Genomic DNA, 84,903 nt, shown 5'->3' with positions numbered 1-84,903 from the left:
TGAGGCTGCCGTCGGAGGCGGTATAGCCGAACGTCACCGATGTGTCGTCATTGGCGGCCGGCGTATAGGTCCAGGTGCCGTCGCCATTGTCGGCGAGCGAGCCGTTGCCGGACTGGATGGAGACGCCGGTGATGGTTGCCGCGGGTCCGTCGACGTCGGAGACGCCGGCCAAGAGTTCGGCCGACGTGATCACACGACTGCCGTCCTCGGCGATGGCGCCGAGATCGACGGGTGCCGCTGTCGGCGCGTCGTTGACCGGGGTGATGTTGATGGTGGCCGTGTCGCTGCCGGTCAGAGCTACACCGCCGGTGCTTCCATTGTCATTGACGTGCAGCGTCAGCGTGGTCGAGGCGGCCGGCGTGTCCGAATTGTTGAGGTAGGTCGCGGTCGCGCCGCCAGTACCGGCGAGGAGGTTGTTGATCTGCGTGAGCGTGCCGGTGATGGTGACGGACGACGTGCCTGAATTGGAGACGGATGCGCCGGTGGTGCCTGCGGTGAGGTTGAGGGCGCCCGCGCCCACGGACAGCGTCACGGTCATGGAGCCCGTGCCGGCGTCGGCATCGCTGATGGAAAGACCGGTTCCATGCAGGGTGAGCGAGGTTTGCTCGGTCGCGGCATAGGTTGTCGGTGTGATTACGGCCGCCGGTGCGTCATTGACCGGCGTGATGTTGATCGTGGCCGTGTCGCTGGCGGTCAAGGTTCCGCCGCTTCCGGTGTTGCCGTTGTCGCTGACCAGCAGGGTCAGAACGGTGCTGGCAGCGGGCGCATCCGAGCTGTTGATGTAGGTTGCGGTCGCGCCGCCCGTGCCGGCGAGCAAGTTGTTGATCTGCGTGAGCGTGCCGGTGATGGTGACCGACGAGGAGCCCGAATTGGAGACCGATGCGCCAGTGGTGCCTGCGGTCACATTGAGGGTGCCGGTCCCCACGGACAAGGTAACCGTCATGGAACTGCTGCCGGCGTCGGCGTCGGCAATGGAAAGGCCGGTCCCGTGCAGGGTGAGGCTGGTCTGCTCGGTCGCCGCATAGGTCGTCGGCGTGATCGCGGCGGTCGGCGCGTCGTTCACAGCCGTAATGTTGATCGTGGCGGTATCGTTTGCGGTCAAGGTGCCGCCGCTTCCGCTATTGCCGTTGTCGCTGACCTGCAGGGTCAGCGTGGTCGAGGCGGCTGGCGTGTCCGAATTGTTGAGGTAGGTCGCGGTCGCGCCTCCGGTTCCGGCGAGCAAATTGTTGATCTGCGTGAGCGTGCCGGTGATGGTGACGGTAGACGTGCCCGAATTGGAGACGGATGCACCGGTGGTACCAGCGGTGACGGTGAGCGCGCCCGCGCCGACTGACAGCGTCACGGTCATCGACCCCGTGCCGGCATCGGCGTCGCTGATGGAAAGACCGGTCCCGTGCAGGGTGAGGCTGGTCTGTTCTGTCGCCGCGTAGCTTGTCGGCGTGATCGCGGCGGTCGGCGCGTCATTGACCGCGGAGACGGTGATGTTGTGCGTGTCCGTGCCGGTGTTACCGGTGCCGCTGTTGGTAGCAACGACCGAGACGCTTCCAGGCGAGGCAGGCGAGTTGCTTGTGTCGTTGTAGGTCACGCCCTGCAGGATGCTCTGCCAGGTTGTGGTGGCTTTGTTGGTGCCCGATAGGGTCAGCACCCCCGTGCTCGAATTGTACGAAACCGTTATTCCGGCCCCTGTTGCCGCCGTCGTTGCCGCGCTGTTCAACGACAGGCTTTGTGTGGCGGTTACGGTTCCGCCAAGGCTGATGGTAATGATGTCGATGGTGTTTCCGCTGTCGGAATTGGCTGTCGCCACCGTCGCGGTCGAAAACAGAACGACCGGCGTCTGTTCGGTGAAGGCGGTCGAGCCGATGCCACCCGTGTTATTCAGATTCAAAGTGACAGACATGATATCCTCACAGAAGTGATTTGTTGCCGGGCGTGCGGGCCGGGGCAGGGTTAATCGAGCGGCGCGATCCGGAAGCTCCGGTCCGTGCAGCCGGCAGGGTCGTGCCCGTCGATGCTGCGCCGTCGGAAACGGCGAAAATGGCGAGGGCTGGCGCGGCCAAGCGCACAACGTCCGCGAGCAAAGGTCCCGCCGCCGTGCCGGCAATGCCGCCAGCCGCGGGATTCGTCCGGCCCCTGATGGCCACGGACCCGCCCGGAACAAGAACCGGCATCAGGCTTATCCCTGCAGACACGTACATGACTCCTCCGCCGCGCCCGATGAAATCGGCGCGTCAATTGTCTTTCGACGGTTACGGTGAGCTTACTGAAGTATGGTCATGATGTTGCGGCGCCGCTGTCAAAGACAGAACACGCTGAACATGGCTGCGCACTCAATCTATATTTGAATGCCGCTGCTCCCCTCATCAGCACGTGACCCAAGCTCGATTTGTGGATTTAATTTTGGCGGAGACCTACTTTGCGGTCAATTGAGCCTTCCTAGACCCGCCCTAGTCCCTATGGATTAGCCTGTTCTACCTACGCTCCAGAGCTTTGGGGTGAAATCCGGGTACGCGCGCTCATCCGATTGCAAGCGCTGGACTTGAGTCCTGCTGCCAACATGCGGATATGGCGCGCGCTTTTTTTGGCCAGGCCCGGTAGCCGGCGTGAAAATCCGTTTTTTCAGTCTCCTGCGGGAGGGTGGATGCCGGCGCGTGCATCCTGCGCGTCGGCTTCACTGCGACAGCAGCGCCGCGTCTTCGGGGCGAACAAGGTCCGGCGGACAGGCTGGCGCGACCGCGATCGCGCGGATCTTCAACTCAGGCGCCTGAAACCCTGCGTAGCGGACCAGCCGCCGCCGATACTTCTCGAGCTGTGTCCTGAATGCGGGCTGCTCCGCGAAGAATGCGCCGGCGAAGGCATAGGTCAGATTTTCACCCGCCGTTTGCTCCGCGATGATCGTGCGTGACCATCCCTCCGGCGCGACGTCGGTGACACGCATCCGGCAGTCGCCTCGAGTTCCGACGATCCACAAGGGAGCGCTGGCCAGGTCCAAGGGTTGCACGGCAAGCCCGCGTGCCTCGAGATACGCCGTGATCGCAGCGCTGTCGTCGGCATCGATCTCGCCGTCGCGTGCAAAATTGATGCTCTTGCCGGCAAGGCTGACGACGAGAAGCAAGAGGAGGGCGAGACTAAGCCGCATCTCGGCCAATTTTGTGATAGCCGATGCCGAAGACGACCGCGAGAACCAGCCAGTTCGTTATGCTGGCGCCGACCGGGCCATGGATCAGCTCGTATTGCGCGGGATAGATGCCGATAAGGCCGATCCGCACGACGTTGATTACGACGACGGCGATAGCGCTTGACGCGGTCCAGGCCAGTGCCGCGGGCGACCAGCGGCCTCCCCGCAAATTCAAGAAGACCGTGGCGCTCAGAATGGCGAGCGAAAGATTCGCAACCGATGAACAGCCGGGAGCGATGAACATCGACCCCGCGCCATTGGCGAGCGGCACGACATTGCCTTGCGGGGTGGTGCCGATCAGCCAACCGGCCAGTTTTGCGTCTATGCCAAGGACGGTGTCGCTGAAGGCAACGAAGAGCAGACGCGCCCAGAACAAGGGAAGGGTCATCGCAAACACGATCGCCGCAACCCGGCGCATGATCGCCTCCGACGCCGTCGAATGGAGATAGAGCGCGATCAGACAAAGGCCCAGCCAGCTCAGGGCAGGCACCGGCGCCAGGAACGAAAGGCCGGCGAGCCCGCCCACAAGCATATCGTTTCGTCGAACTTGGTCCGACGCCGCGCGGGCAAACGTTGCGAACGCCGCGAAACACGAACCCCAAACTATTAGGCTGATATCGAAAGTATTGAACAAGGCGTCCAGCAACCCGAGTTCGCTGACCGATTGATGGATCTTCTCGCTGACGCCGTTGGCAAATCCTATGCCGACGAGAGCCGCGAAGAAAAGCGAACGCGAGGACGTCGACGCGCCGACCGATTGCCAAGCCATTCGGCTGGAGCGAACGGCCCCGGTCGTTGCCTCAACTGCTGTGTGAGCCGTCGACAATGCTTCACCGCATATGCGCAGACCGCGTCGCTATCATTTACCTGCCCTTGGCCCGTTGCTTGCGCCTCGACAGCCAGACATAGCCACCCACGACCACGAGCGCGGGAATTCCGACGCCGGCAACGGGTCCGGGAACGGCGACGCTCCTCGGATTGCCCGAACCTCCGCCGGAGATCGATCCGAAGCCGCCGCCAAGATATCCGGCAAGCACCGGAGATGTCACCAGCCCGATCAGCACGAGCCAGAATATTGCCTTAAGAAAAGACACGGCAACCTCCATGACGATGAGACGTCGAGAACAATACGGGCTCTCGGGTTGGCCGGTGATCCATCCCTTAGGTGGGCAGGCGCGTAACTGGCTCAGCCAAAAGGAGTGGGCCGAGGCATCTTTTTGGTGGCAAGCATTGCGTCGATGTCCGCCGATCCGCTCAGTGATGGTTCACGCACGTCCGATCGCAGGGATCGCCGTGCAGCGGGTCGTCCGGCCGAATCGGCAGAACGGCCCACATTGCGTCGTATATAGGATAGATATTCTGAAATGTTGAAAACAACACGCCAGTTGAAATCAAATATACCAGTGACATATAAGATAAAAATACTATGAATGGATTTTGATGCGGTGACGCAACCGGCGGGTTGTTTTCCCATGGCTAGGGATGATTCGTGGGAGGATTTGAGGGATTGTGAGCAGGTGGCGCGGCTTTTATTCCGATTGTGACCGCCGTGGGGTCAAAAATTAGCTGTTTCTTTACGATTGCCTGTTTTTGCGTTGGCTGCGCTGCCATGAGATATAGATCGAAGGAGCTATATCTCATCACGGAAAACTTATCCGCATGAAAGGTCGTCGCCCTAGACATCCTCTGAAAACTGAGCATATACTTCAAATGGGGTATACAAGGGTTGGGTTCCATGAAAGTAAAAGTTGGCCCTGCTAAGCGTGAGGGAAAAGTCACGACGATATTCGACGATTCTCTTCAGTCCGCCGAGGTCAGCGTGGTGGGCGAAGGGGAGGTCCGTATCTCTTTTCGCGCGGGCGGGATGTACGACCAGAAGTCGGCATATCAGTACACGCTGAATTTTTCTCGGTCCGAATTGAGCGCACTGGTCGGCGTGTCATAAGTCGCGGCGTGACTTCGTGGTTCGACTGCGGGGTGAAGCGTTTCGTGACCATTTAGGGTCTGCGCGGCCAGCGCGGAGTACGCCCCGAGTCTTTCGGGGCCGGCATGTCGATCGGTCGGCCCCGCTGGAACGTTCAGATCACTACGAAGTCGGCATTCGTTAGAATCAGACCTGTGCTGAGCGTCGCGAACTGGGTTGCAGCCCCTGCGCCATTGCCGTCCGCATCGTACATCAACGCGCCGGTTGCCTGGTTGTACACGATGCGGTCTGACGCATCTTGTGCCGCCGCGCCGATCTGGAATGCCGCGGCCGCCAAGGTTCCGGTCGAGGCCAGAGCGGTGAAAACCGCGTTCTCGAGGTGGATCTTGTCGACGGCTCCCAGGAAATCAGTGATCCTCTGAAGATTCGCGGCGGCGTCGAGCGAGCCGTTGATGATAAAGATGTCATTGCCGGTTCCGCCGGTCACGATATCTTTACCGAGGCCACCCGTGAGCGTGTCGTTCCCGGCGCCCCCGACCAGCGTGTCGTCGCCCGCCCGGCCGAGAAGCGTGTCATTGCCGTTGCCGCCGGTCAGGGCGTTTTTCCCACTGTCTCCGCGCAGGCTGTCGTTGAACGCCGATCCCACGAGATTCTCGATTGAATTGTAAGTATCGCCGGCGGCATCGCCGAGATTGATGGAAGGTGTTTCGAGGTCGGCACGAACCGCAGCCGTCGCATCGCCGTAGCTGGCGGTGTCGGTGCCCAAGCCGCCGCTGAGCGTGTCGCCTCCCGCGCCACCGGACAAGACATCATTGCCGTCGCGCCCGTAGAGCCCATCGTTGCCTGCCCCGCCGGCAATGGCGTTTGCCCCGCTGTTTCCGCGCAGGCTGTCGCTGTATATCGAACCGACAAGGTTTTCGATCGAATTAAAGGTGTCGCCCGCGGCATCGCCGAGATTGATGGCCGGTGTCTCCAGATCGGCACGGACGGCTGCCAAAGCGTCGAAATAGCTGGCGGCGTCATTGCCAAGCCCGCCGCTCAGCGTGTCGGTTCCGCTTCCTCCCACCAGCGTATCGTTGGCGTCGCGGCCGAACAGGCTGTCATTTCCCGTGCTTCCGACAAGGACGTTCGCGCCCGCATTGCCGCGCAGGCTGTCGCTAAATGCGGATCCGACCAGGTTCTCGATGGAGTTGAAAGTGTCACCCGCCGCGTCCCCTGTGTTCACCGATGGCGTTTCGAGGTCGACCACCACGCTGGACAGCGCATCGTCGTAACTGGCAACGTCGTTGCCTGTACCGCCGCTCAGATTGTCGGCGCCGTCTCCGCCGTTCAACAGGTCGTCGCCGTCCTGCCCGTACAGTTTGTCGTTGCCCGCGTAGCCCTTGATTGCGTCGTCGCCGGTGCCGCCCCTGATGTCGTTCGCGCCGATGCTGCCGTTCAGCCCGTCGCTGTGATTGGTGCCGATGAGGTTCTCGACCGAGTTGTAGGTGTCGCCCGCCGCATCTCCCGAATTGATCGACGGGTTGGACAGGCTCGCCACCACCCCGGTGAGGGAGCCCACATAAGAGGCTGTATCCGTGCCCGAGCCGCCGCTGAGATAGTCGGCGCCGGTCCCGCCGATCAGCATGTCGTTGTTGTCCTGGCCGTAGAGCTTGTCGTTGCCGACGCCGCCGTTCAGCAGGTCGTTGCCGGAGTTTCCGCTCAGGGCGTCATTGCCGCCCAGGCCGGAAACATCGTCGTTGCCGGCCAGTCCATCGATCGCGTCGGATTTCGAGGTGCCGGTGAGAACGTCATCGCGGTTGCTCGGCGTGTTGAAGAACTGGAATTCGGGTCCGGTGTCGGCACTGCCGGCGGTGCCGCCGCCGTCATTGTCGCGAATGGTCACGGTCGCAACGGCGCTTGTGCCACCGGTGCGGAAGACTGCCGAAAGAGGGTTGCTGAAAACGACGGTGAAGCTCTCGTCGCCTTCGACGAGGCTGTCGTTCCTTATGGCAATTCGAACATAGCTGCTTGTCTGCCCCGCGCCTATCGTAAGGACGCCGCTCGCGGCATCGAAGTCCGGAGAGTTGGCGGAGCCTGGCTGGGTGGAAAAGTTGACCCTCACGTCGCTGGCGGCAGGCTTTGACAGCAGCACGTGAACAAAGGCCATCGTGTAGCCGCTGTTACCTTCGCTTACGCTCGTTGAGATCACATCGATCTTGGGTGGCCCGTCATCCGCTGCCGCGGTGACGATCTTCTTGCTGAAGCCGCCGATGCCGCCTACCATGTTGGGCGCGCCCTGATCGTCGTCGATGAGCGTGGCGGTTGCCATGAGCGCAGGCGCGTTTTCGGCGAAGACGGCATTCTGCGCGCCGCTCAGCACCAATTTGATTGTCTCGTTGCCCTCGAGATTCGTATCGCCGCTGAACGGAAAGGATAGATAGGCCGCCTGCTGACCGGCTGCGATTCTCCCCGTCCCGTAAGTGAAATCGAAGTCGCCCGCACCCGCCGAAGCGGATCCGTCCTGAAGACTGTATAGAAATGTGATCGGCGCGGTAGCCGGCCTGTCCAGCGTCACCAGAAAGCGGACAAGGTCCACGCCCCGGTCGCCCTCGATCATGGCGACGTCGCGCACGCTGATTGTCGGCAAGGTATTTGATGCCGACTCGCCGCCACCGAGTTCGACGGCGGTGCCGTAGCTTCCCAGAGGGGTGTCCGGCAGGCCGTCGTCGTTGTCGAGGATGGTGCCTGTCGCGAGCAATGCGGCCGCGTTGTTCGGCAAGGACGCATTGTCTCCGGCAAAGAGCACGAGCTGGAAAGTCTCGTTTCCTTCGATAAGCGTATCGCCGTCGATGACGACCTGTATATCGACCGTCGATGAGCCTATCGGGAACGTGTAGCTGGAAGCCTGCCTCTGGTAGTCGCCATCGAGCGACGATGCGGAACCATCCTGCAGATAATAGTAGAATGTCACGCGTTCAGTGGCCGGCGCATCGAGCGTCACGGTGAACCTGGCAAGTTGGCTGCCCGCATCTCCTTCCAGGAGCGAGAAATTTTTCAAGGAGATTGCATGCATGCCAGACTCCATCCCCGAAAATGAAAAGCTTACATTACACATCCGGTTTTATACAAAAACACAGACTGTCGATGGATCGGTAAGTTGTACTTTGAGCTGGTGCCGACTAATGCAATTTGCTTACTGAATACCGCCTCATCTAGCCCGATGGATGTCAATCATTCGCCGTTCAAATCTCAGGGTTTGAAGAATTCGCAGCCTGCCGCGGGAAGTACGCTCTCTGTCAATAGCGAAAAGCCGAAGGGGGCGGATTGCTGCGGCAGTCAAATGCCTCCATAATCCAGGAACAAAACTGGCAGGGAGCAATTCATGTGGATTCAACTGACAAAGAACAATGGTGAGGCGATCCTGGTTTCGTCGGCCAGAATTACGCATGTTTCGGCCCGGCAGGTGGGCGGCTCGACCATCTATCTGGACTCGACGACGACGGACGCCAATGGAACCGCAAAGGCGCGTTCGTTCTCCGTTCAGGAGGCTTTCGAGCAGATCCAGGACATGCTGCGTGCCGGCGGATCCGGTGCGAAAGGCCGGGGAGTCAAGACCAGCTGAAAGGCGGTTGTTCAAAAACAAAATCCTCGGCGCGGGGCTGCGCCGAGGCGCTCGCGCCACTTCATCGCGCGCTAAACCAGGCTGGAAAGCCTGGTTCCGGGGTATCCGGGTTCATCGCTCATTATAAGGCAGGCAGGAATGGCGGTGGGCGGGACAAGATAGGGGAGACCGGCTCGCGCCGGTGCTCTCAAAGGCCGGTTCCGCGGAAGACGACCATTGGCGTGAGAAGCAGTATGCGCAGGTCGGTTGTGAACGACATGATGCCGGCATAGCGGGTGTCATAGAGTGCGCGTTCGGCGAATGAGCAGCTATTGCGTTCGCTCACCTGCCAAAGCCCGGTGATCCCCGGCCGCATTGCGTAGTAGGCGACGCCTGGATATTCCGACCGCTGCTCCGGGCACATGGGGCGAGGGCCGACGAGGCTCATATGGCCGAGCAGCACGTTCAGCAGTTGCGGCAATTCGTCGAGAGAGTATTTCCGCAGATAACGGCCGAGCCGCGTGATTCGCGGATCGTCCCTCAGTTTCTGCACTTTCTCCCATTCCAGCCGGGCGGCGGTGTTTTCCCTCAGGTAGGTCTGCAGATGCCGTTCGGCGTCCGGAACCATTGTCCGAAGCTTCCACAGGGTGAAGACTTTTCCGTTCTTCCCGACCCGCGGCTGCCGATAGAACGCGGCGCCTCCGTCAAGTCGGACGAGCAGCGCCAGGATGCCGACGATCAACAGGACGAACGGAGCCAGGACCAGCGCGATCGCGATGTCGAAGCCGAACTTCAAGGCGAGATAGATGGACCTCGAACCGACCCGCCGATTGGATGATGCCAGATCATCCGAAAGGGTAGGTAGATACGGGTGAGAGTAGTTTTCCGACATATAGGTCTCCAGCAATAGGGATGGAGACTGGTACAGAAGCTAAGCACGCACCGACGTAAGTGCATGCTCTGTTACGCATCATGAATACGTTTAAAACGATGATGATGTGACTTCTGTAGATCTCAAACCCCGCCCATAGGTAAAGTATATTTCTTCAAAGGGCGGGACAGATCAATAAATACACGGTAGCAATTTGTATCTAGACACATTGGTTTATTGAAGTTGAGTACGAGGATACACGTGCGATATTTTGTCACTCCAAGCTGAAAATCCAATACAAACAACTCTTAGTTTTGCTTTTGGGTGAAGAGTATCTGTAACGTTTCAGGATCGTTTGCAGAGATATAAATGCGCGGCAGCGATGCAGTGGGTTCTGCATTCGCCCGGACACGACAGGCTCTCTATGCCGATTTCGCAACGGACGGCGTTGCACGGTCAGTTACGGCCACCCTCTCCCACTTGCCGAATTTGGCCGCGGCGTGCGCCGGAAGTCAGGTGCCACCACGCGCCGATCCGAAAAGCCCGACGCGGAAAAGGCGCCGGCCATCGGTCCTGCACAAGAGAACGCGGCGAGGCTGGCGCGGTCGGCCATCGGCTCAAGCCTTGTTCCTGCCCTCGCCCAGCGTTGCAAGCTCGGGCCGCAGGCGCCTTGTCTCGATCGAACTCGGGAACTGGCTGGTCGCCGTCGCCGGGCCATGCATCTGGAAATTACGGAACTTGGCGGCGGCCTCGGTGCGGTTGTGCGCGCCCAGCTTGCTTATGATGTTGTGGAGATGAATCTTGACCGTGTGTTCCGACAGGTCGAATTCCGAGGCGATGGTCTTGTTCTGCAAGCCGCGGGAAACCATTTCGAGGATCTGTATTTCCCTGGCGGTCAGGCTGGACAGGTCGCTTCCATTGACGGCCTGCGCGGTCCTGGGGGTTGCCGCCATGTGGCTCGCATTCCTTTTCATCCAGGATCGAACCGCGGCCGGCGGATAATACTCCCCGCCGCACAGCATCAGCCTGATCACCGAAAGCCAAACGTCCAGCCGAAGGTTCATCGGAAGGATGCCGCGGACCAGCTGGGATTCGAATATGTCCGGCAGCGCGCTGGGATGACTGTATCCGTCGGGTTCGATCACCGCGGTCAGCGCTTGCGGATGCATCCTGAAGAATTCGGTGGATGCATCCTCGGCCGCTTTCAAAAGCGATGCGTCGACGAGGATAAGCGACACCGGATGGGCAAAGGCCGTGCAGGCGGCCCCCACCGTTTCAACCTGCTGGGTCTCGATCCAGGGAAACTCTCGGGAAAGCGCATGAATCAGCCGTTCGGAGACGGTGCCGGCGATGGCAACGAGCAGCATCACCCGACGCGGCTCGGAGTGCTCGCCGAATTTGCCGTCATTGTTGGCCCAGACATCGCGCTGTTCGGCCCCGCGCGCAGATTGAATCATTCGTGGCACCCGCTGTCATTTTTCGGCAGTACCTGCCAAAGCCCGGCAAGTTGCGCATCGACACAATCCACGCGACTTTAGACGGCATCGGGGGGCGGCGGCGACGGCACAATACGGCTGACGAACGGTCTACACCTGACGGGGCTGGCGGCATGTCGCGGTTAATGCAGATCATCCGAATGGCCTAGACCTGACGGTCGTCTTCCCCCTATCGGAGTGCCGGTCTCCGGCTTGGCGAAGCTTCATGCTCCAGCCTGTCGAAGATCCGGATGGGGCGGCGGCCGGCAGACACGATTTATCGCGCCCACGGAGGTGCCGGATGGCGGCCAAACCTGCGAAGTACAAGCTTTTCGGGTATTAGTAGTCCCGAAATGGCACCTCTGGTTGGGGCATTAACCAACGGCTTCAAATCTGGGCAAGATTTGGATAGTTGCCCTCGTCAATTCTGATGAGGGCCGGGGGATGCTCCTTCCTCTTTTCAAGAGTTCGATAAATCCGCAAACTTATAGCTCGATGGATGGAGGCGCTGCGTGTGCCCGCATCCGATGTCCGCAACGGTGCGGCCGGGGTCCAGTGTAATGTCCGCGCGTCGGAGCAGACCATGAGCCTATCGGAAACGATCACGGAAAGGGCGCGTCGCCTGACGGTCTTCGCCGCGGTTTTGGCCGGGTGCCTCTGTGCGCCGGCCGCGACCTGGGCAGCCGGAGCGCCCTTGGTTGCTCAAACCAAATTGCGTCTGACGGTCATTCAATGGATGCCGCCGAAGGGTGCCTATGAGCGCTGGGATGCGCTCGGCGGCGAGTTCGAGGTGACGCAGTCCGGAACGATCATGTTGCCGGTCATTGGTAGTGTGCCGGTGGCAAACATGGACGTTTCGCAATTGGCGGCGGATATCGCCGGCCGCATCCAGAAGAAACTCATGCTTGTCGAAAAGCCGGAAACGACCGTCGAGGTCCTCGACTATCCGCCGGTCTATGTCGTCGGCGATGTCGAGAAACCGGGGGAATACCGGTTTCGCGACGGCATGACGGTGTTGCAGGCGCTGGCGCTGAGCGGCGGTGAGTTTCGTTCCCCGGCCGAGAAATCCGAGGACAGTGTAAAGCTGGTAGGCGAACTGCAGGAATTCGACGCCGACATCATACGCAGCACAGCCCGGATTGCGCGGCTTAGCGCGGAGATGAACCGGGCAAGCGAGATAAGCTTTCCGGCCGTCGCCCCGGATGATGAGATGGCCAAGGCGATCTTCGCCCAGGAGCGCATCATCTTTGCGGCCCGCGCCAATGAGATCAAACGGCAAACCGAGTCGCTCGGCGAACTGCGCGGGCTCCTGACCGCCGAGGTCAATGTTCTGCAGGAAAAGATCAAGGCATCGGATGCCAGCATCAAGTCGGCCGAAGACGAACTGGCCGGCGTGAAGACCCTTGTCGACAAAGGCTTGGCCGTTGCGGCGCGAAGGTCTGACCTCGAGCGGACGCTGGCGGGCTACCGGACGGATCGTCTGGACCAGATCACCGCGACGATGCGCGCGCGGCAGGGCATAACGGAGGCTACACGCAATGCCGACGGCCTCCTTGATCGCCAGCAAACCGAGATCGCGTCGAGCCTGCAGAGCGAACAGGCAAATCTTTCCAAGCTCAAGATGCAGCGCGATGTCTCACAGAAACTGCTGTTGAAGACGCTTGCGGCAAGCTCGCCATCCATCGGCGCGTCGGGAAAACCCTCTCTCGCCTATGCCATCACCCGGATCGACAAAGGAACATCGGCGGAGATCGTCGCGTCGCCGCAGACGGTGGTGATGCCCGGCGACGTCATTTCGATCACCATTGCCACCACACCGCCGAAAGATCAGGCAGCGGCATCGAGCGCGGCCAGCCAATGACGGTGTCCATGCACCGCGGGCCGACTGCCGGCAATACGGCGTTTCACCTGCAAACAGCGATTGGATAGGAGCGACATGAAAGGGATCATCCTCGCCGGCGGGAGCGGCACACGCCTGTACCCCCTCACGATCGCGGTCTCGAAGCAGATCCTGCCGATCTATGACAAGCCTATGATCTATTACCCCCTGAGCGTGCTGATGCTCTCGGGCATCCGGGAAATCCTGATCATTTCGACGCCGCGGGACCTTCCCTGCTTCAAAGCCCTGTTGGGCGACGGTTCGGATTTCGGCTTGGACCTGTCCTACGCCGAACAGCCGCAGCCCAACGGGCTTGCGGAAGCCTTCATCATCGGCCGTCGTTTCATCGGCGACAGCAGCGTCGCCATGGTTCTCGGCGACAACATCTTCTTCGGGCACGATTTGCCGCGTCTCGGCCAGCAGGCGGCGGCGCGGCGCGAAGGCGCGACGGTCTTCGCCTATCACGTCGACGATCCCGAGCGCTACGGCGTCGTCACCTTCGACAAGATCACCGGAAAGGCGATCAGCATCGAGGAGAAGCCGGCCGAACCAGCCTCCAACTGGGCCGTGACGGGCCTCTATTTCTACGACAACGATGTGGTGGACATCGCCACCGGCATCCGGCCGTCCGAGCGGGGAGAACTGGAGATCACAGCGGTCAACAACGTTTATCTCCAGCGCAACCAGTTGAACGTCTGCCGGCTGGGCCGCGGTTATGCCTGGCTCGACACGGGCACCTGCGACAGCCTCTACGATGCATCCTCCTTCGTGCGTACGGTCGAGCGGCGCCAGGGCGTCCAGATAGCCTGTCCCGAGGAGATCGGCCTGGACATGGGCTGGCTCGATGCCGAGCATGTGCTACAACGTGCTTCACAGCTCGGGAAGACACCTTACGCCGCCTATCTGAAGCGTCTCGTCGGCGAATTGCCGCCTGTTGCCAGTGCCGCACTGCGTGGCGAGCCTGTTGAAGCGCCGCCCGAGCCGGTGGCCGTCTGAAGAAGGATTGTCCGATGAACATTCTGGTCACCGGCGGCGCCGGCTTCATCGGGTCGGCACTATGCCGCCACCTGGCGGCCGATCCGGAACAACGCATCGTCAATCTCGACAAGCTGACCTATGCGGGCAACCTGGCCTCGCTGAGACAGGTCGAGCGGTTGCCGAATTATCGTTTCGTCGAGGGCGACATCTGCGACGGACTTCTGGTGCTGGAGATCCTGCGCGCCGAGAACATCGACCGCGTCATCCATCTCGCCGCCGAGACACATGTCGACCGCTCCATCGACGGTCCGGCCGCCTTCGTCGAAACGAACGTCCTTGGAACGTTCCGGCTCCTGCAGGCGGCCTTGACCTATTGGCGCGGCCTGTCCGGCGCCCGATCCCAGACCTTCCGTTTCCATCATGTCTCGACGGACGAGGTCTTCGGCGACCTGCCTTTCGACGACAGCCTTTTCAGCGAGCAGACGCCATACGCGCCGTCGTCGCCTTATTCCGCGTCCAAGGCGGCATCCGACCATATGGTGCGGGCCTGGAACCACACCTACGGCCTGCCGGTCACGCTATCGAATTGCTCGAACAATTACGGCCCGTTCCACTTCCCGGAGAAGCTCATTCCTCTGACGATCTTGAACGCAATCGACGGCAAGCCATTGCCGGTCTATGGCAAGGGCGACAACGTTCGCGACTGGCTCTATGTCGACGATCATGTCCGCGCGCTCGCCCTCGTCGCTCAACGGGGCGCCGACGGCGAAAGCTACAACATCGGCGGAAACGCGGAGCGCACGAATTTGCAGGTCGTGGAGTTGATCTGCGACACCCTCGACCAAAGACGTCCGCGCCGCGACGGTACGTCTCACCGCGATCTCATCACCTTCGTCACCGATCGTCCCGGCCATGACCGCCGCTACGCGATGGATGCTTCCAAGCTCGGGCGGGACCTTGGCTGGACCCCTCGCGAGAGTTTCGAGACCGGCCTCGCCCGGACGGTGGACTGGTATCTCGACAACAAATGGTGGTGGGAGCCGATACGCAGCGGCACCTATGCCGGTCAACGCCTTGGCCGCCTGAGCGCCGCGTAGAGGCAAACGTGTTTCATCACTTCCGCGCGGGCTATGTCCGTCCAGGTTTCACCGGGGCGCCGAACTGACATGAAATCGGTGACGACGGGGTCCGAAGAGGCCGGTGCGCGCAGCGCCTCCTACCTGCAGATTGTGAAATCGACCGCCCTGATCGGCGGCTCGTCGATCGTCAACATCGTTTTCGCCGTCATCCGCAACAAGGTGATCGCGGTTCTGCTCGGCCCCGAAGGCGTCGGCCTGATGGGCCTCTACAACTCCATTGCCGATCTTGCGCAGACCCTGGCCGGGCTAGGCGTGCAGGCGAGCGGCGTCCGTCAGGTCGCCGAGGCGGCGGGAACGAACGAGGCGGAACGCATCGCCAGGACGGGGATTGTCCTCAACCGCGTCTCGATCGTGCTTGGGGTTTTGGGAATGCTGCTGTTGGCGGCGTTTGCCTTGCCGGTGGCCGAGCTTACCTTCGAGGACCGGAATCATACGGCCGGCGTGGTGCTGTTGTCCGCGGCGGTGCTGCTGCGCATCATCTCAGCCGGACAGACCGCCCTTATCCAGGGCCTGCGGCGTATAGGCGATCTTGCCCGGATCACCATGTGGGGGGCGTTCTGGAACACCGTCGTATGCGTGCCGATCATTCTTGTCTGGAGGCAGGAGGGCGTTGTCCCGACGATCCTGGCCATGGCGTTCACGACGCTGGCCGTTTCGTGGTGGTACAGCAGGCGCGTCGAAATCGTGCCCGTCCACGTAACTGCCCGGGAAACGCGGCAGGAGACCGCCGTGCTTCTGAAGCTGGGCTTCGCCTTCATGGGAAGCGCCTTTCTCAGCGTCGGAGCGGCCTATGCGATAAGGATCATCGTGCTCAGGCTGGACGGCATTGAGGCCGCCGGTCTTTACCAGGCTGCCTGGTCTATCGGCGGCCTCTATGCCGGCTTCATCCTCCAGGCGATGGGTGCGGACTTCTATCCGCGCCTGACGGCCGTCCACAACGACAACGACGCCTGCAACCGGCTGGTCAACGAGCAGACCCAGATCAGCATCCTGCTGGCCGGCCCGGGCCTGATCGCGACGCTGACGGTCGCGCCGCTGCTCATGACCGTGCTCTATTCTTCCGAATTCCACGCCGCTGTCGATTTGCTGCGCTGGATCTGCCTTGGCATGATGCTGAGGATCGTCGCCTGGCCGATCGGCTACATCGTGCTTGCCAAGGGCGCGCGGTGGATTTTTCTGTTCACCGAAATCGCCGCCACGGTGGTTCACGTCGGGCTTGCCTGGTTTCTGGTCGGCCAGTTCGGGCTGGTCGGTGCCGGCATCGCCTTCTTCGGGCTGTATGTCTGGCACGGCGTCCTGATCTACTGGATTTCCCGCCGCCTGAGCGGCTTCCGCTGGTCCGGCGTCAACATGATGCTCGCCATGGCGTATCTGCTGGCGGCGGCTTTGGTGCTGTCTGCCTTCTATATGCTGCCGCCCTGGCAGGCGACCGCCGTCGGGACGCTGGTCGTCATCGTCGCCTGCTTCTCCTCGCTGCGCATGCTGCTCAAGCTGCTTCCGCGCGAGAAGCTGCCGCTGGGACGCTGGCTGCCTCAGTGGGTTTGAAGGCGAGGGGCCTCATGGGTCCGGCCGCGCGCTGATCGCGCTTTGTCGAACTTATCCGGCGGAGATGACTGACGAAAGTCTGGAGCCGCTCCTTGCGGTCGGGATGCCTCCGGGACAACTCACTTTGGACGTCCGTCCCTGTCGCGCCATCGGATCGAATTGGCCGGTGTCGTCACCGCGAGATACCCCGAAAACACCGTCACGACATGCTCGCGAGGGGGCTGCGTCAGACCAACGGCCCGCTTCTCAAGCCATTTTCGTGGTAGTGCGATGAAATTCCTCGATATTCCGAACTTGACGCACGGCCCCAAACGCATCGGCGTCCTTGGAATCAAGAAGGCCGGTCGAGACCGGCCTTCTTGATTCCATTAGGATTTTTCCTGACGGGTCAGTCCGCCATCGCGGGATGGTGTACCATAATGTCTTCAAGCGCATCGACCACGCGACCCAGCTCGTCCTCGGTCATCTGCGCATAGAGCGGCAGGATGATCGCCTCGTTTTGGGCGGCGACGCTGTGCTTCAGGGCCGACGTGCGACGGAACGAAGCCGGGTCCGCATAGGCACGCTCGAGATGTATATTCATGACACCACGGCGTGTAGAAATGCCTCGGTCAAGCAACGCCTGCATTACCTTGCGTTGATCGGCCGTCTCAGGCAGTCTTACGCAATAGCTCTGCCAGTTGCTGCGCGCCCAGTGCGGCTCGACCGGCGGCTCGAGTCCGGGAATATTGCTGAGCCGCTCGGCATAGATGCTTGCAAGATGACGCCTTCTCTCGATGATCTCGGGCAACCTGCTCAGCTGCTCGCGCCCAATCGCCGCCTGGACGTCCGTCATGCGATAATTATAGCCGAGCTCGGGATAGCTCTCGAAGGTGACCTCGCGCGACCCGTGCCGCACCGTATCGCTGACGCTCATCGAGTGCTGGCGCCACAGCCTGAACTTGCGGTCGTATTCCGGATCGGCCGTCGTCAGCATGCCGCCGTCACCGGTGGTCACCACCTTGCGCGGATGGAACGAGAAGCAGGCGATATCGCCGCGCGGTTTGCCGATCTTTTCCCAGTTCTCGTCGTGGAGAATCTCGCTGCCGATGGCGCAGGCCGCGTCCTCGATGACCGGAAGCCCATTGATTCCAGCAACTTCCATGACGCGGGCCAGATCGCAAGGCATTCCCAACTGATGGACGCAGAGGATCGCCCTGGTCGACCGGGTGATGGCCGCGCCGATCAGATCAGGATCGATGTTGTAGCCATCCGGCTCGATATCGATGAACACCGGTACAGCCCCGCAATAGCGGATCGCATTGGCTGTCGCGATGAAACTGTGGCTGACGGTGATCACCTCGTCGCCCGGTCCCACGCCCACGGCTTTGAGCGCCAGGTGTAGCGCGGTCGTGCAATTGGACACGGCGCACGCATGCGGCGCCGCGACGAAATTCGCGAATTCGCGTTCGAATGCTGCCACTTCCGGACCCTGCGTGACCCAGCCCGACAGGATGACGCGCCGGGCTGCTTCCACTTCACGCTCGTCCAAAAGCGGCTTGGCAACGGGAATCTGAACCGACATGATGATTACTCCGCCGCTACCGCCGTGGCGAGCCGCTCCTGCCGCCACCAGGAAACCAGATCGCGCAGCCCGTCATCGAGACCGACCTGGGCCTCGAAACCAAGCATGTCCCGCGCCTTGCTGATATCGGCAAGGCGGCGCGGAACCGCGTTTACCTTGCGCGCCGGCGCAAACTGGGGCTCCATCGACGAACCCATGATCCTGACCAAACGGTCGGCAAGCTCGCGCAGGCTGGTTTCCGTACCGCTGGCGACGTTGAACACTTCGTCCGTCACGTTCGACTTGGCGGCGAGAACGTTTGCGCGCGCTATATCGTGGACATGGACGAAATCCATCGTGCTCGTGCCGTCGCCATGGATGATCGGCGGCTGTCCGGCCGCGATGCGCTCCATCCAGCGGATCAGCACTTCGGTGTAGACGCCGAAGACATCCATGCGCGGCCCGTAGACGTTGAAATAGCGCAGGGCGACATAGTTCAGCCCGTACATCTCGGCGAACGACCGCAGCAGGCCTTCGTTGAATGTCTTGGCCGCGCCATAGATCGTCCGGTTGTTGTAGGGATGGTGCGCCTCGGTCGTCGGAAAGCTGTCCGCCGCGCCGAGCACCGATGCTGACGAAGCCGCGACCACTTTCGAGACGCCGGCTTTCACCGCCGCTTCCAGCACATTGAACGTGCCGCCGGCAAGGACGTCGAAGGCAAGCCGCGGTTCCTCGGCGCACTGGGTGATGCGTATGGCTGCCTGGTGGAAGACGATATCCACGCCGTCGAAGACCCGCGCAAGCAGCGCTGTGTCGCGGATGTCGCCCTCTATCGTCCGAAGCGGAAAACGTGCGGCGGCCTCGCGGAGATTCTCGCGGCGTCCGCGCACGAAATTGTCGAGAATGAGAATCTCCCGCGGCTGCTCCCGCGAGACGATGTCGGCGATATGCGAGCCGATGAGGCCCGAGCCGCCGGTGATGAGAATGCGCTTATTTTTCATCGGTTTCCCCCCGGATAAGATGGGTCGGCGGCAGTTCGGTATCGGAGCGCCAACGCAGGAATTTTGCCGGAACGCCGGCGACGACGGCAAACGGCGGCACGTCCTCGGTGACGACCGCTCCGGCGCCGACGATGGCGCCTTTTCCAATCGTGACGCCGGGAAGGATCGTGGCGTTGGTGCCGATGTCCGCCCAGGCACCGATGCGCACCGGTTTTATCTCAAGGTCGGTGCTGACGATCGGTATGTCCACGGGGATCGCGGTGTGAGACGATCCGAGAACCTTGGCGCCGGGACCCCAGCCCACGAACTCCTCCAGCACAAGATCGCGCGCGTCGAAATAGGCTTGCGGGCCGATCCAGACATGGTCGCCGATGATGCAGGTTCCGTCGTAGCGGCCCTGGACATAGGCCTGCGCGCCGATGAAGACGCCCTTGCCGATCTCGAAGGTTTCGGCGTGCTTGAAGCCGGCGCCGCTGCCGATCTGCAGTTTCGCGCCGCAACTGCGGGCAAGGCCGCGCCATATGGCACGCCGCATCAGGGCGTCGACGGGGCCGTCGCCATTGTTGAAACGCCCGTAGAGTTCGACAAGGCCTGTGGTCCCGTAGGATGCCTTAAGACTGGCGCTCAGGCCGGTCTCGAATTCAGGATCCGGCGATACCTCGCCCAGGCCATGAACGGCCGCGACCGTGCGGCCGGTGCGGAGTGGATCAGCCGACATAGGCTTCCTGCCTGACAGCGGCGGCGACCTGTTCAACCTGCCGCGCCGTCATCTCCGGGTAGATGGGCAGCGAGAGGACTTCCCGCGCCGCTGCTTCCGACTCCGGAAAATCTCCGACGGAATATCCGAGATCACGATGAGCCGGCTGCAGATGCACCGGTATCGGATAATGCAGGCCCGTCTGGATGCCTTCGGCCGACAGAGTCCGCTGCAGTGCCTCGCGATCATGGGTGCGAACGGCATAGACGTGGTAGACGTGCCGGCGCCAATCGGCCTCGACGGGTGCGCGGACGTTTTTGGCATCCGCCAGCAGGCTCGAATATTGGTGTCCCCGCGCCCGGCGCGCCTCTGTCCAGTCGTCGAGGTGGCGGAGTTTTACCCGCAGCACCGCGCCCTGGATGCCGTCCATGCGGTAGTTGTAGCCCTTCAGGACGTGGTGGTAGCGCTGTTCCTGTCCCCAGTCGCGCAGCATCCTTATCGCTTTGAAATGCTGGTCGTTGTTGGTGACGACGATACCGCCTTCGCCGCATGCTCCCAGGTTCTTGCCGGGATAGAAGCTGAAGCAGCCGGAGACGCCGATGCTTCCCGCGCGCCGCCCGACATATTCCGCGCCATGCGCCTGGCAGGCATCCTCGATCACCGGAATACCGTGGCGGTCGGCGACCTCCATGATCGGCTTCATGTCAGCCATCTGCCCATAGAGATGGACAGGGATGATGGCCTTGGTGCGAGGGGTGATGGCAGCGGCAAGCTTCGCCGGGTCCATCGTGAAGGTGACCGGGTCGATGTCGACGAACACCGGGCGGGCGCCGGCATAACAGATCGCCGACACCGTCGCGACGAAGGTAAAGGGAACCGTAATGACTTCGTCGCCCGGGCCGACATCGGCGGCAAGCAGCGACAGATGCAGCGCGCTGGTGCCCGTATTGACGGCGATCGCATGTTTCACGCCGCAATAGGCGGCAAATTCACGCTCGAACGCGGCGACCTCGTCGCCAAGCACATACTGCGTGGAAGCGAGCACGCCGAGAACGGCGGCGTCCAGCTCGGGCTTGATGCTTGCATACTGGGCTTTCAGGTCAAGGAATGGGATCATGCTACACGCCTTACGTCTTCCAGTTCGATGACACGCCCACGCTGGGCAAGCGACAGGGTAGCGGCCTCGAGGATGCGCACGACCCTCAGGCCGGCACGTCCGTCCGCCGTCGGCGTGCCGTTGTTTTCGATGCAGCCGATGAATTCGCGGAGTTCGTTTCCGAGCGCCTCGGTCACGTCGAGGTGGGGCGCCCACATGTCGCCGCTCCGATAGCCGACCAGCGCCTGATAGCGGTTCTCGCCCGCCTTCTGCGGGTTTCCGTTGAGGGTGATGCCCTTGTCGTAGACTTTGATCTTTTCGCTGGGCTCGAGATCGTCATAGACGATCATCTTGCGGCTGCCGCCAACCAGGGTGCGCCGCACCTTGACGGGGGCGAGCCAGTTGACGTGGATGTGGGCGATCAGGTTGCTTTCAAAAAGCAGATTGAGATAGGCGATGTTCTCCGGCTCGCCGGCGACGTGGCTGATCCCAGTCGCCGAGACGGCAACGGGACGCTGCGACAGCACGTAATCCATGATCGAGAGATCATGCACGGCGAGATCCCAGACCACGCTGACATCGTGCTGGAACAGGCCCAGATTCACGCGTACGGAATCGTAGTAGTAGATTTCGCCGAGTTCGGTCTGAGCGAGCTCGCGCATCTTCTGTACGGCGGCAGTGTGAATGAAGGTGTGATCGACGGCGAGCACAAGCTTCCGGCGGGCAGCTTCATCGACCAGCCGCTGCGCTTCTTCCGCCGACGGTGTGATCGGCTTCTCGACAAACACATGCTTGCCGGCCATCAGCGCGCTCATGGCGAGGCGGAAGTGCGACGACACGGGCGTGGCGATCGCGATGGCGTGGATATCCGGATCGCGGAGGACCTCTTCGAAATCGTCCGTGATCTTCACGGCCGGAAAGCGGCTCTGAACGGCGCTCAGGCGGTCCTTGTTGAGATCGCAGACGCTGACCAGCCGGGCTCCGGGCGTGTCATTGAAGTTGCGGACGAGGTTCGGCCCCCAATAACCATAGCCGACGACGGCGACGCCGATCATTCTCATTCTCCAGGCAAAACGCGCCGCGCGGGCATGTTGTTGAGATGGCCGATCGGCTGTGCGGGCACGCCGGCCACGATGGCATAGTCAGGAACGTCGCGGGTCACGACCGCACCGGCGCCGATCAGGGCGCCCTTGCCGATCGTGACACCGGCGATGATGGTGGCGTTGCTGCCGATGGAGGCCTGCTCGCGAACGAAAGTGGGCACGACGTCCCAATCGCCATCGACGATCAAGGCGCCGCTGGCGTCGACAGCACGCGGATAGAGGTCGTTGGTGAACATGACACCGTGGCCGATGAAGACACCGTCCTCGATCGTCACGCCTTCGCAGACGAACGAATGGCTCGAAATCTTGCAGTTGCGGCCGATGGTTGCGTTCTTCTGGATCTCGACAAAGGTGCCGATCCGTGTTCCCGCACCGATCGTGCAGCCGTAAAGATTGGTAAGATCGGGATGGTGGATGACGACTCCCACATCCAGCTCGACATTCGATGCTATCATTCTGCCCTCGACCCCGCCCGGTACCAATCAAAGAGGCCATTGAAGTGAGGCGAGAGATTTGTTGAACGCCCGCACGGCCGACAGATCTTCATTGGGTTCAGCGAAACTTTCCGTCCTCACAGGAATTCTTTTCGCCCGATCAGTAAAGGAAACAAATCGCGGTACGGCGGCGTCCGAAAGGAGTATTGACGTCGCCCAAGATTGAAGAGGCCCGGACGCTGCCGGACTTTGCATCCCATGCGCGCCGCCGGCAGTCACACGGCGCCTGTCTTGCGCCTTGCCATCCGCATCACGCCCGGTGGCGGATAGGCATCGTGGTCTCGCAACAGTCCCCGACGGCCGGAATCCTGCCGATATCGTCGTCTAGGGGCTAACGAACTTGTCCGTTCATGCCGATATCGCGCGATTGCCGCGAGAGCACCAACGGCGATGATTCAGCAGCCCAAATGCCTGATCGACAACAAATTCTCGCGCTGGAACGGTTGATGCCTGGATGTAGGCTGGTAGCTCCTTTGATCGATCGGTTCGGTGCTCAATCCGCCAAAGCGTAATCCGATCGGAGTAGGCCGGTCGTGCAGCCGCCGACAAGCCGTATCGGCCTAATGCTTTCAGTCCAATGGTCAATTTCAGTGGACCTCCTAGAGTTCCGCTTGTTCGGACGGGAGGAGACCGTGCCGCGTCCTTTTGCTGCCGGCGTCCGCGAGCAGCGTCACAAAGCTGGTTCCGAACAAGTTTCTCGGGGCACGCGATGCAGCGGACGTCAGTACTGGATTGCCCGCCAAAAGGGGCACGAGCGCACCCGGTAAGCACCGGATATTCACGGGCCGAGCCGGCGACTTGGCCGGACACCGCTTCGAGCGGGCGGCTTCTGGCGCTGGACGCCGTATCGCCCTCCGCACGCGAACAAGCCGTGCGGCTCCTATACCTGGCGCGGCGCGGGCTTCCGCGCATGCACAGGCGAGGTGTTTTCGGACACGCCTTGCGTGGCTTCAGAACAAAGACCGGGCGACAAGTCCAACTGGAAGGGGACAATCTTCGCTATGCCGCGATCGTCGCTCTCGGGCTGTCGCGCGTGGATATCGGCGCGCAACGGCAAATCCTCGCGGGCGGAACGGCCGCCGACCTGGCCATTATTGTAGCGACACGAGCGGAGCTGTGTGCCGACACCGGGGCAATGGCGCTTGCGGCCTGGGCCGCGGCCGAGGCCGCCAATATGCACGCGGCGAGGCTGTTGTATCGTTTGGAGTGTCAACTCGCCTCTGGTGCTCGCCTCACCACAGTGGATTGCGCCTGGATGGTTCTTGCCGCGCTCGCCGCGCGCTATCTTGCTGACACATCCGAGCTCGCCAAGAGTGCCGCGAGACATCTTTTCGAAGTGCAAGGTCCACACGGTTTGTTTTCCGAAACGATACCGGCTTCGGATGCCGGTCATGGGACCACGCCTGTCGGAAGCTTTGACGATCAGGTCTATTCGATACAGGCACTGGCTCGCTTGCATGCCGCCCACGGTGACGAGGCGGCTTTGGCCGCGGCACAGAAATGCGCCGACCGCATCTGCCGATTGCAGGGGCGGGACGGCCAATGGTGGTGGCACTATGACGTGCGAAGTGGTCAGGTGATCGAAGGCCGTCCGGTCTACAGTGTTTATCAGCATGCCATGGCGCCGATGGCGCTGCTCGACCTGCAGGAAGCCGGCGGTGTTCCGCGATGGGGGGCGATCGTCAAGGGTCTGGAGTGGCTCGAACGGCACCCTGGCGTCGATGAACCTCTCGTGTCTGACCAGCAGGCCGTCATCTGGCGCAAAGTCTATAGGCGTGAGCCAACAGGATTGGTGAGGGCGTTTTCAACCGCCGCAGTTCCCCTCATGTCTTGCCTGCATCTACCCAGGCTCGCCGTCGACCTCGCGCCCTATCAGGTGGATTACGAGTGCAGGCCCTATGAATTGGGGTGGCTGCTCTACGCATGGCTGTCAGGCGGCGAGGCTGCGTGGCCTCGGGGCGTGGAGAATATCCTTACCAATGTGGAATGACCGAAATCATAGATTCGGTTGCTTGTGGCGGGCAAGGGCTTCTACCAACGCTCGCACGTCGCACAAAATTGCGCTTTGAGAGCCGGTTGGCGCACAACGCCGAGGCCGCGCTGGCGGCCTCGGCGTTTCTTGATCTTGTCGCTTGTCCGTGGCGCTGATCACTTGCGCCACGGAGTGCCCAGATACGGGACCCTAGCGGGTCATACTTTAGGGCGGTGGTAGAGGGCCATCGATGGAAAACCTTCGGAGGCCTCCCGAGCAATCATGCCACGGAGAAATCCGCGTTTGTGATGCTTGGCGTACCAGTCAAGGTCGCAAAGTGGATGCCCGCTGAGCCGCCGAGGCCGTCGGCGTCATAGAAGAGCTTTCCGGTATCGGTCTCGTAAATGATGCGATCGGTCGCGTCGCCAGCCAGGCCGGTGGTGTTGGCGCGGAAGGCTGTGGCCGCGAGCGTGCCGGGTGTCAGCGCCGTGAAGATGTTGTCCGACAGGAGGAACCGGTCGTCCGCCGCATGGAAATCGAGCACCGTGTCGACATTGGACGACCCGAGCTTCGTATTGAAGACGAAGGTGTCGTCGCCGCCGAACCCGCGCAGCGTGTCGTTCCCTTCACGCCCCTCGAGTCGGTTGTCGCCGGCATTGCCGAATATCCGCTGGGCGAACTCGTTGCCGATAAGTGTGATGGGCGACGTGTCTGTCGAGCCGTTGGTGCTCAAAATCTCGACGCGAACACCTGCGCCAAGTTGATAGTCGACCGCCGCCATCACATGGTCGGCTTTGTCGGACGACGACGTTTCCACGATCGTGGTGGCGGAACTGTAGATCTGGTAGATGTCGTTGCCGCCGAGCCCTTTCAGGACGTCCCCAACGCCACCACCGTCGCGCAGCACGTTTGCGCCGGCATTGCCGAGGATCTCCTGGTGCAGCGCGTTGCCGGTGAGGTTGATCCGATCAGTTCCGGCAGTCCCGTTGGTGGACAACACCTCTACGTATACGCCGGCGCCCAGCTTGTAGTCGACCCCTGCCATCACTCGGTCCGCGGTGCCATTCCCGGCGCCTTCAGCGATCACGGTATTGGCGGAATAGACCTGGTATGTGTCATTTCCGCCGAGCCCCTTCAGCAGGTCGCCGACGCTGCTGCCGTCACGCAGCACATTGGCGCTGTTGTTGCCGACCAGAATGTCTGAGTAGCGGGAGCCGGTCAGGTTCTCAATGCTGAGCAGCGTATCGACGTTGGCATCGCCGCCAGCCGTGGTGCCGGTGTAGAGGCTGACCCTGACTCCGGCGTTCGATGTGGCGTAGCTCGCCGTGTCGATACCCGTGCCGCCATCGATCGTGTCAGCGCCACGACCGCCAATAAGAACATCGTTGCCGCCGAGCCCGCGGAGTATGTCATTTCCGCCGGTTGACTGCCCGGCGAGGGGCAAGAAGTCATTGCCGGCGGTTCCCGCAAAGGAATAGCCTGGTATGACAGGCGGCGCCTCGCCGGGAAGATACTCGATATTGTCGGAGATGACCGGAGAACTGTTGTCTACCGAGTAGTAGCCGTAGTAGCCCTTCTCGAGATAGTTGTTGGTGATGGTGACGCCAGTAATAGGGCCGCCCGAGGCACGGCCGTCGACGTAGATATTGATCCCGGGATTGCCGGCCAGATAGTTATGATTGACCGTGACATTCGAGATCGGTCCGAAATCATTCTTGATGAATACGTCCGACGTATCGCGCCCGATGACCGTGTTATCCTCGATCAGAACGCCATTTTGGCCGCCTTGAACGGAAATTCCGTCATAGTGGGGGTCGCCAGCGCCGTCTTCGAGGTCGTGTATATAGTTTCCTTTTACCGTGCTTGCGCCGCCTTGGAGAACAATCCCGTTCTCCGACTTGGAGATATCGTTGCGCAGAAAAGTCCCGCTTCCCAGAATTCCCGCGTTACTGTCGCCGCCGTAGCCAGGTCCGACAATGTCGCAGTTCTGGATGGTGATATTTTTCGCGCCCTCGGCGTCGATACCCCACCACCCGTTATAGTTGATTTTGCAGTTTCGGATGATAACATTGTCGGCGGAGACAATCAGGGAGCCATCGATAATTTTGTTTTCAATCACCGTTCCGTCTTTGGTGATTGTCGAGGGGCCGGTGTACGAGGTTAGTACGGTTCCGTCGGGGACGCCTGTCGTGGACGCGTCAGGAAAGCCTGCCGGAATTGCCATGCAGAGTACCTTTCAAAGCTGAGACCCCCGCCCCGATTAGTGATGCCATGAACCTTTAGAGGTATGCTCCGCAGGCCGCAAGCATCCAAAGGTTGTGTCCAGTGCGTATTTCGTTTCACGCCGGCCTACATGCAGGTATTGGCCTTGAGTTTGCTCGATCGGTGATCGACGCGACGGCAATACAATTTTCCCATACTGCTGCGGATACGCCGCGCCAGAACTCGAATATTGGCAGGCGGCTTCGCCCATGACGCGAGTCGAATCATCGAATCACTTCAGATCAGAAAGCGGGTCGGCAACATCACCAATGAAATGCTTCGACGGAGGCGGGCTTTAGGGCTCACGCGCCTTGGAGGCGAGACGTTCCCAATGATTGGTCAGACGCCGGCAGCGGTTGTACCGCACCATGTCGCTTCACGGCCGAGGGACGTGTTGCGGCAGCATGACAGAACCGCTGGTTTGGTCGCGGCGCTTGACGATCCCGACGTTCAGCGTCGTGATCGCTTTTCCAAGGTGCGGATCACGGTTCTCGGGTTACAGCCGTCTGCACTGGATTTAACCGCGACGATGCCAAGGGCTTACAGATGACACTACAGTCGCCGGTTTGGTGCTAGCCTTCGGGCGGAAGGCCGAAGGGCGCCATTTTGTCACAGACTGCGAGGGGGCATATCTCGATCGGTAAGCGTGAATAGGCTCACGTCGGCCGATCTTCGCGAGTTTCCGGCATCAGCGGGCCGATGAAAAGGTATGGAGGATATGCGTTTGAATCGGATTTGCGCCCGGTTCGATTCTGATGCGCGCCGTCACCAAAAGCAGCCCTTCGACATCCTGTCAGGTTCGGTTCCAGCGCGCGCTCCGGTGGGAAGCGTCCCCGCCGAAGGCGAGGGAAACCATGAGGCCGGACCGATAAAGGCGAATCATCACAACGCCCAGAAATGCAAGCAGGCGGGCGTGAAATCCTTTGAGCCGATCGGAAAATCCGATGCGAAGCAGTTCAGCCGGTGGCGACAGTGCTACCGCTGCGCTACGCCCTACCCAGCGCAACCTCCATCCGGGCTTCGATTGAAACTGCGCAAAATCATGCGCGGTGTGGCGTTCCCATTTTTGTGCCAGTTCGGCAAAGCTTTTGCGCGCAGGATGATAGATGATCATCTCCGGGCAGTAATATGTCCGATAGCCCTGCCGCAGCGCCCGCTGGCCCCAGTCGCGGTCCTCGGCGATGTTGATCCCGCCGAACGGGCCGATCGCCGCGAATGTGGAGGCGCGCACCGCCAGATTGCCGGTTCCGGTAAAGCCCTGCTTGGCGATATATTCCTTCATGCGATAGGCAAAGACGCTCTCATAGGCTTCCAGCAGGGTTAGCCTGTCCGGATTCTCGTAGAGGATCCGTACATCTCCCCCGAGGATGCAGACATCCTCGGATTCCCTGAACCGCCGCTCGATCTGAGCCAGCCAGTTGCGGTGGGCGACACAGTCGGCATCGATAAACACGAGAATATCGCCCGTGGAGTGGGCCACGCCGAGGTTGCGAGCCGGCCCCGGGCCTGGGATCGGTTGTGAGAGGAGGGCCACGTTTGGGAACGCGCGGCACACTTCCTCCGGCGGCACCTTCGAGCCATTGTCGACCACGGTGATCTCGAAGGGCTGGCCGACGCCTTCCTGAGCACGCAGGGACGACAGGCAGCGGAACAGCGCCTCAGGCTGCTCAAGATGCGGGATAATAACGCTGATCATTTGCGTTCGGCCGCGGGTTCAACAAGTCCCGGTAGGTGGCAAGGTAGCGTCCCGCTTCCGCGGACCATTGAAATTCACGCTCGGCGATAGCACGTCCAACCATTCCCATGTCCCTGCGCCGGTCGGGATCGTCCACCAGAACGAGTATGCCATTCGCCAAGGCCTGCGGAGAATGCTCGTCGATGACCAACGCCGCGTTCTTGGCTTCATAGGCTGCCTGGCGCAGATTGAACTGAACGAAGGGCAGTCCCAGCATCATATATTCGAACACCTTGTTCATCGACAGCTTGTCGTTGAACTCGTTCGGCGGATCCGGGATCACGCCGACGGTTAGGGCCGACAAGTGCGACATCAGGGAAGCGCCGCTGAGGTAACCGGCAAATTGCACAGATTGATTGACGTCCAGTTCCGAGGCAAGAGCCTGAAGCCGTCCGAGGTCTGGTCCGTCGCCGATGACGATACAGGCGACGTCTTCCCGCTTGCGGACATGCTGAATCTCGACCATTGCCCGGATCAGGGTCTCGACACCATCCTGGGCGCCCATGATTCCCAGATACCCAACGAGATGCTTGCCCCGGGAGACGAGTGACTCGCTCGCTCCCGTACGCTGGAATTTCTTGGCCTCGGGGTAGCTCTTTACGACCGCGACCCGACCTGGGTGCATGCGGCCGCGGGCCACCGCGATGTCTCGAAAAGTTTCGTTGGTGGCAATGCTGGCGTCTGCCATCCGGAAGGTCAGCCTCTCCAGAAGACACATCGTTTTATAGAGCACGCCCTTTCGTCCGAACTTGGTCAGATAGAGCTCTGGACCGAGATCATGATGGTCAAAGACGAAATAGCTTCCAAAAAACAATTTATGAAGGCCGGCGACGAGAAACATCAGGTCGGGCGGATTGCACGCCTGGATGACGTCGATACGCCGACGCCGCCGAACCTTCAACGAAAGGCGAAACTGGTGGAAGAGAGCCGTGGAGTATTCTTCCATATAGCCGGCGGCTGACTGTGCCTCCCGCAGCGGGTGCCGATAGACGTGGATGCCGCCTATGACCTCGTACGACTTGTCGTAGCCTTTGCCCTTGGGACAAATCACGGATACTTCATAGCCGGCGTCGTTCAACGCTTGAGCTTCCTGCCAAACGCGCCGATCAAAAGGCACTGGCAGATTTTCGACCAAGATTAGAACATGGTGATTTCGAGAAATGGTCGCCTCCCAAGCGAGGATTAACCCCGCTGCGACCATACGTTTTCCTTTCCTCTAACCTCCAGTCAGCCAACAGGGTAGGCGGTTGCCCCCTTTGTTCAAGTGCCATCGGTCGAGTGGTTGCGTTAAACCGAATCAATGTGGCTCTCGTGCCCGCCGTTCGCGGCCGGCAACCGGGATGAGGTTGGGGTGATGTATTCGAATGCGAAACCGGCCGGTCGGCCGGTCGAGATACGTCCTATCGCGCCTGCGGACGTGTCTGATGTGGCAGAGTTTCTGCACGAGGAACTGAACGAACGGATTCCGTCCAGCGTATGGGCGGCGGCGATCAGGCCGACATGGCAGCAGACATCGCCGAATCATGGTTTCATGCTGGTTTCCGGCGACCGTATCCAGGGCGTCTATCTGGCGTTCTATTCGCAGCGTTGCATTGACGGGTCGATCGAGAAGTTCTGCAATCTGGCGGCCTGGTGCGTGCGCGAGGAGCAAAGGGCGCAAGGCCTCAGGCTCCTGCGGGCAATACTGTCCCAGGATGGTTTCACCTTCACGGACCTGTCGCCGAGCGGCAACGTCGTTCCGCTGAACGCCCGGCTCAATTTCCAGCTTCTCGATACCGCGACGGCGCTCGTTCCGAATTTGCCGTGGCCTGCGGGCTGGCTGACGCGGACCCGCATCGTATCCGACCCGGCGATGATCGAATCCTTTCTTGAGGGACGGGATCGTGACATCTATCGCGACCACGCACATGCCGCCGCCGCGCATCATCTCGTCATTCTTGCCGGGAACCAGCACTGCTACGTCATGTTCCGGAGGGACCGAAGGAAGAACCTGCCGCTGTTCGCCTCCATACTGCATGTTGGCAACCCCGAACTGTTCCGTAAGTCCGGCCGACATCTATACGGCTATCTGCTTATGCATTTCGGGATTGTGGCGACTTTGGTGGAAAAGAGGGTTGTCCGAGATTTCCCCCGATTCGCCATCTTGCTTCGATCGCCACGACCCAAGATGTTTCGCAGCAGCCGCTTGAGGCCGGAACAGGTGGACTACCTGTACAGCGAACTCACATGCGTGCCGTGGTAGCGAAGAGTGAGCGTAGCATGAGACCTGCGATAAGATACAATCTTTCTCACCTGCTGCGGCAGGCAGCGGCGGAACACGGCGACGCCCCGGCCATAACATACAAGAACTCAACCCTCACCTATTCCCAGCTTTGGCAACAGGTCTGCGGATTTGCCGCCGGGCTGGTGAAAATAGGACTGAGCCGCGACGATCGGGTGGCAGTCCTGCTCGAAAAGCGCATCGAGACGGTTACCGCGATATTCGGCATCGCGGCAGCGGGCTGCGTTGCCGTTCCCGTCAATTCCTTGCTGAGACCGCAGCAGGTCGCCTACATCCTCAACGACTGCAATGTCCGCGTGCTCGTGACCTCGGCCGATCGACTTGCGCAGCTCGAAGGATGCGATACGTCATTCGAGCATGTCATCCTTGTGGACGACGAAGCTGGAAAAGATACCTGGTTCCGAGGCGAACTGCGTCACTGGCGGCCCGAGTTCGCGAAGGAGCAGGCCGAGCCACCCAGGCTGACCAGCGTCGACTGCGACATGGCGGCGATTCTCTACACGTCCGGAAGCACCGGCAAGCCCAAGGGCGTGGTGCTCAGCCATCGCAACCTGATCGTCGGCGCCGAGAGCGTCAGCCACTATCTGGGCAACACGCCCGCCGATACGATCCTGTCGGTGCTGCCGTTGAGTTTCGATGCCGGACTGAGCCAACTGACGACGGCATTCAACGCGGGTGCGCATGTCGTTCTTATGAACTATCTCTTGCCGCAGGACGTGGTTCGGCTGTGCGAGAAGCACAAGGTGACGGGGATCACAGGCGTCCCGCCGTTCTGGATCCAAGTGGTGAACCAGAACTGGCCACCGGAGACGGCCTCGAGGTTGCGCTATTTCGCCAATACGGGCGGGCGGATGCCCAAGGCGACGCTCGACCGGTTGCGAGCCTTGTTTCCACAAGCGCTGCCCTACCTCATGTATGGCCTCACCGAAGCCTTCCGCTCGACCTATCTCGACCCTTCGGAAGTCGACCGCCGGCCGGATTCAATCGGCAAGGCAATTCCCAACGCCGAAATCCTGGTCTTGCGGCCGGACGGATCACGCTGCAATCCCGGCGAGCACGGCGAACTTGTGCACCGAGGCCCGCTGGTTGCAATGGGCTACTGGAACGATCCGGCGCGGACGGCGGAACGTTTCCGGCCATACCGCGAAGCGGCTTGGCGCTCGCCCGAGATTGCAGTCTTTTCCGGCGATACGGTCGTCGAGGATGAGGAAGGCTTCCTGTTTTTCGTGGGCCGCCGCGACGAGATGATCAAGACATCAGGCTATCGGGTCAGCCCGACCGAGATCGAAGAGGTCGCCTATGGCACCGGCTTCGTGCGCGAGGCCGTCGCGCTCGGCATTGAAGATGCGGCGCTGGGACAGCGCATAGTCCTCATTGCGAGCTCGCTCAATGGTGCACTCGACATCCCCGGCCTGCTCGGACGGTTCAGGCAGCAATTGCCGCAATATATGGTTCCTTCATCGGTGGTGGAGTTGCCGGCGCTTCCGACGACGCCGAACGGCAAGCTGGATCGGGTTCTGCTGCGTGAGCGTGTGAGTTCATGAATTCGCACCCGACGATTGCGCTATACGATGTGGTCGATGGCCAGATTGCAACCGGGGGGATTGCCGTCGGCCGGCTCGCCGAGCGCGTAGGAAGCACGCCCTTCTTTGCCTATGACCGCCGCCTGTTGACGGAGCGGGTCGGGCTCCTGCGTTCCGTTTTGCCAACTGGATTCAATCTGAGCTATGCGATCAAGGCCAATCCGATGCCGGCCGTGGTCCAGCATATGGCGGGACTGGTCGATTCCTTCGACGTGGCCTCGGCCTTCGAGATGAAGACGGCTCTCGATACGCCGATACCCGCCACGCGTGTCAGCTTCGCGGGACCGGGCAAGACCACGGCGGAGCTCGCCCAGGCCGTCGCTGCGGGCGTGACCATCGAGATGGAATCTTCGAACGAGGCCTCGCGCCTCGTCGAGATCGGCAACAGGCTCGGCATTCGGCCTCGCGTCGCCCTGCGGGTCAACCCAGATTATCAGGTCAAGGGTTCCGGCATGCGCATGGGCGGCGGCCCGCAGCAATTCGGGGTCGATGCCGAGGAGGTGCCCGCGCTGTTGCAAGAACTGGCCTCGACGGATCTGGAATTCCTCGGATTTCATCTGTTCGCGGGCTCGCAGAATCTTCGCGCGGACATTTTGTGCGACGCCTTCGTGAAGAACGTCGCGCTGTTGAAACGGCTGGCATCCGAATGTCCTTGGCCGGTCCGTTACCTTAATCTCGGCGGCGGGTTCGGTGTTCCCTACTTCGAGAAGGACAGCCCGATCGACCTTTCGCTGATCCGCGAATGCCTGGGCGATCTCGCCGAGCGAGAAATCCGGCCGAATTTCCAGAGCGCCCGGGTGGTCATCGAACTTGGCAGATTCCTTGTCGGCGAGGCCGGCATCTATGTAACGCGCGTGGTGGATCGCAAGGTCTCGCGGGGCAAGACCTATCTGGTGGTCGACGGCGGGCTGCACCACCAGTTGGCGGCCTCGGGAAACTTCGGTCAGGTGATCCGCCGAAACTACCCTGTAGCGGTTGTAGACCAAAAGCATGATGCCGAACTGGAAAAGGTATCCGTTGTTGGATGCCTATGCACGCCTCTAGATTTGCTCGGGGATGACGTAGCACTCCCACATGCCGGCATCGGGGATCTTGTCGTGATCTTCCAGGCGGGCGCCTATGGCTTGACCGCGAGTCCGACAGCGTTTCTCGGGCATCCGGCGCCGGTGGAGGTGCTTGTCTAATACAGTCGCAAATGTTGCAGATTATTCGATGAGGCAGCCGCAATGATGAACTCAGCCACGACGACAGTCGACGAAGTGAAGGATCTGATCGTGCAGACGCTTGCGCTCGATGATCCGGACAGGATCGAGGGCGCTTCGACGGCCTTGTTCGGCAACATGCCGGAACTCGATTCGATGGCGGTGGTCAATTTGATCATGGCGCTTGAGTCCCGCTTCGGCTTTGCCATCGACGACACCGATTTCACGGCAGAGGTTTTCGAAACGGTCGGCTCGCTGGCGAAATATGTGGAAGGCAATCGTTGTCAATAAGCCGCTCTCGAGTCGACGGACTCCCGTCGGCTCACCTTATATCGGGAAGCGGCGTTGTGCTGGTCTCCCTGGCTGGGCCGATCTTGCTCGGCTGAATCCGAGAATGCGTATCCCGTCAGGAGGCCGGTAGCATGCAGCTTGAGACGCAGCGCCCCGTGTCGATCATCGTCGTCACCTACAACAGTGCCTCCGTCCTGCCGCCGCTGCTGGACTCAGTGCAAGACGGGCTGGCCGGCGTCGATAAGTATGCCGTCGTCATCGTCGACAATGATTCTCGCGATGGATCGGCCGAACTTGCAGAAGCCCATCGTGTCGGTCCGACCGTCATTCGCATGGGCCGCAATGCCGGCTATGCCGCGGCGATCAACGCAGGAACGGCGGTGATCGATCCACGCTCGGACATCCTGATCCTCAATCCCGATCTCCGGCTCTATCCCCATGCGGTGAAGCCGCTGATGGAGTTGACTGACGATCCGTCGGTCGGCGTGGCGGTTCCCCGAAACTTCAAGGAAGACCAGACCACCGATCCGACGCTGCGCCAAGAGCCCTCGATCATTACCGCCTGGGCCGAAGCCATCCTGGGAGGCAAGCTGGCGGCACGGATCGGCCTCGGCGAAATCGTCGGCGATCTCGCTCGCTACGATGTTCGGCGCAGGATCGAGTGGGCGACCGGATCGGCCTTGCTGGTTTCGTCGCGCGCCCGGGCCGCCGTGGGCGCGTGGGATGAATCCTATTTCCTCTACAGTGAGGAGGTCGACTATCAGAGAAGGGTCCGCGAAGCGGGCTTCGACATCGTCTACGAGCCTCGCGCCGAGGTCATGCATGCCGGCGGCGAGAGCGGCGTCAACCCGCGTCTCTTCGCGCTGCTGACCGCCAACCGGATACGCTATTACGGACGCAATCACGGCCGCGTGGCGACCTGGCTGTTCCGGTTGGGTATCGTCGTGGGAGAAGCCCTCAGATACCATCGCGGGTCGGTCCACAAGGCGGGCTTGCGCAGCGCGATCTATCCCGCGCGATGCGCCCGCGACTTCTTGGCAAATCAACCGGGCTGAAGCGGTGTTGGCGGCGAGCGAACTGCGGATCGTGAATTTCCACGGAATAGGCAAGCCGGGGCGCGCCTACGAGCCGGGAGAGGCCGCCTATTGGATCAGCGCGGAACGTTTTCGCGATATCCTTGACCGCATCGCCGACCATCCCGACCGGGATCGGCTGGCGATCACTTTCGACGATGGCAACAGTTCGGACCTGGCAATCGGCGCTCCGGAACTGCGGCGGCGCGGCCTGACCGCGCAGTTTTTCGTGCTCACGGGTCGCATCGGCGAGGCCGGGTCGCTGAGCGATGATGATATCCGCAGGCTGATCGACGCAGGCATGGATATCGGGAGCCACGGCATCGCGCATCGCGACTGGTCCAGCCTCGCCAGCGAGGACCTGGAGGACGAACTGGTCTCGTCGAAAACCCTCTTGGAGGGCCTGTGTGGCATGCCGGTTCGATCCGCGGCGATCCCGTTCGGACGCTATAATGCAGCGGTCGTCGCAGCCTTGCGCAAGGCCGGCTACGGCACCGCCTATTCGAGCGATGGCGGCAGCGCCAAGAAGTCCGCCTTCCTCAAGCCAAGGACCTCGATCCGGCAGGACACGACGGATGCAGCGCTTGAGCGCCTTTTGTCCGGCCGTGACGATCCCTGGCGTCGCCTTCGCCGCGCAGCGGCGATGACAGTCAAAGAGTGGATATAGAGCGTAAAGCCAATGACGGGTTCAATCATGGATCTTATTAGCCGCGCGTCCATCAAGGTCACCAACGGGCGCGTCATGGCGCGGCGCAAGCTTCACCGCTTGCCACGCGTAACCGTTGTCATTCCCTGCTACAATTATGGCCGCTACCTCCGCCAATGTGTCGCTAGCGTTACCCAGAATCAGCCGGGGATAGACGTCGAGGTCATCATCGTTGACGACAAGTCCACGGACGACAGCCTAGAAGTCGCCTTGTCGATCCAGGCCGCCGATGACCGCGTGCGGGTGATCCGGCATGAGCAGAACAAAGGACACATTGCCACCTACAATGATGGACTGGACGCTGCGACCGGCGAGTTCGTCCTGCTCCTGTCCGCCGATGATCTGGCGACGCCTGGGGCGTTGACTCGGGCCGCGGAACTGTTGACCGCGGAACCGTCCGTCGGCCTCGTCTACGGAAATGCTATACATTTCAGCGGCGACCTGCCGGCCAGTCGCAGCGAAGGAAAGGAATGGATCGTCTGGCAGGGCGTCGATTGGCTGCGCGACCGCTGCCGGTCGGGTTACAATATCGCCGCTTCTCCAGAGGTTGTGATGCGGACGTCCGTGCTGCGGTCGACTGGCGGCTACCGGCCGGACCTTCCGCATGCCGGAGATTTTGAGATGTGGCTGCGCACATCGGCCGTCGCGGACATCGGATACCTCGTCGGCGTGGATCAGGCCTATTACCGCCAGCATGCGGTGAACATGAACAAGAAGGATTTCAACGCAGGCACCGCGCGCGGACAGTTTGTGGATCTGAAACAGCGTTGGCAATGCTTTGAAGTGGTGTTCGCCGGCGTGGGGCGGAACCTGAAGGACAGATCGAGCCTTCTGCAAATCGCTCGCCGGACATTGGCGAGCCAGGCACTAGAGCGCGTCAATTATGCTTATGCTCGAGGGTTCAAGGGGTTCCCGTCAACGGAATTCGAAGCGTTGGCTACCGAGATCTGGGGCGATGTCTGGTTCTCGAAGAGGGGGCGGGCGCTGGCGAGGCGAAAAAAATTGGGGATGATCTCCCTTCCCATCCATCCGCTGTGGGCAGCATCGGCGATTGCCTGGCGACTTGAAGATGTCGTGCGCCGGTGGCGCTGCCGCAGGATCGGCATTTGAAAGCCGTCAAGCCAGGATCGGACGGAGCCGATGTTCCCGGCAGCGTGCTTGCGCTGCAGCAGAGGTCTTGCGGGCGACGCGGCGGTATCCGGGATTGGCGAAGAGCGAAGGCGCAGTCCGAATTGCACCGAAGCTTCATGGCGGCCTGACTTAACGAGGGCCGCTATGGTGAGCCTGCGGAAATAATCTTCGCCGGGACGCCCACAGCAACGGCGCCAGCCGGGACATCAGAGAGGACAACCGCGTTTGCGCCGACGGTGGCCCCCGGGCCGATCTCGACCGCGCCCAGGACACGGCATCCCGCCCCGAAGAACGCACCTTCACGGACGACCGGCCAACGCAACGGCTTCCGTCTCCCGAAGGTTACGCTTCCCATGATCGAGACGTTCTTTTCCATGCTCTCGACGACCAGGACGCAGCCAACCGGATGCGCGATGTAAAGGCCGCCGCCTATCTCGGCGCCTGGCACCAATTCGAGGCCATAAAGACGCAAAAGGCGCCGCTGGAGAACGCCCGGAAGCACTTTGACACGTTTGCGCTGAAGCAGGGTCGCAAGCCGAAACCAGAACATGGCGCGCAACGGAGGATGTCGATAGAGCAGCTTCACGGCAACGCAAAAATTCACTTCCGCTCTATCGGCAACTTCTTCGGGACGTACCCAGCGACAGGCATCCATCGCGAAGAGTTCCAACGCACCGGCCAGCAAGCCGTCGTCGGGTTCCTCGTTCACCCTGCGCTGAATTGTCATCGGCGATCAACCATTGCAAGTTCTAGCGTTCCGAACGCCGCGGCATTGCCGAAAACGCCGATACGCTGATCGATGAACTACCTGACGGCATCGCGATCGACGCAGAGCGCGCGCCGGAAAGCCGTATCCACGGCAGCTCCCGCGTCATCCCACGAGGCGGACACTATGCTATCGGCCGCCTTCCGCGACAGGCAGTCGTAGTCAGGATCGACGACAATTTTCTCAAGAGCGGACGCCAGCGCATGCGGCGTCGTTTCCGCGTAGCGAACATGATCGCTCTGCATGACCATGCGATTATGTTCGGCATCGTTCATGACGGGAATGCAACCGGCCGCGAGCATCTCGTAAGGCACGAGCGAGAGGTTCGTCAGCGACAAGGTAAGTCCGGCAAAGCACTTGTTGTAGATCGTGTTCAATTGTTGCGGCGAAACCAGCCCATGATTTATTGCTCGAAATGGAACATCCGCGAGTTTTTCACCGTAGAGGTGAATGTCGATCTGCGGCTGGCGTTTCGCGAATATCTCCAGCGCCAAAAGACCCAACTCTACGCCCCGTCGCGGCGTGCCTGCCCGAGCGTAAAAGGCGACCCCCGATCTCTTTGACCCCGGGTCCCGCTTGTAGCGCGTCGTGTCACATCCAAACGGAAAGTAATCCCCCTCCATTCCGTAGTCGCTTTTCAGTTTTTTGGCGAGCCACTGTCCGGCGGTAATGGCGTGGAAACCCATCTTATAAGTATTCTCTGCAAGAACACTTTGAGCGCCCACTGGTTCGAAATACGGCTCGAAATCCTGCACGAAATAGAACCGTTTTCCCGTGCACCTAGCGTTGAACACGGGATAGGCGGTTGGCCAACCCGTGGCGACGACCGCGTGGGCGTCGGCAATCGTGTCCCCCATGTCCGAGATCTGGTTGGTGAGGCCGTAGTGCTCGCGGGCGACATCCTCGTAATATTTGCGATCCGCGCGGTGGAGATCGTAAAAATAGATCCGGTTGGTGTAGCCCAATCGATCTAGATACCGGATAATCCTGTAACAGGTTGTGTGGCCGCCTGACCCAGGCCCGGCGGGGCCGGTCACCCAATTGACGGTAATCGATTCGCCGGGGGCTACTTTCGGAATGATCGGCGTGAACGGTTGGCTGAGGTCGGCCGCGATCACGTCGCCGGTCTTGACCTGCCACACGATACCTTTCGGCCGCATCCAGTCGGCCACCACCGTTCTGGCCCGATCGGTGATGCCACGATGTCCTTCGTTCGCCAGAATGCTCTTCACCTGGCGGCTACGCCGCTCGGCCTGCCGGCGTGCGGAGCTCAAAGTCGAAGCGATCATGACAGGCAAATATCCCCAATACTGCGCAAATTGACTCGTTCACTCGCTCACCCAAGCAGAGTGATAACACGTCGCGGAGCGCGAATTTCAACCGTTCCGCCTGCGGGGAGAAAGCTGGCAATTCGGATGAAGGCGTTGAATCAATCGTCCTAGCAGGTCAGTCGAAAACGTGGGAAGACACGGAAACTGCATGGAGCTATTCGGCAAGGGGCTTGGACTCCGCACTTGTGGGTCAGAGCTGAAGTACAGGGGAGCCTTCGAGCCCCTGAATGGGTGGCAGTTTTCCCTGGGGCGAAATCTCATCATGAGCGGTGTAGACCTACGGCCCGATCGATCGACCCTGCGGCGACGTTGGCGCTCCCTGGCAATCATCGCTGCCGCGTCCACCGCGATCGTGTTTGTAACGCTGGCGGTGCCGGATATCTATCACTCCATCGCAAGAAGGGCGGAGGAGCCGATGCAGATCCCGGCTGCTCTTGCCCAGCCGACTGTGGTGGCCGGCGCGCCCGGCGGTCCAGCGTCTCCTGCCTCCAGGAGCGAGCCAATACCGGCAGGCTTTCCGGACGAATCCACGACGGGTGTTCCAGACGAGACCTTGCTAACCCCCTATACCGGCCCGATGAGAATCACCCAGAACGAAACGGTGATAGAAAACAAGATCATCGTTGGCTCCCTGTGGATCAGGGCCGACAATGTCGTCCTCCGCAACTGCAGGCTCAACTATACCGCATGGTGGGGTATCGATGCCGAGGGCGCCAAAAACATCACCGTCGAGAATTGCGAGATTGTCGGGCCTGGGTACGGCGGTGACAGCAACGCGGCTATCCTGGGAAGCGGCAACTTCCTTAGAAATAATATATCACGATCCGAGAATGGAATTGTTCTGCAAGGCGGCGCAAGTCTCGTAAAGGGAAACTACATTCATAACCTTGAGGACAAATCGGCCGACCCTCACTATGATGGAATTTCCGTTCAAGGCGGTCAGGACGGCGTCCTTATCGAGGGCAATACGGTCATCGCTCGGGACACGTCGAACATATTCATCAAAAACGATTTCGGCCCGATCTCGAATGTTACCGTCAACAACAACTATCTTGCCGGAACGCCGGGGATCAATATCTACGTCGATGGCCGCGCCTCGGGAGGTCCGATCGTTGGGGTTTCAATCACGAACAACCACCTGGTGAAAGGCGGCTACGGATACTACTCGGTCGACAATAGCACCCCGACGATTTCCGGAAACATCGAACTTCCCGGCGAGACGCTGATAACCCAGCCGGATCCGGCCACTCCCGCGCAGCCCTGATGGTCACACATTCCATGGGACTGATAACGAGGAACCATCTTGCGCAGCGAGCAGTCCGGCGCGTGGGCGTCCAGCGATTTCGACGGTTTGAAACGAAGGATTGCAGAAAATACGCCAAGTCTCGCAGCGTCGGGCGGCACCTCTATCTTAATTTCCGGGATTCTGCGACCGTGTCATATGTCGATTGGTGAAGGCGGGTTGTGGTGACAGCCAGCGAGAGCGGGATGGGAGGCGGATCGGTTCGCAAGCCGAGGCTGAGGTCACGGGAGCAGGCCCGCGGCAACAGGCGCGAGGTGGTTGCAGCTCCGGCCACCAAGCGCTTGGCATGGCCGCTGCTTGTCTTTCTGCCGAGCCTGATAATTCCCTGGATAATAACGCTAGGCCCTTTGCGCCTGACGATGTACCGGTTTGTTTTGCTCGGATTGTTCGCGACTGTCGTCGTCAAATGGGTGAAGGATCTTAGCGCGCGGCCGTTGCTTGCGGACATGGCTGTCATTGCGTTTTGTGCCTGGTGCATGCTGAGCATGTTTGTCATTCACGGAATCGGCGTCGGGCTACAAACCGGCGGCATCCTCTTCATCGAGACCATGGTCCCGTATCTGATGGGCCGGTGCTATGTCCGTAGTGCGGACGATTATTACAAGGCGCTTCGTCTCCTGTTTTTTATCGTCCTCTGCCTGCTCCCGTTCGCTCTCGTTGAGGTCATGACGGGCGCGAAGCCGCTTATCAGGCTGTTTGGAGCTGTTCTGCCGTCGGTGGAAATAACCATGATGCAGCCAAGAATGGGCCTTTGGCGAACCCAAGGTCCATTCGAGCACTCGATACTCTTCGGGGCCGTTTGCGGAAGTATCGTAGCGGGAGTGTATCTCGTTCTCGGCCGAGGCAAAGGTTTCATGACCCGCTGCTTGATGACAGGCGCGGTCGTGCTGACGGGATTCTGCGCGCTTTCCTCCGCTCCCATTGCGGGAATGATGGTTCAGATACTTCTTATGGTCTGGAATTCATTGCTCAGGGCGGTCAAGGCCCGATGGTTGATCCTTGTGGCCGCGGCGTTGACGATGACCACGGTCATTGGTTTCGGGTCGAATCAAGGTGTGATCAAATGGTACATTTCGCACTTCACCTTTGATGGCCAGACGGGATGGTTTCGCCTCCTGATCTGGGACTTGGGAACCGAGTCGGTCCGCAACCATCCGCTGTTTGGAATTGGCTTCAACGAATGGGCGCGCCCTGCCTGGATGCCGGGAAGTATCGACAATTTCTGGCTTCTGATGGCAGTGCGTCACGGCTTGCCGGCCTCCTTGTTGTTTTTCCTCGCATTCGCGTTGCTTTATGGGGCGGCGGTACGGAGAGGCGGGCTGGACGAGGCTGCGGCGGCCTGCAAGCTTGCGTACCTCATCTGCCTTACAAGCTTCTTCTTCGTCTCATGGACGGTTCATTTTTTGAACGCTCCTTATGTCCTGTATATGTTCATATTTGGCAGCGGCGCCTGGATCGGTACGGCGCCCAAGACCCAGTTCTCGTCGGAACGGCCTTTTCTGAGGCGACAACGTAGCGGAACTCCCTCGTCCGCGACCCCAGGGAGGCGGTCGCACGCAATGCCGCGCGCGGCAGCCGGCGACTCGCCCGAATAAACCGGCGGGATGGACGTATTCGATTCAGCCATCGCGAGAAGTGCGAGCGGGGTCCGGCAACGACCGGGCATTCAGTTGCTCGGGCATCGTGGTCGAGAGACGTCATGATGCGGCAGGGGCGTTTCATCATGCAACGTTCAACGCATCGGCGCTCGTACTGCTCGGCGCGATGATTTGACGAGGTGCGATACCACCCGATCGACATCCGTCCGCCATCGGCACTGAAATCTTTCGCGGGGGTGTACGGCCGTCTATATCAAACGAGTTATGGCGGATGACACCTAAGTGTGCCGCTGTTCGACTGCCCTTGGTGGATGCCGCCGTGTAAAATTTCCGGAGCATCGAAAAACGCTGGTTGCTGTCCAGACTGACTGGGGGTTCACGTGACCTATTTGCACGAAATGAATGCGGACAACGGTTTGATCTCGAGCGAGATCGACCGCGACAAGGGCAAGGAACTGCATGAGAAGTTTCGAAGTGGAAACCCTTACCCGCACATCGTGGTCGACGATTTCCTGCCGCCGAGCATTCTCGAAACATGCCTTCGGGAATTTCCGGATGGATCGGACAAGGCTGAGCAGAAGTTCGATAGGGCTCAAGAACGTTTGAAGGAAAGCTTCAATCCCGACACGCTTGAGCCGACGGTACGCACGCTGTTCTATTCGTTCAACTCGCGGCCTTTTGTCAGGCTGGTTGAGAACATCACGGGAATCAGCGGACTGATTGCCGATCCCTATTTTGCCGGCGCCGGCTTTCATCGTGTTTCCCAGGGTGGCCACCTTTCGATTCATGCCGACTTCAACCATCACAAGCCCATGAATCTGGAGCGCCGCGTTAACGTCCTGATCTATCTGAACAAGGACTGGCGCGCGGAGTATGGCGGGTCATTTGAATTGTGGGACAAGCAGATGACCAAATGTGAAAATTCGGTCGTCCCCAGTTTCAACAGATGCGTGATGTTCAATACAACGCTTGAGAGCATGCACGGCAATCCGCAGCCCGTTAATCACCCTCAGGGTGTGCCGCGGCGGTCAATCGCTCTCTATTACTATACGGCGACCTGGAATGAGACGATGCGGGACGCGACCACCCAGTTCCGGGTTCGGCCCGGCTCGGGCGATCGGGTGGATTGGAAGATCAAGATCGCGGAAGTCGCGACGGAACTCACGCCTCCATTGATGGCCCGCAACCTGCGGCGCTTGAAGAAGCGCTTCGCTGGTGCGCATTAAGTGCGCATCGACCGTCTCCAGCCGGATACATTAGGACCTCTCTGACCGGTAGCGCACCGCTGGCGCCAGTGCGACCAAATGGAGGGATGGTGAGATAACATAGCCTGGTGACAGGCCGCGGTGGGCGTCTGGGTGTTGGCACCACACTTTGAACTGTGACGCGCGACGCCTGACCATATGCTCGAGGCCGGTGGACGGCTCTCGTCGGGCGAATTTGCCGCGCGCACGTGCGCCGGACCGGCTCTTCTCCCCTCGTTCACGCGGGGTAGGAAAGGTCCACTTTCAGAAACAGCCGCGCTGCACATTTCGGTTTCGAATGAGGTGCCCGCCTCATCCGCTTAAGCCGCGGCCTTACGCCTTTCGGATGCGACTCCAGCCTTAAGGGCAGGCAGCATCTTGGAGCACCCTGAGCAAGAATAAATGAGTAATTTCAGGCCTGGTATTGATCCAGGGCCTTGGCGTCGGAGAATATGTCGTGACTGCTCCCGTTATTCCAAAGGGAATCCTTCCATGAGGATCGCGGTTATTGGTACTGGTTACGTCGGCCTCGTGACCGGCGCTTGTCTCGCTCATGTCGGCTGGGACGTGACGTGCGTCGATAATGTTCCGGGCAAGATTGAAGGCCTTAGGAGCGGCATCGTGCCGATCTATGAGCCGGGCCTCGAGGATCTGGTGCTGGCCAACAAGGATCGCCTCCGATTCACCACCACTCTGGCCGATGCGATAGACGGCGCCGAGATCATCATCATTGCGGTTGGCACGCCGACTCGCAAGCTCGATGGCAACGCTGATCTCCGTTACATCTTTGCCGCGGCAAAGGAGATTGCTCAGTCGCTGCGGCATTATGCGGTCATCGTTACAAAATCGACCGTCCCGGCCGGCACGAGCTTCCAGATCAAGCGCATCATCGCCCAGGCGAATTCACGCCTCGACTTCGACGTTGCCTCAAACCCCGAGTTTCTGAGGGAAGGCAACGCGATCGACGATTTCCTGAACCCCGACCGGATCGTAATCGGAACCGAGAGCGGCGTCGCCGCGCGCTTGCTGGAAAATCTGTACCGGCCATTCACCGAAAAGGGCGTGGAACTGATCCGAACCGACATCGTCTCATCGGAGCTCATCAAATATGCGGCCAATACGTTTCTGGCCACGAAAGTCAGTTTCATCAATGAGATGGCCGACATATGCGAAAAGGTCGGCGGCAATATTGACGATGTGGCCCGCGGCATGGGCAGCGACACTCGTATCGGCGAAGCCTTTCTCAGGCCCGGTCCGGGATATGGCGGATCCTGCTTTCCGAAAGACACGCTTGCGATGGCTCGTATCGGCCAGAAGCTGCTTAGTCCTGCTTCGATCGTGGAGGCGGTTATTTCGGTCAATCGCCTCCGCACGCATCGCATGGTGGCGAAAATCGTTCACGCCGCGGGCGATGATGTGCGGGGCAAGCGCATCGCCCTGCTCGGGCTCACGTTCAAGCCTAACACCGACGACGTGCGCGACAGCGTGCCGGTGGTGATTGCGGAGGAGCTTTCGCAGTTGGGTGCGCAGGTGCGGGCATATGACCCGAAGGGAATGGAACAGGCCCGCGGTCTGCTGGGCGACGCTATCGAGTATTGCGAATGCCTGGAGGACGCGGTCACGGACGCGCAGGTCTGTGTCATTGCTACCGAGTGGAAGGAGTTCCGCGAGAAAAAGCCGGGCGAATACAAGCATCTCATGGCGAGGCGCGTGATGGTCGACCTGCGCAACGTATTCTCGTTGAAGGAAATGTCGGAAGCAGGGTTTTCCTATTTTTCTATTGGCCGGCCGGCAATCGAGGATAGGACTGTAAGCCAATATGACCCCTCGACGTTCGAGCGGAAAGTTCGCGTGGATGCCGCGCCTTCTTTCGAACTGTCGGCATACTGACATCGACCAGGCGGCTGCGCATCGAACGGCACGGCCTTCACGACGGCAACAGCCGGCCACCCGGTTATCTTCCGGCCGACGGCTCGGAAGTGCCTTTATGCGCGGTTGATCAAGGCCGGCACACGGGCGCGGTTGAGATCCTTGTTCAAGCTATGCTGGGCCTTCACCGCACACCGCTCACGGTCCGCCGATCAACCGGCGCCAGCGTCCATCGTCCGTCGGCAGCACCGGCGATAAGCTGCTTGACGCTATCGCCCAGACAATCAACAGCTACAAAGCGGAGGTCGGCGCGGGACGTCGAAACTTGTAGCCGGTCAAGTTTGCCACCCGCAAATGGGCAGGCTGGTTTGGCAATTTCAGGCTTGGCGAAGCAGGCTATTCACGCCTGGCTATAGCAGTTTGCGAACATATCGCAACATGCCCCATATAGGCATAGAGGCGGTCGGGTAATATCTTAAGTCAGTCGTTCGCGCGGACAGAAAAACGATTTTAGTAGCCGTATTTATCCGGCGTATACTGGCATTTGTTAAGCACGACACCGACAACATTTGTCTTTTCGGCGAGCAGCCGCTCGCAATAGTCGGCATCGCGGAATGTCGTCGTCTCCGCCGCGACCACCAGCAAAACGCAATCGACATTGGGCAGAAATGCCAGGAAATCGTCATTCGCGAGCATCGGCGGCATGTCGAAGATCGTGATGTCGGGACAGAGCGCCTGCTTGACGCGCTTCAGCGCGTTCGCGGTGTCGGAGTTCTGAAGCAGTTCGGCGGCGAACCGTACCGGGCGGCTGTTCGCCGCGATCGCCACGTTGTCGCTGTAGCGAACGAAGGTGTCGGCAATCTCGACCTCGCCCCTCAGGAAGCTTTCGATCAGCGGCGGATTCTTGAGGCCCAGAAGCTTTGCCACCTGAGGCCGTCGAAGATCGAGGTCGATCAGGGCGGTGCGGCATTCTTTCTGATGGACCAGGCTGAAGGCCAGGTTCAGGCTGACCACCGTCTTTCCGCAGGCCGGCGTCGGTGAAGTTATGGCGACGGAAGTCCATTTGTTCTGCCGCATGTTCTGCAGAAGGGATGTCCGCAGCATGTCGAACGGGACATGGGCCGTGTCGCTGCGATATGCCGTGACGATGCGATTGCGCGCAAAGAGCTTCGGGTCGGCGTGCAGCCCGGGCAGGTTCGCCCAGTTCACTTCGCTGCCCAATCGCAGGCAGGACGAAAACGTCTCGTCGGCTGATTGTTCAGCCGTGAGGCGCAAGCCCCCTTTTTGAAAGGCTGTCTGCGTCCGATCCATGGCCTCGGCCCTGACGTTGTTACTGTTTTGCATGAAGGCACTGAGCCGCCGGTTTCAGGAATAATTGCCAAAGGACAATTTCAGTTCGGCTATTCGATGAATAATGTCGGGGAAGACGAAATAGAGCGTGGATATTCCGAAAATCAGCGCGAGCGCCGCTATGGAAGCGGTTGCCAGATGCCTGGATATGAAGTTGGGTCTGTATTGAACCGGCTCAGCAATATAAGGGATCGTGGCAAGCGGCTGGATCTGAAGTTTGTTCATCAGATCGGCGGGGCGCCGTATCGTCTTGTTGAGAATCTCCAGCAGCGCGATCAGGCCGAATCCCATCCCCAGGCCTCCGGCAACGCCAAGGCCGGCGATGCGCTTCCGGCTTGGACGAATCGCATCCTGTGGGGGCACGGCCGGCTCCAGGATCGAGAACCGTACGCCCTTCGACAGCGCCTCGATCTGTTGGCCCGTGGACGCCTCGGCAAGCCGCTCGACGGCGGTGTTGTACTGCGACTGGATGTTCTCGCGATTCCGCTCGAGAGCGTTGAGGGTCGTTTCATTGGCGGGCGTGGCAGCGATCGTCTGCCCAAGTTTGGCAATGCTCTCGCGGATCGAGACCTGCGACTGGGCGATGAACTGCAGCCGTTCGTCGATATCGGCGAGTTGCAGGTCAAGCTCCGACTTGATTTGCTTGTCTCCTGATTGCTCCGTGGAGGTCTGCCTGTCGCCGAGACCCGCCTGCAACGCAGCGATGCGCTTTCGAAGCGCTTGGATGTTTGGGCTGTTTTCGGAGAAAATCGCGAGCTGGTCGGAAAGTGCGCGGTGCAGGTCGAGAAGCTGCTGCTGCTCGAACGTGATCGGGCCTGATTTTGCAACCTGGCCGGTCGTTTCATAAACCAGAACCAGCGTATTGCGCCGGCTGCGAAGTTCGGACTGTTCGCGCTCCAGGCTCAGCAGGCTTTGCTGCTGGCTCATTTGCTGGCTTCTCCGGAACTCCAGACTGTCGGGAAGTGTCTCGCTGTTCTCGTTTTTGAATTTCAGGATGTCCGTCTCGACCTTGGTCAGGTCCGCCTTCAGCCTCGTGACCTCCCGCTCGAAGAATTGCAGGGTGTCGCCCGCGCGGTCGTTGCGCTGTTGGGCGTTGCGGTCGAGGATCAGCTTCGTCAGTTCGTTGGCGACATCCGCGGCGAGCTGTCTGTCATTCGCCTCGAAGGCTACGTCGAAAACCGTCGCATCCTGGCTTTGCGCGGGACCGAGAAAAGACTGTTCGAACACCATGCGCAATCGCATGTCGTCGATTATGTCCTCCTTGGACATTTCGGCAGCCTCGGCGCCGTAGATGTTGAGCTTGGCGGCGAGCCTCAGAATGTTGTCGTTGGTCGTGGCCTGCTGCTGGACGATCAACATCTGGTCCACGGGATTGGTCGAGACGGTGGAGCGCGCCAACTGCAGCGGGATCTGCGGAGCCTCGACAAGTATTTTCGAGGTTGCCCGATAAACCTTCGGCGTATTCATCGCGATGACGACAGAAATCACAGCGGCGACGACGGCGATCAGGGCGACGTAAGGCGCCCTCCGCCAGAGGATGGACAGATAGAATCGGAGGTCGAAATCACCCATTGCGAAGGTTGCCTTGAGAAAGACTCTTGTAGCGCGGTCATTCTCAATCGGACCCGGCAAGGAAAATAGATCATCGATAGGGGAGGGGGAAGGGACAATCCCAACGGCCACTAGTCCCTATGGCTTAGCCCTTTCAACCGATGCATGAGCAGCCGCCAGACGTCCGTGCGCCCTGCCGACGCCGGGTCATTCCTGTATGTCTCCGGCAACGATACGTCGCCCGCAAATGCTGGTGCGGCGGCTGATTTGAAGGATGCACAGGTCCACGGCTGACCTGTCCGCCAACGCCCACAGCGCGCGCACCATAGTCGCATGGCGTATACTCCATATTCCCATCTACCCACTTTGGGAGTGCAAAGCACACCGATTGATGTCGTTTGCGCGGCGTCCAAAGCTGGCAGAATTGGCCCTATCTGAAGCCATCTCTTCGATTGCCTTGAAGAAAAATGGGAGCGGCTTCGAGCTAGATCGTAAGCGACGCCTAGAAATTCTCGGCTAAACGAATGCCTGGGGGATGCGGTGACAAGTACTCGAGAAATCGTCTTTATAGATCCTGCCATTGATGACTTCGATACCCTGCTCGGCGGGATCAGGACGGGCGTCGAGCAGATTGTCCTGTCGGGCGATGAGCCTGCGATGGCTCAAATGGCGCGCACCTTGGGCGATCGATCGGACCTCGAGGCAATCCATATCGTCGCCCACGGCCAACCTGGCGAGATCAGCTTTGCCGCCGGGCCGGTGACGATCGAGTCGATCGGTCACGACGCAGCCGAAATCGCCGGTCTTGGCCGCGCTCTCACCGAGGATGCGGCCATCCTCGTTTGGGCATGCCGGACCGGGGCAGGGGAGCGGGGCGCCGCCTTCGTCGACGCCTTCGCAAGAAGGACGGGAGCGAACACTCTCGCCGCGGGCGGTTTTGTCGGAGCTGCGAGCCGGGGCGGAGAATGGTCGCTGGCCGGCGAGACCGGCTCCATCCGCCCGCCGCTGACCTCGGCTGGGATGTCCGCCTATGCGGGACTGCTGGCCACCTTCAACGGTACGAACGGAGCCGATACGGCGGATGCGTCGAAGGGGACGCTCACCGGCTTTTCCGGCGGCACGCCCGCACAGTTGCAGGACAATAGCGGTGACACGTTCAACGGCGGCAACGGCGCGGACACGATCGTCGCCGGCAACGGTGACGACACCATCAACATCGGCAACGGCCAGTTTGTCGCCGGGGAGTCGATCCAGGGTGGCGGTAATACCAGCAGCGGCGTGCGCGACCAGATCGTCCTCACCAGCCTCGGCACCACAGTCGACTTTTCCGTGGGCACCGTCGCGGGCATCGAGACCCTGACCGGCAGTCTTCTTGGCGATACCGTGACAATGACGGCCGCACAGTGGTCCGGCTTCCTCACCATCAACCTCGGTATCGGGACCGACGTTCTGAACGTCGTAGCCAGCGGCAACATCTCCACACTCGGCACGCCTTCGATAAGCAGCGTTGAAACCGGAAATCTGGTCGGTACATCCGGCACGGATTCGGTGACGCTGACAGGGGCTCAGTTGAACGCCATCGTGGTCGGCTCCGGCACCATCAATCTTGGCACCGGCACGGGCGACACGATCAATCTGACCTCGACTTCGACGACATTGAATACGCTGGGTTCAACCAACGCTTCGATCCAGGGCGTCGAGGTGATTTCTTTCTTCGCGGCCACTGCCGGCGTGGCCATTTCGTTGAGCGGCCAGACCGAAGCTTTCACCATCACAGGCAGCAATCAGGCTGACACGATCACCGGCGGCACAGGCGCCGATGTGATTGCGGCTGGTGGCGGTGACGACACGGTCAATCTTGCCAATGGCCAGTTCGTCGCCGGGGAGTCGATCGATGGCGGGGCCAACACGGGAAGCGGGCTGCGCGACCAGGTCGTGCTGACCAGCAGCGGCACCACGGTCGATTTCTCCACGGGCGCGGTTTCGGGAATCGAGACGCTGACCGGCAGCGCGAGCAGCGATACGGTCACCATGACCACGGCGCAGTGGGCTGGTTTCATCACCATCAATCTCGGAAGCGGCACGGCCGATGTGCTGAACGTCGTGGCCAACGGTAACATCTCAGCCCTGGCGACCCCGGCCTTGAGCGGTGTCGAAACCGGCAGCCTGACCGGCACCGGCGGCAACGATTCCGTGACGCTGACCGGAGCCCAGCTCAATGCCATCTTGACCGGATCGGGAATCATCAACCTCGGCGCCGGCACGGGCGATACGATCAATCTGACCTCCATCTCGACCGAACTGAACACGCTTGGGTCGACAAACACCTCCATTCAAGGCGTCGAAGTCATCTCGGCTTTTGGGGCTGCCGCGGGCGTGACCATAGCGTTGGGCGGCCAGACCGAAGCTTTCACCATCACAGGCAGCAATCAGGCAGATGTCATTACCGGCGGCACGGCTGCGGATGTGATCGCCGCCGGCGGCGGCGACGACACGGTCAACCTGGCCAACGGTCAGTTCGCTGCCGGAGAATCGATCGACGGTGGCTCCGACACCGGAAGCGGTGTGCGTGACCAGATCGTGCTGACCAGCGGCGGCACCACCGTCGATTTTTCGACGGGCACGGTTTCCGGCGTCGAGACGCTGACGGGCAGCTCCAGCAGCGACACGGTCACCATGACGGCCGCACAGTTCGCCGGCTTTGCTGCGATCAATCTCGCAAGCGGTACGTCGGACGTACTGAACATCGCCGCCAACGGCGATATTTCTGCACTGGCGGCGCCATCGGTGAGCGGTGTCGAAACCGGCAACCTGACGGGCACCGGTGGCAACGACACGGCAACGTTGAGCGGCGCGCAACTCGACGCCATCCTGGCGGGCGCCGGGACGATCAACCTTGGCGCGGGCACGGATGACGCCATCAACCTGACATCCACATCCACCAAACTGAATACACTGGGAGCAACAAATACCGCGATCCAGGGTCTGGAAAGAATTTCCGCAGCCGGTGCCGCCGCTGGTGTAACGGTCGCGCTGGGCGGTCAGACCGAAGGTTTCACCATCACGGGAAGCGACCAGGCCGACAACCTTACCGGCGGTTCGGGCGCGGACACGATTGACGCAGGAGCAGGCGCCGACACGATCAGCGGTGGCGCGGGCAACGACGTCATCGTCTACGATGCCGCCGACGGACTGGTGTCCGGCGGGGCCGACACCGACACGCTTGCGGTGAATGGCGCGGCGTCGATCGATCTCTCGGCTGCGGATCAGAGTGTTGGCGACACTGCCATCCTGACGGGCTTTGAAAACGTCAATGCAAGCGGTTCGGTGCTGGCCGTCAACCTTCTCGGCAGCTCGGGCGCGAACAGCCTGATCGGCGGTGCCGGCGCGGATACGATAAACGGTGGCGCGGGCGCCGACGCGATCGATGGCGGGGCCGGTAACGATCTCATCACCTACAATGCCACCAGCACCTCGATCCTCGGCGGCGCGGACATCGATACCCTGGTGGTCAACGGCGCGGCCACCATCAATCTCTCATCGACCGACCAGACTGCCGTAGACGCGGTCAATGTCGGCGGCTTCGAGAATGTCAAGGCGAGCGGATCGACAGCCGCCGTCAGCATCGTGGGCAGCGCCGCCGCCAACATCCTGACGGGGGGAAGCGGAAACGACACGCTGACCGGCGGTGCTGGCGACGACACCATAGACGGCGGCGCAGGCTCCGGCGACACGGTCGTCTTCGACGGTCTTCGCAACGATTACAGTGTCCTGGTTTCAGGTGCTACTTTCACCATCGCCGACAAGCGGCTGGGTTCTCCGAACGGGACCGACACCGTCACGAATATCGAGAACTTCAAATTCGCCGATGGAACGAAGACTGCCGCGGACCTCAGCCCAGTGCCGGCAAACAAGATCACGATCGAGAACGCCAAGCAGGGCAATCCGAGAAGCGAATGGTACGTCGAGGGCGACGGCGATGGGACCATCCAGGGCTTTGCCACCGAGATCAGCACCAATATAGGCCAAACCGTCGACTTCAAGATCGCGACGGATTCGACCGACTATCGCATCGACATCTACCGCCTCGGCTACTACGGCGGCGACGGCGCACGCAAGGTCGGCACGATCGACAAGCAACTGACCACGGCTCAGGTTCAGCCCCATCCCATCGTCGACATGTCGCGCGGCCTTATCGACGCGGGCAATTGGGCTGTTTCGGCGAGTTGGCAAATCCCCGGGGATGCCGTCTCCGGCGTCTACGTCGCCAAGCTCACGCGCCTGGACGGCTCTGGCGGGGCGAGCCAGATCCCCTTTATCGTTCGCGACGACAGTTCCACCAGTGACATCGTCTTCCAAACGTCGGACACGACGTGGCAGGCTTACAACGCCTGGGGCGGCGCGAGCCTGTATTTCGGCGAGGTACCCGTCGATCCGGCGGACATGATCGGCTACATGCCGCCGAACTGCAGTTGCGGCATTACCGCAATCGGCAGGGCGACGGCCATAAGCTACAACCGTCCCATCATCACCAATGGCAGCCCGACGGGCGGAACACACGACTATATCTTCGGCGCCGAGCACTCGGCGATCCGCTGGCTTGAGGAGAACGGCTACGACGTTTCCTACATTTCCGGAGTAGACAGCGCGCGCAGCGGCAGCCTGCTGCTCAACCACGACGCCTTCCTGTCGGTCGGACACGACGAGTATTGGTCGGGCGAGCAGCGCACCAATGTTGAGGCGGCGCGCGACGCCGGCGTCAATCTGGCGTTCTGGAGCGGCAACGAAGTTTATTGGAAAGTCCGCTGGGAGACCAGCATCGACGGCAATGGAACGCCGTACCGTACCATGGTCTGCTACAAGGAGACTTGGGGCGGCACGCCGGATCCGACCGACACGTCCACCGGAACCTGGCGCGATCCGCGTTTCGCCGAACCGGGACAAAAGCCCGAGAACGCGCTCACCGGCACGATGTTCACGGTCGACAGCTACCGGCTGGACACAATCACCATACCCTATGACTATTCCAAGCTCCGTTTCTGGCGGAACACCGACGTAGCCGAACTGCAGGAGGGCGAGACGCACTCGCTCGTTCAAAACCTGCTCGGCTACGAATGGGACTCCGACGTCGAGAACGGCTTCAGGCCTGCCGGCCTGATCAACATGTCGCTGTCGACAGTGTCGGTGGATTCTTATCTCCGCGACTACGGCACCACCGTGGGCTCGGCGGACGTCACGCATAGCCTGACCATGTATCGCGCTGAAAGCGGCGCGCTGGTGTTCGGGGCTGGCACGGTCTTCTGGTCCTGGGGCCTCGACGACCAGCATGAGGGCGCCGTGACGGCGACCGATCCGAATGTGCAGCAGGCCATGGTGAACATGTTTGCCGACATGGGCATCCAGCCGGGAACGCTGAATGCGAGCCTGATCATGGCGTCCGAATCGACCGACACGGTCAAGCCGATCGCCACGATCACCTCACCCGGCGGCGGGACGTTTGTCGAAGGCGAGCGGGTGACGATTACCGGCACCGCGCAGGATTCCGGCGGCGGTATCGTCGCTGGCGTCGAAGTGTCCACCGATGGAGGGCAAAGCTGGTGGAAAGCTGTAGGACGCGAAAACTGGAGCTATAGCTGGATCGCGCAGGCGACCAACAACTACTCGTTCCTTGCGCGCGCCGTCGACGACAGCCTCAATCTGGGTCTGGCTTCGACCCCCGTGCAGGTGACTGTCAATCTGCCGACGACATCCAGCATCTGGACCTTCGCCGACAAGCCGGCAAAAGAAACTGAGATGGATCGCGACGGCGTCACCCTCGGCGTCAAGTTCCAGGCCGCGACGGGCGGCACGGTGAGCGCGGTCCGCTTCTACAAGGGTTTCTACAACACCGGGCAGCACACGGTCGATCTTTGGACCGCGGACGGCACGAAACTGGCGACAGGCGTCTCGGTGAACGAGGGACTGACCGGCTGGCAGACGGTGTACTTCTCGTCTCCCGTGCACATCAACGCCAACACGACCTACATCGCGTCGTACCACACCAACGGATACTATTCGGTAACGGCCGATTATTTCACCGCGGATCGTACCAATGGTCCGCTTACCGCGCTTGCGGGTGGCGGTGTCTATGCCTACACGAACGATCCCAACGTTTTCCCCAGCGGCAATTCCGGTGGCAGGAATTACTGGGTCGACGTTGTCTTCGCGGCGGATCCCAACGTGGCGCCGGTTGCCACGGACGATACGTTGAGCGTCGGCAAGAACGGGACGCTGGTTATCTCCTTTGCGACCCTGCTCCAGAACGATGTCGACACGAATGGCGACGCGCTCTCGATCACCGGCGTCAGCAACGCGTCGAACGGCACGGTGAGCATCGATGCGCAGCACGGCAACGTGATCTTCACGCCGACTTCCGGCTACAGCGGCCCGGCGAGCTTCTCCTACACTGTTTCGGACGGGCGTGGCGGCACCGATACCGCCGATGCGTCGGTAACGGTTGAACAGGAGCCCGCCGGCGTGTCGCTGTTCAACTACGGCGAAGGGCCAGCAGGCGCGGCGATCAACGAAACCGCATCCCTTGAACTCGGGATGAAGTTCAACGCCTCGACGGCCGGCACGATCACCGGGATCAAGTTCTACAAACCTACGGGCGGCACCGGGCAGCACACCGGTTCGCTCTGGTCGTCGAATGGCGACCTGCTTGCCACCGTCACCTTCACCAACGAGTCGCTTAGCGGCTGGCAGACCGCGACTTTCTCGAATGCGGTGCAGATCACTGCCGGGACGACCTATGTTGCCTCCTATCACAGCACGGGCGTCTACGCGGCCGATCCGAACTATTTCTCCAACGCGGTGACACGCGGGCCGCTGACCGCACTCGCTTCGGGTACAAGCGGAGGGAACGGTGTGTTTGCCTATTCCGCGGCAACCACCTTCCCGAACGCCAGCTTCCAGTCGGCCAACTATTGGGTCGACGTGGTCTTCAAGCAGTCGACCGTCAACAACGTGCCGATCGCCGCGAATGACAATGGCTACGTCGTGTACCATGACACGCAGTTGTCGATCGCTTCGTCGGCCCTTCTCGCGAACGACGTGGACCCGGACAATGATCCGATGACGATCACCGCCGTGAGCGGTGCCGTCAATGGCGCCGTGTCTCTCGACAACCAGACCGGCATCATCACCTTCACACCGGCGGCCGACTACACGGGACCGGCAAGTTTCAATTACACGGTGACGGACAGCCGAGGGGCAACCGCATCGGCAACCGTCAGTATGACGGTTTCGCCCCCGGCGAATACGCAAAGCCTCTTCTCGTCCACAAGCACGCCGGCCAACCTTTCGGTCAGCGATCCCAATTCCGTGGAATTGGGCGTGAAGTTCACCGTTTCTTCCGCGGGGACGATCACCGGCGTACGCTACTACAAGGGTGCTCAGGACACGGGCACCCACACCGGATCCTTGTGGACAAGTGCCGGGGACCTGCTGACCACCGCAACCTTCACGAACGAGACCGTCAGCGGCTGGCAGACCTTGACATTCGCGCAACCGATAACGGTGACCACCGGCGCGACCTACGTCGCCAGCTACCATTCCAATGGCAACTATACGGTCACACCGAACTTCTTCACGGGCAACTACACGAATGGACCGCTGACCGCACCGTCCAGCGCCATCAGCGGCGGAAACGGCGTCTTCTCCTACGGTAGCAGCACCCTGTTCCCGACGTCGAGCTACAATTCCTCGAACTACTGGGTCGATGTCCTTTTCGACCGGGGCAATCAGAATACCGTCCCGGTGGCCGTCGACGATTTCGGGTTCTCGACTGGCCACAACGCCGCATTCTCGGTGTCGGGCAGTGTTCTTCTTGCAAATGACACCGATGCCGACAGCGACCCGCTGACGATCACGGGCGTTGGGAATGCGGTGAACGGTGCGGTCAATTTCGACAATCAGTCGAACACCGTGACCTTCACGCCTACCAACGGTTTCTCCGGAAATGCCAGCTTTACCTACACCGTCTCCGACGGCCACAACGGGACCGACACCGCCCAGGTGACACTCAACGTCGAGCCCGCCGGTGGCGTCCAGACCATTTTCTCGGCCTCCGACGCGCCGCAGACAGTCACGGTCAACGACGCCGACGATGTCGAACTTGGCATGAAATTCCAGGCCGACGTGGCGGGCTGGATCACCGGCTTCCGCTTCTACAAGGGCGCCGAGAATGTCGGTCCGCACGAGGCTCACCTGTGGACATCGACCGGTGACCTGATGGCCGCGGCGACATTCACCAACGAAACGGCGAGTGGCTGGCAGTCGGTCAGCCTGACGCAGGAGGTCGAGATCGCGGCGAATACGACCTACGTCGTATCCTATCACAGCAACGGCTTCTATTCGGCATCGCCTGGCTTCTTCAACAGCGACTTCTCGAACGACAATAACCTTCGCGCATTGTCCAGCGCTGTCAGCGGTGGCAACGGCGTCTATGGATACGGCTCGAGCGGTCTGTTCCCGACCAACAGCTACAACGCGACGAATTATTATGTCGATGTCGCGTTCAGACCGCAGTTGGCGGCGTAGGCGAGAGAATGGAGACTGGCCACAAATCCGACGGTCGTCTGCCCGTCACCGTGCTCACCGGGTTCTTGGGGGCGGGCAAGACGACGATCCTCAACCAGATCCTGCGCAACCGGTCGGGGCGCAAGGTCGCGGTCGTCGTCAATGACATGAGCGAGATCAACATCGACGCCGACCTCGTTCGCGATGGCGGCGCCGATCTCTCGCGGACCACCGAGACGCTCGTGGAACTCAGCAACGGCTGCATATGCTGCACGCTGCGGGACGATCTGCTCAGCACGGTCAGGCAACTCGCCGACGAGCGGCGCTTTGATTACCTGCTGGTGGAAGGGACTGGCATTGCCGAACCTCTGCCGATCGCGGCGACTTTCTCGTTTCGCGACGAGGCGGGTGCCGCGCTGGCCGATGTCGCGAGGCTGGACACGATGGTGTCCGTGGTCGATGCGGCAAACCTGTTGCGGGACTATTCCAGCAAGGACCTGCTGAAGGACCGCGGTGAGGCGCGGGACGGCGATGATGGGAGGACGCTCGCCGATCTCCTCGTCGAGCAGATTGAATTCGCCGATGTCGTCGTCATCAACAAGGTGTCCGACGTCAGCATCGAAAAACGCTTCGAAGTGCGCCGTGTCGTCAAGGCCCTGAATCCGGACGCCCGGATCGTCGAAACCGATTTCGGCAATCTGCCCTTGGAGTCGGTCCTCGACACCGGCCTTTTCAACGAGGCGAAAGCCGCCCGCCATCCGCTCTGGCACAAGGAACTCTACGGCTACGGAAATCACACGCCCGAGACCGAGGAATACGGCATCGAAAGTTTTGTCTACCGCGCGCGCCGTCCCTTCGATCCCGCGAAACTCTACGATTTTCTTCAGCAGGACTGGCCGGGGCTTATCCGCGCCAAGGGCCATTTCTGGCTGGCGACACGTCCTGATTGGGTGGGGTTGCTTTCCGTCGCCGGCGCGCAGCGCCGGGCGGAACCCAAGGCGCTGTGGTGGGCGGTGATGCCCAGGAACCAATGGCCGCGGCATCCGCAGTTCCGTCAATTGCTCGACCGTCATTGGCATCCGGTCTGGGGCGACCGCAGGCAGGAGCTGGTCTTCATAGGGGCAGGAATGTCGAGGGAGGCGATCAGTTCGGCGCTCGACGGCTGCCTGACCGGAGCGGAGGCCGAATTCGATCCGCACGTCCAGGACAATCTCCGGGATCCGTTCCCGCAGTGGCAACACACGCATGCCGCGTGAGCGGCGACTAAAGGGCAAAGGGGTAACAATCATGAACAACGAACTTTATGCAGACGGCATTGGCGAGATCACGGTGACTGGCTCGATCGTCAGGATCGACCTGATGAGCCTGTCGGCCACCGAGCGGGATGAAAAGAACAATCCCAAACCGGTCTTCCGGCAGCGGGTCATCATGCCGGTCGACGCCTTCGCCAACGCCGTCGATCTCATGCAGAAGGCGCTTGCCGGGCTTGTCGAGGCGGGCGCGGTTCGCCGCACCGCCGACATCCAGCGGCTGCCGCGCGCGGACGGTGCCGGCCAGGCCGATGCCGGCCAGCCCGCCCGCAAGACCGACAACATGTCTCCCAATTTCAACTAGTTGGGCCGACAGGCCGGTCGGGCGCGAAAAATGGAAACTGGCTCGCACACCAATCTGCAATGCCTGGCCCTGGTCGCACGCCATCATGGCGTCGACCTTTCGCCGGAGCGCCTCGTCCATGACTATTCGGTGGGCGAGCAGCGGGTCGAAACCCGCAAACTCATCCGGATGGCCAAGGACGCCGGATTGCGCGCTCGCCAGGCGAGAATGACTTGGCGTGCGCTCTTTCAGCTTGGTGACGCTTATCCGGTGCTTGCCGAACTGGAGAACGGCAACTGGGTGGTGATCGCCAGCGCCGTGGTCAGCGGCGAGCAGGAGGTCGTGAGGGTTCTCGACCCGCTGGCCGAACGGCCGGAAGTGCTGCTTGTGACGGAGCAGCAGTTCACTAGGAACTGGAGCGGATCGGTTGTCCTGCTGAAACGCAACTATCGTCTCTCGGACGACAACCAGCCTTTCGGCTTCCGCTGGTTCGTGCCCGAACTGGTACGGCAGCGGCGGCTTTTCGGCGATGTCGCCCTGGCGGCGTTCGTGCTCTACGCTCTGGGACTGACCACGCCGATCTTCTTCCAGCTCGTCATCGACAAGGTGCTGGTGCACCAGAGCTACGCGACCTTGGCCGTTCTGACGGTCGGCATCGCCATCGCGATCGTCTTCGACGCGACGTTTAGTTTCCTGAGACGTTATTTGCTGTTGTATGCGACGAACAGGATCGACATCAGGGTCGCCACAAAAACGTTCGGGCATCTCCTCAACCTTCCCATCTCGCTTTTCGAACATGCGTCGGCCGGCGTGCTGGTGAAGCATATGCAGCAGACCGGCCGCATCCGGGAATTCCTGACCGGACGGCTCTTCCTGACCCTGCTGGACGGCCTTTCCCTTCTGGTCTTCGTGCCGATCCTTTTGCTCTACAGTGTCAAGCTGACGCTGGTCGTCCTGGGTTTCGCAGCCCTTGTCGGCCTTGTCGTGATGGTGTTGGTGGGGCCTTTCCAGAGGCGGCTTCAGGCGCTCTACAAGGCGGAGGGCGAACGGCAGGCCTTGCTCGTCGAGACGGTCCATGGAATGCGGACAGTCAAGTCGCTGGCGCTGGAGCCGCGTCAGCGCAAAGTGTGGGACGACAGTTCGGCACAGTCGATTTCGGTGCGCTTTCGCGTCGACAAGATCTCGACCTTCGCCCAATCGCTGACCGGCCTGCTCGAGAAGCTCATGAGCGTCGCCATCATCGGTCTCGGTGCGCTGGACGTTTTCAGCGGCGCGATGACCATCGGCGCGCTGGTCGCCTTCAACATGCTGGCGGGCCGGGTCTCGGGGCCTCTCGTCCAGATCGTGACCATGATCCACGAATATCAGGAAGTCGCCTTGTCCGTCCGGATGCTCGGCGAGGTCATGAACCAGCGGGCCGAGCAGCAGGGCCGCGGCAGGGGCCTGCGGCCGGAACTGACCGGCCGGATCGAGTTCGACAAGGTCTCGTTCCGTTATGGTCCGGATGGCGCGCCGGCGCTTGACGACATTTCCTTCACCGTGCCGGCGGGAGCGGTCTTTGGAATTGTCGGGAAAAGCGGATCGGGCAAGACCACGGTCACCCGCCTGATCCAGGGGCTTTATCCGGTCCAGGATGGGCTGGTGCGCATGGACGGCTACGACAGCCGCGAAATCGATCTCGTTCATCTGCGCAAGAGCATCGGCGTGGTCCTGCAGGATAGCTTTCTTTTCCGTGGAACGGTGCGGGAGAACATCACGGCAGCCAAACCGGATGCGAGCATCGAGGAAGTAGCCGCCGCGGCGCGCATGGCCGGTGCCGAGGAATTCATCGAGCGTTTGCCGCGTGGTTATGAAACGATGCTGGAGGAAAACGGCGCCAACCTGTCCGGCGGGCAGAAGCAGCGCCTCGCCATCGCCCGGGCGCTGATCACCAATCCGCGCATCCTGATCTTCGACGAGGCTACCAGCGCGCTCGACCCCGACAGCGAGGCAATCATTCGCCAGAACCTGTCGCAGATTGCCAAGGAGCGCACCGTCATCATCGTTTCGCACCGGCTTTCGACGCTGGTCGATGCGGACGCCATCCTGGTGGTCGAACGTGGCAAGATAGCCGACGCCGGTCGCCACGATCAGTTGCTATCCCGCTGCATGACCTACCGTCATCTGTGGACCCAGCAGAACAGGCACGCAGCATGAGCACCCAACCAGCCCGGGCGGTCGAAAAGCGGCCTGTCGCGGTAGAATCGTCCGCGGCAAAGGTCGTCCCGCTTCGGGAATTGTCGCCGATCATCGCCGAGTTTCAGCCGGACGCCGTCGAACTCGAAGAGCGTGTCCCGCCTAAGACGGCACGGTTGGCGCTGTACGGAGTGACTGCCCTGATCGGCGCGGCGGTGCTCTGGGCGTCGCTTTCGTCGATCGACGAAGTCGTGGTCGCTCCCGGCAAATTGGTGACCATCGAGCCGACCATCATCGTGCAGCCGCTCGAAACGTCGATCATTCGTTCGATCGAGGTGAAGACCGGCGACGTCGTGCGCGCCGGCCAGACCCTTGCCACGCTCGACGCGACGTTCAGCCAATCCGATGTCGATCAGCAGCGCGCAAAATTCGCCGCCTTGGATGCGCAGGTCAAGCGGCTGGAAGCTGAGATCGACGATGTCGATTACGCGGCGATCGCGGGAAATTCGCCGGACGAGCGGCTGCAGGAGATGATGTTCGTCCAGCGGCGGGCTTTCCATCTTTCCCAGTTGAAGAATTTCGACCAGCAGATCGCCGGCCAGGAAGCGGCAATCGCCACCAGCAAGGATCAGGAGGCGATCCTAGCCAGCCGGCGCGACGGTCTTATCCAGATCGAGCAGGCGCGCGAGGTCTTGTACAAGAAGGAGACCGGTTCTCTGCTCAACCTGCTCGGCTCGCGTGACGCGCGGCTCGATGTGGAATCGACGCTCGCCCAGTTGCGCGGCACTGAAACGGCCGCCCGGCACATGCTTGCCAAGCTTCAGGCCGAGCGCCAGGCGTTCATCGACGATTTTCGCCGCGTGACGGTGGAGCAACTCGTCGACCTGAAAAGCCAGCGCAGCACGGTCAGCGATGAGCTGAAGAAGATGGAGTTGCGACGCGACATGGTTGCCCTGACGGCGCCCTCGGACGCCGTGGTGCTCGATCTCGCCCAGCGCTCGATAGGCTCGGTCGTGCGGGAGGCGGAGCCGATCGTGACCCTGGTGCCGTTGAACGTGCCGCTCGAGGCGGAGGTGTCGATCACCACGCAGGACATCGGCCGGATCGAAGTGGCCGATGAGGCGCGGATCAAGCTTGACGCCTATCCGTTCCAGAAATTCGGCACCGCCTCCGGCACCGTTCACACGATCAGCCGCGACGCGTTCGCCGCCGATCCGCAGGAGCAATCAGCCGGTCCCCGCGCCCCCTTCTTCAAGGCGCGCGTCCTCCTGGGCGACAAGCAATTGGAAGTTAATGGCGAGCCGGTCCGGCTCCTGCCCGGCATGACCGTATCGGCCGAAATCAAGGTCGGCCGGCGAACGGTCATCTCCTATTTCCTCTATCCGTTGATCCGCGGTCTCGACGAAAGTATCCGCGAGCCCTGAGCCTCGAAAAAGGTCGAACAGACTCCGGGCCGGATGAATGCCGGCTAAAATTCCTCGGAGACATGCGTCAGATACGAGGGATCGAATCCGACCAGTTGCCGGAGCACCGAGGGATTCAGGAACTCGACTACGCCGCCGTTGAGTGTCAGCCATTCCCGCTCGCGCAGACTGCGCAGAACCCGGTTGAGGTGGATGCTGGTAAGGCCCAGCGTGTCGGCGAGCAGTTGCTGCGACAGCGGACAGTCATAGGACGTCGAGGTGCCTTTTCCCGCATCGTGAAGCCGGGCGCCGAGTTCCAGCAGAAAATAGACGATTCGGCCGAGTGCGCTGCGCCGCCCAAGATTGGCGAGGTGCTGGGCGGCGATGGCGTCGTCGCGGGCGATGTTCCACATCACCGCTTCGCCGAGCATGGGCGAAGCCCGCATCCCGGAAAGGAGCTGCGCCTTGTCCACTTCGGAGACCACGCAGTCCGTCAACGTTTCGATGTCGCGATCCGAGATAGCCGAGAAGAGACTCGTCACACCAATGAAGTCGCCCGGCAGGCGGATGTCTATGATCTGCCGCCCGCCGTCCGGCAGCCGCTTGTAGGTGCACATCCAGCCTTCGTGCAGAATATAGGCTACGAGCGTGGCCTCGCCGTCCTGGATAAGTTCCTTGCGCTTGCCAACCACGTGGCGGGCGCCTCGAAAATCCGTGAGGACTGCCTCGTCAGCTTTCGATCGGGCAAACCTGCCAAATCTTCTTGAAAACGCGTCGTCCTGCTGAAACGGACCGCCTGACAAAATCCCTCCGCGTGCCAATTCATTGTCACAATTATAAGTATGGCATTGTAGGCGCAACAAAAAGGGCGAAAGTTGAAAATAAGCCATCTCAGGAAAGCTGCAACCATAAGGCGATAATTTGGTTGTGGGTATTTTATCCTTGCCTCCGCGGCCGTGGTGTTTTGCCTGCCTGCTCAAAATTCCCCGAGGCGTCGGTACATCTTGATATTGGCGTGAAAGTCAATTCGGCGGGAACGAAGGGGTGCAGGACGCAGATTTCGATGAGGCACCGCACACCGAGAAACAAACATTGGAAGGTGAACGATCGCTCGCTGAGCAGGAAACAGCAGCTTTTTTAATAGGCGTGTTCACCTGGAAGCGCCTCGGAAGGAGTATGCCAAGATCAAAGTCAGGGGACAAAGGCCCTTCCGGCACCGCCCACCGCGGATAGGCCGTTTACATTAGGCGGCGAAGAAATACATCAAAAGCCGTAGCGGGTCAGAAACTTAACAAACAATTAACCCAAATTAGTGCCCGGACGATTCGGGTATGTATACTCCCGGTGACTGCGGCGAGTGCCGCGGCGAGCTAAGTGGTGACTTCGGTCCTGATCCGTCCGGTCGTGTGACATCGACTGGCCCCGTAGGATTTGTGCATTGGCTTGGCTGCAACTGGGTGGGTAGCAGCGCGGATATGATGATCCTGTCTCCTCAAGAGGCATGGTTTGGTGCGCGCTCTGTGGGAGTAGAGTTGAAATGAGCACTGCAATCGCAACAAATGGAAGTAAGACGCCGATCAGCCTCATCTCTTCGGCTTTGAAGGACATGGCCGATCCGCTTGGCGACGCCGAAGGCGGCTCGCTGTCGAAGTCGTACCGCTCGCTGGTGATCGTCGACCCGCGCGCGCTCGACAGGGAATGCCTCGCCCGGAGCATCATCGCGCACAAGGTCGAGATGGAAGTCCTGGCCTTCGGATCGATCGAAGACTGGAAGCGGGAGAAGGATCTTCATCCGCCGCTTGCCGCAATCCTCCTCAATGTCGGCGGCAAGAGGTTCAACGATCCGGCGGTTGGCGAGACGATCAAGAAGCTCGCGTCGGAATTCGACAAGACGCCCGTTATCGTTCTGGCCGATACTGACGAACTTCCGCAGATCATCAAGGCCCTGGAATATGGCGCCCGCGGATACATTCCGTCATCCGTCGGCATCGATGTCTGCATCGAGGCTATCAGCCTCGCTCTCGCCGGCGGCATCTTCGTGCCGGCCAGCAGCGTGCTTTCGATGCGTCAGATGCTCGACAGCGGCGCGACCGCCGCCCCGCCCATGGCTGGCATGTTCACAGCCAGGCAGGCCGAGGTGGTGGAGGCTCTTCGCAGGGGCAAGGCCAACAAGATCATCGCCTATGAGCTGAAGCTGCGCGAGAGCACCGTGAAGGTCCACATCCGCAACATCATGAAGAAGGTCAAGGCCACCAACCGGACCGAAGTGGCCTACAAGATAAATGACCTCTTCCCTGTCGACTATGCGAGTTCCGCGTCGAACGGTCGGTCGACGAGCTGATAAGAATCTCATCATCCTGAAACGCTCCGCGGTGGCTTGGCCGTCGCGGAGCGTTGCTCTATCGGTGCAGCAGACGCGGGTTAAAGTGCGGTCCGCGCGGCAGGCATTCGTTTGCCGCGACGACCGGGCTTTCGATCCGTCCGTCGACCGCAATGTTTTTGGCGATGAGGATCAGATGAAGGTCAGAAGGCTGGCCATACCGGAGATCGTCGAGCTTGAGCCCCAAGTCTTCGGCGACGGGAGGGGGTTCTTTCTCGAGAGTTTCAATCAGCGCAGGTTCGACGAAGCGATCGGCGAGCCGGTCCGTTTCGTGCAGGACAATCACTCGCGGTCCCAGTTCGGCGTCTTGAGAGGGCTCCACTTCCAGCGCCCGCCCTATGTGCAGGGCAAGCTTGTGCGGGTGGTCGCCGGCGAGGTTCTGGATGTCGCCGTCGATATCCGACGCTCGTCGCCGACGTTCGGCGCCTGGGTTTCGGCTGTTCTCTCCGCGGAGAACCGGCGGCAACTCTGGGTACCCCCGGGCTTTGCGCATGGCTTCGTCACTTTGTCGCAGACCGCCGAGTTTCTGTACAAGGTGACGGACTACTACAACCCCGAAAGTGAACGCAGCATCCTGTGGAACGATCCCGAGATCAACATCGACTGGAAGGTGGACCCCGCCGCGGTCAAGCTCTCTGCACGGGACGCCGCCGGGCTTGCGCTGCGGTCGGCTGAGATCTTCGACTAGATGCAATGATTAAAGGGCGCGCTCCTGGAGCCGCTCGTGAGGCCCTTCGCATGGCGACACTTCTCCTAGGTCGGGACGGCCAGGTCGGTTGGGAACTGCAGCGCGCATTGGCTCCGCTCGGGCCAGTCGTGGCCGTGGGGAGGGCCGAGGCTGACCTGTGGGACCCCGAGAGCGTACGCCGCCTGGTTCGGTCGGTCAGGCCGCGAATAATCGTCAACGCCGCCGCCTACACGGCGGTGGACAACGCCGAGTCCGCCGAGGACACGGCCTGGCTGGTGAATTGCGCCTCCGTGAAGGTCATGGCCGAGGAGGCAAAGCTGAGCGCAGCCTGCCTCATTCATTACTCGACCGACTATGTGTTCGATGGAAGCAAGAATGCGCCCTACATCGAAACGGACGCTCCGAATCCGATCAACGCCTACGGTCGCACCAAACTGGCAGGTGAGGAGGCCATTCGCCAGTCGGGCTGCATCCATCTGATTTTTCGGACGAGTTGGGTCTTTGCGCGCAACGGGTCGAACTTCCCCATGACCATGTTGCGGCTGGCACGCGAGAAAGACCAGCTTCGTGTGGTCAGCGACCAGGTCGGCGCGCCGACAAGCGCCGAGCTTATAGCCGACGTGACGGGTCTCTGTCTGTTTGGCCGCAAGAGCGATCCAGCCGCCTTCGCAGATGTGTCCGGCACCTACAATCTGGTCGCCGCCGGCGAAGCGTCGTGGCATCAATACGCGCGCTATGTGATCGTCGAGGCGATGCGAAACGGTGCGTCGCTGAGACTTGCCGCCGATGACGTCCTGCCTATTGCATCGTCGGACTATGCGACGCCGGCGCGGCGGCCGCTGAATTCACGGCTGGCAATTGGAAAGATCCAGGACACATTCGGCCTCGACCTGCCCGATTGGCGCCTACATGTGGCGCGCTTCGTCAAGGAAAGGGCGTGATCGACGAAACCGCGTGCGGGTGCCGTCAAATACCCAAAGCCCGCCCGGCTTGTGGAGGGGCGCGCCGCACGAAACCGCCGGACGGCGGGGAAGGTCATACGAACAGCGGCTGTCCATTAAGCTTAATTGATTACCTCCAAGGCCAATCGGATCGCGTGATATCCAGGCGGGCGCGGGTTAAGAGACTTAGCTGATCCCAAAGTCCCCATGCGCGAAGCATGGAAGTTGCACAGAAATACTCAGGTGACCTGGTTCGTATTGGCAATGGCGATGTTCAAGTTTCGGCTGCGGAGCCCGGCGCGAGACCATCAGACGGATGAGGCCCGGTTTGGCCGGCTTCAGAACTTCCTCGATCAGATGATCGCCGAGATAGACCTGGAGCGGAAGGGGCTGGGGGCCCGTTACGAGTCAGCGACCGCCGACGCGGCATTTTTGTTGGAAAGCCAGGACAGCGAGGCATCGACGGAGGCGAACAGGAGGCGGGTTGACGAACTGACGGCAATCGTCCGTGGCGTCGAGCGTCGCATGAAGGAATTGACCCGCCAAAAGGACTTGCTGAAGCAATTGAACGATGCCGGGCGCGAGTTTCAAAAAACCACCGCTGCGCCGCCCATGACGGCGCAACCGCAAGCCGTGGGTTCCGGCGCTTGAAACTCGGGATCGTGTAGTCGCGTTCCGACACCGGCGACGACGTGCCGGCACCGCCATAGCGTTCATAAATTGTTTACCATAAGACAGGGCGGCTGGGGGCGATCGTTTTGATCACTGTCGCGGCGGCCAAGACTCAAATAGCGCAGGAGCTGGCCGGGCTCACGTGGACGACAACACTTGGCGATCTCAGGCAACATCATCGCCTCGGGTTGATGTGAGTCCGGCCACCTGCCTTTTGGAAAGCTCACCGGGGCCGACCCCCTTGCCTGCCCCGTCCCCGGCGAACCTTCATTCCCGAATTGGTACATCGGGGCCGGCGATGATGCCGGCACCATGATCCGATGCACGGATCATGCCAGGGCCAATGCGACGACCGGAATCAACACTCAACCACGTCTGCATTAGCTCGAATGCATGAGTGGACTAGTCCTGTATGCGGCTAACTTTTCGTGAGACAGTATGGCGCGGCAATACCCCAACCTGCCCTTGCCGCCTTGGCCGGCGCGGCTGTGAGGGCTCCTTCGGGAGTTAGCCGCGTCGGCCGGGCGATGCCGACGGGTGAAGTGGGCTCACCTGACGATTTCTTTCATCCCATCATCTTGTGGCCAGTCTTTCCTTTATTCGTTATAGTGCCGGTCGGGTACAGGAGTTGGGGTGGTTCGCCGCTCATGGCCGCCAGCGGTTTCAGTTCGAAGCAACTGGGCCCGGTCGGCGGCTTGGGAAATCTTGAAATATTGCCCCATGAAAGACCGGGTGTCTGGTCGATCCTGTCCCGGACAGGTTCGCAGTATGAAAGATGCTTTTGAAACGATTATCAAGCAGAGCGATACAAAGGTGCTCTATCGCGTTCAGTGGCAATTCCCCTCCGGCACAGGACATATCTCCTTCTATCGCGGCACCGAGACGGTTCAGACGGACAACGGTAAGAAATTTCGAACGGTCGAATTTGGAAGCTTCGAAAAAGCGACGAAATGGTTTCTGGGAACGGTCTGATCGTCGCCGGGACTGATTCGCGGCATTCGGTCGATCGGCTGTGAATTCCCGTGCTGCTGCCGTGCTGTGCCGGCACCCCCGGTCGTCCATTCGCCCACGTTGCATCCTCGATAAACAACGGCGCTCCGCACTGGACAGAACCCGGGCATCGAACGGGACGGAAGAATCCGCTCGGCAGAGTCCAGTTTTGAAACGCCTGCCGACCGAGGCCGCCTCTGGTTGACCCGGATTTCATTTCCACATGCCACGCATCCGGCTCCGTAAGTCGACTTGGACGATCGGCTTCCGCGACGGATCCGCATCGATGCCCGCGGTCGGCCACCCCATCCGTTCGAACTGTCCGAGAATGTGATCCGGGATGAAGCGGGTGCGCGAGGCGTAGACGTGGCGGTCGCCGCGCGACGCCTGGCCGCTCGTGTAGAAGCGTTGCGGCGTGATCAGGTGCAGCGAGTCTTTCGCCCGCGTCATCGCCACGTAAAGCAGCCGCCGCTCCTCCTCGATGTCGGCATCCTCGCCCACTGCGAGATCGATCGGGATGCATCCGTCGACGGCGTTGAGCACGAAGACGTTCTTCCACTCCTGGCCCTTGGCCGAGTGGATGGTGGAGAGGATCAAAAAATCCTCGTCGAGATGCGGCGGGCCGGCGCGGTCGCTGGTCGCCTCCGGCGGATCGAGCGTCAGGTCCGTGAGGAATTTTTGGCGCGACGGATAGCCCGCTGCGATCTGTTCCAGTTGCAGCAGGTCGGCGCGGCGGATCGTGGCGTCTTCGTGGATGCGCGCCAGATGCGGCTCGTACCAGAGCCGGACGCGCTCGAGATCGGCCGGCCAGGTGGACTTCGCGCGCAGGCCGGCGAACAGGTCGACGAAGGCGGGCCAGTCGGTCTCGGTTCGCTGCGGCACGCGGAACGCCGACAGGCCGAGCACGGCATCCAGCGACGTGGCCATGGCCTCGATAATCGCGCCGGCGGTCGACGGGCCGATGCCAGGCAGAAGCTGCAGCACGCGAAAACCGGCCACGCGGTCGCGCGGGTTTTCGGCGAAACGCAGGAGCGCCAGCACGTCCTTGACGTGGGCGGCATCCAGGAATTTCAGGCCGCCGAATTTCACGAAGGGGATGTTGCGGCGGGTGAGTTCGACTTCCAGAGGGCCGCTGTGATGCGAGGCGCGGAACAGCACGGCCTGCGCCTTCAGCACGGTTCCGGCCTCGCGCTCGGCGAGCACACCGTCGCAGACGTAGTTCGCCTGGTCGGCATCGTCTCGCACCGTGACCAGCAGCGGTTTCTCGGCCGATCTGCGCTCGGTCCAGAGGTTCTTGGTGAAACGTTCGGCGGCCTCGCCGATCACCGCGTTGGCGGCGCCAAGTATGGCGTCGGTCGAGCGGTAGTTGCGGTCCAGTGTGACGATTTCGGCCGGCGCGGCGAACTGCGCGGGGAAGTCGAGGATGTTGCGCACCTCCGCCGCGCGGAAGGAATAGATCGATTGCGCGTCGTCGCCGACCACCGTCAGGCCGGCGCCATCGGGTTTCAGCGCAAGCAGGATGGAGGCCTGCAGCCGGTTGGTGTCCTGGTATTCGTCGACGAGGATATGGTCGAAGCGACCGCCAAGCCGTTCGGCCAGCGCCGGCTCGCTTGCCATCTCGGCCCAATAGAGCAGCAGGTCATCGTAATCGAGCACGTTCTCGGCCTGCTTGGCCTCGACGTAGCCGGCGAACAGCCGCTTCAACTCGTCGTTCCAGTCGCGGCACCACGGAAAGGCTTTTGCCAGTATCTCGTCGAGCGGCTTCTGCGCGTTGACGGCGCGTGAATAGATGGCGAGGCATGTCCCCTTGGTCGGAAACCGGCTCTCGGTCTTCGACAGCCCGAGTTCATGCCGGACGAGGTTCATCAGGTCGGCGGAATCCTCGCGGTCGTGGATGGTGAAGGCGGGGTCGAGACCGATATCCGGCGCGCAATCGCGCAGCAGGCGTGCGCCGATGGCGTGGAAAGTGCCGGCCCAGTTCAGACCGTCGGTCAGCACGGAAGCCTTGTCGCCCAACACTTCGCCGGCGATGCGCGCGACACGCCGCGTCATCTCCACGGCGGCGCGGCGAGAAAAAGTCATCAGCAGGATGCGGCGCGGATCGGCGCCCTTGACGATCAGATGCGCGACGCGATGGGCGAGCGTGTTCGTCTTGCCCGATCCCGCCCCGGCGATGATCAGCAGCGGCCCGGCAACCGTGCCGCCGCCATGCTCAACGGCGGCGCGCTGGCCTTCGTTGAGAGCAGCGAGATAGGCCGGCTGAAAAGCCGAATCATGCAGAGCAACGTTCATGCCGCCATGGAGCAGTGTTTCCGGTTCGTTCGCAATGCCCCAGATTTGTGGAATGGGGAAGCGCCAGGCCGGCCGACCAGCTTCGGCACCTGACGGGCAACCGTCCTCGCGGGCAGCACCCATCGTCGCCGCGCCGCGAAAAATCCGCGCCGGCTCTCGATGCCTGCGTTTGCATTGTCCGGAATGACGCCGGTCATGACGTGTCGGCAGGCTCCAGCGCCCACATGGCAAGTCCGTGGACGACGTCCAACACCTCGTGGACGTCATGGGTGGGCTTTCGGCTCCAGCCGGGCGGCCGGCCGGGTTTCAGCGGACCGAGGCGGATCCAATTCGCGCGGCGAGCTTTGCTGTGCGAACTGGCCGCGTCGCGCCGTCGGGTTTGTGTACCTGCTTTGCCTGCGTCCCTGTCTCGCGCAAGGGCCGCGTCGCGCCGTGCCTTCCAGCGGGCAAAACGTCTTGCCTGGCCCGGCAGGTCGTCCAGCGCGGCAGCCAGCGCTTGCAGTCGGCGCGCCAGACGCTCCGCGTTTATCGGGTCGCGAGGCGATGGCGGTCGCGGGAAGGAAGATGGATCGGCCACGCCGGGAAACAGGATGCGCGGCACGCTGTGCGCGGGCTGATAGCGGCGCTGGACGCGGAACGGGTCTCGCAGCGGATCGAGCAGCGGCAGGCTGAGGCGTTTCGGGCGCGCGGCGCGGATTTCCGCGGCCCGCCTGGCCGCCGCGGCACGCCGGAGATCGTCGCGCGACAGGGTGACGGCGATGCCGAAGCCGCGCAGCAGCGGTTCCGGGTTTTTCGGTTTCGGTTTTCGCGGGCGCTGCGGCGGCAGGGTCACCACCAGCCCGCGCGCCGCCACGACGATCAGGCGTCGAGCCGCTGCCTCTGCCGGACGCAGCAGTCTGAGGATGGCGCGGTGGAGACGGCGGGGCAGGGTCAGTGCCGGGGACAGTTTATTTTTTTCCGCCCGCGTCCGCCTTGAAGCGGCAGCGCCCTTCCGCGGAAACAAAAAAACTGTCCCCCAGCGCCAGGCTCGCCAGCGCCAGGCTCACCGGCGCCAGGCTGCCCGGCGTCATATCCGGTATCGGCGTCCAGCTTGGCACCGGCAGCCAGCCCGGCCATGGCGACGAGCATGGCGAGGATACGCTTCAGCGCCTCCCGGTTCTTGTCGATCGCCGCAGTCCAGTCCATCGCCAGCACAGCCGCTTCCTTTTCCGACACGGGCGGCGAGGATTATCGGCGAGGTCGGGAGGGGTGGGGAAAGATTTTGGGAAAATAATCCTGACGGATGCTGACAAAAGCCGGCTGTCCAGGAAAACCCGGCGCGAGACCCTTCCTTGCAAAGTCCAGCAACAGGCGGTCTTTGCGTCCTGCCCGCGACATGACATTGCATCGCGGGGTCGGGCCATTCGTCGGCAAGCCGGCCAATCTGCTTGGGCTGCGAGTTAGTTGTTGTCCTTCGGCGGATCGACGGCTTTCAGGCCGCGCAGCCCTTCGCGATCGCCGGTTGCAGCGATGGCCCGGAATATCCTTCGGGCATCTTCCTTGCGCCGGAGATTGAGATAGGCGTAACCGCGCATCGCCATCAGGTCGATGCGCTCGGGCGCGATGCGGGCGCGCTGGTCGAGGGCGAGGATAGCTTCGGCATAGCGGCCGGCACCGAAGAAATCCGATGCGCGCCTGCTCAGCAGGGCCTCATCGAGTTCGAGGGTGCGTTTGCGGTCCTGCGGCGCCTTGGCCGCCGCCACGGCCGCATCGTTGGACAGGCCGACGCGAAGATAGGCGAGGCTTTGGCCGTAGGCGGCATCGCGCTGGACGGTAGCGTCGCCCCTTTCCATCGCGTTCTCGAAGGCCTTGATCGCCTCCAATGGCCGCTTCATCTCCATCAGGCACCAGCCCCGCGCCAGCGACGCCGACCCGCCGAGGTTGGAATAGGCCTGCGTCGTCTTGCACGAGCGATTCCGCTGAAGGCGGTCGCCTTTGGCCGAGCCGGAGCCTGACCCCTGTGCGGGGCGGACCTGTTCCGACGCCTCGATGACTCGGGCCGGGGCCTCCGCCGTATCGCCATAGGTCTGGCGTTCGGCAATCGGACTCGCTGCCCCGGCCTGCGCCGGCGGGGCTGGCAACGTACCCGGGCGCTGACGGTCGCGGCGGATCTCGCCGAGTGTCGCTATGCGCTCCGAACGTCCGGCCCACAGGCGCTGGATCTCGGCGACGCCGGCCGCGTCCTTCAGTTGCAGGCGCGTCAGGGCCAGCCCGTAGGCGGAGGGCTCGTCGTCCGGCTTCCAGGACAGCGCGGCGGTGAACCACTGGCCGGCGGTGCGATGCTGGTTGAGAGCGCGGGCATACCACCCGAACTGCTGCGCCGCCGCCGCGTCCCGCGCCTTGCCGACGACCGGCGCCATGCGCTGGAGCATGGCAGGCTCTATCATGGCGGGAGGATCGCCGCCGAGCAGGTTTGCGACCGCCGCGAGATAGACCTTGCGCGCCTCGTCGCTGCTGTCGTTCCAGGGGAACAGCACGTCCTCGGCTTCGGCATATCGTCCGAGCCCGACCAGCGCCAGCGCCAGGCCCTGCGAGACCTCGGCGGTGTCCTTCACGCCGCGCGCCTTGCGGAACCATTTCTCGGCTGCCGTCGGGTTGTCCCGGCCAAGGTAATACCAGCCGAGCAGGATGGCGTCGGAAGCCTGGCCATCCTTGTCGGCAACGGCCTCGACCGCGCCCACGTCGCTCGGGGGAACCGTCACCTTCGGATCCTCGCCGGCGGCGGCGACGCTGCGCCGCGCCAGATCGATCTTAGCCGCTTCGAACTCGCCCTTGCCGTCGGGGCCGATCCGTTCCGTCGCCAGCAGGTCGGCGATCTCGTCGCGGGACAGGACCGGTATCGCCTTCTCCACGGTGGCGAGACGCTCCGCCTGGTCGGTGCAATTCTTCAGGATGTAGAGAAAGGCGTCCCTGGCGCGCCCGGTCCGGTCGGTGACCGCGAAGGCTTCCGCCACACGCCACAGCACGTCGACCTCGCTGCAGGTGAGCAGGCTCGGCGTATTCGCGGCAATCCGTATCACCATCTCGGACTGTTTCAGGTTCGATGCGTTGACCAGGCGGTCGCGCGCCTCGGCGATGGTCAACCGGTCGAGCAGATCCTGCGGGGGACGCCAGGCCGGCTCGGCGGCGACGCGATCCGCAATCGCCTTGCGGACTTCGGCGTAGCGGTTCTCCGAATAGAGCTGCCACATGTCGTCGAGTTTCACGTCTCCCAGCGGCACCACGGCGGAAGGGTCGGAGGGAGGCGTCCAGTCGGGATAGAGCGTGCGCAGGCGCGCAATCTCGGCTTCCAGGCGTTTGCTGTCGCCGCGCCGGGCGAAATAACGCAGCGCCGTCTCGTCGACGGCGGGCGCCTGGCCGGTGGCGGCGGTGCTTGGCGCGGGGGCAGGGGCCTGCGGTGAGGGCGTCGCGTTGACCGTGGCCGGCGGCGCGGCGGGCACGGTCTGGCCGCCCGTTCCGGCGCTTGGCGAAAGTTGAGCGGTCTGGGTGCCGGACTGACTGGAGCGGTCGGTAGTCCCGGGCTGCGAGGTGCCGGCCGCTTCGCGTGTCGCGCGCGATTGGAAGAAGCCGTCGGCCGTCTTGTTGTCGCGCAATCCGAAATAGCCGACGACCGCGGCGCCCGCCACCAGCCATATGATGGAAGGCACTCTCACGGGCATTGCTCCGGGTGTTCGGCGAGGTGCGACAAGGCCAGCAGCTGCAGCGTCGAGGGAAAATACAATGTCGGCGTGAAGGTCTTGAGGTCTTCCGGGATCGGTTTCTTGTCGAGCGCGCAGGCGACGAGCGCCGGGATGATCCGGTAGCCCGGATCGGTCAGCGTATCGCGCGGCTCGCCGGTGTCGATGTTGGACGTCGCCACGCCGCCTTGCACCGACATGCCCGCCGCGTACCCGGCGAGCAGTTCACGGTCGAGTATTCCGGCGCGTACGAGGTAGAGCGGGACACGCAGCGCATTGTAGCCGAACTCGGGCTCAAAACCCTTTGCCGGCTTCGGCATCGTATGCAGCGATACCCAGTCCGGCGGAAGCTTCCGCGGACCCATGGAGGATTGCCGCAAGATCGAAAGCCCGTCTTCGCTGAGCTTGCCCCAGGCGGGATCGCGCGAAAGCTCGCCTAGCACGGGAAAGGTCTCGAATATCCAGTAGGACGGATTGACGACCGGACCGTCCGGCCTGTCCTCGGCTGAAAAGCCTGTCGCGGCCGGCAGGATGATCAGCTTGCCCTGGTTTTCCGTGACACCGGTCTGCGCGATCGTGTCGGCCATGCGGGCGGCCGTCGTGGCGAATTCCGGGGCCTGCCACTCCTTTGCCGCCAGCGCCAGCGAATAGGCGATCAGCAGGTCGCCATCGGTGGCGTTGTTGGGATCGGTGACATGCGGAGAGGTCGATGGGTCCCATTTCCATGCTGCCAGCCCATCGTTGCGCAAGAGCAGTTCGTCGCGCGTGAACGACCAGATCAGGTCGAAGTCGGGCCGGCTGCCGGCCATCACCGCCAGCAGCAGGCCGTATCCCTGCCCTTCGGAGTGACTGATATTGCCGTTCGCGTCATCGATGATGCGGCCGCTGCTCTCGAGGAACCGGCTCTTGTAGGCTTCCCAGTCGGCGGCGCGCACCAGCGGCGGTCCGGCGGTTGGCTGCGCGGATACCGGGCTGTGGCCCATCAGGAACGCCGCGATCGTCAGCGGGACAAGCGACCACTTCATCCGCGCCGCCCGAACACGGAAAGCAGGCCCGCGGTGACGAGTCCCAGGATGGTGCAGAGCGCGACAAGCCAGCCGGCGAAGGCCAGAACGTTCGACGACAGCCAGTTGGCGGCGATAAGCCTATAATTGGAAACCGAAGCGGGTTGCGTGGGGACGAAACGGAAGGACGAGACCGGCACGACCGTGAGGGTATCGGACTTCCCGTCGAGTGTGGTGATGTGTCCGCCGATCTTGTTCCAGTTCTCGAATTTGCTGAGCGCTTCCATGCCGGTGTCGAGTTGCTGTCCCGAAGGCGCCGTCACCAGGGTCCAGGTCCCGCCCTCGCCGATGCTCTCCTGTTGAGCGACCATGATGGAGGCGCTCTGTTTGGGCATGAAGTCGGTCGGATCGGCCGTCTTGATCAGCGATCCGATGGTGAAATCGAAATTGCGCGACAGCCAGTCTTCGAGCGAGCTGACCCGGCCGCGCCATCCGCTGCCGGACAATTGCTGCCGCCAGCGGTCGAACGTCGCCGTCGTGTCGGAGGCGGGGGTGGTCTCCGCGGCGGGGCGGCTGGCCTGCGACCATTCCGACTGGCTGTTGGCGGATATGCCGAAATGGCGGAGGATTTCCGCTGGCGTGTTGGCGATCGAACTGACGAAGATGGCGTCCCGCCCGGTGGCCATGGCCGGCGACAGGCTGGTGTCGACGCGCAGCGCGCGCCCGGCAGCCACCGACATGCGGGCGAGCATTGCCGCGGCCGCCGAAAGCGCGCCGGGCTCGTTGCGCTCCAGGATGATCGGCGTGGAATCCGTGGCTCGGTTATAAGGGAAGCCGGTTCCGGCCAGCGCCGAGAGGTCGGGGCTCCGGGCGATGCGCGCGAAATTCGGCACCTCCAGCCTGGAGGTTTCGAAGAGGACGAAGCGCGGATCGGTCGATGCGGTCGTGCCCGGCGTGCAGATCGCGTCTGCCGCCGTCATCAGGATCGCCTCGATCCTGACCATATTGGCGCCGGGCTTCAGATGCCGCATGGTCACGCCGATCGGCAATTGCCGCAGGATACCGCCGCCCGACTGCGATATCGGCAGCGTCGAGGCGATGTTGCCGTTCACATAGATGTCGATGTGGCTTCCGGGCAGGACTTCGGGCGAGAAGGCGGCGTCGAGCAGGATCGTCGCCTCGCCATAGTCGTTCGCGTAGAAATCGGAGGGGATTCCGAAGGCGAATTCGGTGCGGAACCGCCGTCCGGTGAACTCCTGCGTGGGCACGCCAAGGTCGGCGAAGGTTGCCGAGGCTCCTTCGCGATAGAGCGGTGCATCCGGCAGCCGCCAGTTCTTGGTCGCGATGACCGCGCGCATGCTGGTGGGCGGCCGGTCCACCGGACTGACGATGCTCTCCACCGCCGAGGCGATGACCGTCCAGCTTGGCCCGCCGACGACCAGCGTCGACGGACCGGTGGCGGCATCGTCGACGAAACCGACGAAGGCCGAGGTCGTGGCGGCCTCGGGGACCTTGTCCAGCACGCCGGCCAGTTCCTGGGCGGTTCCGATCACCACTGTCATCGAGCCGGCACGCGCGGGCTGCTGCGCCGTCCGGTTCACGCTCATGTCCATGTTGGGCATGTTGGCCGACAACGCCAGGCCTTCGGCGAGGCGCACGATGGGCGCGGTGGCGACTGCCGAGTCGAGGCCCGGAGCCACGATGGAAAAATGGGTTTCGCCGTTCTGGTCGACGCCTGTCGCCTGGATGTCGTCGACCCGCCGCTTGGCGACCGATACGGCCGGGTCGAACGACAGGAAGGTGCGGCCGGGGTCGATCTCCGTCCAGAGTTCGTAGGTGGATTGAATGGTGCAATCGGTGCGGTGGCGCATCACCGATTCCAGCACGATCGTATTCGCGCCGGGCCTCAGCAGACCTTGCGGCAGGTCGGCGACCAGATCCGAAACCTGGTCGGAGGACTGGATCGGAATATCGAAGACCGCGACATCGTTGATGATCAGGCGGAACTTGGAGAGTTCCGGCGCGACGACGACGGAGTTCTGGTAGGCGGAATGGATCTTGCGGGCAGCGGAAGCCTCTTCGGCCGTGAGGAATACCGACCAGGACCGCCGATGTGTCTCTCCCTCCATGATCATTTCGCGGAACGGGATAAGAAAACGCCGGAACTCCGCCGGAGCGGTGGTTTCAAAAGCAGTCGCCGCGACGCTGATCCCATCCGGGCCCGCTGGCTTGTTCGCTTCCAGGGGAGCCGTCTGCGGCGAAGTGGAAGGCGCGGGGGCCGTTGGCGCGGCGGCAGGCGGCGCGGGCTGAGCAGGCGTCCCGGAGGGCGCGGCGGGCACACTTGCCCCGGGCGGCGGCGGATAGGCTGCGCGCTCCTGCGACATGTCGAACGGCGCCACCTGCGCATAAGCGCTGCTGGCAAGCAGGGTGCCGAGAAGAAGGCAGGCGGTGGAGCGCATCCCTATTTCGCTCCCTCGGGAGCGGTGACGGCGGCCGGCTTGCGGGCCGGCGCCTTCGCGGCCGTGGTCTTTGGACCGTTGGCCTTCGGAGCGGCCGGCGCCTTCTGAACCAGCGGTGCCGGGGCTGGCGGAGTGGGAGCCGGGCGGTTCATGAAGATGCTGCGCGACAGGTAGACCAGACCGCGATAGGTCTGGAAGAACGCCAGGCCGAAGAACCAGACCGTTCCGCGCAACAGCCCCGGATTGCCCCGCCGCGACAGTTGGAACTCGGTCCACTGGTTCGAATTCGCAAACATCAGGTCGGCGATCAGCCGGTGGTGGATCGTCGTCGACGGCTGGTAGCGGCATCCGAAGAACGTCGTCTCGCCGGCGCCCTCCTGATTGCGGATCGTCAGTGGCAGTTCATGGGTCTTGCCGTCGAAATGCGTCTTGAAGCGCACCGTCAGCAGTTCGTCGGCCTTTGGCATGGCCGGCTTGCCGTAAACCTGGAGGCGCAGGCCGTGGACGGAGACGTCCTCAATGGTCGCCGGCATCCAGGAGCGGCCGATCTTGAATTCGCAACGCCGGCTGACCTTGACCCGGCGCGTGGCCGCCCGCTGTCCGCGCTCCGACACGACGCCCAGCGCGGCGCCCGCAAGCACGAGGTTCAAAAGGTTCCATCCGCCGACGACCAGCGTGACGTCCATCTTGTAGGGCTGGTAATAGGCTTTCAGCGCGGTGACGCCGACCGCCACCACGAGCAGGCCGAAAATGACGAAGAACGGCATGGCGATCTCCGAAAGCCGGCTGTAGGTGATCGACTCGTCCTTGGCTGTCACCTTGAAGGTCGGCTTGCGCGGATGCAGGATGACCGACACCACCGCCGGCAGCAGGTGGACCGTCTGCACATATTCGTAGAGTTCGGAAATCCACGGCCAGCGGAACGCGCCGTAGAGATAGTTCTGCATCATCAGGTTCACGAGCATGTAGCTCAGCGTGTAGGCGAGGAACTCGCCGCCCGATGCGGTGAATATTTCGAGGTCGAGGAACAGGTAGCACAGCGGTGCGACCAGGAAGATCGCGCGCGGAAACGGGAACAGCCAGAACAGCGTCGACGACATGTAGCAGAGCCGCTGCGGCAGGCTGAGGCCGCGCTTGAACAGCGGGAACCGGAAACGCAGGATCTGCATCATGCCCTGCGCCCAGCGGCTGCGCTGGCCGATGAAGCTGGCGAAGGTCGCCGGCTGGAGGCCGGCGATCAGCGGCTTGTCGACATAGATGCTGTTCCAGCCCTGCGAATGCAGGGCCACGGCGGTCTCGCAGTCTTCCGTGATGCTGATGCCACTGAAGCCGCCGGCGGTGTCGAGGGCCTTGCGGCTGAGGATGGCGGCCGAACCGCAGAAGAACGCCGCGTTCCATTTGTCCAGCCCACGCTGGATGACGCCATAGAACATCTCGTTCTCCGACGGCATCTTCTCGAACGTCTTGAGATTGCGCTCCAGCGGGTCGGGGTTGAGGAAGAAGTGCGGCGTCTGCACGAGGAAGAGTTTCGGATCCTCGCCGAAATATTCCACGGTCTCCTTCAGGAAATCGCGCGCCGGGGCATGATCGGCGTCGAACACGACGATGAGCTCGCCCTTGGAGTGGGCGAGACCGTTGTTCAAGTTGCCGGCCTTGGCGTGTTCGTTGCGCTCGCGCGTTAGATAGTGGACGTCCAGTTCGCGGCACAATGCCTTCAGCTCGGCATGGCGCATCTCGGCTGCCCTGGCGCTGCCGACATTCGCGGCGTTGCGTTTCTGCACCGTGCCGCCGTCGTCCAGCAGCCAGACGTTCAGCTTGTCGGCCGGATAGTCGAGGGCCTTGGCGGCCGCCATCGTGTTGGCGAGCAGTTCGGCGTCCTCGTTGTAGGTCGGAATGAAGACGTCGACCGTTGGGATGTATTTCATTTCGCCGAAACGCGCCGCGCGCGACGGACGCGGCGGCAGAGGAGAGGCGACCACGAAAAGGCTGAGCGCCAGCATCACGACGCTGTACATTTCCGCGCAATAAAGCAGGAAACCCGGAATGAAGTCCTCCGGCTGGTTGATCGGCGGCAAAGTGCTGGTGGTGCGCCAGTAGACATAGCGCATGACGATCGCTGTGCCGAAGGACAGCGCGATGAGCCGGAAGATGCCCTCCGGCCGCACCAGCTTCAGCACCATCATCATCACGACGACCGCGATGCTGGCGATGAGCTGCGTGCTGAGATTGATGGGAAGCGTGACAAGCGCCAGCACGCCGAAAGCGGCGACGGCCCAGAGGAGACTAACAGCCAGCTTTCGCATTCCTCGATCCCATCGTCGAAGTCGAATTGCCGGAATCCCTGGGGTTTCCGACCTGTTGCTGTCCGCTGCCCCTCGCAAGCGAAACGTTGTCCGGCGGAGAAACGATACGAATCGCCGTCCCGCCACTGCCTGCTGCAACTAAAGGTAATTCTCGGTTAACGAAGTGTTACCGGACGCCCCGACATCGGCCGGAAGTTAATACCCAGGGAAAGTGAAGCGGCGGCAACGGTCGCATCCCCTGCGCCGGGAGGATTGGGGAAAATGCGGGAACTGCCGCGGCGCTGACAGCGGAGTTGCTGCGATGGAAACCTGTCCGGCAGGGAAATTAATGGGCAGCTTCAGCGACGGGCGGCGGCGGTACGGCCGGGGCGTCCGAAACGCCGGGCGGCGGCGGCACCGCGGGTCCGATCGGTTCCTCCTCGACGACGGGAGGCGGCGGCGCTTCCTGGCGCTGAACACGGCGGACACGGCGCGGCGTGACCGTCGGCTCCGGCGCCACCGTCTGGAACTCGTTGTTTGCGACGGGATAGACGTCCGGCCCCGCCGCTCCCAATGTTTCCGGAACCGCGGGAGGACTGCCGTAAGGATTCCAATTCGAGTCGCTCAGATAGGCGTTCACGGTATAGCCGTACATCACCGCGAGCAGCTCGCGCTCGGTGGCATTCGTGCCGCACAGGCGCAGCCTGATGTCCACCGACCCCTTGTTGCCGATCAGGGCGGGACGGGACCGGAGGTTCTGCCATCCATAGAGGCAAAGATCGTTTCCGGATCGGCCGATCCCGTAGCCGAAGGGGCCGTACCTGTTCTGCACGAAGTATGGCGATTTCGACATCGCCACGCCGCGAACCGCCGACCGCATTTCGGAGCCGATGTTCGTCAAAGCCAGCGACCGCGAGGACGTGTGCCCGTCACCGGCTTCCTTGGGGTCGAGGTCTCCGAAGAGTTTCACCCGGAAATAGTTCTGTCCGGCAACCGAGGAGTCGGTCGCCAGCGAGATCTCCTGCTGGATGGCGTTGGAATATCCCCGCTCCAGCACATGGACGATCGCCGGGCCGCCGGGCGGTGGCAGCACATAGGCCGTGTCGGCCGGCACGCTCTTTTGCACCGACGACGTATGGATGCTGGCGCCCTGCGAGCAGCCTGCAATCGCGGTCACAAATCCGACGACTATGCCGACCTTGGCAAAAAGCCTCTTGGTCGGCACGGAATCAGCGCTGCTCCGAATGATCCAGCGGTGAAGAATCATGTGCGATGCATATGAGATTCGCTTGATTCGATGAAGGAAAAACCTGCGGCAACCGTCTTTTCGATACGATTGTCGTCCCACGCATCTTACGGAGCGGCATGTTGGCCCTTGTGGCGAACCGCCGCAGACCCGGATGCTGGGAAAAGCCCGGTCTCCATCCCGCCGGAAATCGCCAAACGGCGCAAACAGTGATCTAAATACCAACTCGATACGCAGGGGGATTTCAATGATCGCACACGGTTTTCGGCGGGTGACGCGGCATGTGCCCAAGGTGCTGCTGGCGATCGTGTCCGCCGTGCTCGGCGCCGTCGCCGCGGCGCTCGTCGTCGCCGTCGTGGTGCTCAACAGCAAACCCGACCTCAGTGTCTGGCATCTTGTCCATCTCGACGAGGAGTTCACGAAGAACGCGCCGGTGACCTCCCTGGAGGGCTATCTGGCCCTTGAGGACAGGCTGTTCGCGCAACTGCAGACCGAGGTCTACGCCAAAATCGATGACAGCGAACGCACGCTGTTCAACCGTTACAACGAAGGCAGCAGGTCGGATCCGGCCAGATGGCCGCAGAACTGGAACCACACCTATCAGCTCGGCAACGAGGCGCCGGCGTTCGGGGTGCTCATGCTGCACGGCTATTCCGACAGTCCCTACAGCCTGAGGGCGCTCGCAAGACTGCTCCACGAAAACGGCGGCGAAGTGCTGGGACTGCGCATCCCGGGACACGGGACCGCGCCCAGCGCCCTCATCCAGACGACGTTCGGCGACATGGCGGCGGCTGTGCGCATCGGCATGAAGCACCTGGCTGGCAAGCTGGGTGGCAAGCCGATCTTCATCGTCGGCTATTCGAACGGCGGCGCGCTGGCCACCCATTACGCGCTCGCCTCCGTGGAAGACACTTCTTTGCCCAGGCCGGCCGGGATTATCCTGATCTCACCGGAAATCGGCATAGCCGAAATCGCCGCCTATTCGGACTGGCAAGCGCGCCTGGGCGACCTGCTCGGCCTCGACAAGCTCGCCTGGAATGCCGTTCAGCCGGAATACGACCCGTACAAATACAATTCCTTCGCCGTCAACGCGGGCTATCAGGCCTATCAGGCGACGGTCGAAATCCAGGCGCAACTGGATCGACTGGAAAAGCAGGGCAGGCTGGCCGAGGTTCCGCCCATTCTTGCGTTCCAGTCGGCTGCCGACGCCACGGTGGAAGCGCAGGCGCTGCTGACCAAACTGTTCGACCGGCTGAAGCCCGGAGCACATCAGCTCGTCATTTTCGACGTCAACAGGATGTACGCCGCGCAAGGGCTGCTCAAGACGTCGCTCGACGTGGATAGTCTGCTGTCGGGGCCGGCCCGCTCCTACGGGGTTTCGGTTCTGACCAACCGGGACGGCGCCAGCACATCGGTCGTCGCGCGCGAACGGCCGGCGGGCGAGACGACGGCGACGACAACCGAACTTGGCCTGTCCTGGCCCGGCGAAGTCTATTCGCTGTCGCACATCGCGTTGCCGTTCCCGCCGGACGATCCGCTCTACGGCGAGGGCGAAGGGCCGGAAAACCCCGGCATCAGGCTTGGCCGGCTGGACCTTCGCGGCGAGAACCGCACATTGGCGATCCCCAATACCGCAATGACCCGACAGCATTGGAACCCGTTCTTCTCGGTCCTGTCCGATCGAACGCGCAAATTCGTCGAAGCGGCGGCCCGCTGACTTAAGCCGGCTTCAGCGATCTGCGCGGACCGCGCCGCTGCCGTTGGCTGCGGGCCAACGACGGCAGAGCCGCCCAAGTTCGCGGGAGCGAAGAATTCGTATGTTAGATCAATATGTTAGGAATGGCGCACCCAAGAGGATTCGAACCTCTGACCTTTGCCTTCGGAGAATGGATAATCGGTTTCGCCGAAATTATCCAATTCTATCCGATTGCACGCTATGGCTCTGAAATCACAAAACAAATTTGAATCCGCTAAGCGCCGAGACTACGACAAGGGGGTCGAAACCCCACCCTGCCGTGCTTACGCTTTGCTTACGCGCGGAATCTCTCAAGGAGACCTGCCCGTATGCCAAAGCTGACCAAACGAACCGTCGATGCCACGGAGATCAGCTCCAAGGACTATGTCCTGTGGGACGACGAACTACCCGGGTTCGGGCTGCGCGTCTTCGCCTCGGGAAAACGAAGCTATGTGGTGCAGTATCGCGCCTCGGGCCGCTCGCGTCGCTTCACGATCGGACTGCACGGGGTGTGGACCCCGGAAGAGGCCAGGCGCGAGGCGAAGGTGCTGCTCGGCCAGGTCGCCAGAGGCGGCAACCCCGCTGAGGAACGCAAGCTTGATCGCGAGGCGATCACCGTCAAGGAACTCTGCACTCGCTACCTTGAGGATCTGAGGAACGGGCTGGTGCTCGGCAAACGAGGTCGGCCGAAGAAGGCCACGACGATCTCGACCGACATCGGACGCATCGAGCGCCACATCATTCCGTTGCTCGGCAATCGACGGGTGCGGGATTTGGCCAAATCCGACATCACCCAGGCCATGAAGGACATCATGGCGGGCAAGACCCGCGCGAACGTCAAGACCGACAAGCTGCGCGGGCGTGCGATCGTGCGCGGTGGAGCCGGTACGGCGGCGCGAACCATCGGTCTCTTCGGCGGCATCCTCAGCTATGCCGTTGAACTCGGCATCATAGAACAGAATCCCGTGCATGGAGTTCGCAAGCCCAAAGACCAGGTCAACGCCCGCCGCCTCAGCGAGCAAGAGTATCGCACGCTTGGCGACATTCTGCGGAACGCGGTCGAGGACGGGCAGTACAGGACCACCGCAGAAATAATCCGGGTGATCGCTCTGACGGGTTGCCGCCGCAGCGAAGTCATCGGTCTGCAATACGGTGAAGTCGACATCGACGGTAGTTGCCTGCGCCTGACTGACAGCAAGGAGGGAGCGTCAGTACGTCCTATTGGCCTGCCGGTCCTGGAATATCTCGAGGCGCGCCGCGAGGATGAGCAGGATGCTGAAGACTACGTCTTTCCCGGCTGGGAGGATGGCACCCCATTCGGGAGCTTCCCCAGGCAGTGGACGAAGCTGCTCAAGGATTCCGACTTGGCCGGCATCACGCCGCATGTTCTCCGGCACAGCTTCGCTAGTATCGGCAATGACCTTGGGTTCACCGAGGCCACGATCGCGGCATTGGTCGGGCATTCACGAGGTACAGTGACGAGCCGCTACATCCACACGGTGGACACCGCGCTTATAATGGCGGCCGACAGCATCGCTGGTTACATACAGGGTCTGCTCGACGGCGTCGCGTTCACTCACACCGCCTATGCGGTCGATCGAGATTCCAGGAAGGCAGCGCTCGCACACTGCCTGGGCCAGCCGACACCGGGAGGAAGGGCTATGAACGCTCCGCAGCATGATTGGGCTCTTTCGTACCGGAACGACTGCTTCGCAACCCCATGCACGAACCCGCTTCGCGGGAGGGTGCCTTGGCCTGAGATGGCGTATTATTCGTAGCCTTTGAGCGGGTGGCGTCGGCGATCTGACCATGGAGTTCCCTTCAACGAGAGGAACTCGCCATGGTTACCCCATCGACCGATGCACCCGTCTCGCCGCTTCGCCAGCGCATGCAGCACGATATGCTCATGCGGGGTCTCGGCTCCCACACGCGGCAGGACTACGTTCGTCACGTCCGGTGCTTCGCCGCGTTCCTCGGGCGCTCGCCCGACACCGCGACGCCGGAAGATATCCGCCGCTTCCAACTCGATCAGCATGAGAAGGGCGTCGGACCTGCGACCATCAACGGCGCGGTCTCGGCTCTGCGGTTCCTGTTTCTGGTGACCCTGCAGCGCCGGGATCTGTCGCGCGCCCTGGTGATCACCCGCTATCATCGCAAGCTTCCGGATGTGCTCAGCGTGGAGGAAGCGGGACGGCTGCTCGAAGCTGCACCGGGCCTCAAGTACAAGGCCGCGCTCGGTGTTGCGTATGGCGCAGGACTGCGCGTGTCCGAGGTCGCGCACCTCAAGGTCGATGACATCGACTCGGGACGCATGCTCCTTCGCGTCGAGCAGGGCAAGGGCCGCAAGGATCGCAATGCGATGCTCTCGCCCCAACTTCTCGAACTGCTGCGGCTGTGGTGGCGCGAAGGCAGGCGACGCGGGGTCATGCTTCCGCATGGCTGGCTGTTCCCAGGCCGCAGCCGCACCGATCCGATCTCCTCGCGGCAACTGCATCGCGCCGTCCAGGAGGCAGCCGAGGTCGCCGGCATCCGCAAGCGCGTCAGCCCGCACACGCTGCGTCACAGCTTCGCCACCCACCTGCTCGAACAGGACGTCGACATCCGCGTCATCCAGGTGCTGCTCGGGCACAGCAAGCTCGAGACGACCGCGCTCTACGCAAAGGTCTCGACCCGGACGATCCACGCGGTCACCGGACCGCTCGACCGCCTGATGGCTCTGATGGAGGGCAAGACGCCGCCGGAGTAAGGCGTGCGCGCCTCGGTCGAGGTCGCCGACATCTTCCGCGCAGCCGGGCCCGCTTATCGGGCCGCCCATGCAGGCCACCTGAGCCTCGCCCAGCTCAAGGTCATGTCGGCGATCGAGAACTGCCGCACCGCTGCCCTCGCAGGTCACGTCGAAGCCTGCGAGAATTGCGGCCAGTGGCGGATTGCCTACAACTCCTGCCGCAACCGGCACTGCCCGAAGTGCCAGGGCGCGGCGGCGCGGACGTGGCTGGGCGAGCGCGAGGCCGACCTGT

At 61.8% G+C, this 84,903-nt stretch carries 60 protein-coding genes and 3 pseudogenes; 33 read left to right on the top strand and 30 right to left on the bottom strand.

Going from position 1 to position 84,903, the window contains the following annotated elements; genetic code table 11:
- The 4 genes from ABMA59_RS29590 to ABMA59_RS29575 all read right to left on the bottom strand — a co-directional run.
- On the bottom strand, positions 1-1,897 hold a 1,897-nt coding region (locus ABMA59_RS29590), incomplete at its 3' end, for a beta strand repeat-containing protein (RefSeq protein WP_349008967.1).
- A 771-nt stretch (positions 1,898-2,668) separates the two neighbouring features.
- Entirely contained in the window at positions 2,669-3,145 is a 477-nt protein-coding gene (locus tag ABMA59_RS29585) for a hypothetical protein (protein ID WP_349008966.1), read from the bottom strand.
- The gene (locus ABMA59_RS29580) at positions 3,126-3,707 is read right to left on the bottom strand and encodes a hypothetical protein (protein WP_349008965.1); all 582 of its coding nucleotides are present in this window, start codon (positions 3,705-3,707) and stop codon (positions 3,126-3,128) included. Before ABMA59_RS29580 ends, ABMA59_RS29585 begins: the two co-directional genes overlap by 20 nt.
- A 331-nt stretch (positions 3,708-4,038) precedes the next feature.
- On the bottom strand, positions 4,039-4,269 hold the full coding sequence (locus ABMA59_RS29575) for a hypothetical protein (protein WP_349008964.1): 231 nt from the start codon (positions 4,267-4,269) through the stop codon (positions 4,039-4,041).
- 641 nt (positions 4,270-4,910) lie between these two features.
- Between ABMA59_RS29575 and ABMA59_RS29570 the strand changes: the two genes are divergently transcribed.
- Positions 4,911-5,120, top strand: coding sequence for a hypothetical protein (locus ABMA59_RS29570; RefSeq protein WP_349008963.1), 210 nt, complete (start codon positions 4,911-4,913; stop codon positions 5,118-5,120).
- 133 nt (positions 5,121-5,253) lie between these two features.
- Here ABMA59_RS29570 and ABMA59_RS29565 read toward each other — a convergent pair whose 3' ends face one another.
- Positions 5,254-8,154, bottom strand: coding sequence for a Calx-beta domain-containing protein (locus ABMA59_RS29565; RefSeq protein WP_349008962.1), 2,901 nt, complete (start codon positions 8,152-8,154; stop codon positions 5,254-5,256).
- Between the two features lie 309 nt (positions 8,155-8,463).
- Here ABMA59_RS29565 and ABMA59_RS29560 point away from each other — a divergent pair, with 309 nt between their 5' ends.
- A complete protein-coding gene (locus ABMA59_RS29560) occupies positions 8,464-8,703 on the top strand; it encodes a hypothetical protein (protein WP_349008961.1) in 240 nt (79 codons plus the stop codon).
- 187 nt (positions 8,704-8,890) lie between these two features.
- On the opposite strand, the gene ABMA59_RS29555 is transcribed toward ABMA59_RS29560, so the two are convergent.
- Both ABMA59_RS29555 and ABMA59_RS29550 read right to left on the bottom strand, forming a co-directional pair.
- Positions 8,891-9,574: a sugar transferase gene (locus ABMA59_RS29555; protein ID WP_349008960.1), complete on the bottom strand. Its 684-nt coding sequence runs from the start codon at positions 9,572-9,574 to the stop codon at positions 8,891-8,893.
- Positions 9,575-10,170: 596 nt separating this feature from the next.
- Positions 10,171-11,010 carry a helix-turn-helix transcriptional regulator gene (locus ABMA59_RS29550; RefSeq protein WP_349008959.1) on the bottom strand — a complete coding sequence of 280 codons (840 nt, stop codon included), beginning with the start codon at positions 11,008-11,010 and terminating at the stop codon, positions 10,171-10,173.
- A gap of 601 nt (positions 11,011-11,611) precedes the next feature.
- Here ABMA59_RS29550 and ABMA59_RS29545 point away from each other — a divergent pair.
- The 4 genes from ABMA59_RS29545 to ABMA59_RS29530 all read left to right on the top strand — a co-directional run bounded on the left by ABMA59_RS29545 (position 11,612) and on the right by ABMA59_RS29530 (position 16,569).
- Positions 11,612-12,889, top strand: a complete 1,278-nt coding sequence (locus tag ABMA59_RS29545) for a polysaccharide biosynthesis/export family protein (protein ID WP_349008958.1) — start codon at positions 11,612-11,614, stop codon at positions 12,887-12,889.
- Between the two features lie 75 nt (positions 12,890-12,964).
- Entirely contained in the window at positions 12,965-13,903 is a 939-nt protein-coding gene (gene rfbA, locus ABMA59_RS29540) for a glucose-1-phosphate thymidylyltransferase RfbA (RefSeq protein WP_349008957.1), read from the top strand.
- Between the two features lie 14 nt (positions 13,904-13,917).
- Positions 13,918-14,982: a dTDP-glucose 4,6-dehydratase gene (rfbB, locus tag ABMA59_RS29535; RefSeq protein ID WP_349008956.1), complete on the top strand. Its 1,065-nt coding sequence runs from the start codon at positions 13,918-13,920 to the stop codon at positions 14,980-14,982.
- 69 nt (positions 14,983-15,051) lie between these two features.
- On the top strand, positions 15,052-16,569 hold the full coding sequence (locus ABMA59_RS29530; RefSeq protein WP_349008955.1) for an O-antigen translocase: 1,518 nt from the start codon (positions 15,052-15,054) through the stop codon (positions 16,567-16,569).
- A 388-nt stretch (positions 16,570-16,957) separates the two neighbouring features.
- On the opposite strand, the gene ABMA59_RS29525 is transcribed toward ABMA59_RS29530, so the two are convergent.
- The 6 genes from ABMA59_RS29525 to ABMA59_RS29500 are packed head-to-tail and all read right to left on the bottom strand — an operon-like array spanning position 16,958 to position 22,464.
- Positions 16,958-18,133, bottom strand: coding sequence for a DegT/DnrJ/EryC1/StrS family aminotransferase (locus ABMA59_RS29525; protein WP_349008954.1), 1,176 nt, complete (start codon positions 18,131-18,133; stop codon positions 16,958-16,960).
- Positions 18,134-18,138: 5 nt separating this feature from the next.
- Positions 18,139-19,113, bottom strand: a complete 975-nt coding sequence (locus ABMA59_RS29520) for an NAD-dependent epimerase/dehydratase family protein (RefSeq protein ID WP_349008953.1) — start codon at positions 19,111-19,113, stop codon at positions 18,139-18,141.
- Complete coding sequence (locus ABMA59_RS29515; RefSeq protein WP_349008952.1) at positions 19,103-19,831, bottom strand: acyltransferase; 729 nt, start codon at positions 19,829-19,831, stop codon at positions 19,103-19,105. Before ABMA59_RS29515 ends, ABMA59_RS29520 begins: the two co-directional genes overlap by 11 nt.
- Complete coding sequence (locus ABMA59_RS29510) at positions 19,821-20,927, bottom strand: DegT/DnrJ/EryC1/StrS family aminotransferase (RefSeq protein WP_349008951.1); 1,107 nt, start codon at positions 20,925-20,927, stop codon at positions 19,821-19,823. Before ABMA59_RS29510 ends, ABMA59_RS29515 begins: the two co-directional genes overlap by 11 nt.
- Positions 20,924-21,961 (bottom strand): Gfo/Idh/MocA family protein, encoded by a 1,038-nt coding sequence (locus ABMA59_RS29505; protein WP_349008950.1) that lies wholly within the window; start codon positions 21,959-21,961, stop codon positions 20,924-20,926. The genes ABMA59_RS29510 and ABMA59_RS29505 overlap by 4 nt, the downstream gene beginning before the upstream one ends.
- A 2-nt stretch (positions 21,962-21,963) precedes the next feature.
- Complete coding sequence (locus tag ABMA59_RS29500; protein WP_349008949.1) at positions 21,964-22,464, bottom strand: acyltransferase; 501 nt, start codon at positions 22,462-22,464, stop codon at positions 21,964-21,966.
- A 979-nt stretch (positions 22,465-23,443) separates the two neighbouring features.
- Between ABMA59_RS29500 and ABMA59_RS29495 the strand changes: the two genes are divergently transcribed.
- On the top strand, positions 23,444-24,493 hold the full coding sequence (locus tag ABMA59_RS29495; protein ID WP_349008948.1) for a prenyltransferase/squalene oxidase repeat-containing protein: 1,050 nt from the start codon (positions 23,444-23,446) through the stop codon (positions 24,491-24,493).
- A 262-nt stretch (positions 24,494-24,755) separates the two neighbouring features.
- On the opposite strand, the gene ABMA59_RS29490 is transcribed toward ABMA59_RS29495, so the two are convergent.
- The 3 genes from ABMA59_RS29490 to ABMA59_RS29480 form a co-directional block, all read right to left on the bottom strand.
- The gene (locus ABMA59_RS29490) at positions 24,756-26,699 is read right to left on the bottom strand and encodes a right-handed parallel beta-helix repeat-containing protein (RefSeq protein WP_349008947.1); all 1,944 of its coding nucleotides are present in this window, start codon (positions 26,697-26,699) and stop codon (positions 24,756-24,758) included.
- Between the two features lie 831 nt (positions 26,700-27,530).
- A complete protein-coding gene (locus ABMA59_RS29485; protein ID WP_349008946.1) occupies positions 27,531-28,433 on the bottom strand; it encodes a glycosyltransferase family 2 protein in 903 nt (300 codons plus the stop codon).
- The gene (locus tag ABMA59_RS29480; protein ID WP_349008945.1) at positions 28,405-29,673 is read right to left on the bottom strand and encodes a glycosyltransferase family 4 protein; all 1,269 of its coding nucleotides are present in this window, start codon (positions 29,671-29,673) and stop codon (positions 28,405-28,407) included. Before ABMA59_RS29480 ends, ABMA59_RS29485 begins: the two co-directional genes overlap by 29 nt.
- Positions 29,674-29,898: 225 nt before the next feature.
- Here ABMA59_RS29480 and ABMA59_RS29475 point away from each other — a divergent pair, with 225 nt between their 5' ends.
- From ABMA59_RS29475 to ABMA59_RS29445, 7 genes are all read left to right on the top strand, one after another.
- A complete protein-coding gene (locus ABMA59_RS29475) occupies positions 29,899-30,714 on the top strand; it encodes a hypothetical protein (RefSeq protein ID WP_349008944.1) in 816 nt (271 codons plus the stop codon).
- A gap of 17 nt (positions 30,715-30,731) precedes the next feature.
- Positions 30,732-32,297: an acyl-CoA ligase (AMP-forming), exosortase A system-associated gene (locus tag ABMA59_RS29470; RefSeq protein WP_349008943.1), complete on the top strand. Its 1,566-nt coding sequence runs from the start codon at positions 30,732-30,734 to the stop codon at positions 32,295-32,297.
- A complete protein-coding gene (locus ABMA59_RS29465) occupies positions 32,294-33,520 on the top strand; it encodes a pyridoxal-dependent decarboxylase, exosortase A system-associated (protein ID WP_349008942.1) in 1,227 nt (408 codons plus the stop codon). The genes ABMA59_RS29470 and ABMA59_RS29465 overlap by 4 nt, the downstream gene beginning before the upstream one ends.
- Before the next feature lie 45 nt (positions 33,521-33,565).
- On the top strand, positions 33,566-33,829 hold the full coding sequence (locus ABMA59_RS29460; protein WP_349008972.1) for an acyl carrier protein: 264 nt from the start codon (positions 33,566-33,568) through the stop codon (positions 33,827-33,829).
- 131 nt (positions 33,830-33,960) lie between these two features.
- On the top strand, positions 33,961-34,884 hold the full coding sequence (locus ABMA59_RS29455; RefSeq protein ID WP_349008941.1) for a glycosyltransferase: 924 nt from the start codon (positions 33,961-33,963) through the stop codon (positions 34,882-34,884).
- A 4-nt stretch (positions 34,885-34,888) separates the two neighbouring features.
- Positions 34,889-35,569, top strand: coding sequence for a polysaccharide deacetylase family protein (locus tag ABMA59_RS29450; protein ID WP_425475999.1), 681 nt, complete (start codon positions 34,889-34,891; stop codon positions 35,567-35,569).
- 12 nt (positions 35,570-35,581) lie between these two features.
- The gene (locus ABMA59_RS29445; RefSeq protein WP_349008939.1) at positions 35,582-36,718 is read left to right on the top strand and encodes a glycosyltransferase family 2 protein; all 1,137 of its coding nucleotides are present in this window, start codon (positions 35,582-35,584) and stop codon (positions 36,716-36,718) included.
- Positions 36,719-36,881: 163 nt separating this feature from the next.
- On the opposite strand, the gene ABMA59_RS29440 is transcribed toward ABMA59_RS29445, so the two are convergent.
- Together ABMA59_RS29440 and ABMA59_RS29435 are read right to left on the bottom strand one after the other, a co-directional pair.
- A complete protein-coding gene (locus ABMA59_RS29440) occupies positions 36,882-37,466 on the bottom strand; it encodes a serine O-acetyltransferase (protein WP_349008938.1) in 585 nt (194 codons plus the stop codon).
- 77 nt (positions 37,467-37,543) lie between these two features.
- Positions 37,544-38,794: a rhamnosyltransferase WsaF family glycosyltransferase gene (locus ABMA59_RS29435; protein ID WP_349008937.1), complete on the bottom strand. Its 1,251-nt coding sequence runs from the start codon at positions 38,792-38,794 to the stop codon at positions 37,544-37,546.
- 304 nt (positions 38,795-39,098) lie between these two features.
- On the opposite strand from ABMA59_RS29435, the gene ABMA59_RS29430 reads away from it, so the two are divergent.
- The 4 genes from ABMA59_RS29430 to ABMA59_RS29415 all read left to right on the top strand — a co-directional run bounded on the left by ABMA59_RS29430 (position 39,099) and on the right by ABMA59_RS29415 (position 44,871).
- Entirely contained in the window at positions 39,099-40,100 is a 1,002-nt protein-coding gene (locus ABMA59_RS29430) for a right-handed parallel beta-helix repeat-containing protein (RefSeq protein WP_349008936.1), read from the top strand.
- 386 nt (positions 40,101-40,486) lie between these two features.
- Positions 40,487-41,734: an O-antigen ligase family protein gene (locus ABMA59_RS29425; protein ID WP_349008935.1), complete on the top strand. Its 1,248-nt coding sequence runs from the start codon at positions 40,487-40,489 to the stop codon at positions 41,732-41,734.
- A 383-nt stretch (positions 41,735-42,117) separates the two neighbouring features.
- The gene (locus ABMA59_RS29420) at positions 42,118-42,963 is read left to right on the top strand and encodes a 2OG-Fe(II) oxygenase (protein WP_349008934.1); all 846 of its coding nucleotides are present in this window, start codon (positions 42,118-42,120) and stop codon (positions 42,961-42,963) included.
- A gap of 510 nt (positions 42,964-43,473) precedes the next feature.
- On the top strand, positions 43,474-44,871 hold the full coding sequence (locus ABMA59_RS29415) for a UDP-glucose dehydrogenase family protein (RefSeq protein ID WP_349008971.1): 1,398 nt from the start codon (positions 43,474-43,476) through the stop codon (positions 44,869-44,871).
- Positions 44,872-45,360: 489 nt separating this feature from the next.
- Here ABMA59_RS29415 and ABMA59_RS29410 read toward each other — a convergent pair whose 3' ends face one another.
- The 3 genes and pseudogenes from ABMA59_RS29410 to ABMA59_RS29400 all read right to left on the bottom strand — a co-directional run.
- Positions 45,361-46,161, bottom strand: coding sequence for a CpsD/CapB family tyrosine-protein kinase (locus ABMA59_RS29410; protein WP_425476000.1), 801 nt, complete (start codon positions 46,159-46,161; stop codon positions 45,361-45,363).
- Between the two features lie 54 nt (positions 46,162-46,215).
- The gene (locus ABMA59_RS29405; protein ID WP_349008973.1) at positions 46,216-47,430 is read right to left on the bottom strand and encodes a GumC family protein; all 1,215 of its coding nucleotides are present in this window, start codon (positions 47,428-47,430) and stop codon (positions 46,216-46,218) included.
- Between the two features lie 111 nt (positions 47,431-47,541).
- A pseudogene (locus ABMA59_RS29400) lies at positions 47,542-47,772 on the bottom strand (Wzz/FepE/Etk N-terminal domain-containing protein); the annotation flags it as partial.
- A 519-nt stretch (positions 47,773-48,291) separates the two neighbouring features.
- Between ABMA59_RS29400 and ABMA59_RS29395 the strand changes: the two are divergent.
- The 6 genes and pseudogenes from ABMA59_RS29395 to ABMA59_RS29370 all read left to right on the top strand — a co-directional run.
- Positions 48,292-50,910: pseudogene (locus ABMA59_RS29395) on the top strand (DUF4347 domain-containing protein); the annotation flags it as partial.
- 129 nt (positions 50,911-51,039) lie between these two features.
- Positions 51,040-56,331, top strand: a complete 5,292-nt coding sequence (locus tag ABMA59_RS29390) for a DUF4082 domain-containing protein (RefSeq protein ID WP_349008970.1) — start codon at positions 51,040-51,042, stop codon at positions 56,329-56,331.
- Between the two features lie 8 nt (positions 56,332-56,339).
- Complete coding sequence (locus ABMA59_RS29385) at positions 56,340-57,566, top strand: GTP-binding protein (RefSeq protein WP_349008932.1); 1,227 nt, start codon at positions 56,340-56,342, stop codon at positions 57,564-57,566.
- 31 nt (positions 57,567-57,597) lie between these two features.
- Entirely contained in the window at positions 57,598-57,924 is a 327-nt protein-coding gene (locus ABMA59_RS29380) for a hypothetical protein (protein ID WP_349008931.1), read from the top strand.
- A gap of 30 nt (positions 57,925-57,954) precedes the next feature.
- Positions 57,955-60,099 (top strand): peptidase domain-containing ABC transporter, encoded by a 2,145-nt coding sequence (locus ABMA59_RS29375; RefSeq protein ID WP_349008930.1) that lies wholly within the window; start codon positions 57,955-57,957, stop codon positions 60,097-60,099.
- Positions 60,096-61,502, top strand: a complete 1,407-nt coding sequence (locus tag ABMA59_RS29370; RefSeq protein ID WP_349008929.1) for an HlyD family type I secretion periplasmic adaptor subunit — start codon at positions 60,096-60,098, stop codon at positions 61,500-61,502. The genes ABMA59_RS29375 and ABMA59_RS29370 overlap by 4 nt, the downstream gene beginning before the upstream one ends.
- A gap of 44 nt (positions 61,503-61,546) precedes the next feature.
- Here the strand turns inward: ABMA59_RS29370 and ABMA59_RS29365 are convergent, their stop codons facing one another.
- Positions 61,547-62,461, bottom strand: a complete 915-nt coding sequence (locus ABMA59_RS29365; RefSeq protein WP_349008928.1) for a Crp/Fnr family transcriptional regulator — start codon at positions 62,459-62,461, stop codon at positions 61,547-61,549.
- A gap of 557 nt (positions 62,462-63,018) precedes the next feature.
- On the opposite strand from ABMA59_RS29365, the gene ABMA59_RS29360 reads away from it, so the two are divergent.
- From ABMA59_RS29360 to ABMA59_RS29340, 5 genes are all read left to right on the top strand, one after another.
- On the top strand, positions 63,019-63,822 hold the full coding sequence (locus ABMA59_RS29360) for a LuxR C-terminal-related transcriptional regulator (protein WP_425475998.1): 804 nt from the start codon (positions 63,019-63,021) through the stop codon (positions 63,820-63,822).
- Between the two features lie 175 nt (positions 63,823-63,997).
- Positions 63,998-64,549 (top strand): dTDP-4-dehydrorhamnose 3,5-epimerase, encoded by a 552-nt coding sequence (gene rfbC / locus ABMA59_RS29355; protein WP_349008927.1) that lies wholly within the window; start codon positions 63,998-64,000, stop codon positions 64,547-64,549.
- Positions 64,550-64,599: 50 nt separating this feature from the next.
- A complete protein-coding gene (gene rfbD, locus ABMA59_RS29350; RefSeq protein WP_349008926.1) occupies positions 64,600-65,490 on the top strand; it encodes a dTDP-4-dehydrorhamnose reductase in 891 nt (296 codons plus the stop codon).
- A gap of 243 nt (positions 65,491-65,733) precedes the next feature.
- Positions 65,734-66,141: a hypothetical protein gene (locus tag ABMA59_RS29345; protein ID WP_349008925.1), complete on the top strand. Its 408-nt coding sequence runs from the start codon at positions 65,734-65,736 to the stop codon at positions 66,139-66,141.
- Positions 66,142-66,930: 789 nt separating this feature from the next.
- Complete coding sequence (locus tag ABMA59_RS29340) at positions 66,931-67,134, top strand: hypothetical protein (RefSeq protein WP_349008924.1); 204 nt, start codon at positions 66,931-66,933, stop codon at positions 67,132-67,134.
- 231 nt (positions 67,135-67,365) lie between these two features.
- Here ABMA59_RS29340 and ABMA59_RS29335 read toward each other — a convergent pair whose 3' ends face one another.
- The 8 genes and pseudogenes from ABMA59_RS29335 to bcsN all read right to left on the bottom strand — a co-directional run bounded on the left by ABMA59_RS29335 (position 67,366) and on the right by bcsN (position 80,130).
- Complete coding sequence (locus ABMA59_RS29335) at positions 67,366-69,444, bottom strand: ATP-dependent helicase (RefSeq protein ID WP_349008968.1); 2,079 nt, start codon at positions 69,442-69,444, stop codon at positions 67,366-67,368.
- A gap of 193 nt (positions 69,445-69,637) precedes the next feature.
- Entirely contained in the window at positions 69,638-70,447 is an 810-nt protein-coding gene (locus tag ABMA59_RS29330; RefSeq protein WP_349008923.1) for a hypothetical protein, read from the bottom strand.
- A complete protein-coding gene (locus ABMA59_RS29325; RefSeq protein ID WP_349008922.1) occupies positions 70,375-70,638 on the bottom strand; it encodes a hypothetical protein in 264 nt (87 codons plus the stop codon). Before ABMA59_RS29325 ends, ABMA59_RS29330 begins: the two co-directional genes overlap by 73 nt.
- A 245-nt stretch (positions 70,639-70,883) precedes the next feature.
- Positions 70,884-73,136, bottom strand: coding sequence for a tetratricopeptide repeat protein (locus ABMA59_RS29320; RefSeq protein WP_349008921.1), 2,253 nt, complete (start codon positions 73,134-73,136; stop codon positions 70,884-70,886).
- Entirely contained in the window at positions 73,133-74,185 is a 1,053-nt protein-coding gene (locus ABMA59_RS29315) for a family 8 glycosyl hydrolase (RefSeq protein WP_349008920.1), read from the bottom strand. The genes ABMA59_RS29320 and ABMA59_RS29315 overlap by 4 nt, the downstream gene beginning before the upstream one ends.
- Positions 74,182-76,623 carry a cellulose biosynthesis cyclic di-GMP-binding regulatory protein BcsB gene (locus ABMA59_RS29310; RefSeq protein WP_349008919.1) on the bottom strand — a complete coding sequence of 814 codons (2,442 nt, stop codon included), beginning with the start codon at positions 76,621-76,623 and terminating at the stop codon, positions 74,182-74,184. The genes ABMA59_RS29315 and ABMA59_RS29310 overlap by 4 nt, the downstream gene beginning before the upstream one ends.
- Positions 76,624-76,760: 137 nt before the next feature.
- A pseudogene (gene bcsA / locus ABMA59_RS29305) lies at positions 76,761-78,926 on the bottom strand (UDP-forming cellulose synthase catalytic subunit); the annotation flags it as partial.
- A gap of 325 nt (positions 78,927-79,251) precedes the next feature.
- Entirely contained in the window at positions 79,252-80,130 is an 879-nt protein-coding gene (gene bcsN, locus ABMA59_RS29300) for a cellulose biosynthesis protein BcsN (protein ID WP_349008918.1), read from the bottom strand.
- Positions 80,131-80,398: 268 nt separating this feature from the next.
- Between bcsN and ABMA59_RS29295 the strand changes: the two genes are divergently transcribed.
- From ABMA59_RS29295 to ABMA59_RS29280, 4 genes are all read left to right on the top strand, one after another.
- Entirely contained in the window at positions 80,399-81,868 is a 1,470-nt protein-coding gene (locus ABMA59_RS29295) for an alpha/beta hydrolase (RefSeq protein ID WP_349008917.1), read from the top strand.
- 347 nt (positions 81,869-82,215) lie between these two features.
- Complete coding sequence (locus tag ABMA59_RS29290; protein WP_349008916.1) at positions 82,216-83,664, top strand: tyrosine-type recombinase/integrase; 1,449 nt, start codon at positions 82,216-82,218, stop codon at positions 83,662-83,664.
- Between the two features lie 62 nt (positions 83,665-83,726).
- Positions 83,727-84,632, top strand: a complete 906-nt coding sequence (locus tag ABMA59_RS29285) for a tyrosine-type recombinase/integrase (protein ID WP_349008915.1) — start codon at positions 83,727-83,729, stop codon at positions 84,630-84,632.
- Positions 84,633-84,635: 3 nt separating this feature from the next.
- A partial coding sequence (locus tag ABMA59_RS29280; protein WP_349008914.1) for a transposase zinc-binding domain-containing protein occupies positions 84,636-84,903 on the top strand: 268 nt, incomplete at its 3' end.

The sequence above is a fragment of the Mesorhizobium yinganensis genome, from assembly GCF_040081985.1.
Classification (GTDB): Bacteria; Pseudomonadota; Alphaproteobacteria; order Rhizobiales; family Rhizobiaceae; genus Kumtagia; species Kumtagia yinganensis.
This window is presented reverse-complemented; position numbering and strand designations above follow the sequence as displayed.

Bases quoted from the DNA above. Each gene is read 5' to 3' on its own strand.
- rfbA (WP_349008957.1), top strand. From the start codon at position 12,965: ATGAAAGGGATCATCCTCGCCGGCGGGAGCGGCACACGCCTGTACCCC.
- ABMA59_RS29405 (WP_349008973.1), bottom strand. From the start codon at position 47,430: ATGGTGTTCGAACAGTCTTTTCTCGGTCCCGCGCAAAGCCAGGATGCG.
- ABMA59_RS29470 (WP_349008943.1), top strand. From the start codon at position 30,732: ATGAGACCTGCGATAAGATACAATCTTTCTCACCTGCTGCGGCAGGCA.
- rfbD (WP_349008926.1), top strand. From the start codon at position 64,600: ATGGCGACACTTCTCCTAGGTCGGGACGGCCAGGTCGGTTGGGAACTG.
- ABMA59_RS29430 (WP_349008936.1), top strand. From the start codon at position 39,099: ATGAGCGGTGTAGACCTACGGCCCGATCGATCGACCCTGCGGCGACGT.
- ABMA59_RS29545 (WP_349008958.1), top strand. From the start codon at position 11,612: ATGAGCCTATCGGAAACGATCACGGAAAGGGCGCGTCGCCTGACGGTC.
- ABMA59_RS29485 (WP_349008946.1), bottom strand. From the start codon at position 28,433: ATGATCAGCGTTATTATCCCGCATCTTGAGCAGCCTGAGGCGCTGTTC.
- ABMA59_RS29310 (WP_349008919.1), bottom strand. From the start codon at position 76,623: ATGCGCTCCACCGCCTGCCTTCTTCTCGGCACCCTGCTTGCCAGCAGC.
- rfbB (WP_349008956.1), top strand. From the start codon at position 13,918: ATGAACATTCTGGTCACCGGCGGCGCCGGCTTCATCGGGTCGGCACTA.
- ABMA59_RS29315 (WP_349008920.1), bottom strand. From the start codon at position 74,185: ATGAAGTGGTCGCTTGTCCCGCTGACGATCGCGGCGTTCCTGATGGGC.
- ABMA59_RS29515 (WP_349008952.1), bottom strand. From the start codon at position 19,831: ATGTCGGCTGATCCACTCCGCACCGGCCGCACGGTCGCGGCCGTTCAT.
- ABMA59_RS29555 (WP_349008960.1), bottom strand. From the start codon at position 9,574: ATGTCGGAAAACTACTCTCACCCGTATCTACCTACCCTTTCGGATGAT.
- ABMA59_RS29510 (WP_349008951.1), bottom strand. From the start codon at position 20,927: ATGATCCCATTCCTTGACCTGAAAGCCCAGTATGCAAGCATCAAGCCC.
- ABMA59_RS29335 (WP_349008968.1), bottom strand. From the start codon at position 69,444: ATGAACGTTGCTCTGCATGATTCGGCTTTTCAGCCGGCCTATCTCGCT.
- ABMA59_RS29560 (WP_349008961.1), top strand. From the start codon at position 8,464: ATGTGGATTCAACTGACAAAGAACAATGGTGAGGCGATCCTGGTTTCG.
- ABMA59_RS29375 (WP_349008930.1), top strand. From the start codon at position 57,955: ATGGAAACTGGCTCGCACACCAATCTGCAATGCCTGGCCCTGGTCGCA.
- ABMA59_RS29290 (WP_349008916.1), top strand. From the start codon at position 82,216: ATGCCAAAGCTGACCAAACGAACCGTCGATGCCACGGAGATCAGCTCC.
- ABMA59_RS29340 (WP_349008924.1), top strand. From the start codon at position 66,931: ATGAAAGATGCTTTTGAAACGATTATCAAGCAGAGCGATACAAAGGTG.
- ABMA59_RS29480 (WP_349008945.1), bottom strand. From the start codon at position 29,673: ATGGTCGCAGCGGGGTTAATCCTCGCTTGGGAGGCGACCATTTCTCGA.
- ABMA59_RS29435 (WP_349008937.1), bottom strand. From the start codon at position 38,794: ATGATCGCTTCGACTTTGAGCTCCGCACGCCGGCAGGCCGAGCGGCGT.
- ABMA59_RS29285 (WP_349008915.1), top strand. From the start codon at position 83,727: ATGGTTACCCCATCGACCGATGCACCCGTCTCGCCGCTTCGCCAGCGC.
- ABMA59_RS29380 (WP_349008931.1), top strand. From the start codon at position 57,598: ATGAACAACGAACTTTATGCAGACGGCATTGGCGAGATCACGGTGACT.
- ABMA59_RS29360 (WP_425475998.1), top strand. From the start codon at position 63,019: ATGAGCACTGCAATCGCAACAAATGGAAGTAAGACGCCGATCAGCCTC.
- ABMA59_RS29415 (WP_349008971.1), top strand. From the start codon at position 43,474: ATGAGGATCGCGGTTATTGGTACTGGTTACGTCGGCCTCGTGACCGGC.
- ABMA59_RS29385 (WP_349008932.1), top strand. From the start codon at position 56,340: ATGGAGACTGGCCACAAATCCGACGGTCGTCTGCCCGTCACCGTGCTC.
- ABMA59_RS29465 (WP_349008942.1), top strand. From the start codon at position 32,294: ATGAATTCGCACCCGACGATTGCGCTATACGATGTGGTCGATGGCCAG.
- ABMA59_RS29455 (WP_349008941.1), top strand. From the start codon at position 33,961: ATGCAGCTTGAGACGCAGCGCCCCGTGTCGATCATCGTCGTCACCTAC.
- ABMA59_RS29550 (WP_349008959.1), bottom strand. From the start codon at position 11,010: ATGATTCAATCTGCGCGCGGGGCCGAACAGCGCGATGTCTGGGCCAAC.
- ABMA59_RS29370 (WP_349008929.1), top strand. From the start codon at position 60,096: ATGAGCACCCAACCAGCCCGGGCGGTCGAAAAGCGGCCTGTCGCGGTA.
- ABMA59_RS29520 (WP_349008953.1), bottom strand. From the start codon at position 19,113: ATGAAAAATAAGCGCATTCTCATCACCGGCGGCTCGGGCCTCATCGGC.
- ABMA59_RS29410 (WP_425476000.1), bottom strand. From the start codon at position 46,161: ATGGATCGGACGCAGACAGCCTTTCAAAAAGGGGGCTTGCGCCTCACG.
- ABMA59_RS29505 (WP_349008950.1), bottom strand. From the start codon at position 21,961: ATGATCGGCGTCGCCGTCGTCGGCTATGGTTATTGGGGGCCGAACCTC.
- ABMA59_RS29530 (WP_349008955.1), top strand. From the start codon at position 15,052: ATGAAATCGGTGACGACGGGGTCCGAAGAGGCCGGTGCGCGCAGCGCC.
- ABMA59_RS29440 (WP_349008938.1), bottom strand. From the start codon at position 37,466: ATGACAATTCAGCGCAGGGTGAACGAGGAACCCGACGACGGCTTGCTG.
- ABMA59_RS29500 (WP_349008949.1), bottom strand. From the start codon at position 22,464: ATGATAGCATCGAATGTCGAGCTGGATGTGGGAGTCGTCATCCACCAT.
- ABMA59_RS29580 (WP_349008965.1), bottom strand. From the start codon at position 3,707: ATGCTTGTGGGCGGGCTCGCCGGCCTTTCGTTCCTGGCGCCGGTGCCT.
- rfbC (WP_349008927.1), top strand. From the start codon at position 63,998: ATGAAGGTCAGAAGGCTGGCCATACCGGAGATCGTCGAGCTTGAGCCC.
- ABMA59_RS29525 (WP_349008954.1), bottom strand. From the start codon at position 18,133: ATGTCGGTTCAGATTCCCGTTGCCAAGCCGCTTTTGGACGAGCGTGAA.
- ABMA59_RS29445 (WP_349008939.1), top strand. From the start codon at position 35,582: ATGACGGGTTCAATCATGGATCTTATTAGCCGCGCGTCCATCAAGGTC.
- ABMA59_RS29570 (WP_349008963.1), top strand. From the start codon at position 4,911: ATGAAAGTAAAAGTTGGCCCTGCTAAGCGTGAGGGAAAAGTCACGACG.
- ABMA59_RS29565 (WP_349008962.1), bottom strand. From the start codon at position 8,154: ATGCATGCAATCTCCTTGAAAAATTTCTCGCTCCTGGAAGGAGATGCG.
- ABMA59_RS29490 (WP_349008947.1), bottom strand. From the start codon at position 26,699: ATGGCAATTCCGGCAGGCTTTCCTGACGCGTCCACGACAGGCGTCCCC.
- ABMA59_RS29295 (WP_349008917.1), top strand. From the start codon at position 80,399: ATGATCGCACACGGTTTTCGGCGGGTGACGCGGCATGTGCCCAAGGTG.
- ABMA59_RS29460 (WP_349008972.1), top strand. From the start codon at position 33,566: ATGAACTCAGCCACGACGACAGTCGACGAAGTGAAGGATCTGATCGTG.